This window comes from Stenotrophomonas maltophilia group sp. RY12688 (genome assembly GCF_052149045.1).
GTDB classification, from domain to species: domain Bacteria; phylum Pseudomonadota; class Gammaproteobacteria; order Xanthomonadales; family Xanthomonadaceae; genus Stenotrophomonas; species Stenotrophomonas sepilia.
Window position 1 is genome coordinate 3,726,311 of sequence record NZ_CP197389.1, and the last position, 111,914, is coordinate 3,838,224.

Consider the following 111,914-nt stretch of genomic DNA (forward strand, 5'->3'; position numbering starts at 1 on the left):
ATTTCCGCGATTGATCTGGCCGCCGGGCATGGCCCGGCGCCGGCACCTGCGGTACGACGGCGCGTTGCAAGCGACGAGCCTACAATGTCCGCCCCGCCAGCCGACGTGCCCGCCATGACCGACGCCCAACTGCCCACCGAGGACCCGATCGCCGCCACCCGCCTGTGGCTGGAACGCATCGTCATCGGCCTGAACCTGTGCCCGTTCGCCAAGGCGGTCTACGTGAAGGACCAGGTCCGCATCGTGCTCAGCGATGCGACCACGACGGAAGCCCTGGTTGAGCAGCTGGCCGAGGAACTGGTCCTGCTGCGTGATACGCCGGCCGAGCAGATCGATACCACGCTGATCGTGCATCCGCAGGTGCTGACCGATTTCCTCGACTACAACGACTTCCTCGACAACGCCGACGCGGCGATCGAGGCGCTGGACCTGCAGGGCATCCTGCAGGTGGCCAGCTTCCATCCGGATTACCAGTTCGAGGGCGTGGCTGCCGACGACGCCAGCAACTACACCAACCGCGCGCCCTTCCCCACCCTGCACCTGCTGCGCGAAGACAGCGTGGCGCGCGCGGTGGACGTCTATCCGGATCCGGATGTGATCGTCGAGCGCAACATCCAGACCCTGGACCGCATCGGCGTGGACGGCTGGCATCGCCGCCTGCGTGGCGAAGACCTGTCGTGAGCACGGTACCGCCGATTGCCGCTTGGCCGGCCGCGCCGCTGTCGGGCAAGGTGGTGCTGGTCACCGGCGGTGCCAACGGCATCGGCCGTGGCATCGCGCAGGCCGTGCTCGGCGCCGGTGGCCGCGTGCTGATCGGCGACCTCGACATGGAGGCCGGCGAGGCGTGCCTGGCGGAATGGCAGCGTGGTGAGGATGCCGTGTTCCAGCGCCTGGATATCACCGACGAAGCCAGCGTGCGCGCCTTCATCGCCGTGGCCCTGCAGCGTTTCGGCCGCATCGACGGGCTGGTCAACAACGCGGGAATTGCCAGCCCGCACGGCACGCTGCTGCAGGACATGGACTGGGACGAGTGGCAGCGCCGGCTGTCTTCGCTGCACGGCGCGTTCCTGTGCAGCAAGCATGCGTTGCCGGCGCTGACCGCCAGCGCCGCCGGTGCGATCATCAACATCGCCTCGACCCGCGCCTGGCAATCCGAAGCACACAGCGAAGCCTATGCCGCAGCCAAGGGCGGGCTGGTGGGCTTCACCCATGCGCTGGCGATCAGCAGCGGCCCGGCGGTGCGGGTGAACAGCATCAGTCCCGGCTGGATCGGCACCTGCGAGTGGCAGGCACCCTCACGGCGACACGCACCGGAGTATTCGGCCACCGACCATGCGCAACACCCGGTCGGCCGCGTCGGCCAGCCGGAGGACATCGGTGCGTTGGCCGTATACCTGCTGTCATCACTGTCCGGTTTCAGTACCGGCCAGGATTTCATCGTCGACGGCGGCATGACCCGGAAGATGATCTACGCCGAATGACCCGCCACCGGTAGTGCCGGCCGCTGGCCGGCATTCCGGTAGATCCACGCCATGCGTGGATGGCGGTGAAGTGCCAACCGGGGTTGGCACCTACCCGACGCCTTACGCCATGCCCGAGTGGCGCAGCAGCGCATCGATCTGCGGAGCACGGCCGCGGAAGGCCTTGAAGTTGTCCGCCGCCGGGCGGCTGCCACCGCGCGACAGGATCTCATCACGGAAGCGTGCACCGGTTTCAGCCAGTGCCTGCGGCGCTTCCTCGAAAGCGGCATAGGCGTCGGCGCTGAGTACCTCGGCCCACTTGTAGCTGTAGTAACCCGCGGCGTAACCGCCCGCAAAGATGTGGCTGAACTGGTGCGGGAAGCGGTTCCAGGCCGGCGGGTGGTTCACCGCCACTTCCGCGCGCACGCGGTCCAACAGTGCCAGCACGCTGTCCTGCGCTGGTTCGAACTGGCTGTGCAGCAGCATGTCGAACAGGCCGAACTCCAGCTGGCGGACGGTGGCCATGCCGCTGTGGAAGTTGCGCGCGGCCAGCATGCGCTCGTACAGCGCGCGCGGCAGCGGCTCGCCGCTGTCCACGTGCGCGGTCATCGCCTGCAAGTGATCCCATTCCCAGCAGAAGTTCTCCATGAACTGGCTGGGCAGCTCCACCGCATCCCATTCCACGCCGTTGATGCCGGCGACGCCCAGTTCGCCGATGCGGGTCAGGAGCTGGTGCAGGCCGTGGCCCATCTCATGGAACAGCGTGGTCACTTCGTTGTGGCTGAAGGTGGCCGGCTTGCCGTTGGCACCGCGGCCGAAGTTGCACACCAGGTAGACCAGCGGCGTCTGCACGCTGCCGTCGGTGCGCACGCGACGGTTGCGGCAATCATCCATCCACGCTCCGCCGCGCTTGCCCTCGCGGGCGTACAGGTCCAGGTAGAACTGGCCAACCAGCGCACCCTGCGCATCGACCAACCGGAAGAAGCGCACATCCTCGTGCCACACCGGCGCGCTGTCCTCCTGCACGCGCAGGCCGTACAGCTGCTCGATCACCGAGAACAGGCCGCCCAGTACCTTCGGCTCGGTGAAATACTGCTTCACCTCCTGCTCGGAATAGCTGTAACGCGCCTGCTTCAGGCGGTCGGCGGCGAAGGCCAGGTCCCAGGCCTGCAGGCTGTCGATGCCGAGCTGTTCGCGCGCGAACTGCTCCAGCTCGGCGCGGTCCCTGGCGGCGAACGGCTTGGCGCGCGCGGCCAGGTCACGCAGGAAACCGAGCACTTCGGCCGGGTCCTGCGCCATCTTGGTCGCCACCGAGTAATGGCCGTACGAATCGAAGCCGAGCAACGCAGCCAGTTCGGCGCGCAGGGCAAGGATGCGGTCGATGTTGCCGCTGTTGTCCAGTGCGTCATCGCCGAATTCGGACGCACGCTGGGCGCTGGCGCGGTACAGGATCTCGCGAAGGTCGCGGTCCTCGCCCCAGGTCTGCACCGGCAGGTAGCACGGCATCTGCAGGGTCAGTTTCCAGCCGGCCTTGCCGTCCTTCTGTGCTGCGGCATGCGCGGCGGCCTTCACGTCTTCCGGCAGGCCCTTCAGCCGCGCTTCGTCTTCGATGATCAGCGACCAGGCATCGGTAGCGTCGAGCACGTTCTGCGAGAACTTCGCCGACAGCGCCGACAGTTCTTCCTTGATCGCAGCAAAACGCTGCTGCGCCTCGGGCGCCAGCTCGGCGCCGCCCAGGCGGAAGTCGCGCAGGGTGTTGTCCAGCACCTTGCGCTGGGCTTCATCGAAATGCGCCGCCTCCGGGCTGGCGGCCAGCGCCTGGTACTGGCGGTAAAGCGCCAGGTTCTGCCCCAGCACACTGGCGAAGCGGGTCACCCGCGGCAGGTTGCTGTTGTAGGCCTCGCGCAGCTCCGGGGTGTTGACCACGCCCTGCAGGTGGCCGACCAGGCCCCAGGCGCGCCACAGGCGCTCGGTGGCATCGTCCAGCGGGGTCACGAAGGTCTGCCAGGTGACCGGCTGCACCTGCTCGGCTGCGCTGACGGCGGCTTCGGCCTCGGCCAGCAGCACATCCAGCGCCGGCGCCACGTGCTCGGGGCGGATCGCCTCGAAGCGCGGCAGGCCGGAAAAATCGAGCAGGGGGTTGGCAACGGTCACGGCAGGTCTCCAGAGTACGGGCCCGGCAGGCGGGCAGCCCGGTAGATATGGCGCTGCCAGGCATCGCTGACAAGGGGGCACGGTATTCACATCGGCCTTACGCGCGCCCCCCGAAGCTCTGGGTGCGGGGGAGTCCGCAGCGGCACGTACCGAACGAGGCCCCACATGGAAGGTCTGGCTGCAGTTGCATCCGCCTCACCGGCGCGGTCGCTGGCACTGTCTGCCAGCGCGGCCGAACTGGCCTGGATCGCCGCGCTGTGCGATGCCGGCGACGACGCCCCGCGCCACCTGCAGCAGTTGCAGGCGGTGCTGCAGCAGGGCGGCACGTTCAATGAAAGCCAGGAGTGGTACCCGTTCGAAGTAGTCGAGCGCGGCGCCAGCCAGCTGCAGCTGGGCCATGAGCGCGAGTTCGTGATCTGCGTGTTGCTGTGGTTGCAGGCATTGGCCCAGGGCCGCGCCAGCATCCTGGATCCCACCCTGCACCTGGATGACCGTGCGATGGACATCGAGGCGTTGCCCGATGCACTGCGCGACGCGGTGCTCGACGCCTTCACCGCGGCGGGATATTGAGACGCCCCGGCGACCGGGTAGAGTCGACTTTCGCGCGCAGCGCGGGATTTTCGCGACCTGAACGTAGAGCAGTCGACTAACAGTCGACTCTACCAATCGACGCACGCCTCTGCGGTGCCCCCCTGGCATCGCCGGCATGGCCCGGCGAGAGCGTCGTCCATGCTACAGCGCTTCCAGGCTGCACCACGGCAGCTCGGGCAACCCCTGCCCGGCCACCGCCGCGGCCAGCTGTGCATCGGCGCCGTCGACATCGATGCCCTGGCGCAGGTACCACGCCGGGTCGTAATAGCTCTGCGCGTAGCGTTCGCCGCTGTCGCACAGGATGCTGACGATGCTGCCCTGGTGGCCCGCCTCGCGCATCCATTGCGCGGCCTGCAGCACGCCGATGAAGTTGGTGCCGGTGGAGCCACCGACGCGGCGGCCGAGCTGGCGGCTGACATGGCGCATCGCGGCCAGGCTCAGCGCGTCGGGTACCTTGACCATCGCATCGACGCTGGTCGGGATGAAGCTCGGCTCCACCCGTGGCCGGCCGATGCCCTCCACGCGCGAGCCACCACTGCAGGTCAGGTCGCGCCAGTCCTGTTCACCGGCCACGGCGGCCCGGTAACCGTCGACGAACACCGACACTTCCGGGTCCGCGCACAGGATGCGGGTGTCGTGGCGGCGGTAGCTGACATAGCGGCCCAGGGTGGCGGCGGTACCGCCGGTGCCGGGGCTGCACACGATCCATTCCGGAACCGGGCTGGGCTCTTCGGCCATCTGCTTGAAGATGGACTCGGCGATGTTGTTGTTGGCACGCCAGTCGGTCGCGCGCTCAGCGTAGGTGAACTGGTCCATGAAGTGGCCACCGGTTTCACGGGCCAGCTTTTCCGAATCACAGTTGAGGTCGCAGGCGCGTTCGACAAGATGGCAGCGGCCGCCTTGGAACTCAATCGCGGCGATCTTTTCAGGCGAGGTGGTGGCCGGGATCACTGCAATGAACGGCAGGCCGAGCAGGCGCGCGAAATAGGCTTCGGACACCGCCGTCGAGCCGCTGGACGCCTCGATCACCGGTCGCCCTTCGCGCAGCCAGCCATTGGCCAGCGCATACAGGAACAGCGAGCGCGCCAGCCGGTGCTTGAGGCTGCCGGTGGGATGGCTCGACTCATCCTTCAGGTACACATCGATGCCCTCGAACCCGGGCAGCGCCAGCGGGATCAGGTGGGTATCGGCGGAGCGGTTGAAATCGGCTTCAATCTTGCGGATGGCGGCGGCCACCCATTCACGCTGCGACATGGCGGGCAATCGTTGTCAGGACGGAACGGTGCGATCCGGCCATTGTACGTCGCGGTACCGTCAGGTGCTGGCCGGTAGAATGCCCCCATCCGGCCGGCAACGGCCCTGTCTGAAGGACCTCCCCCATGACCATTCCCGCCCTGCGCGATGTCCCCGGCGTCGCCGCCCAGGCCCCGGCCGAAACCACCGGCTTCGTGTTCAACCACACCATGCTGCGGGTGAAGGACATCACCGCCTCGCTGGACTTCTACACCCGCGTGCTCGGCTACCAGCTGATCGACAAGCGCGACTTTCCCGAAGCCCAGTTCAGCCTGTACTTCCTGGCCTACGTCCCAGCTGGCGTGGCGGTTCCGGAAGATGACAGCCAGCGCCGCCTGTGGATGGCCGGCCTGCCGGGCGTGCTGGAACTGACCCACAACCACGGCACCGAGAGCCAGGACGGCGCGGTCTACCACGACGGCAACAGCGACCCGCGCGGCTTCGGCCACATCTGCGTGTCGGTGCCGGACATCGAGGCGGCCTGCCAGCGCTTCGAGGACCTCGGGGTAACCTTCCAGAAGCGCCTGACCGACGGCCGCATGAAGAACCTGGCCTTCATCAAGGACCCGGACGGCTACTGGGTCGAGATCATCGCCAACGTCTGACCCCGAAAAGGGGACGAAGGGGATTAAGCCGTTTCTGGCATTATTGTGCTGGAAGCGACTTAATCCCCTCCGTCCCCTTTTTCTGTGAGGTTCGTATGGAAACGATGGAACTGCACCGTGGCCGCCTGATCGACCACATCCAGCTGGTGGTGCGTGACCTGGCCGCCAGCCGCCGCTTCTACCAGGCAGTGTTCGATACGATCGGCATCCCACTGGGCGGCGAAGGGCCAGACTTCTTCTGGGCCGACGAGCTGTTCATTTCCAGCGCCAGCAGCCGTGCCGCCGCCGGCCAGTTGACCGGCCGCCACCATGTCGCCTTCCAGGCGCGCGACAGCGCAACTGTTGATGCCTTCCACACTGCCGCGATCGCCGCCGGCGGTACCGACAATGGCGCGCCAGGCGAACGCCCCTACCACCCGGGCTACTACGGCGCCTTCGTGCTCGACCCCGATGGCAACAACATCGAAGTGGTCTATCACGGGCCGGCGAACTACAGCGCCGATTCGGTGAAGGTCACTTTCTGATATCACCGGCGCCGTGAATGAAGAAGCCGGGCAATGCCCGGCTTCTCTGCTTCCAGCGCTGCGGCCCTCAGTGGGCGGCCATGTAGATGTCCTGCAGCACGGCCTTTTCCAGTTCCAGCTCGCCCAGCAGGTTCTTCACGATATCGCCCAGGCTGAGGATGCCGACCAGGCGGGTGCCTTCAGTGACCATCAGGTGACGGCGCCGCGAGTACGTCATCAATGACATGGCCTGTTTCAGCGTGGCGTCCGGCGCAATGCCCTCCAGACCGGTGGACGGCAGGCTGGAAATCACCCGGCGGCCGGCCTGCGGGCCGTCGTCGGCCAGGGTGCGCACGATGTCCTTCTCGGAAATGATGCCGACCGGGGCATCGTCCTTCATCACCACCAGCGCAGCGATCCTGTTCGCGCTCATCTTGTGGGCGGCGGCACCGATCGTGTCTTCGGCATCGATGGTGATGACAGCTTCTTTCTTGGATTGCAGGAGTTCGCGGACGTTCATTCTTGTTTCCTGGTGCAGGTCACTGAAGTCAAAAAAGTGTGCTCTTCCGATACGCCCCCTCCCAGGGAACAGACCTTTCAGCGCACGTCTGGCGCACCCGTCTGCCGCTTGGAATCACTCGGCAGACGATGTGCTGCAACGCGAACGAGGCGGGTTCAATCGCTCAACCCTAACCTCGGCCAGATCGATTCTACGACTGCGACCCTCGGTCACTACCGGCATCGATAGGACAGTTCGTCGTGGGAACCAACTGACGATCCAGAGAATGGCACCGTGGCTGAAACCGCCGCTGAATACAGGCGGCTTCGCGCATTAAAGAATGATTGCCTGCTGCCGACGACGGACAGAACGCCCGGAGGCTGTCCCACTTCGTACTGCGTCCGGCACAAACGAAAGGGGCCTCGCAGGCCCCTTTCGCATGCAGCATCCCACAGCTCCGGGAATGCCTTACTCCACCGTCACGCTCTTGGCCAGGTTGCGCGGCTTGTCCACGTCGGTGCCGCGTGCCAGCGCGGTGTGGTAGGCCAGCAGCTGCACCGGGATGGTGTGCACGATCGGGCTGAGCACGCCGGCATGGCGCGGCGTGCGGATCACATGTACGCCTTCGGACGCGTTGAAGTTGCTGTCCTGGTCGGCGAACACGAACAGCTCGCCACCACGCGCACGCACTTCCTGCATGTTCGACTTCACCTTCTCCAGCAGGCTGTCGTTCGGCGCGATCACCACCACCGGCATGTCCTCGTCCACCAGCGCCAGCGGACCATGCTTCAGCTCACCGGCCGGGTAGGCCTCGGCGTGGATGTAGGAGATTTCCTTGAGCTTGAGCGCGCCTTCCAGCGCGATCGGGTAATGCAGGCCGCGGCCCAGGAACAATGCGCTGCTCTTGCGCGCGAAACGCTCGGCCCAGGCGGCGATCTGTGGCTCCATGTTCAGGGCGTGCTGCACGCTGCCCGGCAGGAAGCGCAGCTGCTCCAGGTAGTCCGCTTCCTGCGCCGCGTCGATGCGGCCATGCAGCTTGCCCAGCACCACGGTCAGCTGGAACAGTGCGGCCAGCTGGGTGGTGAAGGCCTTGGTCGAGGCCACGCCGATCTCGGCGCCGGCGCGGGTGTAGCAGACCAGTTCGCTGGCGCGCGGGATCGCACTTTCCGGCACGTTGCAGATCGACAGCGTGTGCTGGTGGCCCAACGATTTGGCGTACTTCAGCGCTTCCATCGTATCCAGCGTTTCGCCGGACTGCGAGATGGTCACGATCAGATGCTTGGGGTTCGCGTAGGCCGCGCGATAGCGGTACTCGCTGGCGATTTCCACGCTGCACGGCAGGCCGGCGATGGCTTCGATCCAGTAGCGCGCGGTCAGGCCCGAGTAGTAGCTGGTGCCGCAGGCGATGATCTGCACGCCTTCGATGCCCGACAGCACCGCTTCGGCGTTCTTGCCGAACAGCCCGGCCGGGAAACCACCGGCATCGATCGCCGCCTCGATGGTGTCGCCCAGCGCGCGCGGCTGCTCGTGGATTTCCTTCTGCATGAAGTGGCGGTACGGGCCCAGCTCCAGCGATGCCAGCGACACGTCGGACAGGTGCACGTCGCGCTCGACCGGCTGGTCGTGCTCATCGAAAATGCGCACGCCGTCGCGACGGATCTCAGCGGTGTCGCCCTCTTCCAGGAAGATCACCTTGCGCGTGGCCGAGATCACGGCCGAGACGTCGGAGGCGACGAAGTTCTCTCCCTCGCCCAGGCCGACCAGCAGCGGGCAGCCCATGCGCGCGCAGACGAAGCGCTCCGGCTCGGCGCGGCTGACCACGGCCAGCGCGTAGGCACCGGTCAGCTCCTTCACCGTGTGCTGCAGCGCCACCAGCAGGTCGTCGCCGCCCTTCAGATGATGGTGGATCAGGTGCGCGATGACCTCGGTGTCGGTCTGCGATTCAAACGTGTAGCCCAGCGCGCGCAGCTTCTCGCGCTGCTCTTCGTGGTTCTCGATGATGCCGTTGTGCACCAGCGCCACACCGTGGCTGATGTGCGGATGTGCATTGGCCTCGGTGACACCGCCGTGGGTGGCCCAGCGGGTGTGGCCGATGCCCAGCACCGCATTGAAGCCCTCGGCCTCGGCCGCCGTGGCCATTTCCGACACTCGACCGGTACGACGGACGCGACGGACTTCGGGGCGCTCGGCGTGGTCGATCACTGCGATGCCCGAGGAGTCGTAACCACGGTACTCGAGCCGCTTCAGGCCTTCGATCAGTACCGGCACCACATCGCGATCAGCGATTGCGCCCACGATTCCACACATGTCACGCGATTCCTTGGAGACGATCGGCGCATTCTAGCCTGCGTGTCCGGCTTCCCCCTCCTGTCCGCTTAATGAAAGTGTCCGGAAAGGTGTCCGCGGACACCCGGACACTCCCCCGAAATCCCCAACCCCTTGACCTGAAAGGAAATAAGGTTGGCACGCTACGTGCTTGGTATTGGCTACCACCGTCAGGCACGCACCCGATGATCCGCGACACTTCCGCACAGGACCAGATCGTTTCCTCCGCCCCGGCCGGCACCACCCGCGCCAGCTGGCATCGCTACCGCTGGCTGGCGCTGGGCGCCATTGCGCTGCTCGCCGGCATCGGCTGGGCGGTCCATGCCTGGTCCAATGCCAGCCGCTCCTTCGACAGCAGCCGCGTGCGCATCGCCGAGGTGAAGCGGGGCGACCTGGTCCGTGACATCGCTGCCGACGGCCGCGTGATCGCCGCCAACAGCCCGATCCTGTACGCGATCTCGGCCGGTACCGTGGACCTGAAGGTCGTCGCCGGTGACGTGGTCAAGAAGGGCCAGGAGCTGGCGATCATCGACAGCCCGGAACTGCGCAGCAAGCTGGCCCAGGAACAGGCAACGCTGGCCGGCCTGGAAGCCGAGGCCAGCCGCGCCGCGCTGGACGCGACCCTGGCCCGTGCCAAGTCACGCAAGGAAACCGACCAGGCCACCATCGAACGCCAGGCCGCCGACCGCGACCTGCAGCGCTACCAGCGCGGCTACGACGGCGGTGCGGTGCCGCAGATCGACCTGGCCAAGGCGAAGGACTCGCTGAAGAAGGCCGACATCACCCTGGCCAACGCCACCACCGACGCGCGCCTGCAGAGCCAGGGCGCCGACCTGGATGCCCGCAACAAGCGCCTGCTGGCCGACCGCCAGAAGGCCGTGGTGGCCGAAGTGCAACGCCAGGTCGATGCACTGACCCTGCGCGCCCCGTTCGATGGCCAGGTCGGCCAGGTCCAGGCGGTGCAGTCCACCAACCTGGCCGCCAACGCGCCGGTGCTGGGCGTGGTCGACCTGTCCAAGTTCGAGGTCGAGATCAAGGTGCCGGAGAGCTTCGCCCGCGACCTGGCGATCGGCATGCCGGCCCAGCTGACCGGCGGCAACGGCCAGCCGTTCCCGGGCGAGATCAGCGCGGTATCACCGGAAGTCGTCAACGGCGAGGTCAACGCCCGCGTGCGCTTCGCCAGCGCGCAGCCGGAAGGCCTGCGCCAGAGCCAGCGGATGTCGGTGCGCGTGCTGCTCGATACCCGCAAGAACGTGCTGAAGGTCGAGCGCGGCCCGTTCGTCGAACAGGGCAACGGCATGGCCTACGTGATGGATGGCCGCACCGCCGTGCGCCGCCCGGTGGAACTGGGCGTCAGCAGCCTGGGCGAAGTGGAAATCAAGTCGGGTGTGCAGCCGGGCGACCGCATCGTGGTCTCCGGCAGCGACCTGTTCAAGGACGCCGAACGCGTCTCCGTCAACTGATACCTGAATCCTGGAGAGAGGACACCCCATGTACATGCTCGAAATGCGTTCGGTCGCCAAGGTCTTCCGCACCGAACAGGTGGAAACCCACGCGTTGCGCTCCCTGGAACTGCAGGTCAAGGAAGGCGAGTTCGTCGCCGTCACCGGTCCGTCCGGTTCCGGCAAGACCACCTTCCTCAACATCGCCGGCCTGCTGGAAACCTTCACCAGCGGTACCTACATGCTGGACGGGCAGGATGTGAGCACGCTGGGCGATGACGCCCGCAGCCGCCTGCGCAACCAGAAGATCGGCTTCATCTTCCAGGGCTTCAACCTGATCCCCGACCTCAACCTGTTCGACAACGTCGACGTGCCGCTGCGCTATCGGAAGATGAGCGCCAACGAACGCCGCGAACGCATCGAGAAGGCGCTGACCCAGGTCGGCCTGGGCTCGCGCATGAAGCACTACCCGAACGAGCTGTCCGGCGGTCAGCAGCAGCGTGCGGCGATCGCGCGTGCACTGGCCGGCAGCCCGCGCCTGCTGCTGGCCGACGAACCGACCGGCAACCTGGATACGCAGATGGCGCGTGGCGTGATGGAACTGCTGGAGGAGATCAATGCCGCCGGCACCACCATCGTAATGGTCACCCACGACCCGGAACTGGCCGCGCGTGCGCAGCGCAACGTGCACATCGTCGACGGCCAGGTCACCGACCTGGTGCGCGAGCCGGTGCTGGCCACGCCGCGCCACATCGTCGCCGTCAACGAGTGAGGGCATTCCCATGTTCGCCTACTACGCCCGATTGGCGGTACGCAGTTTCCGCCGCAACAAGGTCCTGACTGCGCTGATGGTGGTAGCCATCGCCCTCGGCATCGGTGCCTCGATGACCACCCTGACCGTGTTCCACGTGCTGTCCGGCGACCCGATCCCCGGCAAGAGTGACCGGCTGTTCTATGTGCAGCTCGATGCCGCGACCGGCGCCTATGTCGCGGGCGAGGAGCCGGAAACACAGTTGACCCGCTTCGACGGTGAAGCCCTGCTGCGCGAAGCCAAGGGCGAGCGCCAGGCGCTGATGAGCGGCGGCGGCGGCACCATCGAACCGGACAACAGCACCCTCAAGCCCTTCAGCATCGACACCCGCTGGACCTCGGCCGATTTCTTCCCGATGTTCGAGGTGCCCATGCAGTACGGCCGCCCGTGGACGCGCGAGGACGACGAAGGCCGCGCACGCGTGGTGGTCATCTCCAAGGCGCTCAACGACAAGCTTTACCAGGGCGCCAACAGCGTAGGCCGCGACCTGCGCATGGAAGGCCAGAGCTACCGCATCGTCGGCGTGATGAAGGAGTGGAGCCCGGAACCGCACTTCTACGACCTGACCACCGGCAGCTACGGCAAGAACGAGGACCTGCTGCTGCCGATTTCCACGTCCTTCGACCTGAAACTGGGCAGCAACGGCAACATGAACTGCTTCGGCGAAAATCCCGACGGCAACAGCTACTCGCTCAATGCGCCGTGCGCGTGGCTGCAGTACTGGGTGGAGATGGACCCGGTCAAGGCCGCCGACTACCGCCGCTACCTGGAGAACTATTCGAGCCAGCAGCGCCAGGCCGGCCGCTTCAAGCACCCGCCGAACGTGCGCCTGCGCACCGTGATGGAATGGCTGGACTTCAACGGCGCGGTGCCCAGCGATGTGCGCCTGCAGCTGTGGCTGGCACTGGGTTTCCTGGGGGTCTGCCTGGTCAACACGGTGGGCCTGCTGCTGGCCAAGTTCCTGCGCCGCAGTGGTGAGATCGGCGTGCGCCGCGCACTCGGTGCCAGCCGTGGCCAGATCTTCCTGCAGTGCCTGGTGGAAGCCGGCGCGGTCGGCGTGGTCGGGGGCGTGCTGGGCATCGGCCTGGCCCTGCTGGGCCTGTTCGCGGTGCGCCAGCAACCGGTGGAGTACGCAAAGCTGGCCCACCTGGACGGCAACATGCTGCTGCTTGCGCTGGGCTTGACCCTGTTCGCCAGCCTTGCCGCCGGTTTCCTGCCTGCCTGGCGCGCCATGCAGGTCACTCCGGCCATCCAGCTCAAGTCGCAGTAAGCACCCGAACGAGGACTCCCATGGACATCCGCCCCATCCTCAGCACGCTGCGCCGGCACAAGACTGCCGCTGCCCTGATCGTGCTGGAAGTCGCACTGACCTGCGCCATCGTCTGCAACGCGCTGTTCCTGGTCAGCCAGCGCGTGGAGAAGATCAGCATGCCCAGCGGCATCGCCGAGAACGAACTGGTGATGCTCCGCGTCAGCGGCATCGGCAAGCAGACCGATGCCATGGCCCGCACCCGTGAGGACCTGGCGTCATTGCGTGCGCTTCCCGGCGTCAGCAACGTCACCATCATCAACCAGGTGCCTTTCCGCAACGGCTCGTCCAGCAGCAGCATCTCGCGGGAGATCGACCAGGAACGGCCGACCACCAACGCCTCGATGTACACCCTGTCCGAGAACGGGCTGGCCACGATGGGCATCAACCTGATCGCCGGCCGCGATTTCCTGCCCGGCGAGTACCAGAACTTCGAAGACGCCAGCAAGGGGGGCGCCAAGGAAAACGCCATCCCGGTCATCCTCACCCAGGCCACCGCCGCCAAGATGGAACCCAACGGCAGCGCGCTGGGCAAGACCTACTACATGGGCAAGCAGCCGCTGCATGTGGTCGGCATCGTCGACACGCTGAGCACGCCCAACGGCTGGAATGACAACTGGACGAACTCCATGCTGCTGCCCATGCGGCGCACCTTCGACGAGGGTGGCACCTATGTGCTGCGCACTTCGCCGGAACGCCGCCAGGAGGTGCTTGATGCGGGGGCTGCTGTACTGGAGCGCAATGACCCCAACCGGCTGATGCGCGACAAGCTGACCTATGAAGACCAGCGCAAGGACTTCTTCAAGAACGACCGCGCGATGGTTGGCCTGCTGATCACCGTCAGCGTCTCGCTGCTGGTGGTGACCGCACTGGGCATCATCGGCCTGGCCAGCTTCTGGGTGCAGCAGCGCAGCAAGCAGATCGGCATCCGCCGCGCACTCGGTGCCACCCGCGGCCAGATCCTGCGCTACTTCCAGACCGAGAACTTCCTGCTGGCCTCGCTGGGCATCGTGCTGGGCATGCTGGCAGCCTACGCGATCAACCTGGCACTGATGAACCTCTACGAGCTGCCACGCATGCCCCTGTACTACCTGCCGCTGGGCGCGCTTCTGCTGTGGGTGCTGGGCCAGATCGCGGTGTTCGGGCCGGCCCGGCGCGCGGCAGCGGTCCCGCCCGCAGTCGCCACGCGGGGCGCGTGAGGTGCGTGCCTGCCGAATGCTGTTGATGGCACTGCTGCCACTGCCGGCGCTGGCCGGCGGTGGCAGCTCGCAGACGCTGGAATGGCGCCAGGATGATGCCCGCCTGGCGCTCCGCTCGACCGAGGGCCAGGTACGGGTGGACGCCGCGCGTCCGGAAGCCCGCTTCGGCGTGCGCAGCGGCGACCGCATCCTGCGCTTGGACGATACGGCCGTGCGGCGGATCGAGCATCTTGCCGATGCACTGCGGCATTCCAGTGCCCCGACTGTGTACCTGTTGCTGCGCCGCGACAAACGCGAGCTCACCGTCCCGGTGGACGCCACCTCGTGGCGGCTGGCGCTGGCCGCTCCGCCACCGCCGGCACCACCGCCTCCACCAGCGCGGCGCTGAAACCAGCCCGCCCTCGTCGCCACGGCTTTGGCTATGCTTGATGGGTGGCGCCGGGCTCTCCCGGCGTATGGATACGAACACGGCTCCATCGGCGCCGCCCATCCCTTTCTGCAGAACTGCTTGATGCCTTCGATCCTGATCATCGACGACAACGCCAGCGTGGGCACCGCGCTGGACGTGCTGTTCTCCCTGCATGACATCGACACCCTGCAGGCGCAGACCCCGGCCGAAGGGCTGGCCCTGCTCGAGTCGCAGCCGGTCGACCTGGTGATCCAGGACATGAATTTCAGCGAGGACACCACCTCCGGCGAAGAAGGCGAAGACCTGTTCGCACAGATCCGCGCACGCCACCCGGACCTGCCGGTGATCCTGCTCACCGCCTGGACCCACCTGAGCAGTGCGGTGGACCTGGTCAAGGCCGGTGCCGCCGACTACCTGGCCAAGCCCTGGGACGACCGCAAGCTGCTGACCACGGTCAACAACCTGCTCGAGCTGTCCGAGGCGCGGCGCGAGCTGGACCGCCGCCGCAGCCGTGAGCTGCGCCAGCGCAATGCGCTGGAAGAAAAGTACGAGCTGTGTGGTGCGGTCTTCGCCGATCCGGCCAGCGAGCGCGTCATTGCCCTGGCCTGCCAGGTCGCGCGCTCCGACCTGCCGGTGCTGATCACCGGTCCCAATGGTGCCGGCAAGGAGAAGATCGCGCAGATCATCCAGGCCAACTCGCTGGTGGCCAAGGGCCCGTTCATCACGGTCAACTGCGGCGCCCTGCCCTCGGAACTGATCGAGGCCGAACTGTTCGGTGCCGAAGCCGGCGCATATACCGGCGCCAACAAGGCACGCGAGGGCAAGTTCGAAGCCGCCGACGGCGGCACGCTGTTCCTGGATGAGATCGGCAACCTGTCGCTGGGCGGCCAGATGAAGCTCCTGCGTGTGCTGGAAACAGGGCGCTTCGAGCGTCTTGGCTCCAATCGCGAGCGCCAGGTCAAAGTCCGTGTGGTCAGCGCGACCAATGCCGACCTGCCGGCGATGATCCGCGACGGCACCTTCCGCGAAGACCTGTACTACCGCCTCAATACGGTGGAATTGGTACTGCCACCATTGGCCGAGCGCCCGGGCGACATCGTGCCCCTGGCCGAGCGCTTCCTGACCGCCGGCAAGCCACTTTCCAGCGCCGCCACCGCGGCCTTGCAACGGCACCCCTGGCCCGGCAACGTGCGCGAACTGCGCAACGTGATCCAGCGGGCCGAGTTGCTGGCGACCGGCAACCGCATCGAAGTGGCCGACCTGAACCTGCCGCGTGCCGCACCTGCACCGCGACCGGCAGCCAGTGCCGGCAATGATCCTGACCGTGCGCGCATCGAGGATGTGCTGGCGCGCAACCACGGCGTCATCGCCCAGGCCGCCGCCGAACTCGGCCTGAGCCGCCAGGCACTGTACCGGCGCATGGACCGGCACGGCATCCCACGCGAATGAAACGGCGCTCGTTCACCTTCCGCCTGTTCCTGCGCCTGCTGCCGGTGCTGGCGCTGGCCGCCGCGTTGCCGTGGCTGCTGGCCTACTGGATGGACCATGGCTGGGTGGTGACCACGGTGTCGGCGCTGATCCTGCTGTCGCTGATGTGGTGGACCCTGCGCCGTGCAACCGCGCCGGTACGTTCATTGATGCGCGCCTTGGCCGGCACCACCAGCAGCTACCGCGACGGTGAGTACAACTTCGGTGTGTACTGGCCAGGCAACGACGAACTGGGTGACCTGGTGCAGGCGCACCGCGAACTGGGCGACGTGCTGCGCGAGCAGCGGCAAGGCCTGGTGCAGCGCGAACTGCTGCTGGACACCATGGTACAGAACACCCCGGTGGCGATGCTGCTGATTGCTTCCGGCGGCGATGGCATCGCCCGCGTGGTGTTCTCCAACCTGGCCGCGCGCAAGCTGCTGCATGGCGGCTGGAAGCTGGAAGGCCAGCGCCTGGAAGAGGTGCTGGAACAGGTGCCGGTGGAGCTGCGCGATGCCATCGCCCGTGGCGGCGACAGCCTGTTCGCGGTGCATGCGGAAGGCGAAGACGGCGATGAGGACGACGAACAGGTCTATCACCTCTCACGCCGATCTTTCCAGCTCAACGGCCGCCCGCACGACCTGCTGCTGGTACGCCTGCTCACCGCCGAACTGCGCCGCCAGGAAGTGCAGACGTGGAAGAAGGTGATCCGGGTGATCAGCCACGAGCTCAACAACTCGCTGGCGCCGATCGCCTCGCTGGCCCATTCCGGCGGCGTGCTGGTACAGCGCGAGCGCTTCGATCGGCTGCCGGAGATCTTCACCACCATCGAAGACCGCGCGCGCCACCTGGAAGGCTTCATCCGTGGCTATGCGCGCTTCGCCAAGCTGCCGCAACCGCAACTGCAGACCGTGCACTGGGCGCCCTTCCTGTCCAGCCTGCGCCAGCAGATTCCGTTCGGCATGGAACGTGAACCGGACGAGGAACTGAGCAGCCGGATCGACATCGCGCAGTTCGGGCAGGCGCTGTTGAACCTGCTGAAGAACGCGCATGAAGCCTGTGCCGAAGCCGATCCGCCCAATGATGACGTGCAGGTGCAGCTGACGCGGTTGCCGCAATGGCTGCGCCTGGATGTGCTGGACCGTGGCAAGGGCATGAACGAGCAGGTGCTGCAGAACGCGCTGATGCCGTTCTATTCGACCAAGCGCAACGGTACCGGGTTGGGACTGGCACTGACCCGCGAGATCGTGGAGGCGCACGGTGGGCGGGTGTCGCTGCAGAACCGCGGTGATGGCGGGCTGTGCGTGTCGATCCTGTTGCCGATGGGGTGAGTTGCCGACTTGGCTCGGTCTGTCAGTAGAGCCACGCCATGCGTGGATGTGCCGACCAGGGTCGGCACCTACCAGACCTGCCGCATCGCCACCCGCAGATGCATTGGAAATCCCAGCGCGGCCTCTTCGGCCATCACCGCGCGCAGGCCCTCGCTCCACTGCGCCTCGGGCACTACCTCGAACCCTTCGCTGGCGTAGAAGGCTGCATTCCACGGCACATCGCTCAAGGTGGTCAGCACCGCTGCAGCAAAGCCAGTGGCCCTGGCCTGCGCCAAGGCATGCCGCAGCAATGCACGGCCATGGCCACGACGCGCGTGCGCTGGATCCACATCCATCTGCAGGACATGGAACTCGCCTGCCAGGTCGCCGGCCAGCAGGTAGCCGGCAACACCGCCGGCGGCGCCATCCACCACCCACAGCTGCCCACGCTCAAGGCCTTCCTGCAGCGTCGGCAGGTCCAGGCCGTGGCTGGCAAACACCGGATAGGCCTCGTGACCCCTCAGCAGTTCGCCGGCACGTTGTTCGATCGCCGGCAGCACACCCAGCTCATCGGTGCGCGGAACCCGTGGCTCAGGACTTCTTGACCGGGCGCTTCCAGCCATCGATGGTTTCCTGTCGTGCACGTGCCAGCGTCAGCTTGCCGTCCGGCGCGGTGCGGGTGATGACCGACCCGGCAGCGATGGTCGCGCCCTCGCCGATGGTGATCGGTGCCACCAGCGAGCTGTTGGAGCCGATGAAGGCGTTGTCGCCGATGGTGGTGGTCGACTTGTTCACGCCATCGTAGTTGCAGGTGATGGTGCCGGCACCGATGTTCACCCTGCTGCCGATCACCGCGTCACCCAGGTAGGTGAGATGGTTGGCCTTGCTGCCGACGCCGAGGGTGACCTTCTTGGTTTCGACGAAGTTGCCGACGTGTACGCCATCGGCCAGCACGGTACCCGGCCGCAAGCGTGCGAACGGGCCGATCTGCGCGGCACCTTCGGTCACCACGCCTTCCAGGTCGCAATGCGCGCGCACTTCGGTGCCGGGCCCCAGGTTGACGTCCTTCAGCCGGTTGAACGGGCCTACGGTAACGCCGTCACCGAGCACGACGTTGCCTTCAAGAACAACGTCGACATCGATCAGTACATCGCTGCCCACGGTGACGGTGCCACGGATATCCAGTCGTGCCGGGTCACGCACGCGCGCGCCCTGAGCGCACAGTGCACGCACCGCACGGCGCTGCCAGGCGCGCTCCAGCTGCGACAGCTGCCATGGATCATTCGCCCCCTCGGCCTCCTGTGCATCGGCGACCAGGGCCATCTCGGCCGGGGTGTACTCATGCGCGGCGAACGCGAACACATCGGTAAGGTAGTACTCGCCCTGCGCATTGCTGTTGGACAGCTGCGACAACCAGCGGCGCAGCGCGGTCGACTCTGCGGCGATGATGCCGGTGTTGATCGTGCGCACGCGCAGCTGGTCGTCGGTGGCGTCCTTCTGCTCGACGATGGAGCCCACCTTGCCCTCTGCATCGCGCAGCACCCGGCCGTACCCGGTCGGGTCATCGACATCGGCCACCAGCACTGCCAGCCGGCCCGGCTGCGCCAGCAGGTCGCGCAGGGTCTGCGCGCGGATCAGCGGCACATCGCCGTACAGCACCAGCACCTGCGCGGCATCGGGAACCTGCGGCATTGCCTGCGCCACTGCGTGGCCGGTACCGAGCTGCTGGACCTGTTCGGCCCACTGCAGGTCGGGCTGGCCGGCGAAGTACTGACGCACCGCCTCGCCACCATGGCCGTAAACCACGTGGATGGCCGCCGGCTGCAGCTCGCGGGCCGTATCGATCACGTGCGCCAGCATCGGCTGGCCGGCGATCGGCTGCAGCACCTTCGGCAGCACCGACTTCATGCGCTTGCCGGCGCCGGCGGCGAGGATGATGACGTGCAGGGCTTGGGTCATGGGAGCAGCAGTCCGTAGTTCGTTGCCGGTGATTCTAGAGCGTGGGCCGTTAACATGGGCATCCCTCCTCCTTCACCACGCCGATGAGCCTGCTCCGCCAGGGAAGCACCTACCTCGTGATCGGGCTCGTGCAGCTGCTGGTCGATTGGCTGGTGTTCGTGGTCGCCACCGCGCTGGGCATGCCGGTCGCGCCGGCCAACATCGCCGGTCGCCTGGCCGGCATGCTGCTGGGCTTCTGGCTCAACGGCCGCTACACCTTTGCCGAGGCCGGCACCCGCAAGCTGGGATGGAAGCGCTTTGCACGTTTCTTCGGGCTGTGGCTGCTGCTGACGGCGACGAGCACGCTGCTGGTCAGCCTGGTCGACCAGGCGCTGGGCCTGCAATTCACGTGGCTGGCCAAGCCGCTGGTGGAAGGCGGGCTGGCATGCGTGTCGTTCCTGTTGATGCGCTACGTGGTGTATCGCTGAGACGAGGCGGGAATCGGGATGCCGGATTGGGGGCGGGAACCGGAACGGTAGAGTCGACTGTCAGTCGACTGCTCTTCCGTGAGGTCGCGAAAATCCCGAGCTGCGCGCGGTAGTCGACTGACAGTCGACTCTACCCCGTCGGCTCTACCCAATCGGCCCTGCCCCGCCCCAAACAAAAACGCCGGCACAGGGCCGGCGTTCTCGTGGATGCAGCGCGAACCTCAGTGCTTGAGATTCTTGCGCAGGCGTTCCAGTGCCTGCAGCTGGACGACGGCTTCAGCCAGCTTCTGCTGGGCTTCGGCCACTTCCATCGCTTCGCCGCGGTTGGCCAGGATGCGTTCGGCTTCTTCCTTGGCCTTGCGGACCGAGGCTTCGTCGATGTCCTGCGCGCGGATCGCGGTGTCGGCCAGCACGGTCACCACCTGCGGCTGCACTTCCAGGATACCGCCGGAGATGGCGAAATCCAGCTGCTCGCCGTTCGGCGTGGTGACCACCACCTTGCCCGGCTTCAGGCGGGTGATCAGCGGCGCGTGCTTGGGCGCGATGCCCAGTTCACCCAGCTCACCGGTGGCCACGACCAGGGTCGCTTCGCCACGGAAGATTTCCTGCTCGGCGCTGACGATGTCGCAACGGATCGTGCTCATGCAAATCTCTTCGCTGTTCGCGGCGGCGCAATGCCACCGTGGGGGTCCACCGGCGCGGGCGGTTGCCCGGCGCCGGCGTCAGGTCGGGCAGGATCGCTCCCGCCCGTCCCGGATCAGGCCTTCTCGGCCATCTTCTTGGCCTTCTCGACCGCTTCTTCGATGCCGCCGACCATGTAGAACGCCTGCTCCGGCAGGTGGTCGTACTCGCCATCGACGATGGCCTTGAAGCCACGGATGGTGTCCTTCAGCGGCACGTACTTGCCCGGCGAACCGGTGAACACTTCGGCCACGTGGAACGGCTGGCTGAAGAAGCGCTCGATCTTACGGGCGCGCGACACGGCCTGCTTGTCCTCTTCGGACAGTTCGTCCATGCCCAGGATCGCGATGATGTCCTTCAGTTCCTTGTACTTCTGCAGGGTCTGCTGGACGCGCTGGGCGGTGTCATAGTGCTCGTGGCCGATCACCAGCGGATCCATCTGGCGGCTGGTGGAGTCCAGCGGATCGACGGCCGGGTAGATACCCAGCGAGGCGATCGAACGCGACAGGGTGACGGTCGAGTCCAGGTGGGCGAAGGTGGTCGCCGGCGACGGGTCGGTCAGGTCGTCCGCGGGAACGTAGACGGCCTGGATCGAGGTGATCGAGCCGTTCTTGGTCGAGGTGATGCGCTCCTGCAGGACGCCCATTTCCTCGGCCAGGGTCGGCTGGTAACCCACCGCGGACGGCATACGGCCCAGCAGTGCCGACACTTCGGTACCGGCCAGGGTGTAGCGGTAGATGTTGTCGACGAACAACAGGACGTCCTTGCCCTTGCCGTTTTCGTCCTTCTCGTCGCGGAAGTACTCGGCCATGGTCAGGCCGGTCAGCGCGACGCGCAGGCGGTTGCCCGGCGGCTCGTTCATCTGGCCGTACACCATCGCCACCTTGTCCAGGACGTTGGAGTCCTTCATTTCGTGGTAGAAGTCGTTGCCCTCACGGGTACGCTCACCCACGCCGGCGAACACGGACAGGCCGCTGTGCGCCTTGGCGATGTTGTTGATCAGCTCCATCATGTTGACGGTCTTGCCGACGCCGGCGCCGCCGAACAGGCCGACCTTGCCGCCCTTGGCGAACGGGCACATCAGGTCGATGACCTTGATGCCGGTTTCCAGCAGCTCGGTGGCCGGGGACTGGTCTTCATACGACGGCGCAGCGCGGTGGATTTCCCAGTTGTCGCTGGCAGCGACCGGGCCGGCTTCGTCGATCGGACGGCCCAGCACGTCCATGATGCGGCCCAGGGTGCCGGCGCCGACCGGCACCGAGATGCCGCGGCCGGTGTTGACGGCAACCAGGTTGCGCTTCAGGCCGTCGGTGGAACCGAGGGCGATGGTACGCACCACGCCGTCGCCCAGCTGCTGCTGGACTTCGAGGGTGATCTCGGTGTTTTCGACCTTCAGTGCGTCGTACACCTTCGGCACCGATTCACGCGGGAATTCGACGTCGACGACCGCGCCGATGATCTGAACGATCTTGCCCTGACTCATTGCTGCATCCTCTAATGTGTGCTTTGAACGAACGCGGTCAGACTGCTGCCGCGCCGCCGACGATTTCGGAGATTTCCTGGGTGATCGCTGCCTGGCGCGCCTTGTTGTAGACGAGCTGCAGGGTGCCGATCAGCTTGTTGGCGTTGTCGCTCGCCGCCTTCATCGCAACCATGCGTGCGGCATGCTCGGAGGCGACGTTTTCCAGCAGTGCCTGGTACACCAGCGACTCGATGTAACGCGTCATCACGTGCTCCAGCACGGTCGCGGCATCGGGTTCGTACAGGTAGTCCCAGTCGTGGTGAGCGATCTGCTTCTCGGCCGGCGGCAGCGGCAGCAGCTGATCGAAGCTGGCCTTCTGCACCATGGTGTTCACGAAGCGGTTGTAGACCAGGTACACGCGGTCGATCTTGCCTTCGGTGAAGGCGTCGAGCATGACCTTGATCACACCGATCAGCGATTCCAGCTTCGGCACGTCGCCGATGTGGGTCACGCTGCCGACCATGTTGACCTTCACGCGGCGGAAGAAGGTCGATGCCTTCTGGCCGATGGTCACCAGGTCCACTTCGGCACCCTTGTCCTGCCATGCCTTGGCTTCGCCCAGCATCTTGCGGAACAGGTTGTTGTTCAGGCCGCCGGCCAGACCGCGATCGGAGGAGATCACGATGAAACCGACCCGCTTTACCTGCTCACGCTCGACCAGGAACGGATGCTGGTAGTCGGTGCTGGCCTGGGCCAGGTGACCGATCACCTGCTTCATCGCCTGCGCGTACGGACGCGAGGTCTTCATCCGATCCTGCGCCTTGCGGATCTTGGAGGCCGAGACCATTTCCAGGGCGCGCGTCACCTTGCGGGTGTTCTGCACGCTCTTGATCTTGGTTTTGATTTCGCGTCCGCTTGCCATCTCTTGTTTCCCGTGGCGCGGGGCTGATGCCCCGCGTTGTTCAACCGTTTGTCATCTGGTCCAGCGGAGCCGGTGGCTCCGCTCTACAGGACCGCGATTACCAGCTGCCGGTGGTCTTGAACTCGGCGATGCCCTTCTTGAAGGCACCTTCGATGTCGTTGTCCCAACCGCCGGTAGCGTTGACCTTGCTGATCAGCTCGCCCTGGGTATTGGCGAAGTGGGCGTGCAGGCCTTCTTCGAACGCCAGCAGCTTGTTGACCGGCACGTCATCGAGGTAGCCCTCGTTGACGGCGTAGATCGACAGCGCCTGGTTGGCGATCGACATGGGCGCGTACTGCTTCTGCTTCATCAGCTCGGTGACGCGCTGGCCACGCTCCAGCTGCTTGCGGGTCGCTTCGTCCAGGTCCGAGGCGAACTGCGCGAACGCAGCCAGCTCACGGTACTGGGCCAGCGAGATACGGATACCGCCCGACAGCTTCTTGATGATCTTGGTCTGGGCCGAGCCACCGACGCGCGACACCGAGATACCGGCGTTCACGGCCGGGCGGATGCCGGCGTTGAACAGGTCGGTTTCCAGGAAGATCTGGCCGTCGGTGATCGAGATCACGTTGGTCGGAACGAAGGCGGACACGTCGCCGGCCTGGGTTTCGATGATCGGCAGCGCGGTCAGCGAGCCGGTCTTGCCGGTGACCTTGCCTTCGGTGAACTTCTCGACGTATTCCTCGGACACGCGGGCAGCGCGTTCCAGCAGGCGCGAGTGCAGGTAGAACACGTCACCCGGGTAGGCTTCGCGGCCCGGCGGACGCTTCAGCAGCAGGGAGATCTGGCGGTAGGCGACGGCCTGCTTGGACAGATCGTCGTACACGATCAGCGCGTCTTCGCCGCGGTCCATGAAGTACTCACCCATGGTGCAGCCCGAGTAGGCGCTGATGTACTGCATGGCAGCCGATTCGGAAGCGGTCGCGGCGACCACGATGGTGTGGGCCAGCGCGCCGTTCTCTTCCAGCTTGCGCACGATGTTGGCGATGGTCGACGCCTTCTGGCCGATCGCAACGTACACGCACTTGATGCCGGTGCCCTTCTGGTTGATCACCGCATCGATCGCCATGGCGGTCTTGCCGGTCTGGCGGTCACCGATGATCAGCTCGCGCTGGCCACGGCCGATCGGGATCATCGAGTCGACCGACTTGTAACCGGTCTGCACCGGCTGGTCGACCGACTTGCGCCAGATCACGCCCGGAGCAACGCGCTCCACCGGAGCGGTCAGGTCGGTGCCCAGCGGGCCCTTGCCGTCGATCGGCTCGCCCAGCGCGTTCACGACGCGGCCCAGCAGTTCCGGACCGACCGGCACTTCCAGGATGCGGCCGGTGGTCTTGGCGACATCGCCTTCGCGCAGGTGCTCGTAGTCACCCAGGACCACGGCGCCGACCGAGTCGCGCTCCAGGTTCAGGGCCAGGGCGAAGGTGTTGTTCGGCAGTTCGATCATTTCGCCCTGCATCACGTCGGCCAGACCGAAGATGCGCACGATGCCGTCGGACACGCTGGTCACGGTGCCTTCGTTGCGCGATTCCGCGGCCAGCTTGACCTTCTCGATGCGGTTCTTGATCAGTTCGCTGATTTCGGAGGGGTTGAGCGTGGTTGCCATCGTCAAGTCCTAGTGCCGGCAGCGGGGCCGGACGTTAAATGAATTCAGTTAGCGAGCGCGGTCTGCAGACGGGCCAGCTTGCCCTTCAGCGAACCATCGATGACCACGTCGCCGGCGTCGATCACGGCGCCGCCGATCAGCGAAGCATCGACCGCAGTGGTCACGTCGACCTCGCGGTTGAAGCGCTTGCGCAGCGCGACCTTGATCGCGTCCAGCTCGCCGGCCGACAGCTCGGCAGCCGAGGTGACGGTGGCCTTGACCACGTGCTCGGCTTCGGCGCGCAGGGCGTCGAACATGCCGGAGATTTCCGGCAGCAGCGGCAGACGATGCGATTCGGCCAGGATGGCCAGGAAGCGCGAGTAGGTCTCGCCGTGGGACACCGGCGCCAGCAGGGCGACGGCGTCGTCACGACCCAGCTCCGGGTTGGCGAGCAGGGCCGCCACGCGCGGGTCGGCGGCGACGTGGGCGGAGAACGCCAGGGCTTCCGACCACGGCGCGAACGCGCCTTCGTCGCGCGCGGTCGCGAACGCGGCGCGGGCGTACGGGCGGGCAAGCGTGAGGGCCTGGCTCATCCTTAGATCTCCGAGGCCAGCTCGTCGAGCAGCGCCTTGTGGGCGTTGGCGTCGATTTCGCGCTTGAGCAGCTTTTCGGCACCGGTCACGGCCAGCGCGGACACCTGCTTGCGCAGATCTTCACGGGCACGGTTGGCGGCGGCGTCGATTTCAGCCTGGGCCAGTTCCTTCTGACGGGTGGCTTCGGTGATCGCTTCGTTGCGGGCAGCATCAACGATCTGGTTGGCACGCGCATGGGCCTGATCGATGATCTCGTTGGCCTTGGTGCGGGCTTCCTTCAGCGCTTCGTTGACCTTCTCCTGCGCCTGGGCCAGATCTTTCTGGCTGCGGTCGGCAGCAGCGAGGCCTTCAGCAATCTTCTGCTGGCGCTCTTCGATCGCGTTCATCAGCGGCGGCCAGATCTTGGTCGCGATGATCCAGATCAGACCAGCGAAGGCCAGCGCCTGCGCAAGAAGGGTGAAATTGATATTCATGGTTAGCTCGATCGCTGGTTTCGGGGTGGACGCGCCGCCGAAGCGGCACATCCGGCCTTCATCCGAAACCGGGTGCATCAGCACCCGGTCGTCTCAAACCGCTGTATCAGCCGGCCAGAGCCTTGGTGACGGCGCCAGCGAAGGCAGCCGACAGCGGGTTGGCGAAGGCCAGCAGCAGGCCAACGGCGACCGAGATGATGAACGCGGCGTCGATCAGGCCGGCGGTGATGAACATGCGGACCTGCAGGACCGGGATCAGTTCCGGCTGGCGGGCGGCCGACTCCAGGAACTTACCAGCCATGATGGCCAGACCCAGACCGGCGCCCAGCGCGGCCAGGCCGATCATGATGCCGACGGCAAGGGCGGTGGAGCTCTGAATCTGCGCGAAGTTGGTCAGGACGGCGAAGTACATGGTTATCTCCAGGAACTTAAGTTGCTAAGGGTGATGAAACGGATGAAGGTTGAAACGCGTTGAAGCTTGAAACTCAGTGAGCGTCTTCCGACAGGCTCAGGTACACGATCGACAGCATCATGAAGATGAAGGCCTGCAGCGGGATCACCAGCAGGTGGAACAGCATCCAGCCGAGGCCGAACACACCACCGGCAATGGCACCGAAGAAACCGGCACCACCCAGCACCCAGATCAGCAGGAACACGATTTCGCCGCCGAACATGTTGCCGAACAGTCGCATCGCCAGCGAGATCGGCTTGCTCAGCCACTCGACGATGTTGAGGATCAGGTTGAACGGCATCATCCACTTGCCGAACGGCGCCGTCAGGAATTCCTTGATGAAGCCGCCCAGGCCCTTCGACTTCAGTGCGAAGAACAGCATCAGGAAGAACACGCTGATGGCCATGCCCAGGGTGGCATTGACGTCAGCGGTCGGGACCGGCTTCCAGTAGTGCACGCCCGCCCATTCCAGCGGCTTGGCAATGAAATCGGCCGGGATCATCTTCAGCAGATTCATCAGCAGAATCCAGAAGAAGATGGTGATGGCGATCGGCGTGACCAGCTTGCTCTTGCCGTGGTAGGTGTCCTTGGCCTGGCGGTCGACGAACTCCAGGCAGATCTCGACGAAGGCCTGCCACTTGCCCGGCACGCCGGCGGTGGCCTTGCGGGTGCCCAGCCAGAACGCGACAACGATCACCAGGCCCATCAGGACCGCGGTGAGGAAGGTATCGACGTGGATATGCCAGAACATACCCTCACCCTTGCCGACCGGCGCGGTCAGGTTGTGCAGGTGATGCTGGATGTAGCTGGTAGGGGTTAGAGCCTCGCCCGCCATGTGTCCGGAACCTTCAGTTAATTGAATTCTGTCAACGCCTGGCCATCGCCAGGACCTGGAACATCAAGCCGACGGCGATACCGGCCAACAGCGCCAATGCAGGCAGCTTGAAGACCAGGAACCCCACCAGCAGGACGCCGAAAACCACGACCCACTTGGCCACGATCGCAATGATCAGGCGAGCCATCGCCGATCCTGCGGCCACCGCACCACCCCCCAGCGCCATCCTTGCCGCCACCCAGCCACCGGCCGAAATGGCCACACCGGACGCCAGCGCGCCGAGGGCATATTTCGGACCGACCAGCAGGAAGGCCAGGGCCAGGACAGCGACCGCGGCCAGCGGGTAGACCGCGGCGCGCAGCATCAGTCGCCGACCCGCATCAACGGAGTTCAGCACAGGACGTCCCGCGTGGTTGCAAGTGGAAGGCTGAGGCGGCTACAGCAGGGGGGCCTCATCGAGCCGCCAAATTATAGCAATGGGACAATTTGCGAGACAACCGCTGCCTGTTCATCCCGGGAAGCCGCAAGTTGCGGTAACGGTTACATTTTTGCGTACCACCCGGGGGACAATGACGTCCGCATGATGCTGCACCGCAGTATTGAACTTTGGTCGCAGGCGAGGAACTTTCGCCGGATGCGCGGGTCCGATCTTTCGACCTGCCTGCAGCATCCTCGTCGGCTCCACCCCGCAGGTCCCACGATGGCCCCGAAGCCCGTCTCCGGGGCCATCTTTTTGCATCGTCGCGACAGCACTGAACCGTGCACATGCCGTGGACCATACGTTCACGGATGGTGGACGGGCCTGTCCGGCACAGTGGTCTTCATTCTGATGAACCACTGCAAGGACTCTTCGATGCGCCCCGTACCCACCCTGCTCGCTCTCTCCCTGATCGCCGCCGGCGCCTCGTTCGCCACCGCTGCCCACGCCGCCGAAGGCGACGACCGCTTTGCCCTGCGCCTGGGTGCGATGAACATCGACTCGGACAACACGCTCCGCGGCAAGACCAATGTCGCCGGGCAGGACATCGGTTTCTCCGAGGACTTCAAGCTGGGTGGCAAGGAGTGGGAGCCGCGCATTGACGGCATGTTCCGCATCAGCAACCGCCAGCGCCTGCTGTTCAACTATTTCAAGTACGACAAGGACCGCCGCGAGACCCTCGGCCAGGACATCTCCTTCGGTGACGTCAACGTGCCGTCCGGCAGCTTCGTCAAGGGCGAACTGAAGTACCAGGTGGCCAGCCTGGTCTATGACTACTCGGTGGTGGACACCGATACGTTCGACCTCGGCCTGCAGCTGGGTGCCGAGTACGCCAAGGTCAGCACCAAGGCCTACGCCGACCTCGGCACCGTGTACGAAGGCCAGTTCCTCAACGAGAAGACCGACGGCGTGGCGCCGGTGGTCGGTGCGCGATTGAGCTTCACCCCGTCCGAGAAGTGGATGATCACCCTGCAGGGCCAGTACCTCAACACGCGCTGGGGCAGCTTCGATGACTACAAGGGCGATCTGAGCCGCGCCAACGCCATCGTCGATTACCGCTTCACCAGGAACTTCGGTGTGTTCGCCGGCTACGACTGGTTCAAGCTCGATGCGGACAAGAAGGGCAGCGACGGCACCATCGGCCTGAAGCAGGAATTCAAGGGCCCGGTGGCCGGCGTCAGCTTCGTGTTCTGACACCCGCCCCTTCCACGGCTCTCTCTCTCCTGGCGCGGCCTCCGGAACATCGGGGCCGCGTTTTTTGTGGCATCGTCGAGCAGAGAAGCAGGTTGGCCGAGCGCGGGGGGAGAGGGGCTTGCGTGCGAATGTCCCCCGGCGCCGGCCTGCGGCCGTCACCTCCTCCTTTACTTCGCACACAAGCCCCTCTCCCCCCGCGCATCAGGCATCCGCGCGGCCCAGGCAGTGGCTCTGGACTGTCCGCAAGCCGAGCCGCTGCGTGGGTGGCCGGCGTCTGGACAAAGTAAAGGAGGAGGCGACCACCGCAGGCGGACGACGGGGGACATTTGTCCAGACGCCTGCCACCTGCGCAGCGGCCCAGACCTTCGCGGTGGCAGTTACCGTAGACGCAGGCGTGGTCGAGCGCTGGAGGGACCGGGGGCTGTCTGCGAATGTCCCCCGGCGCCGGCCTGCGGCCGTCACCTCCTCCTTTACTTCGCACCCAGCCCCCACTCCCTCCGCGTGTCAGGCATCCAGGCGGCCCAGGCAGTGGCTCTCGACTACCCGCAAGCCGAGCCGCTGCGTGGGTGGCCGGCGTCTGGACAAAGTAAAGGAGGAGGCGACCGCCGCAGGCGGACGACGGGGGACATTTGTCCAGACGCCGGCCACCCACGCAGCGGCCCGAACGCTCGCAATGAGAGTGATCGAAGCTCAACAAAAAAACCCCGGTAGATGCCGGGGCTTTTCGTTCGGAACGGCGCGGGCGCCTTACTTCTTCTTCGGCATGTACAGATCGGTGATCGTGCCGTCGTAGATTTCCGAGGCCATCGCCACCGATTCGCTCAACGTCGGGTGCGCATGGATGGTGTGGCCGATGTCTTCGGCTTCGGCACCCATCTCGATGGCCAGGCCGATCTCGGCCAGCAGGTCACCGGCATGCACGCCGACGATCGCGCCGCCGATGATGCGGTGGGTCTCCTCATCGAAGATCAGCTTGGTGAAGCCCTCGGTGCGACCGATGCCGATCGCGCGGCCGCTGGCGGCCCAGGGGAACTTGGCCACGCCGACCTTCAGGCCCTTGGCCTTGGCTTCGGTCTCGGTCACGCCCACCCAGGCGATTTCCGGGTTGGTGTAGGCCACCGACGGAATCACCCGGGCCACCCACTCCTTCTTGTGGCCAGCGGCCACTTCAGCAGCCAGCTTGCCTTCGTGCGTTGCCTTGTGCGCCAGCATCGGGTTGCCGACGATGTCGCCGATGGCAAAGATGTGCGGCACGTTGGTGCGCATCTGGCGATCAACCGGGATGAAGCCACGCTCGGTGACCTGCACACCGGCCTTCTCGGCATCGATCTTCTTGCCGTTCGGCGAACGCCCGACGGCCACCAGAACACGGTCGAAAGTGCCCTGCGCCAGCGCCGGTGCCTGGCCTTCCTCGGCCGCCTCGAAGGTCACGGTGATGCCCTTGGCATCGGCGGTGACGCCCGAGGCCTTGGTCTTCAGGTGCACTTCGATGCCCTGCTTCTTCAGGCGGTCGGCCAGCGGCTTGACCAGGTCCTTGTCGGCGCCCGGCATCAGCTGGTCCATGAACTCGACCACGGTGACCTTGCTGCCCAGTGCGCTGTACACAGTGGCCATTTCCAGGCCGATGATGCCGCCGCCGACGACCAGCAGCGAGCCCGGCACTTCGGCCAGCTCCAGCGCGTCGGTGGAATCCATCACGCGCTTGTCGTCCCACGGGAAGTTCGGCAGCTTCACCGCCTGCGAACCAGCGGCAATGATGCACTTCTGGAAGCGCAGCAGCTGGGTGCTGCCGTCTGCGGCGGTGATCTCCAGTTCGTTGGCCGAGAGGAACCTGCCGACGCCCTGCACGTTGCGGACCTTGCGCTGCTTGGCCATGCCGGCCAGGCCCTTGGTCAGCTGGTTGACGACCTTTTCCTTGTACTGGCGCAGCTTGTCCAGGGTGATGGTCGGCTTGCCGAACTCGACGCCGAAATCGCCGGCGTGGGCGACTTCGTCGATCACCGCGGCAGCGTGCAGCAGCGCCTTGGACGGAATGCAACCGACGTTGAGGCAGACGCCGCCGAGGCTGGCGTAGCGCTCGACCAGCACCGTATCCAGGCCGACGTCGGCGGCGCGGAAGGCGGCGGTGTAGCCGCCCGGGCCGGAGCCCAGCACGACCATTTCGCATTCGATGTCGGCCGGCTTGCCACTGGACAGCGCCGGCTTCGGTGCCACCGGCTCGGCCGGGGCGCGGTGCGAGGGGGTCACCGGCGGCTTGCTGGCCGGAGCGGCCGCAGCCGGAGCCGGCGCAGCGGGCTTGGCGGGGGCATCGGCGGCGCCTTCAGCGTCCAGCACCACGACCACGGCGCCTTCGGACAGGGTATCGCCCAGCTTGACCTTGATCTCCTTGACCACGCCGGCCGCCGAGGACGGCACTTCCAGGGTGGCCTTGTCCGACTCCAGGGTCACCAGGCCCTGGTCCTTCTTCACCGTGTCGCCGACGGCGACCAACACTTCGATCACCGGAACATCGCTGTAATCGCCGATGTCGGGAACCTTGACTTCAATCGTGGCCATGGTGGTTTTCCTTGTGCCCGGCCGGCATGGCCGGCGGGCTGTCACTGCATCTGTTCACGCGGCCGCGCCAGGGGCAGCGGCCGCACGGTGGGGGCGAAGCGATGCCTTACAGCAGCACGCGGCGCATGTCGGCCAGCACCTGCGACAGGTACGTGGTGAAGCGTGCGGCCAGGGCGCCGTCGATGACGCGGTGGTCGTAGCTCAGCGACAGCGGCAGCATCAACTTCGGCGCGAACTCCTTGCCATTCCAGACCGGCTGGATGGAGGACTTGGACACGCCCAGGATGGCCACTTCCGGTGCATTGACGATCGGAGTGAACGCGGTGCCGCCAATGCCGCCCAGCGAGCTGATCGAGAAGCAGCCGCCGCTCATGTCGGCCGGGCCCAGCTTGCCGTCGCGCGCCTTCTTGGCCAGCTCGCCGGTTTCCTGCGCGATCTGCACCACGCCCTTCTTGTCCACGTCGCGGATGACCGGCACGACCAGGCCGTTCGGCGTATCGGCGGCAAAACCGATGTGGAAGTACTTCTTCAGGGTCAGGTTTTCACCGCTGGCATCGAGCGAGGCGTTGAACTCCGGGAACTTCTTCAGCGCCGCGGCGCTGGCCTTGATCAGGAAGGCGAGCATGGTCAGCTTGATGCCGGCCTTCTCGTTCTCCTTGTTCAGTGCGACGCGCAGGCTTTCCAGGTCGGTGATGTCGGCCTGTTCGAACTGGGTGACGTGCGGGATCATCGCCCAGTTGCGGGCCAGGTTCGCGCCGGAGATCTTCTTGATGCGCGACAGCGGCTGGACTTCGGTCTCGCCAAACTTGCTGAAGTCGACCTTCGGCCACGGCAGCAGGTTCAGGCCTCCACCGGCAGCGACGGCAGCACCACCGGCAGCCGGCGCGCCACCGCTCAGCGCGGCCTTGACGAACTTCTGCACGTCAGTCTTGGTGATGCGGCCCCCCTTCTCGGTGCCGTTGATCTGCAGCAGGTCCACGCCCAGCTCGCGGGCGAACACGCGCACCGCCGGGGTGGCGTACGGCACCTTGGCCGGCAGCACGCCATCGGCGTTGAACTGCACCGGCGGGCTGGACGGGGTGCCGGCCGAAGCGATCTCGCGCGCCGCCAGCTTGTCCGGCTGTGCCGGCACAGCGACCGGCTCGACCTTGGTGGCGGTCTCGGCGGCAGCCGGAGCAGCGGCAGCCGCCGCCTTGGTCGGTGCCGGCGCGGCAGCGCCTTCGGCTTCAATGATGGCAACCACGTCGCCCTGCGACAGGTTGTCGCCCACCTTGACCTTGATCTCCTTGACCACACCGGCCACTGACGACGGCACCTCCATCGTGGCCTTGTCGCTTTCCAGCGTGACCAGGCCCTGGTCCTTCTTGACCGTGTCGCCGACGGCGACCAGCACTTCGATGACCGGGATGCCGGCGTAGTCGCCGATGTCCGGCACCAGCGCTTCCACTGCGCCACCGCTGGCGGCCGGAGTGGCCGGAGCGGCCGCCGCAGCGGCGGCCGGGGCCGGCGCGCTCTGGGTGGCAGCAGCCGGGGCAGCGGACTTGGCCGGTGCCGGTGCGGCGGCGGCCGGCGCGGCGGCTTCGCCTTCGGCCACTTCGATCAGCGCCACGACCTTGCCTTCGGACAGGCTGTCGCCCACCTTGACCTTCAGTTCCTTGACCACGCCTGCCACCGAGGACGGCACTTCCATCGTCGCCTTGTCGCTTTCCAGCGTCACCAGGCCCTGGTCCTTCTTGACCGTGTCGCCGACGGCGACAAGCACCTCGATTACCGGGATATCGCTGTAGTCACCGATATCGGGGACAAGTGCTTCCTTGATTTCGGCCATGGGGATAACTCCGGCAATCTGGTGTAGGGAAACGTCTATTGTGCGGCCAGCGGGGTCCAGCGCCAACCGTTACAGGTGTTTTCAGTACGCACGCAGCCGGGACAGGCCGTTGCCCACGGGTCCCGGCCGCGACCAGTCGGTAGCGTATTGTCCGGACGATGTCCGCTTCATGTCGCCAGTGCGTCTGCAACCGGCTGCCAGGCCTGGCGCAGGCGCGGCAACGACCACGCCGCATTGGCCGGGCTGGTCGAGGGCAATGCAACCACCTGTGGCGGGGCCTCCAGCTGCGGCAGCACCCAGCGGTGGAACGCCTGCCATGATGCAGCGCCATTGCAGCCGATCAGCGTCAGCTCAGGCAACGTGGCGATCAGTTCCGGCAGTGCATTGGCCACTTCCGTGCCACGCACGATGTCCGCGTCCAGGCTGCCTCGGCGCTCGCAGCGACCGATCACATCCCACAGACCGATGCCCGCGGCATTCAATGCCTGCAGCCGCGCGGCGTAGGCCAGATCCGCGTCGAAACCACAGATGTCGGCCATCAGCGGCCAGAAGCGGTTGCGCGGATGGGCGTAATAGCGCTGCTCCTGCAGGGACGCCACGCCCGGCATCGAGCCCAGCAGCAGCACCCTGCACTCCACGTTCACCTGCGCTTGCAAGCCAATGCACAACGTTGCTGTGCTCACATCTTCTCCAACTGCATGAATGTCCCCGAGCGCCAGAAACCCCATGAATACAGGCGTTCCGTACCGGTCGCTGAACAAGGAAAACTATTTTTTAACGTGCGTCGGATTCGATTCATGTTGGGGCGACTACGGTGTGCTCGCCCCGCAACCGGGGGCCCAAAACAAGAAACATTAGGAGATACCCCCATGCGCTCCATCCGTATCCTGAGTCTCGCCCTGCTGACCTCCGCCGCCTTCGCGCCGGCCGCTTTCGCCCAGGACAGCAGCAGCACCGACACCGCGTCGGGCAAGCATTTTGCCGTTGTTGGCGGCATCTCGCTGCTGGAACCGAAGAACGACCCGATCTCCGGCGTGAAGAAGACCGATGGTGGTCCGGCGCCGACCGTCAGCTTCAGCTACTACATCAACGACAACTGGGCCGTTGAACTGTGGGGCGCCGCTGACAAGTTCGACAACAAGTTCAAGGGCCCGAACAACGCCCGCCTGGGCTCGGTCGAGCAGCAGCCGGTCGCGCTGAGCGGCCAGTACCACTTCGGCCAGGCTGACAACGTGTTCCGTCCGTTCGTGGGCGTCGGCTACTACCAGTCGAGCTTCAGCAACGAGAAGCTGGGCAACGGCGCTGACACCGACATCCGCTTCAAGGATGCCAAGGGCGTGATCGGCACCGTCGGCGTCGACATGAACATCAACTCCACCTGGTTTGCCCGTGCTGACGCCCGCTACATGCGCGCCCGCCCGGACATCAAGGTTGGCGGCGAGAAGATCGGCGAAGCCAAGATGGATCCGTGGACCGTCGGCTTCGGCATCGGCGCCCGCTTCTGATCCAGGCTGCACCTGCTTCACTGATGCAACGCGACGGGCCCTTCGGGGCCCGTCGTCGTTTCCGTCACCGGCGTTCTGTAGAGTCGAGCCCATGCTCGACTGCCTTTTTGTAGAGTCGAGCCAAGCCCCCTATCCCGAGTCGAGCGGCGGGCTCCGCGCGCATTGCGATGCGTTACGTTCAATGGCGCCCACGGTCAATGGTGGCGCGGCTCGGCTCTACAGACACAGGACGCGGAGACACGATGGACGACGTCGACCTGCTGGTGATCGGTGGCGGCATCAACGGTGCCGGCATCGCCCGTGACGCCAGCGGCCGCGGCCTGCGCGTGCTGCTGTGCGAGCAGCACGACCTGGCCGCGCATACCTCCAGCGCCAGCAGCAAGCTGATCCACGGCGGCCTGCGCTACCTGGAACAGGGCGAGCTCGGGCTGGTGCGCAAGGCGCTGGGCGAACGCGAGGTGGTACGCCGGCAGGCGCCCCATCTGGTCCATCCATTGCGCTTCGTGCTGCCGTGGGAACCCCATCTGCGCCCACGCTGGATGCTACGCGCGGGACTGTGGCTGTATGACCACCTGGGCCGTCGCAGCCCGGCATTTCCCGCCTCGCGCGCCCTGGACCTTCAGCGCGATCCGCTCGGCCCCTGGCTTTCCCCGGATCTGCGGCAGGCCTTCAGCTACGCCGACGCGCAGGTCGATGACGCGCGACTGGTGCTGCTCAACGCCCTGGATGCCGCGCAGCGGGGCGCACAGGTGCGTGTGCGCAGCCGCTGCATCGACCTGCAGCCCTTGCAGGGCCGGTGGCAGGCGGTGCTGGAATCCGCTGATGGCCAGCAGCAGGTGACCGCGCGCGCCGTCGCCAATGCGGCAGGGCCGTGGGCCGGCGGCCTGCTGGAACGGATGGAGGCACGCAGTGGCGGCCCCGCGCTGCGGCTGGTACAAGGCAGCCACATCGTCCTGCGCCGGCCCTGGCCCGATGACAGCGCGTGCCTGCTGCAGCAACCCGATCGACGCGTGGTGTTCCTGTTGCCCTTCGCCCACGACCACCTGCTGGTTGGCACCACCGACACCGACTATCGCGGCGACCCGGCGCGCTGCGGCGTGCTGCCTTCAGAGGTGGCGTACCTGTGCGAAGCGGCCAACCGCTACCTGCATGAACCCATCGCGCCGGAAGATGTGGTCTGGCAGTTCGCCGGTGTCCGCCCGCTGCTGGCTGATCCCGATCCGCGCGCGGCAAGACTCAGCCGCGATTACCGCCTGCAGCTGCAGGTGGACCCGGCACCGGCGCTGCATGTGCTGGGCGGCAAGCTGACCACCTACCGGGTGCTGGCCGAGGAAGCGCTGGAGCTGCTGCGGCCCGCCCTGCCGCAGATGGGAGCGGCGTGGACAGCAGACGGGGACCCGCTGCCAGGCAGCGACTGGGGCGACGCCGCGCAGGCGGGCGCGCATCTGCAGGTATCGGCACCCTGGTTGCCCGCAGGTATCGCGCGACGCTGGGCCGGGGCCTATGGCAGTCGAAGCGCGGAACTGCTGCAGGGTGTACGGGGCCTGCACGATCTTGGCGAGGCGTTTGGCGGCGGCCTGCATGCCCGGGAAGTGGCCTTTCTACGCGAGCATGAGTGGGCGCGCACTGCCGAGGACGTGCTGTGGCGAAGGAGCAAGCTGGGGTTGCGGCTGGACGCTGCGCAGGTGACACGGCTGCAGGCGTGGATCGAACACTCCACTCTGTAGAGCCGAGCCATGCTCGGCTGCGTTGTGCAAATGCAGCCGAGCATGGCTCGGCTCTACAGAGAGAAAGGTAAGTTACCCTGACTGCTCTACCGGAGACGCTGCATGACGCCCCGCTACGTGCTGGCCATCGACCAGGGCACCACCAGTTCGCGCGCGATCCTGTTCGACCGTGCCGGCGACATCATCGGCAGCGCGCAGCGCGAGTTTGCACAGATCTTCCCGCAACCCGGCTGGGTCGAGCATGACCCGCGCGAGATCCTCACCAGCGTCTATGCCACGCTGACCGAACTGCTCAGTCGCGGGCAGATCGACCCGCGCCATATCGCCGCACTGGGCATCACCAACCAGCGCGAAACCACCGTGGTCTGGGACCGTGCCACCGGCCAGCCGATCCACAACGCCATCGTCTGGCAATCGCGGCAGAGCCACGCCATCTGTGAACGACTGAAGTCCGAAGGCCATGAAGCGCTGATCCGCGAGCGGACCGGCCTGCTGATCGATGCCTATTTTTCTGCGACCAAGGTGCGCTGGATCCTCGACCACGTGGAAGGTGCGCAGCAGCGCGCCGAACGTGGCGAGCTGCTGTTTGGCACCATCGACAGCTGGCTGGTGTGGAACCTCAGCGGCGGCCAGGCGCATGTGACCGACTACAGCAACGCGGCGCGCACGCTGTTGTTCAACATCCACACGCTGGACTGGGATGACGATCTGCTGGCCCTGCTCGACATCCCGCGCGCGATGCTGCCGCAGGTGCGCGACTCCAGTGCGGTATACGCACACACCCGGCCGCAGTTCTTCTTCGACCACCCGATCCCGATCGCCGGCATCGCCGGTGACCAGCAGGCGGCACTGTTCGGCCAGGCCTGTTTCCAGCCGGGCATGGTCAAGAACACCTATGGCACCGGTTGCTTCATGTTGATGCATACCGGTGCGCAGGCGGTGCGGTCGCGCAACGGCCTGCTGACCACCATTGCCTGGGGCCTGGACGGGCGCGTGGAGTATGCGCTGGAAGGGTCGATCTTCATCGCCGGCTCGGTGGTGCAGTGGCTGCGCGACGGACTGCGCATGATCGAACGCGCCAGCGACAGCCAGGCACTGGCCGCGCAGGTGCCCGACAGCGGCGGCGCCTATCTGGTGCCGGCGTTTGTCGGCCTGGGTGCGCCCTATTGGCGCAGTGATGTGCGCGGTGCGATGTTTGGCTTGACCCGTGGCACGGGCAAGGCGCATTTCGTGCGCGCCGCGCTGGAAGCGATGGCCTACCAGACCCGCGACGTGCTCGATGCCATGCAGTCCGATGCGGGCATCGCACTGACCGAGCTGCGCGCTGATGGCGGTGCGATCGGCAACGACTTCCTGGCCGGCTTCCAGGCAGACATCCTCGGTGTGCCGCTGCTGCGGCCGCGGTTGACCGAAACCACCGCGCTCGGTGCGGCCTATCTGGCCGGCCTGGCCGTCGGGTTCTGGTCAAGCCGCGAACAGATCGCTGCACAGTGGGGCCTGGACCGGCGCTTCGAGCCACAGATGGAGGTGTCGCGGCGCGAGAAGCTGTATGCGGGATGGCAGCAGGCAGTTGCCGCCACCCTCGCCTTCCACGTCGATTGAAACTGCAATGCCCTGCCCTGCTGCGGCACGTGGAGTGACACGGAAGAGCCGAGCGATGCTCGGCTGCCGTTGGTGAAATGCCGGAAACAGCAGAGCCGAGCGTGGGCTCGGCTCTACAGGGCAGGCAGTGTCGACCAAGGTCGACACCCACCATTCAAATCAACAGATCAGCCGCAATCAGAACGCCGGCAGCACCGCGCCCTTGTACTTGCTCTCGATGAAGGCCTTCACCTGCGGGCTGGTCAGGGCCTTGGCCAGCTTCTGCACACGGGCGTCGTCCTTGTTGTCCGGGCGCGCGACCAGGAAGTTCACGTACGGCGAATCCTTGCTCTCGATCGCCAGCGCATCCTTGGTCGGGTTGAGGCCGGCGTCCAGCGCATAGTTGGTGTTGATCAGGGCCAGATCGACCTGGTCCAGCACGCGCGGCAGCATCGCCGAGTCCAGCTCGCGGAACTTCAGGTTCTTCGGGTTGGCGGTGATGTCACGCTGGGTCGACAGCGCGTTGGCCGGGTCCTTCAGCTCGATCACGCCGGCCTTGTGCAGCAGGATCAGCGCGCGGCTGTTGTTGCTCGGATCGTTCGGGATCACCACGTCGGCACCGTCGCGCAGCTCGGCCAGCGACTTGACCTTGCGCGAGTACGCACCGAACGGCTCGATGTGCACGCCGATCACCTTCACCAGGTCGGTCTTGCGGTCGCGGTTGTAGGCATCCAGGTACGGCTCGGTCTGGAAGTAGTTGGCGTCCACCTGCTTCTGCACCAGCTGGTCGTTGGGCTGCACGTAGTCGTTGAATACGCGCACGTCCAGGTCCACGCCTTCCTGCTTGAGGATCGGCTTGACCACCTCGAGGATCTCGGCATGCGGCACGGCCGTGGCGGCCACCACCAGCTTCTGCGAGGGCTCGCCGGACTTGCCGCAGGCGGTCAGGGCCAGCGCAGCGGCGAGCAGGGACAGCAACAGGGTCTTCTTCATGGGGGACGGGGTTCTCGGGGGGAGTGTCAGGATTTTTCGTAGTTGCTCAGGGCCAGCTCAAGCAGCGCCTTGGCCTGCTCGCGCAGCATGATCGGCTCGATGATCTCGGCATCCGAACCATAGTGCAGCACGTCCATCAGCAACTCTCGCGAGACGCTGTACGGCACCTTCAGTTCGTAGCGGCCATCGGCCAGGAAACGACCCTGCTGCTTGGAATGCCAGTGCTCGTCGGCCACCCAGCGCGCAGCCTTGGCGCTGAACAGGATGGTCGCCCAGCCCTTCGGCGCACCCGAAAAAATGCCATAGCTGGCGCCGAGCTGCTCGTCCAGCTCGCTGTCGGCGACATCGCGGGCGGCACTGTCGATTACCCGTGCCTTGTGGATGCGGTCCACCGCGAAACTGCGCAGCGCCTCGCGGTCATGGTCCCAGGCATCCAGGTACCAGTTGTCGCGATAATGGGTCAGGCGCTGCGGCGAGACGGTGCGCTTGGTCGGCTCGTCGGTGGAGCGGGCGCGGTACTCGAACGCCAGCTGACGGCGCTCCAGCACCGCCGAGGCCACGCTGCGGAAGCTGCCTTCATCGAACTTGCGGCCACGGTGCGGAATCACCCGCACGCGATCGACCGGCCAGCTGGAGACACCGGCCTGGGCTGCCAACAGGCTCTCGATGCGCTGCTGCAGCGGGGCCAGCACCGACGACAGCACGCCACCGCCGGTGCGCGCCAGCAGGTGCTGCGAGGCCAGCAGGGCATGCAGCTCCTCCGAGCTGAGCCACAGGCCGGGCAGCTCGAAGCGGTCGCTCTCGTCGGCCTGGTAGCGGAAGCCGGCCTCGCCGTCGCCCTCGATCGGTGCCATCAGCGCATCGCGCAGGAAGGCCAGGTCGCGGTAGACGGTGGCACGGGAACAACCGAGCTTGTCCTGCAGCGTCGCCACCGTCACCGGATAGCGCGCGGACTTGAGCAGACGATGCAGGGCGGTGATGCGTTCGTATCGGTCCATACCCCCGATTATGTCCGAGTCGCGGGTCTTGTGTGGGACGTTTGGGCTATCGTGGTCGCCCCCACCCCATGGAATGCCCGATGCGCCGGTTGCCTGCCCTGTCCCTGCTGGCCTGCCTGCTGCTGGCCGCCTGCGATCGCGCGCCGGCGCCGGCGGGCACCGAGGCCCCGGTACCCGCCGCCGATCCGGCACAGGCGGTGCTGGGTGCCAGCCAGCGTTTCGCCGCCCTGCGCAGCTTCCACGCCGAACTGGAAGTGCTGGGCGCGCCGCAGCGGGTACGCAGCGCCATGGACTTCGTTGCACCCGACCGTTTCCGGGTGGAGACCCCGGCCGGGCCGCAGACCATCATCGGCGACACCCTGTTCCTGCAGGCCGACGGTGCGATCCGCCAGGTGCCGGCCCCGCCCGGCCTGCTCGAGCAGTGGCGCAACCCGCTGCCGGCCGACGCCCTGCCCGCCGACCTGAAGGCCGAAGATCTCGGCAGCCAGGCGCTGGACGGGGTCGAGACCCGTCACTACCGGCTGCGCGGCAACCAGCCCGGCGAACGCCTGGAGTACTGGGTGGATGCCCAGGGCCTGCCACGCCAGATCGTGCGCAGCGGCAGCAGCAATGGCCGCAGCTTCCAGCTGCGCCTGCGCTATTCGCGCTTCAACGACCCCGCATTGCGTGTCGATCTGCCCTGAATAGGCGATCGCGGCAACGTTCGCTGAAGCACGCTTTGGATCGATTCGGACCGCCATCACGCTTCCAGTATCATCACCGGCTGTTAACCGTTCCGGAGAAGCCTCGATGTCCCTGCGCGTGTCCCTGCTGATCCCCCTGCTGCTGTGTGCGCCGCTCGCATACGCGCAGGATGCCTCCGAACTGGCGGCGATGTCCTCGCCGTGGAGCGGCAGCGGCGGCGAGCTCGGCTTTGCCTCGGCACGCGGCAACAGCAGCACCGAGAGCTTCAACGGCCGCCTGCGCCTGCGCTACACCGACGGCGACTGGGTGCACAGCATGGACCTGTTCGGCCTGCGCTCCAGCTCCAAGGTGACCGAGACCAACGACGACGGCACCACCACCCGCCGCAGCAACACCACTGCCAACCGCTACACCGGCAGTGCGGGCAGCGCGCTGCAGCTGGGCGAGCACCGCCAGCTGACGGCCACGGTGCGTACCGAGCGCGACGACTTCGCCACCTACGACCGCCAGAGCTCGTTCGGTCTGGGTTACGGCACCCGCCTGTGGAACACCGAGCGCTTCTATTTCGACGCGCAGATCGGCCCCGGCGTGCGCCGTACCCACAGCACCGAGGATGACCGCACCCGTACCGGCATGATCGGCCGCGGCCAGTTCGACCTGAAATACTCGCTGACCGACAACACCGACCTGGTGAACACGCTGCTGGTCGAATCCGGTTCGTACAACACCTTCGGCCAGAACGACTTCGGCGTCTCGGTGAGCATGAACGAGCACCTGGCGCTGAAGGCCGGCTGGCAGGCGCGTTACAACAGCGACGTCGCTGTCGACAAGCGCAAGACCGATACGCTGACCACGATGAACGTGGTCTACAAGTTCAAATAAGAAACGGGCGCCAAGGCGCCCGTTCTTCATTTCGGTAGTGCCGACCGCTGGCCGGCAACAGCGTTCAATCGGCGGCATGAGGTTGCCGGCCAGCGGCCGGCACTACCTGCGGTGCCTCAGACGTTCAGCAGTTCGCCAGCACCACCGTCCAGCAGCAGCTTCGCCACCCGCTGGCCCAGCGCTTCCGGATCACGGGCCGGGCCCACCGCTTCGGCACGCACGGCGCGGCCATCACTGGCGCTGCCGACCAGGCCCTGCAGGTGCAGGTCGTCGCCCTGCCACTGCGCGATCGCCGCCACCGGCACGTGGCAGCTGCCATGCAGCGCGCGGTTCATGGCCCGCTCGGCTTCCACGCAGGCGCGCGTGGCGGCGTCATCAAGCGTGGCGAACAGCGCCATCAGGCGCGTGTTGCCTCCGTCGCACTCTACCGCCACCGCGCCCTGCGCCGGCGCCGGCAACCACTGCGGCGGTTGCAGGCGCGCGACGATGCGCTCGCCCAGGCCCAGGCGCTCGAGGCCGGCCACCGCCAGCACGATGGCGTCGTAGCCACCGTTGTCGAGCTTGGCCAGGCGGGTGTTGACGTTGCCACGCAGGTCCAGCAGCTCCAGGTCCGGGCGCAGCGCGCGCAGCTGGGCCTGGCGGCGCAGCGACGAGGTGCCGACCCGCGCGCCGATCGGCAGCGCGTCCAGCGAGGCGTACAGGTTGGAGACGAAACCATCGGCCGGGTCGTGCCGGGTCAGCATCGCCGGCAGCGCGAAGGGCGCGTCCAGTTCCATCGGCACATCCTTCAGCGAGTGCACGGCGCAGTCGGCCTCACCCCGCAGCATGGCCAGCTCCAGTTCCTTCAGGAACAGGCCCTTGCCACCGATGGCGGCCAGCGAGCGGTCCAGCACCTCGTCACCGCGGGTGCTCATCGGCACCAGTTCCACGTGCAGGCCGGGGTGGGCCTGGCGCAGGCGGTCGGCGACGTGTTCGCTCTGCCAGAGGGCGAGCGGGCTCTTGCGGGTAGCGATGCGGACAGTTTCCATACGGTCATTATCGCGCCTTCGGCGCGGATACGGCCAACGGCGGAGCCCCTCGTGGCTGGCTGGGGGGCGTGAAAGCAACAGCCGTGCTTGGCCGGGCGGGATGGACTGCGCAGGGGCCGCTGCAAGTACGTCCATGTAAGCTCGGTCGCCGCATCCATGCGGCTCACGCCCCTGCGCAACCCATCCCGCCCGGCCTCTGACAGTTTCCGTGTGCGCCAGCCACGGAAGATCAAAAGAAAAGAGCAGAAGCAAAAGCAACAGCCGGCGGCTTCCGGGGTCAGATCCCTTTTCCGCAGGAAAAGGGATCTGACCCCTCTTCCCCACCCGATAACAACAATGCCTTTGCCGTCCGACGCTGGACGAATGTAAGGGTTGGGCCGGGGTGGGGCGGCGGGACCGTTGGCGCCATGGATGGGTTTACGGCGTGTCCCACAACCCCACCCCGGCCCGGCCCAGCACGTAGAAGCACCGAGCCATGACCCGCTGTTGCTGTTGCTGTTGATTTCACAGCAGTCGCGGCCGCAGGCCGCGCGGAACTCTCACAAGTGCCGCAGTTCCTGCTTCAGCGTCGCCACGCACCGGCGGCTGACTTCCAGCGGCTGCTTGCCATGCCGCAACACCGCCTGCACCTGCCCGCTCGAGCCCCGACGCAGCTCCACCAGCTCGTGGCGCGCCACCAGGCAGTTGCGATGGATGCGGATGAAACGGCTGGCGAACTCTTCTTCCAGCGACTTCAGCGATTCCTCGATCAGGTCCTCGCCGCGTGCGTGGTGCACCACCACGTACTTCTCCTCGGCCTGCAGGTAGTGGATATCGTCCAGCGGAATCAGGCGCAGGCTGCCGCGCAGGCGTGCGCACAGCACGCTGCGTGCCTGCTGCCCGCTGTGCTCCTGCGGCCGGCCATCGCGGCCGGCCAGGAACGTGCGCGCACGTGCGATCGCCGCCGCCAACCGTTCGGCACGCACTGGCTTCATCAGGTAGTCGATCGCTGCGGCCTCGAACGCCGACAGCGCATGCGCATCGTAGGCGGTGCAGAACACCACCGCTGGCCGAGGTTCGAAGCTGGCCAGGTGGCGGGCCGCTTCCAGGCCATCCAGCCCGGGCATCGCGATATCCAGCAGGACCAGGTCCGGCTGCAGCTCCGCGCACGCGTGCAGGGCCTGCTCACCGTTGCCGGCCTCGGCCACCACGTCCACGCCGTCCTGTGCCGCCAACAGGCTGCGCAGGCGCTCGCGCGCCAGCGGTTCGTCGTCGGCGATGACTACCCTCACGATCGTTCCCTCACTGGATCGGCACTGTCACCTGGCAGGCATAGTAGCCCTCGCTCCAGCCAGCCGTCATCCGCGCGGTGCTGCCGAAGCGCCAGGCCAGCCGATGGCCGATGCTGTGCTGGGCATGGCCGGCGCCGCGTGCCAGCGCCAGCCCCGGCGCCTGCGGATCGGGTGCCGGGTTGCGTACGCGGATCTGCAGTTCATTGCCCTCGCGCGCCAGCTGCAGTTCGATGGTGCCGCCGTCGGGCAGGCGCGAGATGCCATGCAGCACGGCATTTTCCACCAGCGGCTGCAGTACCAGCCTTGGCAAGGGCAGGTCCCATGGCAGCGGCTCGTCGCGCTGCCAACGCACCTGCAGGCGTTCACCCAGGCGCAGCGATTCGATCGACAGGTAGCGCTCGGCCAGCTCGCATTCGTCGCGAAGGGTGGAATCACCCTCGCCCGCCCCCAGCGCGGCACGGAACAGATCGGACAGGTCCAGCACCGCGCGCTCGGCGACTGTCGGGTCACGATGCAGCAGGCTGGCGATCAGGTTCATGCTGTTGAACAGGAAATGCGGGCGGATACGCGCCTGCAGCGCGTCGGCCTGCGCGCGCGCGTTGGCCTGCACCTGCGCGGCCCAGCGATCGCTTACGTAGAAGTAGCGCAGCGCCAGCGCGGCGATCAGCGCCGTGGTTGCCGCGCTGCCGAGGGTGAAACGCCAGAAGCTGATGCCGCTGGCGAAGCTGTCGCCCAGCACCGCGTACAGCGCGTGCACGATGCCGGCGCAGACCACCGCGATCAGGGTTGCCAGCACGGTCGCCGCAATGGCGCCCAGCACCGGCGGCAGCCGCGACAGGGTCTGCCGCAGCAGGCACAGGCTGGCGGTCACCGCCAGCGCCAGCCACAGCGCGAATCCGCTGGCCGACAGCAGTTCGCCGAAGGTCCAGTGACGGCTGCCGTCCGGCGCCAGCGCCAGTACCACCACCACCAGCTCGGCCAGGCCGAGCATCGCCGCCAGCCGTGGCAGGCGGCACAGTTCCGGCATCCATGGCGGTGTGCTGGCCGGCGACATGGCTCAGGCGGCGCCCAGGCGTTCCTGCAGCCAGTCACCCAGTGCCTGGATCTCCTCGGCACAGACCTGGTGGGCCATCGGGTAACTGTGCCACGCCACATCCAGGCCCAGCGTACGCAGCGCCTGCGCGCTGTGCGCTGCGACGGCCTGCGGGATCACCGGGTCGCCACTGCCATGGGCCATGAACACCGGCACCTGCACCGCGCCGTCAACACGCGTGGCGCTGTCGGCTTCAGGCAGATAGGTGGACAGCGCGATCAGGCCGGCCAGCGGCGCGGTACGCGAGAGCGCGGCCGTCAGGATGATCGCCCCACCCTGCGAGAAGCCTGCCAGGAAGATCTTCTCCGGCGCGATGCCGCGCTCGATCTCGCGCGCGATCAGTGCGTCCAGCTGCACCACCGATTCCTGCACGCCGGCCATGTCGGCGCGCGAACGGAAGTCCATGCCCACGATGTCGTACCAGCCGCGCATCGGCACGCCGTTGTTGATCGTGATCGGCCGCACGGGTGCGTGCGGGAACACGAAGCGCAGCGCCGGCCAGTGCGGCCGCACCAGTTCCGGCACGATCGGCGCGAAATCATGGCCGTCGGCGCCGAGGCCGTGCAACCAGATCACCGACCACTGCGGCGAGGCGCCGGTTTCCTGTTCCACCGTTTGCAGCATGATGCGGCTCCTTCAAGTTCGAGCCGCATTATGCCGCTGGCGCGGGGCAATCAGTACAGCGGCGGTTGCTCGGCCGCTTCCCGCCGCAGCTGCGCGGCGCGTACCAGCACCGGTGGCGGGATGTTCTCTTCGGGGATATCGAGCAGGCCGAGGCGATGCAGGAAAGCACCGGGGCCGCGCGAGGAGGTCAGCGCCACCACCGGAACGGCCAGAACCATGCCGATCACCACCGGCGCCATCCAGGCCGCCAGCGACGGCGATACCGCCCAGGCCAGCACGCCCATGAAGGCGCCGAACACACCCAGGCCACCGTAGCCACGGATCAACGCCATCCACGAGATGCCGCCGTCGTCACGCTGCTGCGCGTCCCAGCCGGAATCGCGCCCGGACAACACTTCGGCCACGCCGCGTGACTGCACGTACATCACCACCGGCGCCATCAGCGCGGCGAGCACGGTTTCCACCAGCATCGATACGAAGGCACGGATCGGACCGCCACAACCGCGGCGGTCGACCGGGTCCAGCAGCATTGCCAGGTAGCCGAGCACCTTGGGCAGCAGCAGCACCGCCATGGTGGCGGCGAACAGGCGCACCACCTGCTCTTCATCCTGTGCGCGCCAGTACACGCTGGGCGACAGGTGCAGCAGGGCGTTGAAATCGATGCCTTCCTGGAACAGCGGGATGGCGATGCCGATCAGCATCAGCATCGCCCACATCGGTGCGGTGAAATAGTGGCCGATGCCGATCAGCATGTGCGTGCGGCTGATCCAGTGCAGCCCGCGGCTGCCGACCACCTTGCCGTGCTGCAGGTTGCCCTGGCACCAGCGGCGGTCGCGCACCAGCAGGTCGGTCAGCGTCGGCGGGCCTTCCTCGTAACTGCCACCGAGGTAGGGCACCATGTGCGCGGCCCAGCCGCCACGACGCATCAGCGCCGCTTCGACGAAATCGTGGCTGAGCACGTGGCCGCCGAACGGCTTGCGCCCCGGCAGCGCCGGCAGGCCGGCGTGGTCGGCGAAGGCACGGGTACGGATGATGGCGTTGTGGCCCCAGTAGTTGCTCTCGGCGCCGTGCCACCAGGCCACGCCGCGGGCGATCACCGGCCCGTACACGCGGCCACCGAACTGCTGCATGCGCGCGAACAGCGTGCGGCCGCCGATCACCGACGGCAGGGTCTGGATCAGTCCGACGTCGGCGTTGTGTTCCATGCCGGCCACCAGGCGCACGATGCTGTCGCCGGTCATCAGGCTGTCGGCATCAAGGATCAGCATCTGCGGATAGGCACCGCCGAAGCGGCGGACCCAGTCAGCGATGTTGCCCGCCTTGCGCCCGCTGTTGTCACCACGGCGACGATAGAACAGGCGCGTCTGCCCCTCCGGCACACGCTCGCGCAGCTCGGCGAACACCTGTTCCTCGGCAGCGGCGATGTCCTCGCGGCGGGTGTCGCTGAGCACGAAGAAGTCGAAGCGGTCGAGCTGGCCGGTGGCCGCCACCGACTCGTAGATCGCCTGCAGGCCCGCCAGCAGGCGGCGCGGGTCTTCGTTGTAGGTCGGCATCAACAGCGCAGTACGGCTGTGCACGGCCGGCAACGGCTTGTCCGGGTCGATGCCGAGCCGATAGCCCCGGTCGAACACAGCAGTCAGGAAGCCGGCCAGGGCGCTGGCAAAGGAGAGCGCGATCCAGGCAAACAGGCCGACGAACAGCACCAGCAGGCAGGCTTCGAGCACGCTGATGCCATTGGCCGACAGCACCCGCCACATCATCCGCGTAGCCACGGCGGTCATGCCGAGCGTGCCACCAAACAGGTACAGCCGGCGCAGGCCGATCAGGCGCGGCGAGGTGCGATGCCGCCGGACCTTCAGTGCGCCTTCGCGCAGGGTCTGTTCGGGCATCGGCAACGGCGATTCAGCGGGCAGCAGCGCCCAGCCGGCATCGAGCCGGGGCGTTCCTGCTTCCGCATGGATGGTCTGCACCCCCATCGTCGCTTACTCCGCGCCGTCGGCACGGCCGGCCATCCCGGCCGGGCTGCATGCACCAAGGTTCCCGGCGCGCTTTCCCGGCGCCCGCACTTGTCCTGGCTGTGTCGGCCTCACGCCGCACAGTCGATGTCTGTCACTACCGGAACCCACACGATCTCCAACGGGGCGGAATCGAAAATGCGGCCCAGTCTAGGGCCCAGAATGTAAGCCGGGTGCGAAGGTCTACACCGGGATTTGTCCCCATTCAGCAAATAGCAGGCGATCACGCCAGGGCATGGCCAGATGTCACTGCATCGCCCCCGGTACTGGATCGCAACAAACGCGAACGGTTATCATTTAATCAACCAGGCAGGTCACCGTCTTCCGCGCGGCCGCGACCCACCCAGCTGCGCCGGTCCTGACCGCGCACCCGACGACCCACGGAAGGGGGGGGCTGCCTGCTGTCTGCCTGCGCCTGCTGCTTCCACCGGGTCACCCCACCTCTCATGGAAGCCGTCATGTCCCTGTCGTCCCGTTCCCGTTCCGCGCGCCTGCCGCGCACCCGCCTGGCCACCGCCTGCCTGCTGGCGCTGCCCGGCCTGGCCGCCGCCTGCCTGCTGGCCCTGCCCGGCCTGGCCGCCGCAGAGGCCGCCGCCGATGCCTGCACCAAGGACTTGGATACCGTGGTGGTCACGGCTTCAGGCAGCCAGCAGTGGATCAAGGATGCCCCGGCCAGCATCAGCGTGATCAGTCGTGAGGACATCGAGCGCCAGCCGGTACCGGACCTGGCCGCCCTGCTCAGCCGCGTACCGGGCGTGACCGGCGGCCTCAGCGCCGTCGGCGAGCAGTCCAAGATCAAGCTGCGTGGCATGCCGTCCAACTACACGCTGGTGCTGGTGGACGGCAAGCGCATGGGCAGCTCGGCCTCGACCAACTATCGCCCCGACCTCGGCCGCCAGGACCTGAACTGGATCTCGCCGGACCAGATCGAGCGCATCGAAGTGGTGCGCGGGCCGATGTCGTCGCTGTATGGCTCCGATGCGATGGGCGGGGTGATCAACATCATCACCCGGCGCATCGGCGACGAATGGAACGGCAGCGCCACCCACAGCTACACCCGCCCGGCTGACGGCAAGCGCGGCGATACCCAGCAGATCGGCGCCACGTTCTCCGGGCCGCTGGGCGAACGCTTCGGCCTGCGCATCGGTGCCAACAGCATGCGCCGCGATTCGGACCGCTCCAACGGCGGTGTCTCCGGCAATGCCTACGCGGGCGAAAAGGACCGCAATGTCGATGCGTTGCTGCAGTGGAAGCTGAGCGACGCACAGGAACTGTCGCTGGAAGCCGGGCACGGCGTGCAGCAGGCCTTCATCGATGCGTCGCTGGAAAAGCAGGACGAAGGTGCCTGGGGTGCCAGTGAGCTCAAGCGCAGCTCGCTGGCGCTCAACCACGATGGCAAGTGGCGCTTCGGCAATTCGAAGATCAGTGCGTACTGGACCGAGTACAGGAACGGCATCGGTGCTGCCGGCCGTTCCGAAGCCACCGATACGATCATCGAGGGCAGCCTGACCACGCCGTTCACCCTCGGCGTTGAACACCAGTTCGCCGTAGGCGGCCAATGGAAGCGGCAGGAGCTGACCAACACCGACACCATCGGCCGCGCGCCGATCGACTATGCCGGCAACGCGGTCAGCGGCTCCACTCTGGACGTGGACACCTGGGCGCTGTTTGCCGAGGACGAGCTGAAACTGCACCGCACCCTGGCCCTGACCGTGGGCGCGCGCCTGGACCATCACGAGCAGTTCGGCGGCCACGTCAGCCCGCGTGCGTACCTGGTCTGGCACCCTGCCGAACAGTGGACGATCCGCGGTGGCGTCTCCAAGGGCTTCCGTGCGCCCAGCCTGACCGAGAACTCGGCCAGTGCCGCTACCCAGTCCGGGGGCCGCGGCTGCACCTCGCTGATTCCGCTGGGCTACACCCGTGGCGGGTGCTACATGGCCGGCAACCCGGACCTGGATCCGGAGACCAGCACCAACCGCGAGATCGGCATCAGCTTCGACAATGACCTGATCGATGTCGGCGTGACCTATTTCCACACCGACTTCCGGAACAAGATCGAGTACGCACCGCTGGGCCGGTTCAACGGCATCTGGTGGACGCGCATGAACAACGTACAGCGCGCGCGCACCCGCGGCATGGAAGGCAACCTCAACGTCCGCTTCGGCGAGCAGTGGCGCTGGCGCACCTCGGCGACCTGGATGAAGGAAGCCAGGAACCTGACCACCGGCCGCAACCTGATCGATACGCCGGAGTTCTCCGGCTATTCGTCGCTGGACTGGGCGCCCAGCACGGTGTTTTCCGGCAGCCTGTCGGCGCAGTACACCGGCAGGCAGACCGGCACCGCCACGACCTTCCTCAAGGCCTATACGCTGTATGACCTGACCGCGGCATGGAACGTCAACGAAGTGCTGACCCTGCGCGGTGGCGTCAGCAACCTGGCCGACAAGAAGCTGTATGCGGAAGGCTCCACCGACTACTTCGTCGCCGGGCGCAGCTACTTCCTGAGCATGACCGCGCGGTTCTGACCGGCGGCACGCGCCGTGATCGCGCTGGCGACATGCCAGCGCGATCGACGGTGTTGCGGGTTACTCGCTTTCCAGCGCGGCCGGTGCCGCATCCCGCGTGGCGGCCGTGCGCGCACGGTCCATCGCCACCGCCAGTTGCTGGCGTGCGAGCAGTTGTTGTGCCTGCACCACTTCAGGTGTCGGCAGGAGCACCGGTCCCGGTGCGTTTTCCGGTGTAGCAGGTGTGGTCATGCAACCTCCATGGACATCCCGCCGCCGCACGGGTTCAGCCGGTGCGGCAGCGGAACTGCGCACCCTATCCTAAAAACAAGGCGGGCGGGTGACGGCGCGGCGCTTGGCCGCAGGCGCGCGAACAAGGCAGGCGTCACATTCTTGACGCTAGCGCTTGGATCCTGAATAGGACTTGCCCTATCATGAAAACGTTTTCTCACAGGGATGTTTCCCAATGAATACCACTGACCTGTCCCAGTTCAGCCCGAAGTGGCAGTTCCGCTTCAACTTCTTCCGCCAGCACGGCGCCCCCAAGAACCCCGGCTTCAAGCAGGCCTGGAAGGCACTGTCCTTTGGTGACCGCCTGAAGATCAACCTGAACTTCTTCGCGTTGTTCTTCGGTGCCATCTACCTGCTGATTCTCGGCATGTGGCGCAAGGCACTGGTGGTGATCGGCATCAACATCGCGCTGGCCATCGTCACCATGTTCCTGCCGGATGTCGTCGGGCGCATGCTGTTCATCGCCATGAACCTGCTGGTCGCCTCCAGCACCAACTACAGCTACTACCTGGAGAAGGTGGAAGGACGCGCCAGCTGGAACCCGTTTGAAGGAATGTTCTGAGCCATCAGACCTGCGCAGGATGCGCGGCAAGGATGCAACCGACGCCCGGCACCCGCCGGGCGTCTTCGTTTCCGGCATCAGGCCGCGCGGCGGGCCATGCCCTCCGGCTCGGCCTGCAGGCGGAAGCGCGACACCGCCACCGCCAGCTGCTCGGCCTGCTCCTCCATCGCACGGGCGGCGGCACTGGCTTCCTCCACCAGCGCGGCGTTCTGCTGAGTGGTTTCGTCCATCTGCACCACGGTCTGGTTGACCTGCTCGATGCCGGCCGACTGTTCGCGCGACGCGGCCGAGATCTCGGCCATGATTTCGTTGACCCGGCCGACCTGACCGACGATGTCCTGCATGGTGCGCCCCGCACCGTGCACCAGCTGCGCACCGGCACCGACCTGGGCCACCGAGGCGTCGATCAGCTCCTTGATCTCCTTTGCAGCACCCGCCGAGCGCTGCGCCAGCGCCCGCACTTCACTGGCCACCACTGCGAAGCCACGGCCCTGTTCACCGGCGCGCGCCGCTTCCACTGCCGCGTTCAGCGCCAGGATGTTGGTCTGGAACGCGATGCCATCGATCACCGAGATGATCTCGGCGATACGCTGCGAAGACGCCTCGATCTGCTCCATGGTGTGCACCACCTGGCTGACCACCTGGCCGCCTTCGCTGGCCACACCCGCTGCGGAACCGGCCAGCGTGTTGGCCTGCAGCGCATGGTCGGCATTCTGGCGCACGGTGGAGGTCAGTTCTTCCATCGACGCGGCGGTTTCTTCCAGGTTGGCGGCCTGCTGTTCGGTGCGGCGCGACAGGTCGCTGTTGCCGGCGGCGATCTCACCGGCGGCCAGGCGGATGCTGGCCGCCGACTGCTGGATCTGGCCGACGATCTGGGTCAGCTGCTGCACGGTGCTGTTGGCATCGTCGCGCATCACCGCAAACACGCCGTGGAAGTCGCCCTGCATGCGGGCACTGAGGTCACCGGCGGCGATCGCGCGCAGCAGCGTCGACAGTGCCGCCAGGTTGTGGTCGCTGACCTGCATCATTGTGTTCAGCGTCTCCACCATGCGGCGGAAATCATGGTCGAAGCGCAGTGCATCACCGCGCACGGCGAAGTCACCGGCGGCGGCGGCGGCGGCCAGCTGCTGGATCTGCTCGTTGATCGCAGCCAGGTTGCGCTTGGTGGTCGCCATTGCGGCAGTGAACACCGCCTTCTCGCCCGGCAGCGCTTCCATGTCCACGCTGAGGTCGCCCACGGCATAGCGCTGCATCACTTCAACCAGGCGCTGGGTGACCGCATTGCTGGAGGCCACCAGCTGGTTGCTGTCGGCCACCATGCGGCCGTACTCGCCCGGGAAGGCCGCAGCATCCATGCGATAGCTGAGTTCACCGGCATCGTGGCGGCGCGCCATTTCGGCCTGCGCAGCCATCACCGACTGCAACTGCCCACGCATGCCCTGCATTGCGTCCAGCAGGCGCCCCACTTCGTCGTTGCTGCGCGCCGGCAGCGTGCTGTCCAGCTTGCCGGCGGCGACATCACCGGCCACGCGCACCGCTTCGGCCAACGGGCGGATCGCCAAGCGGCGCAGCAGCACGTAGACACCGGCGCTGAGGGTCAGCGCGGCGATCACGCCGACCAGCAGGGTCAGCCACAGCAGCTGGCGTGCCTCAGACACGATCACCGCATGCGGCATCACCACGCCCAGCGCGAAGCGTTGCGGGGCGTCGCCCACGCGCAGCGGCACATACACGCGTACATTGCCGGCCGCATCGGGGCTGAAGGCCTCGAACGGACGGTCGGCGGCGATGTCGGCCAGCATGGTGCGGGTCAGGGCATCGTTGCGCGGCTTGCCGATCTCGGCGGCATTGGCCGAGGCCAGCACCACGCCCTTCGGCGACAGCAGTTCGACGCGGCCAGCCCCCATCGGCTTCAGCGTTGCCAGGTGCTTCTGCAGCGCTGCCAGCGAGAAGTCGACGGTGAATACACCGAGGAACCTGTCGTGCTCGATGATCGGCGTGCTCAGGGTGCTCATGAGCACCTTCTGGCCGGCGATGTCATAGGCGTAAGGTTCGCTGACCTTGGGCAGCTTGTCGCGGCTGGGCACCATGTACCAGTCACCGGAACCGCTGGCAGTCTCGGTGTAGTCGGTCATCACCGACTGCTGCGGTTTGCCGTCTTGCCAGGCCCAGTAGCTCATGTAGCGGCCGGTGGCATCGTGTGCTTCGGTATTGACGAACTCCGCATCCTTGCCGTCGAAGGCATCGGCCTCCCACATGGTGCTCTTGCCCAGCCATTGAGGATGAGCACGCAGCTGTTCGCCGAGCACCGCCGCCAGGCTGGCGCGGTCGGGTATGTCACCACGGGCACGCTGGGCCAGCACGGCCTCGACCATGGCGTCATTGCTGGCGAAAGCCGTGCCCAGATCAGCCGCCACCTGGCGCGCCTCAGCGTTGGCCTCGCTGGTCATGGTCTGGCGCGAGGCGCTGATCAGACTGGCGCTGGCCTGTCGGTAGATCAGGAAGGCGGTCAGGCCGAAGCACAGCAGCGCGATCACGGCGGTGCCCAGCATCAACTTGTGGGCGATGCTGCCCGGGCGTTGGGCAGTGGCAGAGCGGGAAGAAGACATGGGAGGGTCCGCAAGCAGTTCAGGACGACCGGCACCACGAGGGCACCGCGCAGGCGCGCGATCCGTCGCGCAGGCCACCGGCAGCCGGGGCGCGCCCGGCGCTGGAAGCGCACTGGGTTAGCGGCCGCCCGCCAACGAGGTTGAGGCGGCCGGCCTGCACATTCCTGAATCCGCTCAGGGTCGGCTCAGCGTTCCCCCCTCGCTATGCCCTCACTCGGCCACGCGGTCCTTGATCCACTGTGCCCGCGGCAGTACCTCGATGCTGCCGACGGCATACTGCTGCAGTACGTCGTCCGGCCCGAAGCACGGTTGCCAGCCCAGCTCGCTGCGCAGGCGGGCACTGTCATAGACACGGTCGATGCTCAATGGCAGCGGCCAACCACGGCGTTCGAACTCGGCCAGCAGCTGCGGCGCGCGACGGGCCAGCACGCTGCGCGGGTGGGTGGCCAGTTCCAGGCAGTCCTCGCGCCGGAACGGCGTCGGTGCGCAGGCGAGATAGCGCGCGAACCGGGCGCCTTCGTCGAGCAGCAGTGCAGCATGTGCGCTGGCCACATCGCGGGCGTCGATGCCGCGATGCAGGCGGAACATCGCCATCCGTTCGGGCGGTTCCGGGAAACACCGGCCCATGCGCAGCACGCGAACGCTGAAGCCCGGCGTGGCGGCGGCTTCGGCCAGGGTCTCTGCCTGCAGCTTGGTACGGTGGTAGATCGTGCGCGGCAGCGGCTCGGTGTCTTCGTCGATCCAACGGCAGCCACCGGCCACCACGGCATGGCCATACAACGCAGTGGTGCTGGTCAGCACGAAGCGCCGCGCACCGGCTTCGCGTGCCGCCTGCAGCAGGTGTGCGGTGGCCTCCACGTTGATCTGCTGGAACACCGCATCCGGCACCAGGCCGACATGCGGGGCATGCAGGGCCGCGGTATGGATGACCGCATCCACGCCCTGCACCGCGCGCGCGACGGCCTGCCGATCGCTGACATCGGCAATGATGCGCGTGGTGGCAAACGGACTGCGGTCCAGCCCCACCACTTCGTGGGCGGCCGCCAACGCACCGAAGATCGCGCGCCCGATGCGGCCGGAACTGCCGGTCAACAGAATCTTCATTGAGTCCATTCACTCGAAGCGCCCGGGAACTACCGGGATGCTTCGATTCTAGGCATGCAATCGCGCATCCGCGATAGGACAGCCATGCAATCGTGCGTTCATCTTGACGACTTCGCAGACGCCAGCAGTTGCCGCGCGATGAACAGCGGATCGTCGCCGCCGGCCACATCAGGCCTCACGCCAGTACGTTCCCAGTTTCCACCGGTGCGCAGATTGATGGGTTGCCGGTCGGGAATACTGATCTGATAGCCATCGGGCAGCAGCACAGGATCACCAAACATATGCGCGGAACCGCCACTGCGCGTGCCGACAATCCGCGCGCGGCCCAGTGCCTGAAGCGAATAGGCGACGAACTCGGCCGCCGAACCGGTGCGGCGGTCGATCAGCACCACCAGCGGTTTCAGGTACGCAGGCAGGCTGGCACGCGGCAGCAGTACCGGCGTGCGCCGGCCGCGCTGGTCCAGCTGCTGCACCGCGTCGATCTTCGCGTCCAGCAGCGTGCGTACCAGCAGGTCGGCACTTGCATCGTCGCCGCCCCCGTTCTGGCGCAGATCCAGCACCAGGCCATCGGTGTCGGCCAGCAGGGAAAGGGCCGCAGCGAACTTCGGGCGCGCCAGATCCAGCGGATAGAAGGTACTCAGGCGCAGGTAACCAATGTTGCCCTCCATCACCCGCACCTCGCGCACGCCGGCACCATTGCTGCGGGCATCGGCGCGCCAGGCCATCAACCAGTCGTCCTGGCCGGCCGCTGCGTCCACGCGTTCAACGTGGAAGTGGCCATCGAACATGTCCAGGTCCTGGTTCAGGCGTGCGCTGAACGCAACCGGATCCGAACAGCTGTCCGCATAGCGCTGCTGCACCGACCAGGTGCGTAGGGCATCGGCGATACGGGCGCCCTCCGCCTCGTCAAGGTACTGCGCCTGCACGGCGGTGGCCGCCGCGCGCAGCACTCCGTCCTGCGCCGGGCAGGCCCCTGCCAGCAACGCAACGAGCATCCAGGACACGGCCATCAACCACCTCCGCGTTGAAGATATATAAGCGCTTATATATCATCCTGGTCATGGATCTCCAACACGCCACGCTCGGCACATTGCTGCGCGCCCTGCTCGACCAGCTGGACCCGGCGGTCGAGCACGCCTACCGGGACCTGCAACTGGACTACCGGCCCCGCTACACACCGGTGCTGCGCACGCTGATGGCGCAGGGCCCCTGCCGGATCAAGGACCTGGCATCGGCCTGCGGGCTCAGCCATTCGGCGCTCAGCCAGACCGTGGCGGCGATGGTGCGCGATGGTTGGCTGCACGCGTCCAGCGGCGACGATGGGCGTGAACGCATCCTGCAGTTGAGCCCCCGCGCACAGCGCGCGATGCCTGCGCTGCAGGCGCAATGGCAGGCCACCGCGCGTGCGGCGCGCAGCCTCGATGCCGATCTGGGGCAGCCGCTGGAGCAGGTACTACGCGACGCCCTTGCAGCGCTCGCACAGCGGCCCTTCGCGCAGCGCCTGCAGGACGCCCGCCAGCCCTGAAGCCTTACTGCTCTGCGGCCATTTCGATTTCGCTGAGGAAGGTCCAGCCGCCGTTGCCCAGGCGCAGCTCCAACGTGCGCCCTGCGCGGCCGGCTGTCCGGCCTAGGTGAAGGGTGCAGTTCGTCCTGGCCACGCAGGGCGGCGCGCGCAGCAGCGTACCTGCGCCGTGAAAAGCAGTACGGTGCGGCGTGAAGGCAGCCGCACCGGTGCGGACACTCCGTTAGCCGGGCACCGGCAAGGATGAGCTTCCCTTCCATGCAACGGGAGCCTTCCCATGGCCGGCCAGCACCACGGCACTTCCCATCGTGGCTTCGCCTCGATGGACCAGGACAAGCAGCGCGCGATCGCCGCAAAGGGAGGACGCGCCGCGCATGCGTCCGGCAATGCACACGAGTTCAGCCCGGCCGAGGCACGCGTGGCCGGCCGCAAGGGCGGCGAGGCGATCAGCCGCAACCGCCAGCACATGGCAGCGATCGGCCGCGAAGGCGGGCACGCTCGCCACGCCAATGCACGGCAGCAGCGGCAAGCGGCCGAAGCGACGCCAACGAGGGACGGTCCACAACGCCAGCAGAGCTGACCGCGGCGCGTCCAGGCGCGCCTGGGCTGCCGGAGCAGCCCGGATGCCGCGAGCAGGGCCAGCACGCCGGTAGACGGTCATCGTCCCGCGCGCACCGTCAGGCGTGGCGAGGCACCATCCACCGCTCAGGCGTGGGCAAGGATGTTCAACAGCCGACCGAACGGATCGCGGACGAAGAAGCGCCGCACGCCCCAGGGTTCGTCGGCCGGGCCATATTCCAGCGCGATGCCGGCCGCGCGCATGCGCTGCAGCACGTCCTGCAGATTGTCCACTTCGATCGACAGGTCCGGCACCGGCGTGCCCGAGCCTCCTTCACTGGCGAAGCTGACCTGCGCCAGCGCACTGCTCTGCCCGCCATGGGTGACGATCCAGCCATGGTCCATCACCACCGGCATGCCGAGCAGCTCGCCATAGAACGCAGCGGCACGTGAGGGATCGGACGTGGCGATGTTGGCGACGACACGCTTGACGGCCATGTTCCACTCCACCAGGAAGAACGTGTCGAGACTGCCCGACCTTGCGCACGAACAGAAGAGCCCCGCCACGGACGAGGCCCGTCTTCAGCCGAGCATGGCTGGGCTTACACCGCGCCGCAGCGCTCCATGACACATCGATCGTATTCGTACTGGCATTCCATGGCATCACCACCACCGGACACACATGCCTGGTAAGCCTTCCAGCAGGGCAGATCGCAGGGCTGGACTGGTCCGGCCACGGCCACCGAGCCGCTGCAGGCCAACGCGAACACAACACCGGCGATCACTTTCCTGAAAGTGCGCATCGACATCGCTCCTTGATTAGCCTGGTGAGCCCAGGCCGGGCCACCTTAGCGCTGCACACGGGACGCTGGGTGAAGGCCGATGCCGCTCGACTCAGCGGTGCAGTAACCCCAGCACACGCAGCTGTCCGGCCAGCTCATCAATGTTGCGCCACGGCAGGATCGGCGAATTGCCGCGCTCGTCCGGCGGGTTGTCCGGCAGCGCATCGGACCAGCCACCGGCCCCCACCAGCGGCAGCAGCGGCCGCTTGTGCAGCCAGGCCAGGCAAACCTCCGAGATCGTACCGGCGCGCCCGCCGATCACGATGCAGGCATCACCGGCCAGGGCCATGATCAGGTTGCGCGCATCGCCCATGCCACAGGGCACCACCACCGTGGCGGGCCAATCGGCTGCCGGCATGCCGCTTTCCGGGATCACGCTGAGCACCTGGCCACCGGCGGCTACTGCCTGCTCGGCAGCTACCCGCGTAGCGGCACTGCCACAGCCGCTGACCAGCGTGATGCCCTGCACGGCCAGGAAACGCCCTGCTTCAGCTGCGCGCTCGAACGCGTCGCTGCCAGGATCGGCACTACCCAATATCGCCAACTGTGGTTTACGCAATGCGTTACGCATGGACGGCTCCAAGGCCTCGGCAAGAAAGGTCGCGGTGCCCGGCCCGGCGGAGCCACGTCGTGCACCGATCACAAAACATTAACACGTTCATAAAAATCCCTTCACATTACTGGGGGATATCGCCATGCCGTTGCGTTAACGGCCTTGATGTCCGTCAACCAAGGAAGTTGTCCGATGAATCACCCGCTGTACGGCCGTTCGTCCCGCTCCCTGTCGCACCGCCCGCTGGCGCTTGCCGTCGCCAGCTCGCTGCTGCTGGCCGCTGCACTGCCGGCCATGGCCAGCGAATCACTCGAGGCCTGGCAGCAGCAGCGCCAGATGCAGGCTGCATGGGCGCAGCCTGCTGCCAACGCTGCACCCGCAGCGACGGCCGCTGCACCTGCCGCCAGCAGCACCGCCGTTCTTGGCAACCCGGGCGATCCGGCCAGCTGGCGCAGCGATGAGTTCAACGCCGATTGGGGCCTGGGTGCGATGGGCGCGGACTACGCCTATGCACGCGGCCTGACCGGCAAGGGTGTGCGCCTGGCGCTGTTCGACTCGGGGTCCGCACTGGCGCATCCGGAGTTTGCAGGACGCAATACCTCCAGCATCACCATCGGTGCCGACTGCCCGACGCCGGGTGTGGTCGCGGGGACCGGTGCCTGCGGGCAGACCCGCGGCGAACAGCCCGGCTACAACTACTATGGCCTCGGTGCCGGCGTTCCGGCCGCACTCGCGGCACGCCTGATCGCGGCCGGCCAGCCCTATGGCTTCAGCTACGCCGACCACGGAACGCATGTGCTTGGCACCATCGGCGCAAATCGCAATGGCACCGGCATGCATGGCGTGGCCTTTGGTGCGGATCTCACCGCCGCCCGCGTGTTCGGCGACACCTACTATGAGTGGCGCCTGGATCCGGACAACTACTATCGCCCGCGCGCGGTCTACCGCACCGATCCGGATGACGCCGCCACGCTGGACATGTATGCACAGATCCAGGCGCAGGGCGTGCGTGCCATCAACCACAGCTGGGGCATCTCCACGCGCAACATGACCGCCGCCGCGCTGGACCAGCAGTACGCCAACATCGGTGCCGACTACGGCGTGTACGGCAGCATCTACGCCAGCAATGGCGATACCCCGGGCTCCACCCTCATCCAGGTCTGGTCGGCTGGCAACGGCAGCGGCGCCGTCGCCGGCATCACGGCCGCCATGCCGCGCTGGAAGCCCGAACTGGAACCGTACTGGCTGGCCGTGGCCAACGTCCGCCGGCCCAACGCCGCTGCGGGCGAAACGGACTACGTGATCGATGGAAGTTCCAGCATCTGTGGCGTTGCCGCCAACTGGTGCATCTCGGCACCCGGCACCGACATCGTCAGCACCATCGTTTCCGGGGATATCCAGGGCCGCATCGAAAACACCTCCGCCTACGTGCGGCTGATCATCGACAGCGAGAACACCCAGTATGTCTATGGCACCAAGACGGGCACATCGATGGCGGCGCCGCACATCACCGGCGCGCTCGGCCTGCTGATGGAGCGCTTCCCCTATCTGGACAACGCCCAGGTCCGCGACGTGCTGCTGACCACCGCACGCGACCTGGGTGCAGCGGGCATCGATCCGATCTACGGCTGGGGCATGGTGGATCTGAAGAAGGCCATCGAAGGCTATGGCTCGCTGCGCGTGGACACCAACGTGGTGATGAACCAGAAGGCCGGCGGCCTGAAAGTCTGGGAAGGCGATGCCTGGGACAACTGGACCAACGACATCGGTGGCCCTGGCAAGCTGACCAAATCCGGTATCGGCTGGCTGCGCCTGAGCGGCAACAACAGCTTCAACGGCGCGGTACTGCAGGACGGTACGCTGGAATTGAACGGCACCAACACCCTCACCTCGGCAGTCGAAGTACAGGGTGGCCAGTTGCTGCTCAACGGCAGCCTGGTCTCCACCGCACTGACCACTACCGGTGGCGTGAGCACGGTCAGCGCCAGCGGCGTGCTGAACAACAGCAACCTGGTGATCAACGGCGGCGTGGTGTCCTTCAACGGCACGCAGACCGGCGGCACCACCACGGTCGGCGCCAATGGCCTGCTGAAGGGCGTCGGCACGCTCGGCAATACCCGCGTGGACGGCATCATCGCGCCGGGCAACTCGATCGGCACGCTGACCATCAACGGCAACTACGTGCAGGGCGCCACTGGCGTCTATGCCGCCGAGCTGGCCCCGGGTGGCCGCAGTGACCAGTTGCACGTGACCGGCACCGCCACCCTTGGCGGCACGCTGGTCGCGCTGCCGGAGCCGGGTGTGTACTACCTCGGCGAGCAGTTCAACTTCCTGCGTGCCGACGGAGGCATCAACGGCCAGTTCGCCAAGACCGACTTCAGCGCGTTCTCCCCGTTCCTGCAGTTCAGCCTGGCCTACGGCACCAACGGCACGCGCATCGATGTGGCCCGTGGTGCATCGCTGACCACCGCCGCGCACACGCCCAACCAGCGTGCCGTGGCGGCCGCCGCCGACCTGCTGCCGATCGCCCAGGGTCTGCCCAAACCGCTGACGCAGCTGTTCCCGCAGCAGGTCGGAGGCGTGCTCGACGGCCTCAGCGGCGAGCTGCATCCGGCCACGGCCATCGCCCTGGTCGAGGGCAGCCGCTACGTGCGCGATGCCGCGTTGTCACGCCGTGCCGGCGCCGCCGCGCCCGGTAGCGACGTGGGTGACGCGACGGGTGCATGGGTGCAGGCCATCGGTGGCAACAGCAAGCTGGACGGTGACGTCAACACTGCCCGCACCGAAGCCAACAGCAACGGCCTGCTGGTCGGCATCGACCGCGAGTTCTCCGGCTGGCAGGTCGGCGTGTTGGCCGGCACGGGCCGCACCGACGTGAAGCAGCAGGAGCGTCGCGCCAAGTCGAAGATCGACAACACCCACTTCGGTGCCTACGCCAGCCACAACTGGGGCGGTTTCGGCCTGCGCGGTGGTGTGGCGTGGAGCAAGCACGAGGTGAAGAGTACGCGTGATGTCGCCTTCGCAGGCTTCAGCGACAGCCTGAGCGCGCGCTACGACGCCCGCACCCGCCAGGCCTTCATCGAAGCCGGCTACCGCTTCGGTGGCCCGGAAGCCGGGCTGGAGCCCTACCTGCAGGTCGCACGTGTCGAAGTGGACCTCAAGCGCGTCAACGAACGCGGTGGAGCAGCGGCACTGCAGGGCAAGGTGGACGATACCGGAACCACGATTGCCACTGCCGGCCTGCGCTTCGACAAGGGACTGAAGGCTTCGTTCCAGCAGGAGAGCTGGCTGCACCTGCGCGGTGGCGTCGGCTATCGCCGCGCTTCCGGTGATCGCAGCCAGGTCGCCAACCTGGCCTTCGCCAACGGAAGCACAACGTTTGCGGTCAACGGCGCGCCGATCGCCGACAACGCGGTGGTGGCCGAACTGGGCCTGTCGGCCTGGCTGACCGAGCGCCAGCAGCTGGAACTGGGCTACAGCGGCCAGTACGGCAGTGAAAGCCGCGACCACAGTGCGAATGTGCGCTGGTCGGTGCGCTTCTAGTTCCCGTCACGTGTTCTCATGAAGGATTGGGGCGGCCTGATGGCCGCCCTTTTTTAATCACCGGCCGAGGCTAGCGGCAGCCGCGCAACATCGCCGCGGCGACCAGGCTGGCCACTGGCAGCAACAGCCCATAGGCCACCAGCGGCCATACCGTATCGCCCGGCAGCAGCACCGTAGCCAGTGTTCCGAAGCAGGCCACGATCAGGCTCTGCATCGCGTAGTAGAGCGCCACCGCCGTACCCGACGCATCGGCAAACTCACTCAACGCGCCGTTGGCAGCCACCGAAACCACCATCACCAGCCCCACCGCGATGCTCCACATGGGCAGCACGACGCTGGCGAATGACAGTGGCAACTCCGCAGCGAGCGCCATCAACAACACACCCGCCACCATCACGCACAGGCCACGCACGAATGTGCCAGGCACCGCCCAGCGCGCGATGAACGTCTTCGCCATGCGCGACATGAGGATCATCACCAGTGCCACCGTCGCGAACGCCAGGCTGAAGGTGATCTGGGAGTACTGCATGCGCTCGACCAGCACGCGCGGTGCGATCGAGAAGAACACGAAGAACGTGCCCATCGCGGCACTGAATCCCAGCGTGTAGACCCAGAAGGCACCACTGCGAAGAATTTTCTGCAGTGCCGGTCCAGCGTCCCTGCGCCCTGCGGGTCGGGTTTCCTGCCACAGGCGTTGCGCACGCAGGACGGCGACCAGGCCAAGCACACCCAGCAGCACGAAGATCGCACGCCAGCCTGCTGCCGCAGCCACCAGTGCACCCAGCATCGGCCCCAGTGCCGGCACGAAGGCCAGCATCGAAGCGAACAGTCCATACAAGGACGCCCCCTGCGGTGTATCCGCGTATACGTCGCGGACGGTGGCAAACGTCGCTACCAGCGCTGCCGACGCGCCAATCGCCTGCACTGTGCGCCAGGCCAGGAAGAACCCGCTATTGCTGGACAGCGCCAGCGCAAACGAGGCAACGGTGAACAGCAGCGCCCCCAGCAACAGCACGGGGCGGCGCCCGATCCGGTCGGACAACGGGCCGAACAGCAGTTGGCCGACGCCGAGCACCAGCAGGTAGATGCTCAGCGTCAATTGCACCCGCGCAGGCGATGTTCCCAACGCGCCGGGCATCAAGGGCACTACAGGTAGATAGATATCCATGGCCAGCGAGGCCAGGAGGTCGAACGGCGCCATCAGCGCAATGGCCGATGGCAGGGTATGGGCCCAACGCGGGGCCTGTCGATTGAACATGGGGAGTCTCCGCCCAGAGTGAGTCCGGCGGTGATCCATCCACTTCGCATGCATCGCAGGGATGTTCACCGCAACAACGTCTGCGTCGTTGTTGCGGCTCAGCGAACTGTCTGCGGACCGTTCCCGTTGTTCATGGTGCTCATTGTTGGCAGTGCGGAACCGGCAAGAGTGTAGCAGCGACCGATTCAGGGTGGCCGGGGCAGCGGTGCCGCCCCGGCCGCGGCGTCCCTGGGGAGTGGGACGCCGCTGATCGTCAGGCCGCCTTCATCGCATGCTTGCGCGCGCGCATCACGTTGTGGCATTCCTGCACTTCCGGCAACAGCTGGGTGACTTCCTGGCGGACCGCCGGCGGAAGCTCGTTGTCCTTCAGCACGTCCTTGAACGCGCCCAGCAGGCGGTCCTCCGATTCTTCCAGCTCGGCCACATAGCCATAGTTGGTGTCACCGAAGGCTGCACGCACCTTGCCGTAGAACTGCTGCATCGAACCCACCACGGTGCCATGCTCGGCCGGCTTGCCGCCGCTGGCAGCCACCGAGCCACTCAATGCGGCCACGATGCGACCCTTGACACCGGCAATGCGGGTGAACAGGGCCGACAGCTCGGCATCCTTCACCTTGGTTGCGGCTTCTTCATAGAACGACTTGCCGTCACGGGCGATCTCGATCAGGTCGTTGAGACGGTGTTCGATGGTGGACTGGGTGCTCATGGCGTTGCTCCTGTATCGTCGTTTCGGGGGAGAAAAGCAGCTTCGACTGCGCTGCCTGCGTATCCACTGTGGACATGCTTGTGTGGTTCCCGGGTGAGCAGCGATTGATACGCACATCACGTCACTCAACCCGCACTGACTGCTTCACGCCACAGTGGCGCGTGGATCACATCGAGCGAGCCCGGGCAGGCTCACCAAGGTACGAAAAGGATGATCAGTACGATCACCAGGACCGCGGCCAGCGCTCCCATCAGCACGTTTCTCTGGCGCCAACTGGGTTTCGGTTTTCCGGGAGTATTCATGCCTGCTACCTGTCTCTGCGGATGACCCCGGCAGACTGATGGATCGGCGACGGTGCGTGCGTGCAGGACATGTGCAGGCGACGTGCAGAGCACCGACACCCATGTCGATTTCCGGCACACTCGCTCGTCAGATCATCAAAGCCCTCCTTGATTGCGGACCCCATGCCTCCCATCCTCACCGCCTTCGCCACCTCCCCCGACCGTGGCCAGGGCCTGGCCCGTGACATGCGCGTGCGCTGGGCACTGGAGGAACTGTCGGTAGCCTATGACGTACAACTGCTCACCTTCACCGAGATGAAGCAGCCCGTACACCTGGCACGCAATCCGTTCGGGCAGATTCCCACCTGGCAGGAGGGCGACCGGACCCTGTTCGAATCCGGCGCCATCGTCCTGCATCTGGCCGAACAGCACCCCGGCCTGCTGCCGCGCGATCCGGACGCCCGCATGCGCGCGATCATGTGGATGTTCGCTGCGCTGAACACGGTGGAGCCCCCCATCGTTGAGCGCTCCATGGCCTGGGTGCTGGAGCGCGAGCAGCCGTGGTACGCACAGCGGCTGCCGCTGCTGGATGAGCGGGTTCGGGCGCGACTGGCGCAACTGTCGACATGGCTGGCCAAGGCGCCGTGGCTGGACGGCGATTTCAGCGTGGGCGACCTGATGATGGTCTCGGTGCTGCTGCGCCTGAAGAGCAGCGGGCTGCTCGACGAATATCCGACTGTGGCCGCCTATGTGGCCCGCGCGACGCAGCGGCCCGCCTACCAGCGCGCCTTCGCCGCGCAGCTGGCGGTATTCCAGAACGGGTAGTTCCACGCCATGCGTGGAAACACTCAGCGCAAGCTGCGCCGGCAGGCGGCCTGCACCAGCATCAGCTGCGCCACCAGGATCAGCATCGCGCAGCCCGACAACAGCCAAGGGTCGATGTACCACTGCTCATTGAAACTGAAGTCGCCTGCGGAAATGCGTTTCCAACCGTTGAAGTGCTGCATCGCTGCGACCACGAAGGCGAAGCCACCCGCTGTGTACGACAACCAGGGCACGATGAGGCTCCCAGGGCGCGCGAACAGCGTCAGCAGGCCGAGCACGCCGATGACCGTGCGCTGCACGCGGCAGTACGGGCAGACATAGGCCATCCCGCTCCATTCCACCGCCCAGGCCAGCAGGCTGACCAACATGCCCGCCACTGCGGCGGCGTGCAGGACTTTCGGCGTGATCGTCATGCCACTCTCGTGTGCCATCCCGTGCTCCTTGGTTGAAAGACCCGGGCAGGGTAGCAGTGCTGCAGCCTCATCCCTTCTTGATGACGGTCCGCTTGCCGATGGTGCTGGTCTTGCCAGCGGTCGGCCTGGCCAAGCCAGGAATCAGGAAATCGGTGACCTTGTGGCCCATCGACACCTTGGACGCCAACCAGCGCGGCATGCGCCCGCGACCGGTCCAGGTCAGGCGCTTGTATTCCGGGTCGCGATACTTGGGCGCGACTTTGCCGGATTTACGGCGGGCGGGTTTGCGGGCGGGCGCAGGTGTTTCCGAGGCTTGGCCGCCAAAGAGTTCTTCAAGGGTGTAGCCAGCTTCGGCGGCGGCGGCCTTCAGCATCCGCCGCACCGCACTGGCCGGACGGCGGCTGGAAATCAGCTGTTTCCGCTGTTCAGCGGCAACCACCAGGGCACCCAGCTCGCGAAGGCTGAGCGATTCAATATCGATCATCATGCGGGAAAGGTCTACTGCAGCGCGGCAGCTGTCAAGGCGCCTGGCCCGGCGCGTAGACACGGGCTTCACCGCCGGTGGGCTCCGATCGCCTGCATCGGCCATATCCGAGGACATCGACGTGAGCACTTCATCGCATTCGCTCGCCTACCTGCTTGCACGCATCCTGCTGATGGCCCTGTTCCTGGTCTCCGGGCTGGGCAAGCTCGGCGATCTCAGCGGTACCCAGGGCTACATGGAGGCGATGGGAGTACCCGGCATCCTGCTCTGGCCGACCATCGCGTTCGAAATCGGCAGCGGCCTGTGCATCCTGCTCGGCTTCCAGACCCGGCTGGTGGCGGTCGTGCTCGCAGGCTTCAGCCTGGTCACCGCTTTCATCTTCCACCACAACTTCGCCGACCAGACCCAGCAGATCATGTTCCTGAAGAACCTGGGCCTCGCCGGCGGCTTCCTGCTGCTGGCCTGCACCGGGGCGGGACGCTACAGCATCGATGGGCGTGAGCGGCGCGGATGAGCACGCGGCATGCCGCCATCACCCCTGGTCCACGGGCGCGACGCGCTGCAGGCGCAGGTTGCGCCATGTCGGCTGGGAGCCGCGAAAATCCACCGCTTCGCCATCGCTGGTGAACAACAATCCTGGCTCCACCTCAGCAACCAGGCGGATGCCATCGATGTACAGCCAGCCGTGTCGTTGCTCCAGCACAACGAACATCGATGGTTTGCCCCATTGGTCAACGCGATAGCGTCCCAGCCAGGGTTGCCAATGGGGCGCCTGCGGCCCGGTGGGCCCATCGATGGGATCGTTCTGGTCCAGGCCATCCTCGCCGTTGCTGCATTCCAGGTACGCCGGCAGCATGTCCGTCGCCGCATGGTAACGGTACGTCGCAACCTCTCCATCGGTGTCCACAGTGAAAAGTTGATCGCCGTCGATGGCCGCAAAGCGGGTACCCTCGGCGTGCGCCCCTCGATGCAGTTGCAGCTCCCCGTTTCCGGCAACCCCGATCTTCGCCTTGCCGCTGCGCCCGATCCAGCTTCCCGCCATCTGCTGCATCTGGTCCTGGGTCAACCTGATCGGCGCCAGGCTTGATAGGGGCACACGCGGCTGACGGGGCCCGAAACGCGCCGACAACAGCTGATCGAGCAGACGCTCGCCGATGCCGTACCCCGCAGACGTCGCGCGATTGAACATCGCGGCAAATCCAGCGTTTGCCTGCCTGCAGTAGGTGAACACGCACCCGAATCCGAAGCCCCCGCCGCGGTGGTGCAGCAGCCGCACCGGTGTACTGCCGTAGAGGCGTTCGCTGCGCATGACACCGAGCCCGTAGTCGCCGCCCAGGCCGAAACCATGCATCTCGTCCCAGAGACGGGGCTCAAGCAGTTGCTGCGCACCGGATCGGCCGCCACCGAGCAGGAAGCCAAGATACTTCGCCATGTCGGCGGCACTGGTCCACACGCCTCCCGACACCACCAGCGGCGTCACCGGCGGTACCTGCGTATGGCCTTCCTGGGTTCCCAGTGCCCGCACCTTGCTTGCCAGGTAGACCGACGCATCGGCCGTACTGTCGTGCATTCCCAGCGGCTCGAAGATCCGGCGCTGCAGCCAGGCCGGATAGCTGATGCCCGCAACCTGCTCAAGGACATGACCGGCAAGGTCGAAGCCCAGGTTGGAGTAGCGATAGCGCGTACCCACCGGAAAGCGCAGCCATGTCTGCGAGATGCTGCGGACGTGCGCATCAAAGCCCGGCGACGCCGGTTCGTAGTTGTTGCCCAGTGGCGCCTCGTGCGTGAATCCCGCGCGATTGGCAAGCAGCAGGCGCAGGCTGATGCGCTCCTGTGGAGCATGCTCGAAGCGGCTGCGCACCGTGAACGACGGCAGATAGCGGGTAATGGGCGCGTCCAGATCAAGGATGCCGTCCTGCACGGCCAACAGCACCGCCACCGCCGCGAAGTTCTTCGAGGTGGACTGGATGCTGAACATCGTGCTGGCGTCTACGGGCACGCTGCCCTGGCCTGATACGTGACCGAAGCCTTCAGTCCAGCGCACCTGCCCGCCTTCGACCAGGCAGACGGCAGCGGCACCGATGCCGCTGCCGTCCATGGCCGAGCGGATCACGCCGCGTTCCGCGTCGATCAGGCTCGCGGTGGTGACGCTTGGCCGCGCCGGGGTGGCAACACCGGTGGGCATGAGCGTGGCCGCCGGAACAGCCGCGGCATTGGCCAGGAAGGTGCGACGACTGAGCGTACCAGGCATCAGATCACTCCACTTCAGGATGCCGCCATCTTCCCGCCAGCAGAAATGGCAGGGCATGTGTCATTCGGCACAGAGTGCGGTGATCGATGGCGCTGCGCCTTCGCTGGCTGAGCAGACCTCAGCCCGGAGGGTCCGGCAAGCGGATTCCCTGCGCCGAAACAAAGGCGCGGGACTCGCTCCAATAGGCCTGTGGCGGTTCCCGCAGCTCGGGTCGCGCCCAGTAGTCGTTGCCATGCAATGCGCTCATCACATGGCACCAGCCGTCACGCGGATCGTGAACCTGAAATCGCCCGCGATGATGGCGCGGATGATACGCGTAGTGACCAAGCGCCTCCTGGCGCGCTTCATCCGGCCAACGACCCGCCTGATGGACCAGCGTCCATGCACGCATGTGGCGTGCATGCGCGAGCGCGCCCAGGTACTCGTCCTCATCCAGCAGTGGCACCTGCTCACCGCGGGCCAGGCACAGTGCGTCCGATTCGGCTTCGTAGTCCAGCGACGGCCGCGCCAGTTCCGGGTGCTGCTGCCAATACCTTTCGCCCTTCATGTGCAGCATCGCCCAGTGCCAGGGCTCGTCGTGGAAGATCAGCGCGTATTCGTATTCGCGGCCGGGGCTCTGGTCGGGATAGCGCTTCCGTGCCTGTTCGAGCGCCTGCGCCTCGGGCACCTGGCCATGGTGGACCAGACACCAGGCGAACAGGTGCCGGCTGTCTTCGATTTCGGTGGTGAAGTCTTCCACCGGTGTATCGGTGTTGGGCATGGTCGATCCCTGTGTGCGGATCAGATGGTACCGACGCTGCAGGGCGCGCGGGGCGCGGGAGCAATGAGATCTGCAACAGGTCGTGCGAGGTCGCGTGGGGGCCCATCACGATTCGAATCTGGAATCGACGGATTACGGGGCCTCCACAGCGCTTCCACGCGCCTCCACAGACCTTCCAGCCGTAAACCACGCGGCTGATTCCCAGGCCCCGCGACCATCTTCGCTCATCTTTGTGCACCTCCTTCCGCTGACAAAAGGTCGCCGAGCGGTCGCCAATGGGCGCAATGAAGGGAATGCTCGGAGAGAACGGACTGGCCACCTTGCCGATCGGCCAACGGGCCTCGGATCCAGCGTCGCATGGTGTGGGCTGCCCGGATGTGCGGAAGCTCGCCGGCGGTGGGCTCAGGTTCCGCTACAGATACACCAAGGCCAACGGTCAACGCGATCGCGTCGCGGCCGCACCAGGAGGGAGGGCGCAACCTTCGCGATGAGATCGCAACTGCGGCGGCCGCCGTCGGGCTAGCGAGAGAACAAGCCAATTGCTACCGCGGCACGGAATGGCCATTTTGCCATTCATGCGCTCGCGTTCCGAGGAAGGGTATTTGTCGCTTTACGTCCACCGATGCGTGACTGAGAACACGCAAGAGCAAAGCGTAGCCCGCTGCAACGAATTTCTGGTTGACAGTGAATATCACCCCGCAATATGAAATCCCGGGAATCGAGAGGCAGGGGATCAGCGCCGAAATCAGCTATCACCACGGCCCGAGGTCAGTCCATCGCAAAGCTCCGCGACGACAAGGGAAAAGGAATCAATTGAAGATCAGTAGAATTCTCATATATGGAATGTTCGTCATCGGCGTAGTCGCAACCATTTCCTGGTTGGCCTGCAGACCATCCGATGTCAGAAAGCAAAGGAGATGAGGTTCCTCTCAGTGAGAAAAGCACTTCGTCAACGGATATCGCATCTGAATCAAGCATTCATCAATCCTTGCGTTCGCCACACCAATCCATCGAATCAACAGTGGCTTTGGGTGGCAAGGCATTTCTGCTCAAGATCGAAACACCTCACTACGAAGGCGACGCCTCGGAATACATTGACAGGCGCATCGCGGCTGCACGGGCCGGCGATGCCCAGTCGAGCTATGAGATCCATAACCGCATTGCCAGTTGCAAGCGGGCGCTTAACTCAGGTGATGCCGATGAGTACAAGGCCTACGCATCAGTGGAAATCGGCCAGGAGATTGGCCACTGCCAAGGGCTGATAGGGCGAACGGAACTCGGAGATGAGAATTGGCTCTCTCTTGCTGCCGCCCAAGGGTCGGTCGAAGCGAGACTGATTTTCGCCAAAGACCCGAAAGCCATCATTGGAAACTTGACTGAAGCGCTCAAGGATCCGGAACGGATAGCCAATTATCGAAGGGATGCGATTGATTATCTAAATGAGTCGGTATCACAGGGAAGCGTCGACTCGATTGAAGCCCTTGCTGACATCCATGACCGAGGGATCATTGCCGACAAATCCCCTGAAAAGAGCCTTGCATACTGGCTCGCATATCAGCGCGCGCACCCCAATAGCCAATCAGCGGCATCCATTGCGAGACTCTCCAAACTGTTGCAGCCCAACCAGATAGAGCGATCCAACGAGATGTCTGAGGCCATATACAGATCCTGCTGCTTGTAACCCAACAGAAGTTTCCTACTCACCCAACATGGCGCACGATGAAAGCAGTGATTTCGAAGAAATGGTTGATTGCAACCTCCCTAGTTGTCGCGATTGCTTCCTCTTGCCCACCCATAGCTCGCCCCTTCCAACTAAACGAATAATCTAACACTGCGCGAAATCTCCCAAAATCGCTATCCGGTGGGGGTTCCGACCCGTGCATCACAAGACGTTGTGCTAGATTCGGGACAGTGTTCCTGGCGCGAGAGGTACCTTCATGGATGCATGGCTCGACAAATGCGCTACTTCATCAAGGCGCGGAGATCGGAGTCACCTCCGGCTTGCAGCGTATCGCTGCCTCTCAATAGCCGTTTCAGCGTTGATACTGTCAGCGTGTTCGAGCGGTGCCTCACCAACCCCATCGCATAAATCTAATCAAAGACAGTCCGTCAAATCAGGGAGTGAAATTGGTATGGAGCGATTCAAGAACGACATCGAGCGCCTGTCTAGTGTACGTTTTGATGATGTCGACGCGTTAAATGAACAGCTCCACACGCATCTGGGAGAGCCGACACGCCAGGACGTGATTGACGAACGGATCGCAGAACACGGAATGTTGGGCGACCTTGAGGTCCGGAACATCAGGCTGAGAAGTGCTGCTGACGATCCTGCGCTCGCGAACCTGATCTTTGAGATCGCACCACCAAGCATTGCGCTCGAGGAAATCATCTGGGAAAACTCGACCAAACATCCATCTCGGCCTGACGCGCCTGGCTCTCGCCCTTACTGGTCTGCGCAGGTGAACGATGCAAAGGTCGTGCTCGGACTCGATTCCGATAACGTGACGCTGACCTACATATCGATCAGTCAGCGCTGATCCCTGTTATTGCGAAGGAGCCGGAGCATGGAGCGTACTGAAGAATCTGGACTGCCGCAGCCGCAGGAGGGAGGCCGCCCAGGAGCCACACGGCGTCCTGCATCGCCATTGGACGACCCCTCCTTGGCGCCGCTTCTAGCAAAATCCCCAACACTTCAGGCGGGCCTCACCCAGGCGAGGCGTGAAGGTATCGTTATCCAATGGGGGGCAGCCGGTGAAGGCACTTATCTTATACCCGGCGTCAAGATCGTTATTGACGAGAATGCGATTGGGCAAGGCTCAAGGATCGCAAGTTCTCTTGCTCACGAAGTTGGGCACCATCTCTTCACCGAACCCGAAAATCGAACTTCTAAGCAAGCCTATGTGAACAGCGAGCTGCGAGGAGAAGCCGCCGCGACTCTCAGCAATGTCCAGGTCCAGCGTGAGATCGTTGCAGCTGGCGGTCCAGATATTGGCGTTTCCGGCACAGGTAATCGTCCACAACAATACGGAACCATTGCAGCGGAACTCCAGGCCGGACGGATCAACCGTAACCAAGCACTTGGGCAGATCGCTGAGGTGTTCAAGACAGAGGCTCCGTCTGTTGGTCCTCATGCGACATACGAACTCTACTATGGCGACTACTACGACCGGGAAATAGCACCCACGCAACGGCGGCGTAGGCCAGATCCAGAATTTGACGCCGAGCGCATTGCGGTTGCGGAAATAGTCGGTTCGGACAGCGACGACTCGCCCTCACGGCAGCGAGCATCCTCCTCAGCCCCTGAACTCGGCGATGCTGACCGCTCTCTCTACATGCAGATTAGGGCAGGTGTGGAACGCCTGGACGCAGAGCATGGGAAACCTTGGGACGAGTCGAGTCAGCGCATGTCTGCAAGCTTGCTGGTACTGGCGAAGGAGCAGAGCCTTTCACGGGTTGACCATGTTGTCTTGAACAATCCGACAGAGAACCTAGCTCGAGGTGAGAGGGTCTTCATAGTCGAGGGAGCAATGGACGATCCCGCCCATCGTCGAGGCCATATGAGTACGATGGATGCGCTTCGCGCACCGGAGGCGGAATCGCTTCATCGCGCTGATGCGTTGAGCCAATCACAAGCAGCGAGCCTTGAACAACAACCGGCACAGCAGGCGCATACGCAAGACGGGCCATCGTTCTCGAGATAAAGCCGTCACTGTGCTATCGGCGCCATTCATTCCACCGCCTTGGCCCACAAGTGAGCGCCCACGCTGCAGCTCGGGCGCTCTCGAATCATCATGCGGTCGCCTCCAGTTCGAAGGGTTCGAAGCGGATCACGTCCTGGCCCAGCCACTCGTTAATAGCTGCCATGTGCGTCTGCAGCGGCGCCAGTTCCATCGCCGCCCACACGCCCGCCGCGTCGCGGATCGACCCAAACCCGCCACTGTTCTGCGGCACGATACCCAGAAGCTGCGGTGGCACCCGGAGCACCGCCAACATGTCATCGCGGGTCACACTCTTGATCCCGGTGAACTCATCTCGGACCGCCACCTCACTGACCGGGGTCACCTGCAAGCCGTCCTTCTTCCCATTGGGCGAGTGCACGAACAGGTTCTTGAAATTGCCCGGCCCGCGCGACTGCCGCAGCGCGTCGCGCAACGCGTCCACGTCCAAGCCCTCGGGTTGGGGGTCGGTCATGTAGAGAATGTAGCCGGCGTGCGAACCGTTGTTGTAATACTTCCGGCGGAACAGCGTGGCCGACTCGTTCAGCAGCGCGGCCTCTACGGCTGGCATCCACTCCGGCAGGCCGTAGATCTCCTGATCAGCATCTGCCTCTCGCAGCTGGAACACCTCACCGGCGGGAAACTCATGCTCTACCCGTGCGGCACGCACCGGGAAGAACTCACCGGGCTGCACGCCACGGCGCACGTACTGCGCCAGCGGCACCGCCAGACTGTGCGCGGCTCCTGACATGGGGCGGCGACGCTCGACATACCCCATGCCGAAGGTGGTGTAGTCCAGCGCCAGCTGCGAGAACGCCTCACGGCTCAGCAGCCGGTGCGGTCGGAACGTGCGCACCAGCATGTTGCGTTTGAATGTCAGGCCGCTGTGCAGGTACGGGTTGGAGCGCGTTGTGCGCGACAGCCCTTGCAGATCCACCGGTGGCTCGAAGTAGCGGCCATTGCGCCAGCATTCGAGGTAGTCGAGGAAGCCGCGTGATTCCAGCACAGGGCTGGCCTCGCCAAAGGTGAAGGCTTCGATACTCACCGGCGGCGCGGCGATGGCGCTCTGGTCGGTGTCGGTCATCAGAAAATCTCCATGGTGCCGCGCGCAGCCCGTCCGCCTTCCAGCGGCTCGCTCTGCAGCGCGTGCGTGAGTGCCCAAGCCAAGTCAGCATGGCCGGTGGTACGCGAGCGCCCGGCGGTGTAGGTCACCTGGCGCCCGCTCGGGGTGATGGTTTTCTGGATCGCCAGCAGTGACTGCGTGAGGTCGATCCAGCCGGCGTCGTATTCCTGCCGTTCGTCATTGATTACGTCATAGGCTTTCAGCACCAGCCGCGTTTTCACCTCGGGCGAATAGTTGAAGACAGTCACGCCGGGTAAGAACTGGCGCACCAGCTGAGCAACGCAGGTGCCCATGCCGGTCGCATCCACGCCGATGTAGGTCACCCAATAGCGCTTGGTGATCTGCTCGATGAACGCCGCCTGGTCTTTGAACTCCATGCCCTTGAACTGGTGGCGTTCCAGCACGCGGAACTTGCCCCCAGGCACCAGCGGCGGGGCCACAACCACGATGCCCGCGCTGTCGCCGGTCTCAGCCGGGTCGTAGCCGATCCACACGGCGCGGTCGCCGTAGGGCCGGACGGCAAACGGCTTGTAATCGACCTGGCAGGGCTGCAGCATCGTGAGCGGGAACACACTGGCGCTGTCGTCCACGAACTCGCACATCAGCAGGTTGGCGAACTCCTCGGCGCTGTAGTCACGGCGCAGTTCCTCGATATCGAACAGGTCACAGCCACGGTCCGCCGCGTCCAGCACGGTCACGATCTGGCGCCAGATGGCGTCCTCGCAGGGCCTGCCACCCATCAGGCGCGCATGGCTCACGTCCAACACCGAGGGCAACCGTGGCGACAAGCAGGATGCGGCCGGGCACAATCGCCCACCACTACGGGCCGCTACGATCACGACTTGCCAGTCGTGAAACCACCTCGCAAGCGTTGAGTTTTCCCGCGAATTTTCCCGCCGGCACAAAAAAGGCACTTGGGCGTAAGCCTAAGTGCCTGTTTTTTTATGGTGGGCCCACCAGGATTCGAACCTGGAACCAAGGGATTATGAGTCCCCTGCTCTAACCGTTGAGCTATAGGCCCTGCGCAGCGCCACAGTGTAGTGGAGGCCACGCTCGATCGGCTACCCGGCAGCAGCAAGAGCCTCAGCAACACGCCCCAACCGTTTCTCCGCCGCTTCCACGAACCACGCCTGCCGCCGCAGGTGTGCCTGGAACAGCGCCACCGTCCTTCTGGCCTCTTCCAGTGCCTTATGGTTGCCGCCGTCAAAGCCCTCGACCAGTTCCGCACCAGACAGCGTCAGCAACGCATACGTCGTGCGGCGGGCAAACCCCAGCCGATCCTCACGCTCATCCTGCATCACCTCATCCCAATCAAGCAGCGACGGAAAATCAGTCTGCCGGGAATCAGACAGATCGTGCTCCACATCATTCATGGCCTCACTCCAAATGCATGACGAATCAGTGCAGCGGGCCGTATGTGATGTACGTGACCTGCTGCGCGCTTGCATCAGCGCCGATTGAGACCGGCCTGCCTACGCGATGTGTTGAGCATCTGCACGGTCAGCGTGCGGCTACCGCAGGAAGTAATCAAATGGCAGACGTGACATCGTCAGGATCCGACCGGCATGGCCGGGACGACCAAAGAAAAACCCCGCACCAGGCGGGGTTTCTCTCAACGCTTCAACAGCCGCTGGCTATCAATCGATATCCAGGAAGCTGCGCAGCTGCTCCGAACGGCTCGGGTGACGCAGCTTGCGCAGGGCCTTCGCTTCGATCTGGCGGATGCGCTCGCGGGTCACGTCGAACTGCTTGCCGACCTCTTCCAGCGTGTGGTCGGTGTTCATGTCGATGCCGAAGCGCATGCGCAGCACCTTGGCTTCCCTCGGGGTGAGGCCGGCCAGCACGTCGCGAACGGTTTCGGACAAGTTGATGTTGGTGGTGTTCTCGATCGGGGACTCCACGTTGGTGTCCTCGATGAAGTCGCCCAGATGGGAATCCTCGTCGTCGCCGATCGGGGTTTCCATCGAGATCGGCTCCTTGGCGATCTTCATCACCTTGCGGATCTTGTCTTCCGGCATGTCCATTTCCTTGGCCAGCTCCTCCGGCGTAGCCTCGCGGCCGTACTGCTGGAGCATCTGGCGGGAAATGCGGTTCAACTTGTTGATCGTCTCGATCATGTGCACCGGAATACGGATGGTGCGCGCCTGGTCGGCGATCGAGCGGGTGATCGCCTGGCGGATCCACCAGGTGGCGTAGGTCGAGAACTTGTAGCCGCGGCGGTACTCGAACTTGTCCACGGCCTTCATCAGGCCGATGTTGCCTTCCTGGATCAGGTCGAGGAACTGCAGGCCACGGTTGGTGTACTTCTTGGCAATCGAGATCACCAGGCGCAGGTTGGCCTCGACCATTTCCTTCTTGGCCTTGCGCGCCTTGGCTTCGCCGTAGGCCATGGCACGGCTGATTTCCTTCAGCTCTTCCAGGTCCAGCTGGGTCAGCTTCTCGATGTCGATCGTCGCCTGCTGTTCGGCGATGATCTGGTCCTTCACTTCGCGCAGGGCCGACGACCACTTCTGCTTGCGCTTCAGTGCGTCTTCCACCCACTCCAGGTTGGTCTGGTTGCCTTCCCAGGAACGGATGAAGTCCTTGCGCGGCATGCGCGCGGTGACGGTGGCCAGGTTCAGCACACGGCGCTCATGCGACTTGATGTCGGCCATGGTGTCGCGCAGCTGCTTGGTCAGCACGTCGGTCAGCGGCAGCGGCAGCTTCAGGGTGACGAACACCGCCGACATCTCTTCGCGCAGGCGCGGCAGGTTCTTCTTGTCGCCCTTGGTCGCGGCCTTCTTGAAAGCGTTGAAGGCATCGCTCAGTGCCTGCATGCGCGCGGCGACTTCCTCCGGATCCGGACCGGTCGGTGCGGCTTCTTCATCGCCACCGTCGACATCGTCGTCCTCGTCCTCGTCGCCTTCGGCGTCCGCATCGGCGCTGTCATCGGCAACGACCGCCGGCGGTGCCGGCTCTTCGTCGACCAGGTCGTTGAAGCCGACGATCACTTCGGCCAGGCGCTTCTTGCCTTCCTTGTGGGCTTCGTAGTCGTTCAGCAGCGACTCGACCGAAACCGGGAACTGGCCCAGGGCCGCCTGGACCTGCGAAAGGCCTTCCTCGATGCGCTTGGCGATGGCGATTTCGCCTTCGCGGGTCAGCAGCTCGACGGTGCCCATTTCGCGCATGTACATGCGCACCGGGTCGGTGGTACGGCCACCTTCGGTGTCGAGCGCGCTCAGCGCGGCGGCAGCTTCTTCAGCCGCGGTGTCATCGACTTCGCGGTTGCCGGTGTTGCCATCGTTGAGAAGCAGGGTTTCCACATCCGGCGCAACTTCATGGACATCGATGCCCATGCCGTTGATCATGCCGATGATGTCTTCGATCTGTTCCGGGTCGACCATGTCGTCCGGCAGATGGTCATTGACTTCGGCGTAGGTCAGGTAGCCCTGTTCCAGGCCCTTGCTGATCAGTTGCTTGATTTCGGATTGGGCAGGACGTTCGTTGGCCATGTAGTGCTCGCGCCACCGGCTAGGGAGAAATAGGGAACGTAGCATTATACCAGCCCGGGGCCCCGCCTGCCGGGCGGTGGTCCCGCAGGCTCAGGGCCTGAGAAGGAAGGTCACGGGACCGTCATTGACCAGGCTGACGACCATATGGGCACCAAATCGGCCCGTTTCCACCCCGGGCGCGTGATTTTCACGACAGATCTCGACAAATCGATTGAACCCGCGTTCAGCCTCGTCCGGCGGTGCGGCGGTCGTGAAACTGGGGCGCATGCCCGAACGGGTATCGGCGGCCAGGGTGAACTGGCTGACCAGCAGCAGGCCGCCGCCGGTGTCGCGCAGCGACCGGTTCATCTTCCCGGCCTCGTCGGCGAACACCCGGTAGCCCAGCAGGCGCTCGGCCATCCGTCGCAGCTGGGCCTCGGTATCGCCCGGTTCCATGCCGACCAGGGCCAGCAGGCCGGGGCCGATCCGCCCCACCACTTCCTGGTCGACATGGACGGCGGCCTGGCTGACGCGCTGGATCAGGACGAGCATCGTGGGCTTCCAATGAACAGGGCCGGCCACGATAGCAGCGCCCTTGGCTAAACTGGCGCCGATGAATCCGCAACGCAAAGCCCGGCTGGTCTACCGCGCCACCACCCTGTTCGCCCGCCTGCCCTGGCCACTGTTGCGGGCGTTCGCGCATGCCCTGGCGTGGACGTGGGTCCGTCTCAACGCTCGCGAGAGCCGCGTCACCCGGCGCAACCTGGAACTGGCCTACCCGGAACTGGACGGTCCGGCGCGCGACCGCCTGCACCGCGAGCTGCTGCGCTCCACCGCCCTGCAGGCCATCGAGACGCTGCGGCTCTGGAGCCAGAGGCCGGCCGACAACCTGCGCCTGCACCTGAAGCAGCGCCACGGCGAATCCCTGTACGACGCGGCCCTGGCCAGCGGCAAGGGCGTGATCGTGGCCGCACCCCACTTCGGCAACTGGGAGCTGCTGAACCAGTGGCTGGCCTCGCGCGGGCACATCGCCATCGTCTACAAGCCACCGGAGGACGAGGCCAGCGACGCCTTCCTGCAGCTGGTGCGGGGCGGCCAGAACGTGCAGCAGGTGCGCGCCGAGGGTCCCGCCGTGCGCCAGCTGTTCAAGGTGCTCAAGGACGGTGGTGCCACCGGCATCCTGCCCGACCAGCAACCCAAGGCCGGCGACGGCGTGTTCGTGCCGTTCTTCGGCGTGCAGGCACTGACCATGACCCTGGTCAACCGGCTGGCCGAGCGTACCGGCGCCACCGTGCTGTATGGCTGGTGCGAGCGCGTTGGGCCGGACATGGAATTCGCCCTGCACATCGAGCCGACCGACCCGGCCGTGGCCGACCCGGACCCGCAGGTGGCGGCCACCGCGCTCAACGCCGGCATCGAGCGCATCGCCCGCCGCGACCCGACGCAGTACCAATGGACCTACAAGCGCTATACGCTGCGGCCACCGGGCAGCGGCGAGGAAGACCCGTACGCGACCGAAGAGCATCCGCACTGACGGTCGCAGGGCCCGTCCGGCCCCTGCGACCGGCGGCCGCACCACGTTGAATACGACGCCGGCGCCCCCATAGAGACTGCGATGTCCGCCTCCCCCGGTCCTGCCATGCCTGCTGCCTCTTCCCTGTTCGGCGATCCCGCCGCGATCCGATGCGAACGCGCGGTGGCCGAACTGCGTGCCGGTCGCCCGGTACTGCTCCACGATGGCCAGGGCCAGCGCCTGGCGGTGATTGCACTGGACAGCGCCACTGCCAGCAGCTTTGCCACGTTCGCCGGTGCCGCGCGCGAGCGCCACTACCTGTTCCTGACCGCGACCCGCGCCCGCGTGCTCGGCGTGGAAGCACCGGAAGGCGCGCGCCTGCCGCTGGCTGGCATTGCCTTCGATACCCTGCCCTCGCTGGGTTACCTGCGCGAGCCCGGCCCGATGCCCGACGGCTGGGCAGCCGGCGACGCCTTCGATGCCGGCGCGGTCGAGCTGGCCCGCCTGGGCCTGCTGCTGCCGGCGATGGTCGCGGTGCGCCTGGACGTGGATGACCACACTTTCGACGGTGCCGCCGAGGTGGCCCTGTGCGACCTGGCCGAAGGCGCAGCACATGCGGCCCACGACTACGAACTGGTGGCGCGTTCGCCGGTACCGCTGCGCGACGTCGGCATGACCACCTTCGCGGTGTTCCGCGGCGGCGTGGCCCAGCGCGACCAGGTCGCGATCATCGTCGGCGAACCGGACCTGTCGTCGGTGGTACCGGTACGCGTGCACTCCTCGTGCCTGACCGGCGACCTGTTCGGCTCGCTCAAGTGCGACTGCGGCGACCAGCTGCGGCGCGGGCTGCGCAAGCTGAAGGAACTGGGCGGCGGCGTGCTGCTGTACCTGGACCAGGAAGGCCGCGGCACCGGCATCGCCGCCAAGATGCGCGCCTACGGCTACCAGCACGACGGCCTGGACACCATCGACGCCGATGCACAGCTGGGCTTCGGTGCCGACGAACGCCGCTACGGCAGTGCGGTGGCGATGCTGCATGGCCTGGGCATTTCGCGCGTGGCTCTGCTCAGCAACAACCCGACCAAGGCACAGCGCCTGCGCAATGCCGGCATCGAGGTGCTGGACTGCATTCCGGTCACCGGCGAGATCACCGCCGAAAACGAACACTACCTGCGCACCAAGGCCGATCGTGCTGGCCACCTGCTGGATGTCGATGCGCTGATCCAGGCTGCCCAGTAACACAGCCGACCTGCTACCGTCTGCGCGGTGCGGCCACCGCCGCCGCTCGCCCTGCCACCTGACGGAGCCCGCGTGACCGACGTCGCCCCCATCGCCCCGACCACCGAAGCCTGGCAATCGCTACCGCAACGTGCCGCCCGCCTGGCCGCACTGGAAGGCGCCTTCGGCGGACTGTTCGTGCCGGGTCTGCCACTGGCCGCAGCTGCCTGGTTCTTCGATCTGCCCGGCGGCCTGTGGACTGCCGCCCTGGGGCTGCTGATCGGCATCCTCTTCGGCGCCTGGCTCGGCCGCCGGCGACTGACCCGCACCCGCTGGCGCCTGGATGACCAGGGCCTGGGCCTGCGCCGCGACCTGATGTGGCAGCTGGAAACCCGCATTCCCATATCGCGCGTACAACACCTGGACCTGCGCCGGGGCCCGTTGGAGCGCCGCGCCGGCCTGGCCACGCTGATCGTGCACACTGCCGGTACCCGCATGAGCGCGGTCACCGTCAACGGCCTGGATGAAGCCGACGCCGAGCGCCTGCGCGACACCCTCTCGCACCAGCTCGACCAGGACGCCGACGCCCTGTGAGCCTGCCGCCGCCCCTGCCCGCATCGCTGCCTGCCGGTGGCGAGGACCATCGCCTGCACCCGTGGTCGTGGCTGTTCGTACTGCTGATGCAGCTGCGCCACTACTTCCTGCCGCTGGTCGCGCTGCTGGTGTTCGGCCAGCGTGGCGAGCGCGACCCGATGTGGGCGCAGTTGATTCCACTGTCGGCGATCGCGGCACTGGTGCTGGTCTCGGTGCTGCAGTACCTCAGCTACCGCTACCGCATCGGCAGCGATGCCATCACCGTGCGCAGCGGGCTGCTGGCGCGCAACCGCCGCGAGATCCCGTTCGCCCGCATCCACAACGTGGAAGTGCGGCAGAACCCGCTGCACCGGCTGTTCGGTGTGGCCGAGCTGCGCCTGGAATCAGCCGGCGGCGTGCGGCCGGAAGCCGAGATGCGGGTACTGAGGCTGGACCAGGCGCTGGCGCTGGAACGGCTGGTGCGCCAGCGTGGGCAGGCACCGCAGGCCGCCGACGTCGTCGCCACGCCCTCGATCACCGGGACCGACACCGAACAGGTGCTGCTGCGCCTGTCGAGCTGGGACGTGGTGCGCATGGGCCTGCTCTCCAACCGCGGATGGGCACTGGCGATCGCCGCCTTCGGCGTGCTGTTCCAGACCGTGCCGCGGCCGGTGATGGACGCGGCCATCCAGCGTGGTGGCAGGGAGGCCTTCGGCTACGCAAGCCACCTGCATCCCGGCGTGGCCGGCGCCTTCCTGCTGCTGGCCGCAGCCCTGCTGCTGGGCTGGCTGGCGCTGCGGGCGTTGTCGGTGGTGCTGACCCTGCTGCGCTATCACGGCTTCACTCTCAGCGAGCAGGATCGCCGGCTGACCGTCTCGGCTGGCCTGGTCAGCCGAACCCGCAGCAGTGTCGCGCGTCGCCGCATCCAGGCCTGGACGCTGCACGAAACCACCCTGCATCGCTGGTTCGGCCTGCGCCAGCTGCGCATCGACAGCGCCGCCGGCGGCCCTTCGCGGGACCAGGACCGCGCCCTGCGCGAGCTGGCACCGCTGGCCCCGGCAATGCGCTGCGAGCAGTTGGTGCAGCACCTGCTGCCACAACTGCAGTGGCCACCGGCGCAGTGGCAGTCCATTCCCCAGCGTGGCTGGTGGCGGCTGTGCCTGGGTGCGCTGCTGCTGGTCCCCGTGCTGGCCGCAGCCGCGTACTGGCGCTGGGGATCATGGGGCCTGATCGTGCTGGCCTGGTTGCCGCTGGCGCTGCTGGTGGCACATCGGCAGATGGCGCGCATGGGCTGGTATCTGGATGACCACTACGTCGCCGTGCGCGGCGGCTGGTGGAAGCGCTGGTGGCGCTGGGCCGAGCTGGACAAGGTGCAGGGCCTGCGCCTGCTGCGCTCGCCACTGGACAAGCTGCTGGGCACCAGCAGCCTGCAGCTGGATACCGCCGGCGCGCATGGCGATGTGGCATTGATCCTGCACTACCTGCCGCAGGCGCAGGCGCAACAGGTGATGGATCAACTGGCGGCCGCGCTGGCGCGGCGCAAGCTGCGCTGGTAGGCAGTGCCGGCCGCTGGCCGGCACTACCGCGGCCTGGGGTCGCGCATCCACGCATGGCGTGGATCTACTGTAGAGCCGAGCCCACGCTCGGCTTACCGCTGCGACGGCCCCCAATACCCCAGGTCCTTGCGGATCTGCAGGTCGCGCACCCAGCTCCCGAACGGCTTGCGCCGCAGCACGCCCATCTCGCCGGACAGGAAATCCTCGGTAGCCGCAATCACGCGCTCGCTGGACAGGCCATCGCGGTACGGATGGATGGCATCGGCGTAGCGCACGATCTCCGCCTGCAGCGCGGCGTCGGGATGCAGCGCGCGCTGCAGCATCGCCGGCAGCTGCACCGGGTCGTCGAAGTCGATCATGTGCGGCTTGGGCACCCGGTTGCGGAAGGTCACCACCGGCTTGTGCTGGACGATGAACTCCGAAACGATCGAGGACGTATCGGACACCAGCACATCGGCGGCGCGCTGTGCAGCCATCACCTGCTCCGGCTCGACGAAGCGCGCATTGGCACCGGCCAGCGCGCGGTAGCGTTCGAACAATTCCGGTGGGCACTTCGGGTGCAGGGTCAGCAGCCAGTAGCGCTTGCCCTCGGCGATGTCGGCAGCAATCTGCGCATGCAGGTGCGGGGCTGCGCTCAGGCGTTCGGTGAAGGTCGAACCGAACAGGATCACCGGGCGTCCTCCAGCGGCGGCGCGCAGCGCGGCGCTCTCGCCACCATCGTCGCGGAACAGCGGATCCAGCTTCGGCCAGCCGGTCTCGGCCACCGCGAAGTGGCCCTGCAGGGCCGCGATCTCGCGGAACGGCCCGGTGGTGGCCGGCCCCTGCGTGCAGTACAGGTCGAACATGCCGCGCACCCGGAAGTGGCCGCGCGCACTGTCCCGCTTCTCCACGTTGAAGCCATGGAACAGCTGCACCTTGGCTCCCGAAAGGAAGGTCGGCACCCAGTTGGCGGCGCTGAACACCGCCCGCGGCCGCATTGCCAGCGCCTGCTTGAGGCCGATGTTGGGCACTCCCGGCAGCTGGCTGCCGGCCGCGCCGCCCTCGAACCAGGCTGCCACCTCCTGCCCGGAGGCGTGCAAGGCCTGCGCCAACGGGGCGAGAATAGGCAGCGCATAGCGCTCCGTCGCAAACAACAGGTACCCGGCCATCATGTCCTCCACGACCGCTCCCATCGAACGGCCTCGCATCTCGGCCTGCATTATCGCGTTCAACGAGGCCGGCCGCATCGGCGACTGCCTGGCCTCACTGGCCTTCTGCGATGAGATCGTCGTCGTGGACTCCTACTCCACCGATGCCACCGTGGCCATCGCCGAGGCCGCAGGCGCCCGCGTGCTGCAGCGCCCGTTCGACGGCTTCCGCAGCCAGAAGGCGTACTGCGTCGAGCAGGCCCGCCACGACTGGGTGCTGTGCCTGGACGCCGATGAGCGGATCAGCCCGGAACTGCGTGCGGCCATCGAACAGGCCCGCGACGGTGGCTTCGCTGGCCATGCCGGCTATCGCTTCGCACGCCTGTCGGAGTACTTCGGCAAGTTCCTGCGCCATGGCAATGCCTACCCGGACCGGGTGATGCGCCTGTTCGACCGCCGCCGTGGCGGCTGGCGCGGCAAGCGCGAGATTCACGAGGCCGCCAGCGTCGATGGCAGTGTGGGTACCATGCGCGGCGACCTGGTCCACTATCCCTACCGATCCTTGCAGCAGCAGCTGGCCAAGACCGAGAAGTACGCGCGGATGATGGCCGAGCACGAGTTCGCGCGCGGTAAACGGGCCACGCTGGGCAAGCTGGTGCTGGCACCGGCCTGGCGGTTCTGGCGCGGCTTCGTGTTCCGTGGCGGCTTCCGCGACGGCTGGCATGGCCTGGTCTACGCCTATGTGCGCGCCAACTACGTGCGCCAGAAGACCATCATGCTGTGGATGCTGGGCAACGGCCAGGCCGTGGCCGACCCGCCGAACCCCTGATCGCCGGGCCCTGCCCGGCGCGCCGATGCATCACGCCCCGGTGACTGCCCGGTGGCGCGCGCCTTCGACGATCGACAGGCCGGTCAGCAGGCCGACCAGGGTCACGTAGAAACTGGCCGTCATCTGGTGCGCGAACATCGACTGGGTCAGGCCGCACAGCGCATAGGTGATCACCAGCATGATGCCGGCTGCGGCCGGCCCCCGGAAGGTCGTCCGTCCGCTGCGGCGATGAAGCCGCACGAACAACCCTAGCGGGATGCCATACACCGCCAGCAACAGCAGCAGGCCCGGTACGCCCTGGGTCGCTGCCCATTCGGCAACATCGTTGTGTGCATGCCCCAGGTGGCAACGCAACTCTTCCGGATTCTCACGGCAGACCGGCACGCGCAGCATCGCGCTGTCGAAATGACCGATGCCCACCCCCACCAGCGGATGGTCGAGGAAGGTCTCCCAGGCCACCTGCAGGCGTTCCACGCGGGCACCGGCGGAAGAATCACTGTCGCCCTGCTCCATCCGCTGCACGTCGCTGTGCAGCTCGCTCAGGCGCACCTGGTGACGCAGCTCCGGCACCGACAGCAACAGGGTCGCGCCGATCGCCAGCATGCCGGCCAGCACCGACAGGCGCGCCGCACCGGTGCGCCAGCGCAGGCTCAGTGCCAGCACCACCAGAAGCGCCAGCAGGGCGGCGAACACGCCGCGGCTGCCGGTCAGCACGATGGTGCCGCAGCCGGCGGCCGTGCCGAGGATCACCAGCGACCAGCGCCGCGACGGGCGACAGAACACCAGCAGCACCATCAACACCATCACGATGTCGGCCAGCACGATGGCGTTGGTGAACAACTCTGCGCGCGGGGCGCCACCCAGCACCTGCCACAGCGACATCGCGAAGGTGGCGAGCAGGCCGGTCAATGATCCGTACCAGAGCCACCGCAGGTTGGGACGCAGCGCGCAGACCCAGAGCGCGATCCACGGGATCACCACGAATCGCGAGCGGTTGTCGACGTCACGCAGGCCCTGCTCGAACAACACCACCGACAGTACGCCGAGCGCCAGCACCGCCAGCATCAGCCAGGCCAGCACTTTCACCGGCTGACCGGCCATGCCGCGCGCGCGCCACAGCAGCTCCGGCGCCAGCAGCGTGCTGAGCAGCAGCAGCAGGCCATACGGCAGCAGGTTGATCGGCACGGTCAGCACCAGTGCCGGCAGGCAGAACAGGCCCAGCTGGGCCAGCGCATGCGCGGCCCCATGGCGCCCACCGGCGGGAACGCCCAGCGGGTCGTCGGCCATGGGGTTCAGGTTGTCCGGTGAAGCTGGCACGTCGGGAAGTATCGCTGCAATCTGCGGGAAGAACGGGAAGGACCAACGGAGGCCGTCCCAGCCTGCTGTTTTACTGCCTTTGGGCCCGCTTGGGCAGACTGGACAAGCCGGAATCGTGGTGGCTAGTCATGTTCCTGCAAACGCCGTTCACGTTCGCGCTCCTCTGCAGTGACCACGCAGGGCACCTTCACCGCTGCTGCCGGCACCAGCCACCAGCGCCGCCGGTTGGCCACGCCGGCCAGTTCAGAACGGTTGCGGTCGACGCACGACAGCATCGCGTATTCGTGCACCAGCAACCAGCGGCGTCCGGGCGCCAGCCGCTGCCAGCGCGTGGCCGCAATCAGCTGCTCGTCCCAGTCCGTCTCGAAACCGAAGGTCGCTGCGGGGCGGTCGGCCAACAGCAGATGCTGCTCCTTCCAGGCCACCAGCCCCAATTCGGCATCCGGTCCCAGACGGTCACCAACCGTGCGCATCAGGCCGCGGGCGGAACTGGAATCGTTCAGCAGCGGATAGCCGACCAGGCTGTACAGCACCCAGACCATCGCCAGGGTCGATACCAGCGCCAGATGCCGGCGACGGCCGCAGGCCAGCAGGCTCACTCCGCCCCACACGCCCATCGCCAGGATCGTCCAGGCCAGTGCGTCGACGGCGCCGGGCGCCAGCCCGCGGCTGTGGGTCAGGCGCAGCTCGAAGGCCGGCTCGCCCAGCACCGCCATCGCACCGGCCAGGGCCAGGCCCAGTGACAGCAGGCCGGTGAACACCCCCACCACGGCCTGCACATCGCGCCGCCTCAGCAATCCAGGCAACAGCGGCGCCAGCACCAGGCAGAACATCGGCAGTGCCGGCAGGATGTACACATCGCGCTTGCCGGCGGGAATCGAGAAGAACAGCACCACCATCAGCCACCAGGCCAGCGGCAGCAGGTAGCGCGGGTCGCGGCGGCGCAACCGGCGGCGCCACGCCGGAATCGCCCAGGGCAGGGCCAGGAACGCCGGGATCCACATCAGCGGCATCGTCGCCAGGAAGTACCAGGCGGGCTGGTGATGGTCCCAGGAATGGGCGTAGCGCCGCGCCGTCTGCTGGAACAGGATGTCGTCCATGTAGGCCAGGTACTCGTCCGAGCCAGTGGCAAAGCCGGCCAGCAGCATCGGCGCCAGCCACAACGACACCGCCAGCAGGAAGGCCAGCGGCGCCAGCCAGAAACGCGCGTCGCGCGCATGCAGTCCCACCCGTGGCCACTGCAACGCCGCGGCGATGGCCGCAGGCACGAGCATCAGCAGCGCCAGCATCCCCACGCCCTTGGTGATCACGCCGATGCCAGCAAAGAACCAGCCCAGCCACCACCAGCGCCAGCTTGGTCCCAGCAAAAGGTGGCGCAGCAGGCCGTAGTTGGCCAGGGTGATGAACAGCAGCAGCAGTGGGTCGATCTGCGCCTTCTTCGCCTGGAAGGTGAACTGCAGCGCGAACAGCAGCGCCCAGCCGGCGTACAGCCCCACCCGCCGCGTCCACAGGCGTCGCCCCAGGTCGACCACGCACCACAGCGTGCCCAGGGCCGCCAGCAGCGACGGCAGCAGGAAGGCCACGCGCCACTGCCCGACCAGGCCGTACAGCGTGGCCTGCCACCACATCAGCATCGGCGGCTTGTCCGAGTACAGCTCGGTGCCGCGATGCGGGAACAGCCACTGCCCGCTGTCGAACATCTGCTTGGCCACCAGCGCGAAGCGCGGTTCGTCCGACGGCCACGGATCACGAAGGCCCAGCCCGGCCCCCAGCACCAGCAGGGCCATCACCACGAACAACCACGTCTCGCGCGACGCGCGGGATTTCAGCATGGGACTCGGAACGTCAGCGGGGTCAGGCTGTTTTTAGCAGACGCGCGTAAAAGAAACCGTCAGCATCGTTGTCACCCGGCAGGCGCTGGCGCGCAATCCCCTCGCAATCGAGGCCGAATGTGTCATCCAGAGGCTGTGCCGCTGCGTCCGGATGCCACTTCAGGAAGGCTCGCACCTGATCGACGTTCTCGGCGCGCAGGATCGAACAGGTGGCGTACAGCAGCACGCCTCCCGGGCGCAGCATCGACCAGCAGGCCTCCAGCAGGCGGGCCTGCACGCCGACCAGCGCATCGATGTCCTCGGCGCGGCGGTGGAACATCACGTCCGGCTGGCGGCGGATCACGCCGGTGGCCGAGCACGGGGCATCCAGCAGGATGGCGTCGAACGGCGTGCCATCCCACCAGGCCCCGGGATCGCTGGCATCGGCCACCCGGGTCTGCGCGCCCTCACCCACACCGGTGCGGGTGTAGGTATCGCGGGCGCGCGCGAGTCGACGCGCATCGATATCGAGCGCCAGCAGGCGCAGACTGGGGTCACGTTCCAGCAGGTGCGCCGACTTGCCACCGGGTGCCGCACAGGCGTCCAGCACGCGGGCGCCGGTCGCGGGCGCCAGCGCGTCGGCTGCGCATTGCGCCGACAGGTCCTGTACCGACAGTGCACCGTCGGCAAAACCCGGCAGCTGGTTCACCGCAACGGGGGCCGCCAGGCGCAGTGCATCGGCGCAGAGCGCGCTGGGTTCGGCGGCAATGCCCGCCTCGGCCAGTGCCGCCAGTGCCTTGTCACGGCCGCCGTGCTGGCGGTTGGCACGCAGCCACAACGGTGCCGGTTGCAGGCTGGCGCTGAAGATCGCGTCGGCCTGTGCCGGCCAATCGCGTTCCACCGCATCGGCCAGCCATTCCGGGAAGGCATCGCGCGCCGGCTGCTCCGGGAAACCTTCGCGCTGCGCGCGGCGCAGGATCGCATTGACCAGGCCGGCCTGGCGCTCACGGCCCAGCGCACGCGCGGCATCGACCGTGGCCGACAGCGCCGCATGCGCCGGCAGTTCCAGAACGTCCAGCTGGGCGAAGCCCACCATCAACAGGGTGCGCAGATCGGCGTCGCGCGCCGACAGCGGCTTCTGCATCCACGACTGCAAGGCAGCGTCATAGGTACTGCGGCGACGCAGCACCGCAAAGCACAGCGCTTCCAGCAAGGCACGATCGCGGCTGTCGGCCAGCTTCGGCAGCGCCCAGGCCAGTTCGGCCTTCAATGAACGGCCACGGGTGAACACCTGTGCCAGCACACGTGCGGCCAGCATGCGGGTGGCCGCGCCCGGCGCCGCCTTGGCAACGGAGAAATCGTTCTGCTTCGACACCGCTTATGCTCCCACGCGCAGATCACGGCGGGCGTTGAGGTAGTCGGCGGCGGTGATCGCCTTGCCGCCTTCGCGCTGCAGCGTACGCAAGCGCAGTGCGCCCTGGCCGCAGGCGATGTCGATGCCATCGCGGCTGGCCGCCAGCACCGTGCCCGGCGCTTGGCCGTGGGCCTCCTCCAGCGCCACCGCGCCATGGATGCGCACGCGTTCGCCAGCCAGCGTCGCTTCGGCGATCGGCCACGGATTGAAGGCACGCACGGTACGCGCCAGCACATCGGCGCCCTGCGCCCAGTCCAGACGGGCTTCGGCCTTGTCCAGCTTGTGCGCATAGGTCACGCCCTGCTCCGGCTGCGGCCGCGCGATCGGCTTGATGCCGGCCCGCAGCAGGCCCAGGCCGTCGGACAGGACCTGTGCACCCAGCTCGGCCAGCTTGTCATGCAGCTGGCCACCGGTATCGGTGGCAGCGATCGGCAGTTCCTGGTGCAGCAGCACCGGGCCGGTATCCAGGCCCGCTTCCATCTGCATCAGGCACACACCGGTCTTTGCGTCACCGGCCTGGATCGCGCGCTGGATCGGCGCCGCCCCGCGCCAGCGTGGCAGCAGCGAGGCATGCACGTTCCAGCAGCCGTGGGTCGGGATCGCCAGTACCGCCTTGGGCAGGATCAGGCCGTAGGCCACCACCACCATCAGGTCCGGCTGCAGGTCGCGCAGCTGCTGCTGTGCAGCCTCGTCCTTCAGTGATTCAGGCTGGTAGACCGGAATGCCACGGGCCACGGCCTCGAGCTTGACCGGCGACGGTGCCAGGCCACGGCCACGGCCGGCCGGCCGGTCAGGCTGGGTATAGACGGCCACGACCTCGTGGTGGCGCGCCGCGGCGCGCAGCGACGACACCGCGAATTCCGGCGTACCGGCAAAGACAATCCTCATGGCTACCCCACTTGCAGGATGGAATCGTGCAGGAAACAAAACGGCGCCGTCGGCCGGCGCCGTGCAGCCCGCGCGCGTCGCGCAGGCACGGGCCACCCGAAGGGCGGCCCGGATGGGCGATCACGCCACGTGCTTGCGCTGCTTGGCCAGCTTCTTGCGGACCATCTCGCGCTTGAGCGGCGACAGGTAGTCGATGAACAGCTTGCCGTCCAGGTGGTCCATCTCGTGCTGGATGCAGGTGGCCAGTACTTCACCCGCCTCCAGCTGCTGTTCCTGGCCGTTGCGGTCCAGGTACTTCACGGTGATGGTGTCGGCGCGGGTGACGTCGGCGAAGATGCCCGGGACCGACAGGCAGCCCTCCTGGTACACCCGGCCCCCGTCCCTGGCGACGATTTCCGGGTTGATGAACACATGCGGTTCATTCTTTTCTTCACTGACATCGATGACCATGAAGCGCTTGTGCACGTCCACCTGGGTGGCCGCCAGGCCGATGCCCGGGGCGTCGTACATGGTCTGGAACATGTTGTCGATCAGTTCCTGGAAGGCCGGCGTGGTGACTTCGGCGGCGTCGATCAACGCAGCCTTGGTACGCAGGCGCGGATCGGGGAACTCGAGAATGGGGAGAAGGGCCATGGCTGTTTCCGGATAGGGGGCCGGCACGCCGGCATACGTCGCAGATTCTAGCTCCAACGCTTGCCTTGCGCCCCGGTTTCTGGACTATAGTGCGTGGACCTGTTGGGGAATCAGGGCTTCACACCTATGTTGCTTCGTTTTCGTACGGTCGTCGCCGCGGCGATGCTGACCGTGGCTGCCTATGCTACCGCCGTGGAAGTGAATGGCGGGCACCCGGACACCTATGTGGTCCGAAAAGGGGATACGTTGTGGGATATCGCCGCACGTTTCCTGCAGAAGCCTTGGCTGTGGCCGGAGATCTGGCAAGCCAATCCGCAGATCGCCAACCCGCACCTGATCTATCCAGGTGACGTGCTGAGCCTTGCCTACCTGGACCGGGTGACCGTGTCCCAGGCCGGCCCGCGCCAGGAGGCCCCGATCGACGCCATTCCGCTGGCCCAGGTCGAGCCGTTCCTGAAGCAGCTGAGCGTTGTCGACAGCATCAAGCAGCTGCCCTACGTGGTCGGCCTGGAGGACAGCCGCCTGCGCGTGTCCGGCGGTGACACCGTCTACGTGCGCCTGGCCGATGCCCAGGTGGGCCAGCGCTGGGCCGTGGTACGCCCGACCGTACGGTACGCCCAGCCCAAGCCGACCGAAGACCTGACCGCCAATGGCGACGTGACCCCGGGCAGCGGCAACCTGTGGAAGGCCTACAACGCGCCCAACGCCCGCCGTGGCGTGCTCGGCTACGAGCTGGCCCAGGTCGCTACCGGCACCATCACCCAGATTGCCGGCGGCAAGGTCGAGGCCTCCACGCTGGTGCTGGACAAGAACGACGGCGGCCGCGAAGTGCGCGCCGGTGACCGCCTGGTGCCGGTCGAAGCCAAGCCGTACGACCTGCAGTTCATCCCTCATGTACCCGCTGCCGGTGTCGAGGGTGTGGACGTGCGCGTGCTGGCCGTCACCGACATGTTCAATGCCGGTGGCCCGCGCGACGTGATCGCGATCTCGGCCGGCCGTGCCCAGGGCGTGGACAACGGTACCGTGTTCTCGCTGTGGCGCCCGGGCCGCCATGTGGCGCACCGCATGAAGTACCCGGGCTCCTCGCGCATGGACGACTCGCTCAGCACCGGCGCGGGCCGGGTCTCGCTGCCGGACGAGTATGCCGCGCACGCGATGGTGTTCCGTACCTTCGACAACGTCAGCTACGCGCTGGTGATGCAGGGCGTGAAGCCGGTGCAGGTGGGTTACAACGCGCTGCACCCGGACGCAAAGTAACCGTTGCCGGGCGTGCCGGCCGCTGCCCGGCAGGCGTCTGCGGGAAAACCTGACGATCACATGCGAAGGCGCCCTAGGGCGCCTTTGTTGCGTGCGGCCGATAGTGGGGGATGACCACGCATGCATATGAGGCGCTGCTGCGCCTGTTGATGGCGGGAGGCGCACTGGCGCCACGACGGGCCCTGCTGCAGGCCGCAGGCGGTGCGCAAGCCGCCATCGCGCAAGGCCCGGCGAACTGGCGCGCGCACGGCTGCACGCCGGAGCAATGCGCCGCGCTGGAACGTCCCGACGCCCGGGCGTGTGCATCCGCCCTGCGCTGGCTGGAACAGGACAACCATCACCTGCTGCCCTGCACCGATCCGGCCTTTCCACCCTCGTTGCTGGAGGTGCCCAACCCGCCGCTGGCGCTGTTCGTCGCCGGAGACCCCAGCCTGGCCTGGCGCCCGTCGGTGGCGCTGGTCGGCAGCCGTTCCCCCACCCCGGGCGGGCGCGCACTGGCCGCGCGTTTTGCCGGCTGTTTCGTCGAGGCGGGCCTGGCGGTGACCAGCGGCCTGGCCGCAGGCATCGATGCCGCTGCGCACCAGGCCACGCTGGAGGCCGGTGGCTGCACCGTGGCGGTGATCGGCACGGGCCCTGACCGCGCCTATCCGGACAGCCACGCCCGGCTGCAGGCGCGCATCGCCGCCGAGGGCGTGGTGCTCAGTGAGTACCTGCCGGGTACGGCGGCCCGCCCAGGCCACTTCCCCGCGCGCAACCGGCTGGTAGCCGGGCTGGCGCTGGCCACCGTGGTGGTCGAGGCCGCGCAGCGTTCGGGCGCGCTGATCACCGCGCGCCTGGCCGCCGAGGCAGGCCGCGAGGTCTGTGCCCTGCCCGGATCGGTGCTCAACCCGCGCGCGGCGGGCTGCCACCGCCTGATCCGCGAGGGCGCGGCGCTGGTCGAGCGCCCCGAGGAGGTTCTGGAACTGCTCGCCCCTGCCCTTCGCCTGCAGCTGCCGGGCTTGCAATCGCGGCTGTCCACCCCCACTGAACAGGCACTGCCGGCCCTCCTGCCGGCGCGCTGGGCCGACGACCCTGACTACCAGTGCTTGTGGCGAGCCCTGGACCACAACCCAAGCGGTATGGATTCACTGATCACGCGCTGTGGATTGACGGCGCCCCAGGTGTCCTCCATGCTGCTGGCCATGGAACTGGCGGGAATCGTGGTGTGCGTACACGGCCGCTACTGTCGAACTCCCTAGTTTCTTCACCTCCACAGCGTCGCGCGACGCAGGCCGAGGGGCAATGAAAGAGAGCATCCTGGATGTACTGCTGTACCTGTTTGAACACTATTTCAGCGAAGATGCGGACCTGATCCGTGACCGCGATTCGCTGCAGAACGGCCTGATCCAGGCCGGTTTCAGCCCCACCGAGATCAACAAGGCGTTCGACTGGCTCGATGCCCTGGCCGCGCAGCGGCCGAGCGTGGCCCAGGCGCGGGTCGATGGCCCCGTGCGCATCTACCATGGTCCCGAGCTGGACAAGCTGGATGTGGAATGCCGCGGCTTCCTGCTGTACCTGGAACAGCACGGCATCCTCGACGCCGACCAGCGCGAGCTGGTGCTGGACCGGGCGATGGCCCTGGACCAGGACGAACTGGACCTGGACGACCTGAAATGGGTCGTGCTGATGGTGCTGTTCAACCAGCCCGGCTCCGAAGCGGCCTATGCCTGGATGGAGACGCAGATGTTCATGGACGAGCCAGAACCCCTTCACTGACCGTACACTTGGGGGCATAGCGCATTCAGGAGCGTCCCCGTGAGCGAGTGGTTCCATGCAGAAGGCAACCGGCAGCAAGGCCCGCTGCCGGCGGAACAGTTGGTCGAGTTGTTCCGAAACAACCAGATCTCCCTGGACACCCTGGTCTGGCGCGACGGCCTGCCGCAATGGCAGCCCTTGCGCACCGTTGTCGACGAGCTGGGCCTGATCGTGCCGGCGCTGGACGTTGCTGCGCCGGCCCAGCAACCCGAGCCGGAACCGGAACCGGTGGCCCCGCCTCCGCCGCAGCCGCCTGTACTGCCGCCGTCCACGCCCTATGCCACCCAGGCGGCGGCTGGGGTCCTGCCGCCGCCGAAGAAGAAGCTCTCCGGTTGCGCCCTGACCGCGATCATCGGCGGCGGCCTGCTGCTGGTACTGGTACCGATCATGGCCATCCTCGCGGCGATCGCCCTGCCCGCATACAAGGACTACACCGTGCGTGCCAGGATCGCGACCGCGGTCAATGCCCTGCAGCCGCTGAAACAGCAGGTGCAGCACTTCGCCGACGATGAAGGCCGCTGCCCCGGCGCCAACGATGCCGGTTTCCCGGCCCCGGGGGACTTCAGCCAGGCCGGCCTGTCGGCGGTGAACATCGGCCGCTTCAACAACGGCCACTGTGGCATCGAAGCAACGCTGGCCGTGCCCGGCAAGAGCCTCGATGGCGACCTGCTGTGGCTGGAATATGATCGCGACAGCGGCCGCTGGGAATGCAGCGGTGAAAGCGACGACAAGTACCTGCCGCCGTCGTGCCGCGGCTGAGCCACGCGCACGGCAGCACCTCCAAGGACGATCCAACAGGGAACATGCAATGACTGAGTGGTACTACGCCGTAGGACAGCAACGCCAGGGCCCGCTGTCGGTCCAGGAGATCCGCCAGCGCTTCCAGCGCGGCGAACTGAACCTGGACACCCTGGTCTGGCGCGAAGGCATGGCCCAGTGGGCTGCACTGCGCCAGGTGGTCGATGAACTGGGCCTGCAGACGCTGGCCGACGCCAGCACCGCCACTGCCAGTGGCGGCTTCGACCTGCGCAGCGACTACGCCGCCATCGACAACGGCACTGCGCCGCTGCCTGGCACGGGCGCGCTCAGCAGCTCACCCTACAACGCACCGGCCGCCGCCGCTGCCGGTGGCGCGCGGCCGGTGATCGGCGGCGAGGTGGTCTACGCCGGCTTCTGGAAGCGCGTCGCGGCCTACATGATCGACTACTTCGTGCTGGCCGTGCCGGGCGGCATCATCGGCGCCATCATCGGCGTGGTGCTTGGCGCCAGCATGGGCGCGGTGGGCAGTGGCGAGACCTCCATCGAAATCGTCGCGCAGCTGGCCAGCGCGCTGATCAACATGGTCATCGGCGTGGCCTACTACACTTGGTTCCATTCCTCCCAGGGCGGCGCCACGCTGGGCAAGATGGCGGTCGGCATCAAGGTCGTGCGCAGCAATGGTGACCGCCTGACCCGTGGCCGCGCCTTCGGTCGCTACTGGGCCATGCTGCTGAGCAGCTTCACCCTGGGGATCGGCTTCCTGATGGCCGCCTTCACCGAGCGCAAGCAGGGCCTGCACGACATGATCTGCGACACCCTGGTGGTCGACCGCTGGGCCTACACCGACCAGCCGCAGCTGCAGCGCCATGAGCTGGGTACGGTCACCATCGTGATCCTGGTACTGACCGGCCTGCTGACGGTGGCGGGCCTGGTGCTGCTGGTGGCTGCGGTCGGCTTCATCGCCAAGATGGCCTCATGAACGGCCATCCTCACGTCTGGCTGCTTGACAGGGGCTGGCCGGGCGTGATTCCTCTAATAAGGTGAAACCTGAACGCCCGGCACACTACCGGGCGTTCAGCGTATTGATTTGTCCGTGGCCGCTTCACTAATGCGGCCGTTTGCTCCACCCTAGCGGCCCCTTCCCTGCGGCTCGCCCCACAGACACTGCTGCCATGCCCAAGCACCTGCTCATCGTCGAATCGCCGGCCAAGGCCAAGACGATCAACAAATACCTCGGCAAGGACTACACCGTCCTGGCCTCGTATGGGCATGTGCGTGACCTGATTCCGAAGGAAGGCGCGGTCGACCCGGACAACGGGTTCGCCATGCACTACGACGTGATCGACAAGAACGAAAAGCATGTCGATGCGATCGCCAAGGCCGCCAAGGGCGCCGACGACATCCTGCTGGCAACCGACCCGGATCGCGAGGGTGAAGCGATCAGCTGGCATATCGCCGAGATCCTGAAGGAACGCGGGCTGGTCAAGGACAAGCCGATGCAGCGCGTGGTGTTCACCGAGATCACCCCGCGCGCCATCAAGGAAGCGATCAGCCAGCCGCGTGCGATCGCCAGCGACCTCGTCGACGCCCAGCAGGCCCGCCGCGCACTTGACTACCTGGTCGGCTTCAACCTGTCGCCGGTGCTGTGGCGCAAGGTGCAGCGCGGCCTGTCTGCCGGCCGCGTGCAGAGCCCGGCGCTGCGCATGATCGTCGAGCGCGAGGAAGAGATCGAAGCCTTCATCGCCCGCGAGTACTGGTCGATCGCTGCCGAGTGCGCGCACCCGTCCCAGCACTTCAATGCCAAGCTGGTCAAGCTGGACGGGCAGAAGTTCGAGCAGTTCACCGTCACCGATGGCGACACCGCTGAAGCGGCGCGCATGCGCATCCAGCAGGCCGCGCAGGGTTCGCTGCACGTCACCGACGTGGCCAGCAAGGAGCGCAAGCGCCGCCCGGCGCCGCCGTTCACCACCTCCACCCTGCAGCAGGAAGCCTCGCGCAAGCTCGGCTTCACCACCCGCAAGACCATGCAGGTGGCGCAGAAGCTGTATGAAGGCGTGGCCATCGGCGACGAAGGCACCGTCGGCCTGATTTCGTACATGCGTACGGACTCGGTGAACCTGTCGCAGGACGCGCTGGCGGAAATCCGCGACGTGATCGCCCGCGACTACGGCATCGCCTCGCTGCCGGACCAGCCCAACACCTACCAGACCAAGTCGAAGAACGCCCAGGAAGCGCACGAAGCCGTACGCCCGACCTCGGCCCTGCGCACCCCGTCGCAGGTCGCCCGGTTCCTTACCGACGACGAGCGGCGCCTGTACGAGCTGATCTGGAAGCGTGCGGTGGCCTGCCAGATGATCCCGGCCACGCTCAACACCGTCAGCGTCGACCTGTCGGCCGGCAGCGAACACGTGTTCCGCGCCAGCGGCACCACCGTGGTCGTGCCCGGCTTCCTGGCCGTGTACGAGGAAGGCAAGGACAACAAGAGCGCCGAGGACGAAGATGAGGGCCGCAAGCTGCCCGCGATGAAGCCGGGCGACCGCATCCCGCTGGAACGCATCCTGGCCGAACAGCATTTCACCCAGCCACCGCCGCGCTACACCGAAGCGGCGCTGGTGAAGGCGCTGGAAGAGTACGGCATCGGCCGTCCCTCGACCTACGCTTCGATCATCCAGACCCTGCTGTTCCGCAAGTATGTGGAAATGGAAGGCCGTAGCTTCCGCCCGTCCGACGTGGGCCGCGCGGTGTCCAAGTTCCTGTCCAGCCACTTCACCCAGTACGTGGATTACGACTTCACCGCCAGGCTTGAGGACGAGCTCGATGCCGTCTCGCGCGGTGAGGAAGAATGGATCCCGCTGATGGCCCGTTTCTGGGAGCCGTTCAAGGAACTGGTCGAAGACAAGAAGGAATCGGTCGACCGCGCCGAGGCCAGTGGCGCGCGCGAGCTCGGCACCGACCCCAAGACCGGCAAGCCGGTCAGCGTGCGGCTGGGTCGTTTCGGGCCGTATGCCGCCATCGGCAGCACCGCCGAGGACGCCGAGGAAAAGCCGAAGTTCGCCTCGTTGCGCCCCGGCCAGTCGATGCACACCATCTCGTTGGAAGACGCGCTGGAACTGTTCCTGATGCCGCGCGCGCTGGGCGAGGACAATGGTGAGCCGGTCAGCGTCGGCATCGGCCGCTTCGGCCCGTTCGCCAAGCGCGGCAGCACCTACGCCTCACTGAAGAAGGAAGACGACCCGTACACCATCGACCTGGCCCGCGCCGTATTCCTGATCGAAGAGAAGGAAGAGATCGCGCGCAACCGGATCATCAAGGAGTTCGAGGGCAGCGACATCCAGGTGCTGAACGGCCGCTTCGGCCCGTACATCAGCGATGGCAGGATGAACGGCAAGATCCCCAAGGATCGCGAGCCGTCATCGCTGACCCTGGCTGAAGTGCAGCAGCTGATGGAAGAAACCGGCAAGCCGGTGCGCAAGGGCTTCGGCGCCAAGAAGGCCGCTGCGAAGAAGGCACCGGCCAAGAAGGCTGCGGTGAAGAAGGAAGCAGCGCCGAAGAAGGCCGCGGCCAAGAAAGCGCCGGCCAAGAAGGCTGTGAAGAAAGCTGCCGCAAAGAAGGCACCGGCGAAGAAGGCCGTCAAGAAGACCGCTGCAAAGAAGTAGATCCACGCCATGCGCGGATGAGGGGTAGTGCCGGTCGCTGGCCGGCAACACCTGGAAGCCTCGGATGCCGGCCAGCGGCCGGCACTACCGAGCGGGCGCGTTCCACCCCTTCTGCACGCAGCGGGGGGATAATGGAGGCCCACGCCGGGCCGGTCGCCGTCATGAAAGAACTCACCCTGAACTCTGCTGTCGCCACGCTCCGCGCCGGTGGCGTGATCGCCTATCCGACCGAAGCGGTCTGGGGCCTGGGCTGCGATCCGTCACATGAAGCCGCGGTGCACGCGGTGCTGCGGCTGAAACAGCGCCCGATCGAGAAGGGCATGATCCTGGTCGCCGCCGAACTGTCGCAGCTGGAGGGCTGGGTCCGCCTGCAGGCGCTGCCCGACGCCCGCCAGCGTGCGGTTCTGGCCAGCTGGCCGGGCGCCAACACCTGGATCCTGCCGGCCGGTCCGCGCGCCCAACCGTGGGTCACCGGTGAACACAGCGGCATCGCCGTACGCATCAGCGCCCACCCACTGGTCGCCGCCCTGTGCCGCGCCTGGGGCGGGCCGCTGGTCTCCACCAGCGCCAACCTGGCAGGTGAACCGCCGGCACGCAGTCGCGCCGAGCTGGATCCGCGCCTGCTGCGCCTGCTCGATGGCCTGCTCGATGGCGAGACCGGTGGCCTGGCCCAACCGACCCCGATCCGCGACGCGCTCAGCGGCAACGTGCTGCGCTCCTGAGCGGACGATTGCACTGCCACGCACAATCACGCACCCTGCCGCCATGAACCTGCTGCGCACCGCCTTGGGCCTGTGCCTGCTGCTGCCATGGACCGCACCGGCCGCAGAGGACGTGCGCGTCTATCGCTGCGTCGCCAGCAATGGCGCCGTGGCCCTGCAGGACAGGCCCTGCAGCAGCGGCCGGCAGGAAGTGCGCGACCTGCAGCGCCCGCGCGACCCGACGCCACGGGTGGTGCGCAGCGATGCGACGCCCGCGCCTCCCGACGAGGTTCCGGTGATGCGCGATCGCGAAGTCCGCCACGTCTACATCCAGCCGCCACAGCCGTTGTACGAATGCGTGAGCGACGACGGTCGCCGCTATACCAGCGACAACAACGAGGGCAATCCGCGCTGGGTACCGTTGTGGACCAGCGTCTGGCTTCCGCACGGGCACCACGGCCCGGTCCATCCCGGCCCACGCCCGGCCTTCGGCACGCCGGTCGGCCCCCCCATCGGTGAAGGAACCGGCTACCGGCCGCCCGCGGTGGGTGTCGGTGTGCAGGTTCCGGCCGGCAGCGTGCTGGTCCGCGACAGCTGCCATGCGCTGCCGCCGCAGGAAGTCTGCGCGCGCCTGCGCGACCGCCGCTGGGAACTGGACCGCCGCTACAACAGTGCGCTGCAGAGCGAGCGTACTGCCATCAGCAACGAACAGCGTGGCATCGACGCACGCCTGTCGCGGGACTGCGACCGCTGAGCGCAGCACCTGCCGTGGCATGTACGCTGTGCGCATGAAGAACCTGATCTGGCTGGCCCTGGGCCTGTTCGCCGGCAACGCAGTGGCCGACGACGGGGTGATCTACCGCTGCACCTCCAGCAACAGCGATGTGCCCACCCTGCAACGTACGCCCTGCCCTGCCGGCAGCAAGCAGCAGGTGGTGCGGATTCCGGCCGCTGCCAGTGCGTCGCCCACGCCGACCCCTGTGCCGTCGCCACCCGAACCGGCGGCGGCGGGTATGCCGCCGGCTTCCGCGCCCAGCCCCCGCCGCCCCGGCGAAGGACGCACGATCATGGAAGCCGGCATGGTCGAACGCGAAGGCGGCGATCTGATACTCGACAGTGCATCGCTGCCACGCCAGGCTGATGCCGCGCCGGACAGCAATGCGCCGCCGAAGCCGCCGCTGCCGCCCATCTTCCAGTGCACCGACAGCCAGGGCGGTGGCTACCTGCACGAATACGAAGCTGCCCCCGGCCGCTGCGAACTGATGACCGTGCAGGGCCTGGGCGGCGCCACACCGGTCAATGCTGCAGGCTGCGAAGTGGTGCGCGACCGCTGCGAGGAACTGCCGGAAGCGCAGCGCTGCAGCAGCTGGCAGCAACGCTTCCGCGACGCACGTGGCCGCGAGCGGTTCGCCTCGCCGGAGAACCGCGACAAGGCCCGCGGGGAACGCGAACGGTTGCAGGGCGTGCTGGAGGCCAGCAACTGCCCGGTACCGGGGTGACTGCCATGCGGTAGTGCCGGCCGCCGGCCGGCAACTGCAATCACCTGAAGATCCCGTGGTTGCCGGCCAGCGGCCGGCACTACCACCGCATGATCAGAACCCGTAGCGCAGGAAACCGCCATCCACTGCGATGCATTCGCCGGTGACATAGCTGGCCGCCGGCAGGCACAGGAAGCCCACGGCTGCGGCCACTTCCTCCGGTTCACCGATGCGGCGCATCGGCGTGCGGTTGACCACTTCCTCGTAGTAGTCCGGGTCCGACAATGGACCGGACGTGCGCCGCGTGCGGATGTACCAGGGCGCCACCGCGTTGACCCGGATGCCATCCTCCGCCCACTCGACGGCCAGGTTGCGCGTCATCTGGTGCATCGCGGCCTTGGTCATGCCATAGACCACGCCACTGCGCACGTGGGTCAGGCCGGACACGCTGCCGACGTTGACGATGGACGACGACGCATGCCGCGCCAACAGCGGATGCGCGTAGCGCGACAGCTCGAAGGCCGAGAACAGGTTGGTCTCGAAGATCTTGCGCCATTCGTCCTCGGAATACTCCGTGGCCGCCTTGGTGACGTTGCCACCGGCGTTGTTGACCAGGATGTGCAGGCCATCGCTGTGGTCTTCCACCCAGTCCAGGATCTGCCGGCGGTCCTCGTCATCGGAGACATCGGCAGCCAGCGCGTGCACCTGGTGCTGCGGATACACGTCCAGCAGTTCGTCGCGCGCCGTCTCCAGCATATCGATGTCACGGCCCACGATCATCAGGTCGGCACCGAGGCCGGCCAGTTCGTGCGCGATGGCCAGGCCGATGCCGGCGCTGGCGCCCGTAATCAGGGCAGTCTGGCCGTCCAGGCGCCACCGTTGCTGGGTCATGTGTCCTCCGGGGCCGCGCCCGCTGTGTTTCGATGCCGCAAGGATACGCGCTCACGGCGGCGCTCGGCCGGGGATGCGACACTTGCCCATACGCCCACCGCGGAGAGCCGCCATGCGCATCCTGATCCTGTCCACGTCGCTGCTGGCCAGCCTGCTGCTGGCGGCCTGCCAGCGTCCGCCCACGCCGAACCCGGAGAAGCCACCGGTGCCACGAGCGATGTCGCGTGCGATCAACGAGCCGCTGGACCGCGCCAAGGACGTGCAGAAAACCGTCGATGAGGCTGCCGCGCGTGAGCGCAAGGCCGAGGCCGACGCGGCGCAATGACCGGTGGGGTCAGAGCCCTTTGCGAAGCCAAGGGATCCGACCCCATGAACGAAAACGCCCGGCCTGAGCCGGGCGTTTTCATTCGATAGCGTTGCCGGTCAGAACCCGCAGAAGCAGTACGCCAGCGCCTTCACCGGTGCGCCGTTGCCCTTTTCGCGGGCCGCGTTCTCGACGAAGCGCAGCTGCGTGTCCACTTCCGGCATCGTGCGTGCCAGCATCATCCGCGCCATGCCCGAATCGGACAGCATCCAGGCACCGGCACGACTGCCGGCGAAACCGCTGACGAACTGCGCGAACGGCGTGGCTGCCTTCTCGATGTAGCGCACGCGATAGGCATCGGACTTGCCCAGCTTGGCGCGGCTGGCCGCATCGGCCACCGCATCCCTCAGGCCACCGAAGGCATCGACCAGGCCGCGTTCCTTGGCCTGTGCACCGCTCCACACGCGGCCGCGGGCCACCTCGTCCACGGCCTCGACCGGCTTCTTGCGCGCGTCGGCGACGCGACCTGTGAAGTCGGCGTAGCCTTTGTTGATCACCGACTGGATGACCTGTCCCACGGCCGGATCCATCGGGCGGGTGACATCGAATGCACCCGCAAAACGGGTGGTGCCGACACCGTCAGTGTGCACGCCGATCTTGTCCAGCGCGCGGCTGAAGTTCGGTACCATGCCGAAGATGCCGATCGAACCAGTGATGGTCGACGGATCGGCGTAGATGCGATCGGCATTCATGCTGATCCAGTAGCCACCGGAGGCAGCCAGGTCGCCCATCGACACCACCACCGGCTTGCCAGCGGCCTGCAGCGCCACCACTTCACGGCGGATCTGCTCGGAGGCGAACACCTCACCGCCCGGCGAATCGACGCGCAGCACCACGGCCTTCACGTTGTCGTCGTCGCGCGCGGCGCGCAACAGCGCTGAGGTCGACTCGCCGCCGATGCGGCCGGCCGGCAGGTCGCCACCGCTGATCTCGCCGGCAGCCACCACCACGGCCACCTGCGGACGCGAGTCCACCGGGTTGCGGCGGGCGTCGAGCAGGGCCAGGTAACGGCCGAAGTCGACGTTGCGGAAACCACCGTCGGCGTCTTCGTCGGCCACGCCGCGCTCGATCATCAGATCCTCGAATTCCTCGCGGGTCTTCAGCGCGGTCACCAGCTTCTGCTGCAGCGCGAACTTGGCCAGGTCGCCACCGGCGGCGGCAATGCCTTCCGGCAGCGTGTCGATGCCGGCAGCCAGCTGTGCCGGATCCAGGCGGCGCGCCTTGGCGATGTCGCCCAGGTAGCGCTGCCACACATCGTTCATCCAGAACAGGTCGGCTTCCTTGGAGGCCGGCGACGCGGCGTCAAGCACGTACGGTTCGGCCGCGGACTTGTACTCGCCCACCTTGAACAGGTGCACGTCCACGCCCAGCTTGTCCTGCAGGCCGGTGCGGAAGTACTGGCGGTAGCGGCCGAGGCCTTCGAGCACGACCGAACCCATCGGGTCCAGGTAGACCTCGTCGGCCTGTGCAGCCAGCAGGTACTGCGACTGGCCCATGCTCTCGCTGTAGGCCACCAGCTGCTTGCCGGAAGCGCGCAGGTCCTGCAGCGCGGCGGCGACTTCACGCAGCGAGGCGAAGCCCGACGGCTGCAGCTTGTCCAGCTCCAGCACCACGCGCTCGATCTTCTTGTCTTCCTTGGCCGACTCGATCACCCGCAGCAGGTCGCGCAGCTGGATCTCTTCGGCACCGTTGTCACCCACGGCCTTGGCCAGTGCGCGGCTGACCGGATCGGCACTGAACTGCTCGACCAGGCGGCCTTCCGGCGCGATCACGAGCGTCGTGCGGTCCTGCAGCGACTTGCTGGCACCGGCACCCATGCCGGCGGCGATGACGAACATCACCAGCAGCAGGAACAGCAGGCCGAAGAACACCAGGTTGAGGATCAACCGGCGGGTGAAGTTCATGACGTCCCACAGCCCGATGAAGAAACTGGCGACGGGGTTGCGACGTGCCGGGGGCAGCGGGGGCACGGGTTGATTCATGGAACGCTCCGGATGGCTTCTTGCCGTGGTACCAGCATAGCCGGTGCCGCGCGATGCGGCATCGGACACAAGTCAGGGGATCGCCCGCCATGGGTCGGCATGGCGGGCAGGACGATCAGGACAGCGCGGACTGCCCGATGCGCTGGCTGCTGCGGCGCAGGCGCCAGCCCATCAGGATGGCAGCGGCGGTCAGGCCGACGATCAGGCCGATCCACATGCCCTGCGGGCCCATGCCCAGCCCCAGGCCGAGCCCGGCGCCGAGCGGCATGCCCAGGCCCCAGTACGCGAACATGGCGATGAACATCGGCACGCGGGTGTCCTTGAGGCCGCGCAGCGCACCCGCCGACAGCACCTGGATGCCGTCCGGGAACTGGAAGGTGGCCGCGTACAGCAGCAGGGTCGAGGCCAGGCCGGCCACTGCCAGGTCGTTGGTGTACACACCGACGATGGCATCGTGGCCGAACAGCAGCACCGCCGCTGACAACGTCTGCGTGCCCATGATGATCGCGTAACCGGCCCACGCCGCACGCCGTACGCCGAAGCCGTCACCACGGCCGACCGCATGGCCGACGCGCACGGTGGTGGCCTCGGCCACGCCCATCGGGATCATGAAGCACAGCTGCGCGACGTTGATCGCGATCTGGTGTGCCGCCGCTTCATTGGCACCCAGGCGGCCGATCAGCAAGGCGGTGACGATGAACAGGCCGCCTTCCATCAGCACGGTGATGCCGATCGGCAGGCCGGTGCGCAGCAGCTCCCAGATCGCCTTCCAGCGCGGTCCCTCGAAGTGGGAGAACAGCTGCAGATGGGCAAAGCGCTTGGTCCGCCACAGATACAGGGCGAATGCGGTCGCCTGCAGCCACATCATCACCGCCGAAGCGATGCCCAGGCCCTCGGCCCCCAACTCCGGGAAGCCGAGCTTGCCATTGGCCAGCACGTAGCCCATCGGCGCCAGCACCAGCAGGCCACCGAAGCCGAGCAGCATGGTCGGCAGCGTCCAGTGCATGCCCTCGCTGAGATAACGCATGCAGAAGTACAGGGTCAGCGCCGGGCCACCCCAGCGCACCGCATGCAGGAACGCAGTCGCCCCCGGCACGATGTCCGGCGCGATGCCGAAGGCCGGCAGCAGCGGCGGCACCACGGTGAGGAAGGTGAACATGATCAGCCCCAGCCCCAGCGCCAGCCACAGTGCCTGGCGGAACAGCGGGCCGATCTCGCGCTCGCGGCCGGCGCCGTGCAGCTGCGACACCGAAGCGGTGAGGGAGATCAGGGTGCCGATCGGAATCAGCATTGGCAGCCACAACAACGCCGTACCGATGGTGACTGCGGCAAGGGTCGCCGTAGCGTGGTGGCCGGCAATCACGTTGTCGACGAAGGAGATCAGACCGGTGGACACATGGCCCAGCACGAGCGGCAGGGCGAGCAGACCGGTGGCGCCGACTTCCTTGCTGAAGCGCGGCGTGGAGGTTGCAGTAGACATAAGGTGCTTGACGCGAACTGCGGTTGCGCGCGAAGGGCACAGGCACCGGGTTGCGGGCGCCCATCTTACGCGGGCGGCGCCTGCATTCCCATGACATGGCGTGAATGCTGGGTTTCAGCCGCCCCAAGCAAAAAGGGGACGGAGGGGATTAAGTCGCATTCGGCACTGACTGGCCTGATACGACTTAATCCCCTCCGTCCCCTTTTCTACTGGCCGGCCTGGCGCTTTAGCCAGCTGTCGCGCTCGGCGGCGGGCACGGCGAGGAAGGCGCTGCGTACCGTGTCGCGTTCCTGCGGCGGCGTGCGCTGCGCGACCAGGGCCAGCTGGGCCAGCTGCGCCGGGTTGAGCTGGCGCAGCACGGCCAGCGCGGTCTCGCGTTGCTCCGGTGGCACGAATCCGAACAGTCCGTGCAGCTTGGGGAATTCAAGGCCCAGCTGCGGGCCCAGCCGCCATCCGGCGCGGAACGCCTGATCCTGCGCCTGGAATTGCTGCCGCATGCGCTGCTGTTGATCGGCCGGCAGCGAATTGAAGCGCGCAGCCGCCTGACGGATGCGCTCGCGCTCTGCTTCCGGCAATGCGCGCCAGGCGGCGTAGTCGGCACGGCGCTGTCGCTGCTGCTGCGTATCCAGCTGAGCGAATTCGGCAGGTGCTGTTGCAGCGGCCGACGCCGGCGTGGCCGGCGAACTGCCCGGAACCGGTGGCGGCAACGGCACGCTCAACGGCTGCGGTGCGGCGGACAGCGACAGCGGCAGGGCCAGCAGCAGGCTGGCGAGCACGGACTTATTCATCGGCGGCAGCCGTTTCCAGCGTGGCACTGGCAGGCTCCGGCCGGCTCGGCTTGGCTTGCGATTCATCCACCGGCAGCGGGCCGCCCGCGGCAGTCCACGCGTACAGGTCGGCATCGGCGACCAGCGGGTAGTCGCGATCTGCCAGCATCGCTGCGTCATCATTGGCTTGCGCCTGGCCCGCGTCCGGTATGGCGTCCACCTTGCTCGGTGGCAGGGCTTCCACGGTCACCGGACCGGCTTCGCCCACCACGCCCTCCGGCAAGGGTGCATCGCTGCCGAACGAATGTCCCTGCAGGTGGCGCCACCCCAGCGCGGCGGCCAGCAGTACCGCCACGGTCACCAGCAGGATCAGCGGACCGCGCCAGCGCGGCCTGGCATTCGCGCGGCGGCGCTTGCCGTTGGCGGCCGCACGCTCGTCCCGCTGCGGTGCGCGCCAGCTGGAGGCCGGTGCTTCATTGTGGGCGGCGGGTGCGGCCGGCTGCTGGAGCTGCTGCAGGCGCGTGGCCGGCAGTTCACGGATACGCGCCTGCACCTGCTCGGCCAGCTGGCGCCAGGCTGCGGCGTCTGGCTGGCCATGGGCATCCCGCGGGCACGCGTCAGCCAGCAGGTGCTGGTATCCGGCCTCGTCCTGGTCGAGCACGCGCATGGCGATGCCCTCGTCCAGGCTGCCGCCCACCCGCAGCAGCAGCGCCAGTCGTGGAAGTGGCGGCATCGCGCCCAACGCGGCCAACGACGGCGCCCACTGCCCGCCCGCCGGCTCGCGCAGCGCCTGGCGCTGGCCCAGCAGGGTCCAGAAGCGGGTCGGCCATTGCGCCATCGGCAGGTCGCTGGCGACCGCCGCAAACGCGCGCATCACTGCCACCAGGGTCTGCTCGGCACGGGCGGCATCGCCGCACTGCAGTTCAGCCACCACCAGGGCGCGGCGTTCGACGCCACGCAGGAACGCCGACAGCGCGCCGGCCGCGGTCGAGGAAACAGGGGCGGGCACAGCCGTCATCGGTCACTCCAAAGGTCTGCCGGCATGATAGCGGCAGCCCATCGGCACCCGTAGGACTTGCGCCCACAGGCACTTCGTGCTGCAGGTTGTGCACAGCACCACGCTCCCCGCGCGGGAAATTGCGGCATGCCGCTGAATTCACTCTGTTTCAGCAATGTTTCACACTCAAGTTGTTGATTTTGAACGCCTTTCAAGTGTGGCGATTTTTTGACCAACCCAAGGGTGAGCTCGTCGCCATCGGCCTCCTGCGTTCCCGTCGACCGGTAACGCACAACGTTATCCACAGAACATGTGGATAAGCCTGAATCTCCAATGGACACCGATATTTAGGTGACATTTATGATTCAACGGTCGTGCCCGGGCACGTCTGCCCCCTGCCATTCGCGCGCGCATGGCCCGTTACACTGGCCCGATGCTTTCGCCCATTCCGACCCTGCAGGTCGCCCTGCCCGTCCCCCTGCCCCGCCTGTTCGACTACCTGTCGCCGGAGGGCGATGGCCCCACGGCCGCGGTCGGCTGCCGCCTGAAGGTGCCGTTCGGCAATCGCGAGCTGGTCGGCGTGGTGGCCGGCCACGGCCAGACCGACGACGGCCAGGGACTGCGCCAGGCGCTGGCCTGGTGCGACCGGCAGCCGCTGCTGCAGGGCGAACTCTGGCAGAGCCTGCAGTGGCTGGCGCGCTACACCCATGCGCCACTGGGCGAGGTGCTGAGCACCGCCCTGCCCGGCCCGCTGCGCCATGGCGAGGCCCTGCCCGACACCCACCACTGGGGTTGGCAGCTGACCACCGAAGGCCACGCCCAGCGCGAAAAGCTGCGCGCCGGAAGCCGTCCGCGGCAGCTGGCCGAGCTGCTGGCAGGAGCGATCGTGGATGAGGACGTGCTCGGCGAACGCATGGCCGACTGGCGCACCGCTGCACGCAGCCTGGCCAAGCGCGAGCTGGCCGAGCGCGTGGCGATGACGGTGGCACCGCAGCATGCGCAGCCGCTGCCCGGCCCCACGCTCAACCCGGACCAGGCCGGGGCGGTGGCTGCGATCAACGCTGCCGACGGCTTCCAGCCGTTCCTGCTGGACGGCGTGACCGGCAGCGGCAAGACCGAGGTCTACCTGCAGGCGATCATCCATTGCCTGGCGCAGGGCAGGCAGGCGCTGGTGCTGGTACCGGAAATCGGCCTGACCCCGCAGACCCTGGCACGTTTCCGCGGCCGCCTGGGCATCGCCGTGCACGCCTTGCATTCGGGGTTGAACGACAACGAACGCGCGCGCGTCTGGGCGGCCGCCTCCCGAGGCGAAGCGCGGGTCATCGTCGGCACCCGCTCGGCGGTTTTCACGCCATTGCCGCAGGCCGGCCTGCTGATCGTCGACGAGGAACACGACGGCAGCTACAAGCAGCAGGACGGCATCCGTTACCACGCGCGCGATTTCGCTCTGGTGCGCGCCAAGGCGCTGGGCATTCCGGTGCTGCTCGGCAGTGCCACCCCTTCGCTGGAAACGCTGCACAACGCCTACGCCGGGCGCTACACGCACCTGCGCCTGAAGCAGCGCGCCGGCGATGCGCGGCCACCGCGCGTGCGCATCCTCGATGTACGCAAGCGGCCGCTGCACGATGGCCTCTCGGCCGATGTGCTGGCCGGCATCGGCGAACACCTGCAGCGTGGCCAGCAGGTGCTGGTGTTCAAGAACCGCCGTGGCTACGCACCGGTGCTGCTGTGTCACGACTGCGGGTGGACCGCGCCTTGCCAGCGCTGCGATGCGCCGATGACCGTGCATGGCGGCGGCCGACGCCTGCAGTGCCACCACTGTGGCGCGCGCCAACCGGCGCCGTTGGCATGCCCGGCCTGCGGCAGCCTGGCGCTGCAGCCGCAGGGCATCGGCACCGAACGCCTGGAAGAACACCTCACCGCCGCCTTCGCCGATTTCCCGGTGGTGCGCATCGACCGTGGCACCACCTCACGCCGCGATGCGCTGGAGCAGCAGCTGGCGAAACTGGGCGACCAGCCCGGCATCCTGGTCGGCACGCAGATCCTGGCCAAGGGCCACGACCTGCCGAAGCTGACCCTGGTGGTGGTGGTCGGCATCGACGAAGGCCTGTTCTCCGCCGACTTCCGCGCCAGCGAGAAGCTGGCGCAGCAGCTGATCCAGGTGGCCGGTCGTGCAGGACGTGCGCGTGACCCCGGCGAGGTCTGGCTGCAGACCCATCACCCTGGTCACCCGCTGCTGGAAACCCTGGTGAGCGGTGGCTACCACCCGTTCGCGCAGGCCGAGTTGAACCAGCGGCAAGCCGCAGGGTTCCCCCCGTTCGCGCACCTGGCGCTGATGCGCGCCGAAGCGCAGCAGGTCGAGCACGCCAATGCGTTCCTGCTGGCTGCGCGGCAGTTGCTGGGCGAGCAGAACGTGGTGGAGGCGTACGGCCCGATGCCGGCGCCGATGCCGCGGCGCGCGGGCTACCAGCGCACACAGCTGCTGCTGTCGGCGCCGCAGCGGCCACCCTTGCATGGCGTGCTCGCGCAGCTGGTTCCGCAGCTGTATGCGCTGCCGGAAGCACGCAAGGTGCGCTGGTCGCTGGATGTGGATCCAACGGACCTGTATTGAGGGGTCAGAGCCCACCCGTCGGGTGGGATCCGACCCCGATGCCCTGGGGTCGGATCCCTTTTCGCAGAAAAGGGCTCTGACCCCGGACGCCTTCGCTTACGTCAGCGGCGACATCACGCCGCGCTGGTAGGCCGGGCGCTCACGCAGCCGCGCATACCAGTCAGCCAGATGCGGCAGCTCCGGTCGCTGGATCGGCAGCTCGTACCAGGCGTAGACCAGCGAGCCCAGCGGGATGTCGCCCATCGCGAACTTCTCGCCCGACAGCCACGGCTGCCTGGCCAGGGTAGCGTCGGCCATCGCCAGGTAGTCACCGGCGCGCACGATGGCGGCATTGATCCGCGCTTCATCGCGGTCGGCCGGCGCGGTGCGCATGATGCCCCAGACCAGGTCGCTGTACAGCGGCGCCATCCGCGACGTGCTCCAGTCCATCCACTTCTCGGCCTGGGCGCGTTCCATCGGGTCCTCAGCGTACAGGGTGCCCAGTGCATAGCGGGCGCTCAGGTAGCGCACGATGGTGTTCGATTCCCACAGCGGCAAGCCGTGGTCTTCGATCACCGGCACCAGGCCGTTGGGATTCATCGCCTGGTACTCCGGGGTCTGCGTACCACCATGGCTGCCACCGACTTCGATGGATTCGTACGGCAGGCCGATTTCCTCGGCGCACCACAGTACCTTGCGGACGTTGCTGGAATTGCGGCGGCCCCAGATCTTCAACATGCGGGTTTTCCTTGCTGGCAATGCGAGCGGCAACGATACGCCTGATCGGGTGGAGATGTGCGTGCCGGATGCGGGATCTGGCATCCGGGCATTGCCGGCCAGCAGCAGGCACTACCTGTTCTTTTTTGGCAGCGCGCGCACGTAGGACGACTTGCCGTCCTTCTTCAGCTCGAACAGGCCGATCGCCGCCAGCAGGTCGCTGAGCTTGCCGTAGCCATAGTTGCGCGGATCGAACGAGGCCTGGTTGCCGATCTGGCTGCCGACCGGGCCGAGGTGCGACCAGCCATCCTCACCCTCGGCCGCGGACACCGCACGGCGCAGCATCTTCACCAGCCGGGTGTCACTGCGCATTTCCGCACCGCTCTTGCGTGGACGCGCATCGTCGTTGGCCACCGGCTCGTTCGAGGCCTGCTCGCTGGACGCCTGTTCGGCATCGGGCACGCTGGCATGGGTCTGCCCCAGTGCCTCCAGGTAGGTGAACTTCGAGCACGCATTGACGAATGGCTCGGGCGTCTTCTTCTCGCCGAAGCCATATACCTTCACGCCATCGGTCAGCAGGCGCATCACCATCGGGGTGAAGTCCGCATCGCTGGAGACGATGGCGAAGCCATCAAGGTTGCGCGCGTACAGCAGGTCCATGGCATCGATCACCATCGCCATGTCCGAAGCGTTCTTGCCCTTGCTGTAGGCGAACTGCTGGATCGGTCGGATCGCATACTCATGCAGCACCGCTTCCCACCCTTTCAGTCGCGGGCTCTTCCAGTTGCCGTAGGCACGGCGCACGTTGGCCACGCCGTAGCGGGCGACTTCCGCCAGGACCTCGTCGATCTTCGAGGCCGGCGCATTGTCGGCGTCGATCAACAGGGCGATGCGCTTTTCCGGTTCGCTCATGGGCTCCTCACGGGCCGTTGCCTGAACCCGAGTATCGCCGATCCGGGCAGGCGCTGACGTGACAGGTGGCCGCCGTGCGAAGATGCCAGGCGCTTCCCCCGATGCCCCCACTGGAGTGAGTCGATGAGTCGCGAGCGCGTTCCCCACCTGGTCGTTGTCGGCGGCGGTTTTGCCGGTCTCTGGGCCACCCGTGCCCTGGCCCGCGAGCGCATACGCATCACCCTGGTCGATCGCCGCAACCATCACCTGTTCCAGCCGCTGCTGTACCAGGTGGCCACCGCCGGCCTGTCCGCGCCGGATATCGCCGCACCGCTGCGCCACATCCTCGGCCACCAGCGCAATGTGGAAGTCCGCCTCGGCGAAGTGGTGGCCATCGACAAGCGGGCGCGGCAGATCCGCATGGCCGATGGCAGCACGCTGGACTACGACAGCCTCCTGCTGGCCACCGGCGCCACCCACGCCTACTTCGGCAACGATCAGTGGGCCGATGATGCGCCCGGCCTGAAGACGCTGGACGATGCCATCGCGCTGCGCCGCAAGCTGCTGCTGGCGTTCGAACGCGCCGAGGCCGAACCGGACGCGGCGAAGAAGGCGGCGTGGCTGAGTTTCGCCATCGTCGGCGGTGGTCCCACCGGCGTCGAACTGGCCGGCACCCTGGCCGAGATCGCGCGCCACACGCTGCGCAACGAATTCCGCCACATCGACCCGGCCAGCGCCAGGGTGCGGCTGGTCGAGGCTGGGCCCCGCGTGCTGTCCTCGTTCCCGGATGTGCTTTCGCTGAAGGCGCGCCGCCAACTGGAAAAGCTGGGCGTGGAAGTGCTGACCGGTACCCCGGTGAGCGACATCGACAGCCAGGGCTTCAAGCTCGGCGAACAGTTCGTACCGGCGCGCACCGTGGTCTGGGCCGCCGGCGTGGCCGCTTCACCGCTGGCGCGCACGCTGGACGTGCCACTGGACCGCGCCGGACGCGTGCCGGTGCAACCGGACCTGACCCTGCCCGGTCACCCGGAGCTGTTCGTGGCCGGCGACCTGGCCGCACTGAGCCAGGCCGACGGCAAGCCGGTACCCGGGGTGGCACCGGCCGCCAAGCAGATGGGCAAGTACGTGGCCGAGGTGATCCGCGCGCGCCTGCACGGCAAGCCCGAGCCCGGCCCGTTCAATTACGCCGACTACGGCAACCTGGCCACCATCGGCCGCATGGCCGCGATCGTGCACCTGGGCCGGCTGCAGCTTTCCGGCGTGCTGGCCTGGTGGTTCTGGCTGGCCGCGCACGTGTTCTTCCTGATCGGCTTCCGCAACCGCATCGTGGTGCTGCTGAACTGGGCAGTCGCGTACTGGAGCTACCAGCGCAGTGCGCGGATCATCTTCGGTGATGACCAGGATGACCGGCGGCCGAGGCGGTAGGGCTGCACGCAACGGGGTCGGATCCCTTTCCACAGGAAAGGGCTCTGACCCGGTCAACACCCTCCACGCATGGCGTGGATCTACTGGTTCATCGGGCCACCGGGCACCCGCCGTTTCGACCAGGTCCGGCAGAAGTCCTCCTTCCTCGCGGTGTCGGCAATCTGCGCGGCACTCCAATGCCGGGTGATCCAGATCGTCAGTGCGGTACTGCTGAGATGCCAGCGCAGCATGCCGCGCTGCGGTTGCCGCCACAGGTAGCGCCGGGCAATCCAGAAGGCCTCCCGCTCCACTTCAGGCACCTTCTTCATCGCGTCCTTGTCGAAGAACTGGGCGGTAAAGCGCCAGGGGTTCATCGGCTGGTATCCCGCCCGTGGCTCGCTGCTACACGCAGCCACACCACTGGGCGCACGGTCGGCCGGCGTCGGCCGACCGCCTGCCAATGCCAGCCCGAGCAGGTACAGCAGGCCAGGCAGCAGCGCGATGCCGGCGACCAGCACGACGACGGAGATCCATGCTTTGCCGGCGGCACGCATCGCTCACTGTGCCTTCGGCTTTGGATACCACAACGCGTTGACGATGACCCAGCGCTGGTCGAAGCGCCCCATGTGGA

General features: G+C 66.7%; 105 protein-coding genes and 1 tRNA gene (2 of these 106 running past the window's edge). 47 read left to right on the forward strand and 59 right to left on the reverse strand.

Features of this window, described 5'->3' with window-relative positions:
* From ACS0OT_RS17255 to ACS0OT_RS17265, 3 genes are all read left to right on the forward strand, one after another.
* On the forward strand, positions 1-14 hold the final stretch of the coding sequence (locus ACS0OT_RS17255; protein WP_005419468.1) for a YajQ family cyclic di-GMP-binding protein. 469 nt of this gene lie to the left of the window's left edge; only the last 14 of its 483 coding nucleotides appear in the window; its start codon lies off the left edge, out of view; the stop codon is at positions 12-14.
* A 100-nt stretch (positions 15-114) separates the two neighbouring features.
* On the forward strand, positions 115-681 hold the full coding sequence (locus ACS0OT_RS17260) for a DUF1415 domain-containing protein (protein WP_033834530.1): 567 nt from the start codon (positions 115-117) through the stop codon (positions 679-681).
* The gene (locus ACS0OT_RS17265; RefSeq protein WP_005419471.1) at positions 678-1,481 is read left to right on the forward strand and encodes an SDR family oxidoreductase; all 804 of its coding nucleotides are present in this window, start codon (positions 678-680) and stop codon (positions 1,479-1,481) included. The genes ACS0OT_RS17260 and ACS0OT_RS17265 overlap by 4 nt, the downstream gene beginning before the upstream one ends.
* Before the next feature lie 102 nt (positions 1,482-1,583).
* Here the strand turns inward: ACS0OT_RS17265 and ACS0OT_RS17270 are convergent, their stop codons facing one another.
* The gene (locus ACS0OT_RS17270) at positions 1,584-3,614 is read right to left on the reverse strand and encodes a M3 family metallopeptidase (RefSeq protein WP_033835682.1); all 2,031 of its coding nucleotides are present in this window, start codon (positions 3,612-3,614) and stop codon (positions 1,584-1,586) included.
* A 165-nt stretch (positions 3,615-3,779) separates the two neighbouring features.
* On the opposite strand from ACS0OT_RS17270, the gene ACS0OT_RS17275 reads away from it, so the two are divergent.
* Complete coding sequence (locus tag ACS0OT_RS17275) at positions 3,780-4,184, forward strand: hypothetical protein (RefSeq protein ID WP_005419475.1); 405 nt, start codon at positions 3,780-3,782, stop codon at positions 4,182-4,184.
* Between the two features lie 162 nt (positions 4,185-4,346).
* Here the strand turns inward: ACS0OT_RS17275 and ACS0OT_RS17280 are convergent, their stop codons facing one another.
* Positions 4,347-5,459 carry a PLP-dependent cysteine synthase family protein gene (locus ACS0OT_RS17280; RefSeq protein ID WP_442255913.1) on the reverse strand — a complete coding sequence of 371 codons (1,113 nt, stop codon included), beginning with the start codon at positions 5,457-5,459 and terminating at the stop codon, positions 4,347-4,349.
* Positions 5,460-5,584: 125 nt separating this feature from the next.
* Between ACS0OT_RS17280 and gloA the strand changes: the two genes are divergently transcribed.
* Positions 5,585-6,103, forward strand: a complete 519-nt coding sequence (gloA, locus tag ACS0OT_RS17285; protein ID WP_033834977.1) for a lactoylglutathione lyase — start codon at positions 5,585-5,587, stop codon at positions 6,101-6,103.
* Between the two features lie 95 nt (positions 6,104-6,198).
* A complete protein-coding gene (locus ACS0OT_RS17290) occupies positions 6,199-6,627 on the forward strand; it encodes a VOC family protein (protein WP_065186215.1) in 429 nt (142 codons plus the stop codon).
* Between the two features lie 67 nt (positions 6,628-6,694).
* On the opposite strand, the gene ACS0OT_RS17295 is transcribed toward ACS0OT_RS17290, so the two are convergent.
* Both ACS0OT_RS17295 and glmS read right to left on the reverse strand, forming a co-directional pair.
* The gene (locus ACS0OT_RS17295) at positions 6,695-7,126 is read right to left on the reverse strand and encodes a CBS domain-containing protein (protein WP_033834978.1); all 432 of its coding nucleotides are present in this window, start codon (positions 7,124-7,126) and stop codon (positions 6,695-6,697) included.
* Positions 7,127-7,573: 447 nt separating this feature from the next.
* A complete protein-coding gene (glmS, locus tag ACS0OT_RS17300) occupies positions 7,574-9,412 on the reverse strand; it encodes a glutamine--fructose-6-phosphate transaminase (isomerizing) (protein WP_065186214.1) in 1,839 nt (612 codons plus the stop codon).
* A 203-nt stretch (positions 9,413-9,615) separates the two neighbouring features.
* Between glmS and ACS0OT_RS17305 the strand changes: the two genes are divergently transcribed.
* The 7 genes from ACS0OT_RS17305 (at position 9,616) to ACS0OT_RS17335 (ending at position 17,398) form a co-directional block, all read left to right on the forward strand.
* Complete coding sequence (locus ACS0OT_RS17305) at positions 9,616-10,893, forward strand: efflux RND transporter periplasmic adaptor subunit (protein WP_235646109.1); 1,278 nt, start codon at positions 9,616-9,618, stop codon at positions 10,891-10,893.
* Positions 10,894-10,921: 28 nt separating this feature from the next.
* Positions 10,922-11,644, forward strand: coding sequence for an ABC transporter ATP-binding protein (locus ACS0OT_RS17310; protein ID WP_005419487.1), 723 nt, complete (start codon positions 10,922-10,924; stop codon positions 11,642-11,644).
* 10 nt (positions 11,645-11,654) lie between these two features.
* Positions 11,655-12,953 carry an ABC transporter permease gene (locus ACS0OT_RS17315; RefSeq protein WP_442255914.1) on the forward strand — a complete coding sequence of 433 codons (1,299 nt, stop codon included), beginning with the start codon at positions 11,655-11,657 and terminating at the stop codon, positions 12,951-12,953.
* Between the two features lie 20 nt (positions 12,954-12,973).
* Complete coding sequence (locus ACS0OT_RS17320; RefSeq protein ID WP_005419491.1) at positions 12,974-14,191, forward strand: ABC transporter permease; 1,218 nt, start codon at positions 12,974-12,976, stop codon at positions 14,189-14,191.
* A 16-nt stretch (positions 14,192-14,207) separates the two neighbouring features.
* Positions 14,208-14,579 carry a PDZ domain-containing protein gene (locus tag ACS0OT_RS17325; protein WP_065178013.1) on the forward strand — a complete coding sequence of 124 codons (372 nt, stop codon included), beginning with the start codon at positions 14,208-14,210 and terminating at the stop codon, positions 14,577-14,579.
* A gap of 123 nt (positions 14,580-14,702) precedes the next feature.
* Positions 14,703-16,049, forward strand: a complete 1,347-nt coding sequence (locus tag ACS0OT_RS17330) for a sigma-54-dependent transcriptional regulator (protein WP_065178012.1) — start codon at positions 14,703-14,705, stop codon at positions 16,047-16,049.
* The gene (locus ACS0OT_RS17335) at positions 16,046-17,398 is read left to right on the forward strand and encodes a sensor histidine kinase (protein ID WP_065186213.1); all 1,353 of its coding nucleotides are present in this window, start codon (positions 16,046-16,048) and stop codon (positions 17,396-17,398) included. Before ACS0OT_RS17330 ends, ACS0OT_RS17335 begins: the two co-directional genes overlap by 4 nt.
* Before the next feature lie 68 nt (positions 17,399-17,466).
* Here ACS0OT_RS17335 and ACS0OT_RS17340 read toward each other — a convergent pair whose 3' ends face one another.
* On the reverse strand, positions 17,467-18,000 hold the full coding sequence (locus ACS0OT_RS17340) for a GNAT family N-acetyltransferase (RefSeq protein ID WP_053497585.1): 534 nt from the start codon (positions 17,998-18,000) through the stop codon (positions 17,467-17,469).
* Positions 17,969-19,336 (reverse strand): bifunctional UDP-N-acetylglucosamine diphosphorylase/glucosamine-1-phosphate N-acetyltransferase GlmU, encoded by a 1,368-nt coding sequence (glmU, locus tag ACS0OT_RS17345; protein WP_065186211.1) that lies wholly within the window; start codon positions 19,334-19,336, stop codon positions 17,969-17,971. The genes ACS0OT_RS17340 and glmU overlap by 32 nt, the downstream gene beginning before the upstream one ends.
* Positions 19,337-19,419: 83 nt before the next feature.
* On the opposite strand from glmU, the gene ACS0OT_RS17350 reads away from it, so the two are divergent.
* Positions 19,420-19,803 carry a GtrA family protein gene (locus ACS0OT_RS17350; RefSeq protein WP_005419508.1) on the forward strand — a complete coding sequence of 128 codons (384 nt, stop codon included), beginning with the start codon at positions 19,420-19,422 and terminating at the stop codon, positions 19,801-19,803.
* 221 nt (positions 19,804-20,024) lie between these two features.
* Here ACS0OT_RS17350 and ACS0OT_RS17355 read toward each other — a convergent pair whose 3' ends face one another.
* The 9 genes from ACS0OT_RS17355 to ACS0OT_RS17395 all read right to left on the reverse strand — a co-directional run bounded on the left by ACS0OT_RS17355 (position 20,025) and on the right by ACS0OT_RS17395 (position 27,241).
* Positions 20,025-20,447 carry a F0F1 ATP synthase subunit epsilon gene (locus ACS0OT_RS17355; RefSeq protein ID WP_005419509.1) on the reverse strand — a complete coding sequence of 141 codons (423 nt, stop codon included), beginning with the start codon at positions 20,445-20,447 and terminating at the stop codon, positions 20,025-20,027.
* Positions 20,448-20,560: 113 nt separating this feature from the next.
* Positions 20,561-21,967, reverse strand: a complete 1,407-nt coding sequence (gene atpD / locus ACS0OT_RS17360) for a F0F1 ATP synthase subunit beta (RefSeq protein ID WP_005419510.1) — start codon at positions 21,965-21,967, stop codon at positions 20,561-20,563.
* A 37-nt stretch (positions 21,968-22,004) separates the two neighbouring features.
* Entirely contained in the window at positions 22,005-22,868 is an 864-nt protein-coding gene (gene atpG, locus ACS0OT_RS17365) for a F0F1 ATP synthase subunit gamma (RefSeq protein ID WP_227836847.1), read from the reverse strand.
* A 97-nt stretch (positions 22,869-22,965) separates the two neighbouring features.
* Positions 22,966-24,513: a F0F1 ATP synthase subunit alpha gene (gene atpA / locus ACS0OT_RS17370; protein WP_005419511.1), complete on the reverse strand. Its 1,548-nt coding sequence runs from the start codon at positions 24,511-24,513 to the stop codon at positions 22,966-22,968.
* 44 nt (positions 24,514-24,557) lie between these two features.
* A complete protein-coding gene (locus ACS0OT_RS17375) occupies positions 24,558-25,085 on the reverse strand; it encodes a F0F1 ATP synthase subunit delta (protein WP_442255915.1) in 528 nt (175 codons plus the stop codon).
* Between the two features lie 2 nt (positions 25,086-25,087).
* The gene (locus tag ACS0OT_RS17380) at positions 25,088-25,558 is read right to left on the reverse strand and encodes a F0F1 ATP synthase subunit B (protein ID WP_005419512.1); all 471 of its coding nucleotides are present in this window, start codon (positions 25,556-25,558) and stop codon (positions 25,088-25,090) included.
* A gap of 106 nt (positions 25,559-25,664) precedes the next feature.
* Positions 25,665-25,970: a F0F1 ATP synthase subunit C gene (atpE, locus tag ACS0OT_RS17385; RefSeq protein ID WP_005411133.1), complete on the reverse strand. Its 306-nt coding sequence runs from the start codon at positions 25,968-25,970 to the stop codon at positions 25,665-25,667.
* Positions 25,971-26,043: 73 nt separating this feature from the next.
* Positions 26,044-26,844 carry a F0F1 ATP synthase subunit A gene (gene atpB, locus ACS0OT_RS17390; protein ID WP_005411134.1) on the reverse strand — a complete coding sequence of 267 codons (801 nt, stop codon included), beginning with the start codon at positions 26,842-26,844 and terminating at the stop codon, positions 26,044-26,046.
* 31 nt (positions 26,845-26,875) lie between these two features.
* Positions 26,876-27,241 carry a hypothetical protein gene (locus tag ACS0OT_RS17395; protein WP_014648497.1) on the reverse strand — a complete coding sequence of 122 codons (366 nt, stop codon included), beginning with the start codon at positions 27,239-27,241 and terminating at the stop codon, positions 26,876-26,878.
* Positions 27,242-27,697: 456 nt separating this feature from the next.
* Between ACS0OT_RS17395 and ACS0OT_RS17400 the strand changes: the two genes are divergently transcribed.
* The gene (locus ACS0OT_RS17400; RefSeq protein WP_005419516.1) at positions 27,698-28,516 is read left to right on the forward strand and encodes a hypothetical protein; all 819 of its coding nucleotides are present in this window, start codon (positions 27,698-27,700) and stop codon (positions 28,514-28,516) included.
* A 747-nt stretch (positions 28,517-29,263) separates the two neighbouring features.
* Here the strand turns inward: ACS0OT_RS17400 and lpdA are convergent.
* From lpdA to ACS0OT_RS17415, 3 genes are all read right to left on the reverse strand, one after another.
* On the reverse strand, positions 29,264-31,072 hold the full coding sequence (lpdA, locus tag ACS0OT_RS17405) for a dihydrolipoyl dehydrogenase (protein WP_164093229.1): 1,809 nt from the start codon (positions 31,070-31,072) through the stop codon (positions 29,264-29,266).
* 106 nt (positions 31,073-31,178) lie between these two features.
* Complete coding sequence (aceF, locus tag ACS0OT_RS17410) at positions 31,179-32,900, reverse strand: dihydrolipoyllysine-residue acetyltransferase (protein WP_329889641.1); 1,722 nt, start codon at positions 32,898-32,900, stop codon at positions 31,179-31,181.
* A 167-nt stretch (positions 32,901-33,067) separates the two neighbouring features.
* Entirely contained in the window at positions 33,068-33,583 is a 516-nt protein-coding gene (locus ACS0OT_RS17415; RefSeq protein ID WP_164093231.1) for a DNA-deoxyinosine glycosylase, read from the reverse strand.
* 186 nt (positions 33,584-33,769) lie between these two features.
* Between ACS0OT_RS17415 and ACS0OT_RS17420 the strand changes: the two genes are divergently transcribed.
* From ACS0OT_RS17420 to glpK, 3 genes are all read left to right on the forward strand, one after another.
* Positions 33,770-34,405, forward strand: a complete 636-nt coding sequence (locus ACS0OT_RS17420) for an OmpW/AlkL family protein (protein WP_005419535.1) — start codon at positions 33,770-33,772, stop codon at positions 34,403-34,405.
* A gap of 242 nt (positions 34,406-34,647) precedes the next feature.
* Complete coding sequence (glpD, locus tag ACS0OT_RS17425) at positions 34,648-36,132, forward strand: glycerol-3-phosphate dehydrogenase (RefSeq protein WP_262089895.1); 1,485 nt, start codon at positions 34,648-34,650, stop codon at positions 36,130-36,132.
* Between the two features lie 102 nt (positions 36,133-36,234).
* Positions 36,235-37,734 carry a glycerol kinase GlpK gene (gene glpK, locus ACS0OT_RS17430; RefSeq protein WP_065178005.1) on the forward strand — a complete coding sequence of 500 codons (1,500 nt, stop codon included), beginning with the start codon at positions 36,235-36,237 and terminating at the stop codon, positions 37,732-37,734.
* A 177-nt stretch (positions 37,735-37,911) separates the two neighbouring features.
* On the opposite strand, the gene ACS0OT_RS17435 is transcribed toward glpK, so the two are convergent.
* Together ACS0OT_RS17435 and ACS0OT_RS17440 are read right to left on the reverse strand one after the other, a co-directional pair.
* The gene (locus tag ACS0OT_RS17435) at positions 37,912-38,706 is read right to left on the reverse strand and encodes a MetQ/NlpA family ABC transporter substrate-binding protein (RefSeq protein ID WP_053500668.1); all 795 of its coding nucleotides are present in this window, start codon (positions 38,704-38,706) and stop codon (positions 37,912-37,914) included.
* A 26-nt stretch (positions 38,707-38,732) separates the two neighbouring features.
* Entirely contained in the window at positions 38,733-39,704 is a 972-nt protein-coding gene (locus tag ACS0OT_RS17440) for a helix-turn-helix transcriptional regulator (protein ID WP_005419539.1), read from the reverse strand.
* Between the two features lie 80 nt (positions 39,705-39,784).
* On the opposite strand from ACS0OT_RS17440, the gene ACS0OT_RS17445 reads away from it, so the two are divergent.
* Together ACS0OT_RS17445 and ACS0OT_RS17450 are read left to right on the forward strand one after the other, a co-directional pair.
* Positions 39,785-40,387, forward strand: a complete 603-nt coding sequence (locus ACS0OT_RS17445; RefSeq protein WP_069139700.1) for a hypothetical protein — start codon at positions 39,785-39,787, stop codon at positions 40,385-40,387.
* A 106-nt stretch (positions 40,388-40,493) separates the two neighbouring features.
* Positions 40,494-41,270 carry a DUF481 domain-containing protein gene (locus ACS0OT_RS17450; RefSeq protein ID WP_005419541.1) on the forward strand — a complete coding sequence of 259 codons (777 nt, stop codon included), beginning with the start codon at positions 40,494-40,496 and terminating at the stop codon, positions 41,268-41,270.
* Positions 41,271-41,386: 116 nt separating this feature from the next.
* Here the strand turns inward: ACS0OT_RS17450 and hemC are convergent, their stop codons facing one another.
* The 5 genes from hemC to mdoH form a co-directional block, all read right to left on the reverse strand.
* Positions 41,387-42,298 (reverse strand): hydroxymethylbilane synthase, encoded by a 912-nt coding sequence (hemC, locus tag ACS0OT_RS17455; protein ID WP_065178003.1) that lies wholly within the window; start codon positions 42,296-42,298, stop codon positions 41,387-41,389.
* Between the two features lie 539 nt (positions 42,299-42,837).
* Positions 42,838-43,569, reverse strand: a complete 732-nt coding sequence (locus ACS0OT_RS17460) for a LytR/AlgR family response regulator transcription factor (RefSeq protein WP_065178002.1) — start codon at positions 43,567-43,569, stop codon at positions 42,838-42,840.
* 10 nt (positions 43,570-43,579) lie between these two features.
* A complete protein-coding gene (locus ACS0OT_RS17465) occupies positions 43,580-44,623 on the reverse strand; it encodes a sensor histidine kinase (protein WP_171955784.1) in 1,044 nt (347 codons plus the stop codon).
* 3 nt (positions 44,624-44,626) lie between these two features.
* Positions 44,627-45,286 carry an alpha/beta hydrolase gene (locus tag ACS0OT_RS17470; protein WP_005419549.1) on the reverse strand — a complete coding sequence of 220 codons (660 nt, stop codon included), beginning with the start codon at positions 45,284-45,286 and terminating at the stop codon, positions 44,627-44,629.
* 50 nt (positions 45,287-45,336) lie between these two features.
* Entirely contained in the window at positions 45,337-47,262 is a 1,926-nt protein-coding gene (mdoH, locus tag ACS0OT_RS17475; protein ID WP_005419550.1) for a glucans biosynthesis glucosyltransferase MdoH, read from the reverse strand.
* A gap of 497 nt (positions 47,263-47,759) precedes the next feature.
* On the opposite strand from mdoH, the gene ACS0OT_RS17480 reads away from it, so the two are divergent.
* Entirely contained in the window at positions 47,760-49,826 is a 2,067-nt protein-coding gene (locus ACS0OT_RS17480; RefSeq protein WP_442255916.1) for a TonB-dependent receptor domain-containing protein, read from the forward strand.
* Positions 49,827-49,886: 60 nt separating this feature from the next.
* Here the strand turns inward: ACS0OT_RS17480 and ACS0OT_RS17485 are convergent, their stop codons facing one another.
* Positions 49,887-50,057 (reverse strand): hypothetical protein, encoded by a 171-nt coding sequence (locus tag ACS0OT_RS17485; RefSeq protein ID WP_005419553.1) that lies wholly within the window; start codon positions 50,055-50,057, stop codon positions 49,887-49,889.
* Positions 50,058-50,271: 214 nt separating this feature from the next.
* On the opposite strand from ACS0OT_RS17485, the gene ACS0OT_RS17490 reads away from it, so the two are divergent.
* On the forward strand, positions 50,272-50,658 hold the full coding sequence (locus ACS0OT_RS17490; protein ID WP_005419554.1) for a DUF2628 domain-containing protein: 387 nt from the start codon (positions 50,272-50,274) through the stop codon (positions 50,656-50,658).
* 77 nt (positions 50,659-50,735) lie between these two features.
* Here ACS0OT_RS17490 and ACS0OT_RS17495 read toward each other — a convergent pair whose 3' ends face one another.
* From ACS0OT_RS17495 to ACS0OT_RS17505, 3 genes are all read right to left on the reverse strand, one after another.
* Entirely contained in the window at positions 50,736-53,267 is a 2,532-nt protein-coding gene (locus ACS0OT_RS17495) for a methyl-accepting chemotaxis protein (RefSeq protein ID WP_065196875.1), read from the reverse strand.
* Positions 53,268-53,477: 210 nt separating this feature from the next.
* The gene (locus ACS0OT_RS17500; protein WP_065177998.1) at positions 53,478-54,371 is read right to left on the reverse strand and encodes an NAD-dependent epimerase/dehydratase family protein; all 894 of its coding nucleotides are present in this window, start codon (positions 54,369-54,371) and stop codon (positions 53,478-53,480) included.
* A 98-nt stretch (positions 54,372-54,469) separates the two neighbouring features.
* Positions 54,470-55,381 (reverse strand): S41 family peptidase, encoded by a 912-nt coding sequence (locus ACS0OT_RS17505; RefSeq protein ID WP_442255917.1) that lies wholly within the window; start codon positions 55,379-55,381, stop codon positions 54,470-54,472.
* A gap of 50 nt (positions 55,382-55,431) precedes the next feature.
* Here ACS0OT_RS17505 and ACS0OT_RS17510 point away from each other — a divergent pair, with 50 nt between their 5' ends.
* The gene (locus ACS0OT_RS17510; RefSeq protein ID WP_065177996.1) at positions 55,432-55,896 is read left to right on the forward strand and encodes a MarR family winged helix-turn-helix transcriptional regulator; all 465 of its coding nucleotides are present in this window, start codon (positions 55,432-55,434) and stop codon (positions 55,894-55,896) included.
* A gap of 274 nt (positions 55,897-56,170) precedes the next feature.
* A complete protein-coding gene (locus tag ACS0OT_RS17515; protein WP_065177995.1) occupies positions 56,171-56,473 on the forward strand; it encodes a KGG domain-containing protein in 303 nt (100 codons plus the stop codon).
* 125 nt (positions 56,474-56,598) lie between these two features.
* Here the strand turns inward: ACS0OT_RS17515 and ACS0OT_RS17520 are convergent, their stop codons facing one another.
* The 3 genes from ACS0OT_RS17520 to ACS0OT_RS17530 form a co-directional block, all read right to left on the reverse strand.
* The gene (locus ACS0OT_RS17520) at positions 56,599-56,949 is read right to left on the reverse strand and encodes a VOC family protein (protein ID WP_005419560.1); all 351 of its coding nucleotides are present in this window, start codon (positions 56,947-56,949) and stop codon (positions 56,599-56,601) included.
* Between the two features lie 104 nt (positions 56,950-57,053).
* The gene (locus ACS0OT_RS17525) at positions 57,054-57,254 is read right to left on the reverse strand and encodes a hypothetical protein (protein ID WP_005419561.1); all 201 of its coding nucleotides are present in this window, start codon (positions 57,252-57,254) and stop codon (positions 57,054-57,056) included.
* A 91-nt stretch (positions 57,255-57,345) separates the two neighbouring features.
* The gene (locus ACS0OT_RS17530) at positions 57,346-57,864 is read right to left on the reverse strand and encodes a Rossmann fold nucleotide-binding protein (protein WP_032954557.1); all 519 of its coding nucleotides are present in this window, start codon (positions 57,862-57,864) and stop codon (positions 57,346-57,348) included.
* A 174-nt stretch (positions 57,865-58,038) separates the two neighbouring features.
* On the opposite strand from ACS0OT_RS17530, the gene ACS0OT_RS17535 reads away from it, so the two are divergent.
* A complete protein-coding gene (locus ACS0OT_RS17535) occupies positions 58,039-61,389 on the forward strand; it encodes an autotransporter domain-containing protein (protein WP_139727711.1) in 3,351 nt (1,116 codons plus the stop codon).
* 70 nt (positions 61,390-61,459) lie between these two features.
* Here the strand turns inward: ACS0OT_RS17535 and cml are convergent, their stop codons facing one another.
* Both cml and ACS0OT_RS17545 read right to left on the reverse strand, forming a co-directional pair.
* A complete protein-coding gene (gene cml, locus ACS0OT_RS17540; RefSeq protein WP_329844125.1) occupies positions 61,460-62,647 on the reverse strand; it encodes a CmlA/FloR family chloramphenicol efflux MFS transporter in 1,188 nt (395 codons plus the stop codon).
* A 253-nt stretch (positions 62,648-62,900) separates the two neighbouring features.
* Positions 62,901-63,353, reverse strand: coding sequence for a PA2169 family four-helix-bundle protein (locus ACS0OT_RS17545; protein ID WP_005419568.1), 453 nt, complete (start codon positions 63,351-63,353; stop codon positions 62,901-62,903).
* A 464-nt stretch (positions 63,354-63,817) separates the two neighbouring features.
* On the opposite strand from ACS0OT_RS17545, the gene ACS0OT_RS17550 reads away from it, so the two are divergent.
* Positions 63,818-64,459 (forward strand): glutathione S-transferase family protein, encoded by a 642-nt coding sequence (locus ACS0OT_RS17550; RefSeq protein WP_329889144.1) that lies wholly within the window; start codon positions 63,818-63,820, stop codon positions 64,457-64,459.
* A gap of 23 nt (positions 64,460-64,482) precedes the next feature.
* Here the strand turns inward: ACS0OT_RS17550 and ACS0OT_RS17555 are convergent, their stop codons facing one another.
* Both ACS0OT_RS17555 and ACS0OT_RS17560 read right to left on the reverse strand, forming a co-directional pair.
* Positions 64,483-64,890: a hypothetical protein gene (locus ACS0OT_RS17555; protein WP_188217765.1), complete on the reverse strand. Its 408-nt coding sequence runs from the start codon at positions 64,888-64,890 to the stop codon at positions 64,483-64,485.
* A 49-nt stretch (positions 64,891-64,939) separates the two neighbouring features.
* Positions 64,940-65,359, reverse strand: coding sequence for an H-NS histone family protein (locus ACS0OT_RS17560; protein ID WP_139728151.1), 420 nt, complete (start codon positions 65,357-65,359; stop codon positions 64,940-64,942).
* A gap of 118 nt (positions 65,360-65,477) precedes the next feature.
* Here ACS0OT_RS17560 and ACS0OT_RS17565 point away from each other — a divergent pair, with 118 nt between their 5' ends.
* Positions 65,478-65,870, forward strand: coding sequence for a DoxX family protein (locus ACS0OT_RS17565; protein WP_069139686.1), 393 nt, complete (start codon positions 65,478-65,480; stop codon positions 65,868-65,870).
* 18 nt (positions 65,871-65,888) lie between these two features.
* Here the strand turns inward: ACS0OT_RS17565 and ACS0OT_RS17570 are convergent, their stop codons facing one another.
* Together ACS0OT_RS17570 and ACS0OT_RS17575 are read right to left on the reverse strand one after the other, a co-directional pair.
* Positions 65,889-67,664, reverse strand: a complete 1,776-nt coding sequence (locus ACS0OT_RS17570) for a serine hydrolase domain-containing protein (protein ID WP_255312994.1) — start codon at positions 67,662-67,664, stop codon at positions 65,889-65,891.
* Between the two features lie 61 nt (positions 67,665-67,725).
* On the reverse strand, positions 67,726-68,367 hold the full coding sequence (locus tag ACS0OT_RS17575) for a hypothetical protein (protein WP_139727720.1): 642 nt from the start codon (positions 68,365-68,367) through the stop codon (positions 67,726-67,728).
* A gap of 898 nt (positions 68,368-69,265) precedes the next feature.
* On the opposite strand from ACS0OT_RS17575, the gene ACS0OT_RS17580 reads away from it, so the two are divergent.
* The 3 genes from ACS0OT_RS17580 to ACS0OT_RS17590 all read left to right on the forward strand — a co-directional run bounded on the left by ACS0OT_RS17580 (position 69,266) and on the right by ACS0OT_RS17590 (position 72,068).
* The gene (locus ACS0OT_RS17580) at positions 69,266-70,048 is read left to right on the forward strand and encodes a hypothetical protein (RefSeq protein WP_139727723.1); all 783 of its coding nucleotides are present in this window, start codon (positions 69,266-69,268) and stop codon (positions 70,046-70,048) included.
* Between the two features lie 451 nt (positions 70,049-70,499).
* The gene (locus tag ACS0OT_RS17585; RefSeq protein WP_005419578.1) at positions 70,500-70,904 is read left to right on the forward strand and encodes a hypothetical protein; all 405 of its coding nucleotides are present in this window, start codon (positions 70,500-70,502) and stop codon (positions 70,902-70,904) included.
* A gap of 27 nt (positions 70,905-70,931) precedes the next feature.
* The gene (locus ACS0OT_RS17590) at positions 70,932-72,068 is read left to right on the forward strand and encodes an XVIPCD domain-containing protein (RefSeq protein WP_139727725.1); all 1,137 of its coding nucleotides are present in this window, start codon (positions 70,932-70,934) and stop codon (positions 72,066-72,068) included.
* A gap of 88 nt (positions 72,069-72,156) precedes the next feature.
* Here the strand turns inward: ACS0OT_RS17590 and ACS0OT_RS17595 are convergent, their stop codons facing one another.
* From ACS0OT_RS17595 to dtd, 6 genes are all read right to left on the reverse strand, one after another.
* Positions 72,157-73,167, reverse strand: coding sequence for a phage portal protein (locus ACS0OT_RS17595; RefSeq protein WP_139727727.1), 1,011 nt, complete (start codon positions 73,165-73,167; stop codon positions 72,157-72,159).
* Positions 73,167-73,964, reverse strand: coding sequence for a phage terminase large subunit family protein (locus tag ACS0OT_RS17600; RefSeq protein WP_255312995.1), 798 nt, complete (start codon positions 73,962-73,964; stop codon positions 73,167-73,169). The genes ACS0OT_RS17595 and ACS0OT_RS17600 overlap by 1 nt, the downstream gene beginning before the upstream one ends.
* 187 nt (positions 73,965-74,151) lie before the next feature.
* A tRNA-Ile gene (locus ACS0OT_RS17605) sits at positions 74,152-74,227 on the reverse strand.
* A gap of 40 nt (positions 74,228-74,267) precedes the next feature.
* Positions 74,268-74,579 carry a hypothetical protein gene (locus ACS0OT_RS17610; protein WP_139727781.1) on the reverse strand — a complete coding sequence of 104 codons (312 nt, stop codon included), beginning with the start codon at positions 74,577-74,579 and terminating at the stop codon, positions 74,268-74,270.
* 264 nt (positions 74,580-74,843) lie between these two features.
* Positions 74,844-76,697: an RNA polymerase sigma factor RpoD gene (rpoD, locus tag ACS0OT_RS17615; RefSeq protein ID WP_005419586.1), complete on the reverse strand. Its 1,854-nt coding sequence runs from the start codon at positions 76,695-76,697 to the stop codon at positions 74,844-74,846.
* 90 nt (positions 76,698-76,787) lie between these two features.
* Complete coding sequence (gene dtd / locus ACS0OT_RS17620; protein ID WP_065178791.1) at positions 76,788-77,228, reverse strand: D-aminoacyl-tRNA deacylase; 441 nt, start codon at positions 77,226-77,228, stop codon at positions 76,788-76,790.
* Between the two features lie 61 nt (positions 77,229-77,289).
* Between dtd and ACS0OT_RS17625 the strand changes: the two genes are divergently transcribed.
* The 4 genes from ACS0OT_RS17625 (at position 77,290) to ACS0OT_RS17640 (ending at position 81,536) form a co-directional block, all read left to right on the forward strand.
* Positions 77,290-78,210 (forward strand): lauroyl acyltransferase, encoded by a 921-nt coding sequence (locus ACS0OT_RS17625; protein WP_053496997.1) that lies wholly within the window; start codon positions 77,290-77,292, stop codon positions 78,208-78,210.
* 81 nt (positions 78,211-78,291) lie between these two features.
* Positions 78,292-79,428, forward strand: a complete 1,137-nt coding sequence (gene ribA / locus ACS0OT_RS17630) for a GTP cyclohydrolase II RibA (RefSeq protein WP_053496995.1) — start codon at positions 78,292-78,294, stop codon at positions 79,426-79,428.
* 72 nt (positions 79,429-79,500) lie between these two features.
* Entirely contained in the window at positions 79,501-80,001 is a 501-nt protein-coding gene (locus tag ACS0OT_RS17635; RefSeq protein WP_005419594.1) for a PH domain-containing protein, read from the forward strand.
* Complete coding sequence (locus ACS0OT_RS17640) at positions 79,998-81,536, forward strand: PH domain-containing protein (RefSeq protein ID WP_442255918.1); 1,539 nt, start codon at positions 79,998-80,000, stop codon at positions 81,534-81,536. The genes ACS0OT_RS17635 and ACS0OT_RS17640 overlap by 4 nt, the downstream gene beginning before the upstream one ends.
* 92 nt (positions 81,537-81,628) lie before the next feature.
* Here the strand turns inward: ACS0OT_RS17640 and ACS0OT_RS17645 are convergent, their stop codons facing one another.
* The gene (locus ACS0OT_RS17645) at positions 81,629-82,687 is read right to left on the reverse strand and encodes a CDP-glycerol glycerophosphotransferase family protein (RefSeq protein ID WP_065178793.1); all 1,059 of its coding nucleotides are present in this window, start codon (positions 82,685-82,687) and stop codon (positions 81,629-81,631) included.
* Here ACS0OT_RS17645 and ACS0OT_RS17650 point away from each other — a divergent pair.
* Complete coding sequence (locus tag ACS0OT_RS17650) at positions 82,686-83,492, forward strand: glycosyltransferase family 2 protein (protein ID WP_442255919.1); 807 nt, start codon at positions 82,686-82,688, stop codon at positions 83,490-83,492. The two genes, ACS0OT_RS17645 and ACS0OT_RS17650, sit on opposite strands and share 2 nt — an antisense overlap.
* 30 nt (positions 83,493-83,522) lie before the next feature.
* On the opposite strand, the gene ACS0OT_RS17655 is transcribed toward ACS0OT_RS17650, so the two are convergent.
* The 5 genes from ACS0OT_RS17655 to def form a co-directional block, all read right to left on the reverse strand.
* Positions 83,523-84,779 (reverse strand): O-antigen ligase family protein, encoded by a 1,257-nt coding sequence (locus tag ACS0OT_RS17655; protein WP_164092883.1) that lies wholly within the window; start codon positions 84,777-84,779, stop codon positions 83,523-83,525.
* A gap of 152 nt (positions 84,780-84,931) precedes the next feature.
* Positions 84,932-86,641, reverse strand: a complete 1,710-nt coding sequence (locus ACS0OT_RS17660; protein ID WP_065186324.1) for an ArnT family glycosyltransferase — start codon at positions 86,639-86,641, stop codon at positions 84,932-84,934.
* Positions 86,642-86,663: 22 nt separating this feature from the next.
* Positions 86,664-87,995 (reverse strand): 16S rRNA (cytosine(967)-C(5))-methyltransferase RsmB, encoded by a 1,332-nt coding sequence (gene rsmB / locus ACS0OT_RS17665; protein ID WP_065196856.1) that lies wholly within the window; start codon positions 87,993-87,995, stop codon positions 86,664-86,666.
* Between the two features lie 3 nt (positions 87,996-87,998).
* Positions 87,999-88,922: a methionyl-tRNA formyltransferase gene (gene fmt, locus ACS0OT_RS17670; protein WP_053496981.1), complete on the reverse strand. Its 924-nt coding sequence runs from the start codon at positions 88,920-88,922 to the stop codon at positions 87,999-88,001.
* Between the two features lie 120 nt (positions 88,923-89,042).
* Positions 89,043-89,555 (reverse strand): peptide deformylase, encoded by a 513-nt coding sequence (gene def / locus ACS0OT_RS17675; RefSeq protein WP_005419619.1) that lies wholly within the window; start codon positions 89,553-89,555, stop codon positions 89,043-89,045.
* A 126-nt stretch (positions 89,556-89,681) separates the two neighbouring features.
* Between def and ACS0OT_RS17680 the strand changes: the two genes are divergently transcribed.
* The 9 genes from ACS0OT_RS17680 to ACS0OT_RS17720 all read left to right on the forward strand — a co-directional run bounded on the left by ACS0OT_RS17680 (position 89,682) and on the right by ACS0OT_RS17720 (position 99,221).
* A complete protein-coding gene (locus ACS0OT_RS17680; protein ID WP_072167258.1) occupies positions 89,682-90,812 on the forward strand; it encodes a LysM peptidoglycan-binding domain-containing protein in 1,131 nt (376 codons plus the stop codon).
* 110 nt (positions 90,813-90,922) lie between these two features.
* Positions 90,923-92,050 carry a DNA-processing protein DprA gene (dprA, locus tag ACS0OT_RS17685; protein ID WP_065186323.1) on the forward strand — a complete coding sequence of 376 codons (1,128 nt, stop codon included), beginning with the start codon at positions 90,923-90,925 and terminating at the stop codon, positions 92,048-92,050.
* A 43-nt stretch (positions 92,051-92,093) separates the two neighbouring features.
* Positions 92,094-92,567: a DUF494 family protein gene (locus ACS0OT_RS17690; protein WP_005419622.1), complete on the forward strand. Its 474-nt coding sequence runs from the start codon at positions 92,094-92,096 to the stop codon at positions 92,565-92,567.
* Positions 92,568-92,606: 39 nt separating this feature from the next.
* Positions 92,607-93,365, forward strand: a complete 759-nt coding sequence (locus ACS0OT_RS17695) for a pilin (protein WP_005419623.1) — start codon at positions 92,607-92,609, stop codon at positions 93,363-93,365.
* Between the two features lie 49 nt (positions 93,366-93,414).
* Positions 93,415-94,344, forward strand: a complete 930-nt coding sequence (locus ACS0OT_RS17700; RefSeq protein WP_065178799.1) for an RDD family protein — start codon at positions 93,415-93,417, stop codon at positions 94,342-94,344.
* A 193-nt stretch (positions 94,345-94,537) separates the two neighbouring features.
* Positions 94,538-97,021 (forward strand): DNA topoisomerase I, encoded by a 2,484-nt coding sequence (locus ACS0OT_RS17705; protein ID WP_005419627.1) that lies wholly within the window; start codon positions 94,538-94,540, stop codon positions 97,019-97,021.
* 131 nt (positions 97,022-97,152) lie between these two features.
* The gene (locus ACS0OT_RS17710) at positions 97,153-97,743 is read left to right on the forward strand and encodes a Sua5/YciO/YrdC/YwlC family protein (protein ID WP_081275815.1); all 591 of its coding nucleotides are present in this window, start codon (positions 97,153-97,155) and stop codon (positions 97,741-97,743) included.
* A gap of 43 nt (positions 97,744-97,786) precedes the next feature.
* Positions 97,787-98,476, forward strand: coding sequence for a hypothetical protein (locus ACS0OT_RS17715; RefSeq protein ID WP_065186322.1), 690 nt, complete (start codon positions 97,787-97,789; stop codon positions 98,474-98,476).
* A 34-nt stretch (positions 98,477-98,510) separates the two neighbouring features.
* Positions 98,511-99,221: a hypothetical protein gene (locus tag ACS0OT_RS17720; RefSeq protein ID WP_065196880.1), complete on the forward strand. Its 711-nt coding sequence runs from the start codon at positions 98,511-98,513 to the stop codon at positions 99,219-99,221.
* 93 nt (positions 99,222-99,314) lie between these two features.
* On the opposite strand, the gene ACS0OT_RS17725 is transcribed toward ACS0OT_RS17720, so the two are convergent.
* Positions 99,315-100,091: an SDR family oxidoreductase gene (locus ACS0OT_RS17725; protein ID WP_005419635.1), complete on the reverse strand. Its 777-nt coding sequence runs from the start codon at positions 100,089-100,091 to the stop codon at positions 99,315-99,317.
* 112 nt (positions 100,092-100,203) lie between these two features.
* On the opposite strand from ACS0OT_RS17725, the gene ACS0OT_RS17730 reads away from it, so the two are divergent.
* Positions 100,204-100,416: a hypothetical protein gene (locus ACS0OT_RS17730; RefSeq protein ID WP_065178801.1), complete on the forward strand. Its 213-nt coding sequence runs from the start codon at positions 100,204-100,206 to the stop codon at positions 100,414-100,416.
* Between the two features lie 98 nt (positions 100,417-100,514).
* Here the strand turns inward: ACS0OT_RS17730 and sppA are convergent, their stop codons facing one another.
* The 4 genes from sppA to ACS0OT_RS17750 all read right to left on the reverse strand — a co-directional run bounded on the left by sppA (position 100,515) and on the right by ACS0OT_RS17750 (position 105,702).
* Entirely contained in the window at positions 100,515-102,437 is a 1,923-nt protein-coding gene (gene sppA, locus ACS0OT_RS17735) for a signal peptide peptidase SppA (protein WP_171956146.1), read from the reverse strand.
* A gap of 115 nt (positions 102,438-102,552) precedes the next feature.
* A complete protein-coding gene (locus ACS0OT_RS17740; RefSeq protein ID WP_005419642.1) occupies positions 102,553-103,917 on the reverse strand; it encodes an MATE family efflux transporter in 1,365 nt (454 codons plus the stop codon).
* Between the two features lie 206 nt (positions 103,918-104,123).
* Positions 104,124-104,705 (reverse strand): DUF3106 domain-containing protein, encoded by a 582-nt coding sequence (locus ACS0OT_RS17745; RefSeq protein ID WP_032954564.1) that lies wholly within the window; start codon positions 104,703-104,705, stop codon positions 104,124-104,126.
* Positions 104,698-105,702, reverse strand: coding sequence for a hypothetical protein (locus ACS0OT_RS17750; protein ID WP_065178803.1), 1,005 nt, complete (start codon positions 105,700-105,702; stop codon positions 104,698-104,700). Before ACS0OT_RS17750 ends, ACS0OT_RS17745 begins: the two co-directional genes overlap by 8 nt.
* Before the next feature lie 412 nt (positions 105,703-106,114).
* Here ACS0OT_RS17750 and ACS0OT_RS17755 point away from each other — a divergent pair, with 412 nt between their 5' ends.
* Complete coding sequence (locus tag ACS0OT_RS17755) at positions 106,115-108,292, forward strand: primosomal protein N' (protein WP_005419648.1); 2,178 nt, start codon at positions 106,115-106,117, stop codon at positions 108,290-108,292.
* 96 nt (positions 108,293-108,388) lie between these two features.
* Here ACS0OT_RS17755 and ACS0OT_RS17760 read toward each other — a convergent pair whose 3' ends face one another.
* Together ACS0OT_RS17760 and ACS0OT_RS17765 are read right to left on the reverse strand one after the other, a co-directional pair.
* Positions 108,389-109,009 carry a glutathione S-transferase family protein gene (locus tag ACS0OT_RS17760; RefSeq protein WP_005419650.1) on the reverse strand — a complete coding sequence of 207 codons (621 nt, stop codon included), beginning with the start codon at positions 109,007-109,009 and terminating at the stop codon, positions 108,389-108,391.
* Between the two features lie 111 nt (positions 109,010-109,120).
* A complete protein-coding gene (locus ACS0OT_RS17765; RefSeq protein ID WP_049470953.1) occupies positions 109,121-109,900 on the reverse strand; it encodes an NYN domain-containing protein in 780 nt (259 codons plus the stop codon).
* A gap of 123 nt (positions 109,901-110,023) precedes the next feature.
* Between ACS0OT_RS17765 and ACS0OT_RS17770 the strand changes: the two genes are divergently transcribed.
* Positions 110,024-111,304 carry an NAD(P)/FAD-dependent oxidoreductase gene (locus tag ACS0OT_RS17770; protein ID WP_164229839.1) on the forward strand — a complete coding sequence of 427 codons (1,281 nt, stop codon included), beginning with the start codon at positions 110,024-110,026 and terminating at the stop codon, positions 111,302-111,304.
* 80 nt (positions 111,305-111,384) lie between these two features.
* On the opposite strand, the gene ACS0OT_RS17775 is transcribed toward ACS0OT_RS17770, so the two are convergent.
* Positions 111,385-111,837, reverse strand: a complete 453-nt coding sequence (locus tag ACS0OT_RS17775) for a hypothetical protein (protein ID WP_065178806.1) — start codon at positions 111,835-111,837, stop codon at positions 111,385-111,387.
* Between the two features lie 3 nt (positions 111,838-111,840).
* Positions 111,841-111,914, reverse strand: the final stretch of a protein-coding gene (locus tag ACS0OT_RS17780) for a nuclear transport factor 2 family protein (protein WP_442255920.1). The gene runs 358 nt beyond the window's last position; the window shows 74 of its 432 coding nt (coding positions 359-432); its start codon lies beyond the right edge, outside the window; it ends in the stop codon at positions 111,841-111,843.

Excerpts from the sequence above, each read along its gene's own strand:
- ACS0OT_RS17260 (WP_033834530.1), top strand. The coding sequence starts at position 115 with ATGACCGACGCCCAACTGCCCACCGAGGACCCGATCGCCGCCACCCGC.
- ACS0OT_RS17275 (WP_005419475.1), top strand. The coding sequence starts at position 3,780 with ATGGAAGGTCTGGCTGCAGTTGCATCCGCCTCACCGGCGCGGTCGCTG.
- ACS0OT_RS17280 (WP_442255913.1), bottom strand. The coding sequence starts at position 5,459 with ATGTCGCAGCGTGAATGGGTGGCCGCCGCCATCCGCAAGATTGAAGCC.
- gloA (WP_033834977.1), top strand. The coding sequence starts at position 5,585 with ATGACCATTCCCGCCCTGCGCGATGTCCCCGGCGTCGCCGCCCAGGCC.
- ACS0OT_RS17290 (WP_065186215.1), top strand. The coding sequence starts at position 6,199 with ATGGAAACGATGGAACTGCACCGTGGCCGCCTGATCGACCACATCCAG.
- ACS0OT_RS17295 (WP_033834978.1), bottom strand. The coding sequence starts at position 7,126 with ATGAACGTCCGCGAACTCCTGCAATCCAAGAAAGAAGCTGTCATCACC.
- glmS (WP_065186214.1), bottom strand. The coding sequence starts at position 9,412 with ATGTGTGGAATCGTGGGCGCAATCGCTGATCGCGATGTGGTGCCGGTA.
- ACS0OT_RS17305 (WP_235646109.1), top strand. The coding sequence starts at position 9,616 with ATGATCCGCGACACTTCCGCACAGGACCAGATCGTTTCCTCCGCCCCG.
- ACS0OT_RS17310 (WP_005419487.1), top strand. The coding sequence starts at position 10,922 with ATGTACATGCTCGAAATGCGTTCGGTCGCCAAGGTCTTCCGCACCGAA.
- ACS0OT_RS17315 (WP_442255914.1), top strand. The coding sequence starts at position 11,655 with ATGTTCGCCTACTACGCCCGATTGGCGGTACGCAGTTTCCGCCGCAAC.
- ACS0OT_RS17320 (WP_005419491.1), top strand. The coding sequence starts at position 12,974 with ATGGACATCCGCCCCATCCTCAGCACGCTGCGCCGGCACAAGACTGCC.
- ACS0OT_RS17325 (WP_065178013.1), top strand. The coding sequence starts at position 14,208 with ATGCTGTTGATGGCACTGCTGCCACTGCCGGCGCTGGCCGGCGGTGGC.
- ACS0OT_RS17330 (WP_065178012.1), top strand. The coding sequence starts at position 14,703 with ATGCCTTCGATCCTGATCATCGACGACAACGCCAGCGTGGGCACCGCG.
- ACS0OT_RS17335 (WP_065186213.1), top strand. The coding sequence starts at position 16,046 with ATGAAACGGCGCTCGTTCACCTTCCGCCTGTTCCTGCGCCTGCTGCCG.
- ACS0OT_RS17340 (WP_053497585.1), bottom strand. The coding sequence starts at position 18,000 with ATGGCTGGAAGCGCCCGGTCAAGAAGTCCTGAGCCACGGGTTCCGCGC.
- glmU (WP_065186211.1), bottom strand. The coding sequence starts at position 19,336 with ATGACCCAAGCCCTGCACGTCATCATCCTCGCCGCCGGCGCCGGCAAG.
- ACS0OT_RS17350 (WP_005419508.1), top strand. The coding sequence starts at position 19,420 with ATGAGCCTGCTCCGCCAGGGAAGCACCTACCTCGTGATCGGGCTCGTG.
- ACS0OT_RS17355 (WP_005419509.1), bottom strand. The coding sequence starts at position 20,447 with ATGAGCACGATCCGTTGCGACATCGTCAGCGCCGAGCAGGAAATCTTC.
- atpD (WP_005419510.1), bottom strand. The coding sequence starts at position 21,967 with ATGAGTCAGGGCAAGATCGTTCAGATCATCGGCGCGGTCGTCGACGTC.
- atpG (WP_227836847.1), bottom strand. The coding sequence starts at position 22,868 with ATGGCAAGCGGACGCGAAATCAAAACCAAGATCAAGAGCGTGCAGAAC.
- atpA (WP_005419511.1), bottom strand. The coding sequence starts at position 24,513 with ATGGCAACCACGCTCAACCCCTCCGAAATCAGCGAACTGATCAAGAAC.
- ACS0OT_RS17375 (WP_442255915.1), bottom strand. The coding sequence starts at position 25,085 with ATGAGCCAGGCCCTCACGCTTGCCCGCCCGTACGCCCGCGCCGCGTTC.
- ACS0OT_RS17380 (WP_005419512.1), bottom strand. The coding sequence starts at position 25,558 with ATGAATATCAATTTCACCCTTCTTGCGCAGGCGCTGGCCTTCGCTGGT.
- atpE (WP_005411133.1), bottom strand. The coding sequence starts at position 25,970 with ATGTACTTCGCCGTCCTGACCAACTTCGCGCAGATTCAGAGCTCCACC.
- atpB (WP_005411134.1), bottom strand. The coding sequence starts at position 26,844 with ATGGCGGGCGAGGCTCTAACCCCTACCAGCTACATCCAGCATCACCTG.
- ACS0OT_RS17400 (WP_005419516.1), top strand. The coding sequence starts at position 27,698 with ATGCGCCCCGTACCCACCCTGCTCGCTCTCTCCCTGATCGCCGCCGGC.
- lpdA (WP_164093229.1), bottom strand. The coding sequence starts at position 31,072 with ATGGCCACGATTGAAGTCAAGGTTCCCGACATCGGCGATTACAGCGAT.
- aceF (WP_329889641.1), bottom strand. The coding sequence starts at position 32,900 with ATGGCCGAAATCAAGGAAGCACTTGTCCCCGATATCGGTGACTACAGC.
- ACS0OT_RS17420 (WP_005419535.1), top strand. The coding sequence starts at position 33,770 with ATGCGCTCCATCCGTATCCTGAGTCTCGCCCTGCTGACCTCCGCCGCC.
- glpD (WP_262089895.1), top strand. The coding sequence starts at position 34,648 with ATGGACGACGTCGACCTGCTGGTGATCGGTGGCGGCATCAACGGTGCC.
- glpK (WP_065178005.1), top strand. The coding sequence starts at position 36,235 with ATGACGCCCCGCTACGTGCTGGCCATCGACCAGGGCACCACCAGTTCG.
- ACS0OT_RS17435 (WP_053500668.1), bottom strand. The coding sequence starts at position 38,706 with ATGAAGAAGACCCTGTTGCTGTCCCTGCTCGCCGCTGCGCTGGCCCTG.
- ACS0OT_RS17440 (WP_005419539.1), bottom strand. The coding sequence starts at position 39,704 with ATGGACCGATACGAACGCATCACCGCCCTGCATCGTCTGCTCAAGTCC.
- ACS0OT_RS17445 (WP_069139700.1), top strand. The coding sequence starts at position 39,785 with ATGCGCCGGTTGCCTGCCCTGTCCCTGCTGGCCTGCCTGCTGCTGGCC.
- ACS0OT_RS17450 (WP_005419541.1), top strand. The coding sequence starts at position 40,494 with ATGTCCCTGCGCGTGTCCCTGCTGATCCCCCTGCTGCTGTGTGCGCCG.
- hemC (WP_065178003.1), bottom strand. The coding sequence starts at position 42,298 with ATGGAAACTGTCCGCATCGCTACCCGCAAGAGCCCGCTCGCCCTCTGG.
- ACS0OT_RS17465 (WP_171955784.1), bottom strand. The coding sequence starts at position 44,623 with ATGTCGCCGGCCAGCACACCGCCATGGATGCCGGAACTGTGCCGCCTG.
- ACS0OT_RS17470 (WP_005419549.1), bottom strand. The coding sequence starts at position 45,286 with ATGCTGCAAACGGTGGAACAGGAAACCGGCGCCTCGCCGCAGTGGTCG.
- mdoH (WP_005419550.1), bottom strand. The coding sequence starts at position 47,262 with ATGGGGGTGCAGACCATCCATGCGGAAGCAGGAACGCCCCGGCTCGAT.
- ACS0OT_RS17480 (WP_442255916.1), top strand. The coding sequence starts at position 47,760 with ATGTCCCTGTCGTCCCGTTCCCGTTCCGCGCGCCTGCCGCGCACCCGC.
- ACS0OT_RS17485 (WP_005419553.1), bottom strand. The coding sequence starts at position 50,057 with ATGACCACACCTGCTACACCGGAAAACGCACCGGGACCGGTGCTCCTG.
- ACS0OT_RS17490 (WP_005419554.1), top strand. The coding sequence starts at position 50,272 with ATGAATACCACTGACCTGTCCCAGTTCAGCCCGAAGTGGCAGTTCCGC.
- ACS0OT_RS17495 (WP_065196875.1), bottom strand. The coding sequence starts at position 53,267 with ATGTCTTCTTCCCGCTCTGCCACTGCCCAACGCCCGGGCAGCATCGCC.
- ACS0OT_RS17500 (WP_065177998.1), bottom strand. The coding sequence starts at position 54,371 with ATGAAGATTCTGTTGACCGGCAGTTCCGGCCGCATCGGGCGCGCGATC.
- ACS0OT_RS17505 (WP_442255917.1), bottom strand. The coding sequence starts at position 55,381 with ATGGCCGTGTCCTGGATGCTCGTTGCGTTGCTGGCAGGGGCCTGCCCG.
- ACS0OT_RS17510 (WP_065177996.1), top strand. The coding sequence starts at position 55,432 with ATGGATCTCCAACACGCCACGCTCGGCACATTGCTGCGCGCCCTGCTC.
- ACS0OT_RS17515 (WP_065177995.1), top strand. The coding sequence starts at position 56,171 with ATGGCCGGCCAGCACCACGGCACTTCCCATCGTGGCTTCGCCTCGATG.
- ACS0OT_RS17520 (WP_005419560.1), bottom strand. The coding sequence starts at position 56,949 with ATGGCCGTCAAGCGTGTCGTCGCCAACATCGCCACGTCCGATCCCTCA.
- ACS0OT_RS17525 (WP_005419561.1), bottom strand. The coding sequence starts at position 57,254 with ATGCGCACTTTCAGGAAAGTGATCGCCGGTGTTGTGTTCGCGTTGGCC.
- ACS0OT_RS17530 (WP_032954557.1), bottom strand. The coding sequence starts at position 57,864 with ATGCGTAACGCATTGCGTAAACCACAGTTGGCGATATTGGGTAGTGCC.
- ACS0OT_RS17535 (WP_139727711.1), top strand. The coding sequence starts at position 58,039 with ATGAATCACCCGCTGTACGGCCGTTCGTCCCGCTCCCTGTCGCACCGC.
- cml (WP_329844125.1), bottom strand. The coding sequence starts at position 62,647 with ATGTTCAATCGACAGGCCCCGCGTTGGGCCCATACCCTGCCATCGGCC.
- ACS0OT_RS17545 (WP_005419568.1), bottom strand. The coding sequence starts at position 63,353 with ATGAGCACCCAGTCCACCATCGAACACCGTCTCAACGACCTGATCGAG.
- ACS0OT_RS17550 (WP_329889144.1), top strand. The coding sequence starts at position 63,818 with ATGCCTCCCATCCTCACCGCCTTCGCCACCTCCCCCGACCGTGGCCAG.
- ACS0OT_RS17555 (WP_188217765.1), bottom strand. The coding sequence starts at position 64,890 with ATGGCACACGAGAGTGGCATGACGATCACGCCGAAAGTCCTGCACGCC.
- ACS0OT_RS17560 (WP_139728151.1), bottom strand. The coding sequence starts at position 65,359 with ATGATGATCGATATTGAATCGCTCAGCCTTCGCGAGCTGGGTGCCCTG.
- ACS0OT_RS17570 (WP_255312994.1), bottom strand. The coding sequence starts at position 67,664 with ATGCCCTGCCATTTCTGCTGGCGGGAAGATGGCGGCATCCTGAAGTGG.
- ACS0OT_RS17575 (WP_139727720.1), bottom strand. The coding sequence starts at position 68,367 with ATGCCCAACACCGATACACCGGTGGAAGACTTCACCACCGAAATCGAA.
- ACS0OT_RS17580 (WP_139727723.1), top strand. The coding sequence starts at position 69,266 with ATGTCAGAAAGCAAAGGAGATGAGGTTCCTCTCAGTGAGAAAAGCACT.
- ACS0OT_RS17585 (WP_005419578.1), top strand. The coding sequence starts at position 70,500 with ATGGAGCGATTCAAGAACGACATCGAGCGCCTGTCTAGTGTACGTTTT.
- ACS0OT_RS17590 (WP_139727725.1), top strand. The coding sequence starts at position 70,932 with ATGGAGCGTACTGAAGAATCTGGACTGCCGCAGCCGCAGGAGGGAGGC.
- ACS0OT_RS17595 (WP_139727727.1), bottom strand. The coding sequence starts at position 73,167 with ATGACCGACACCGACCAGAGCGCCATCGCCGCGCCGCCGGTGAGTATC.
- ACS0OT_RS17610 (WP_139727781.1), bottom strand. The coding sequence starts at position 74,579 with ATGAATGATGTGGAGCACGATCTGTCTGATTCCCGGCAGACTGATTTT.
- rpoD (WP_005419586.1), bottom strand. The coding sequence starts at position 76,697 with ATGGCCAACGAACGTCCTGCCCAATCCGAAATCAAGCAACTGATCAGC.
- dtd (WP_065178791.1), bottom strand. The coding sequence starts at position 77,228 with ATGCTCGTCCTGATCCAGCGCGTCAGCCAGGCCGCCGTCCATGTCGAC.
- ACS0OT_RS17625 (WP_053496997.1), top strand. The coding sequence starts at position 77,290 with ATGAATCCGCAACGCAAAGCCCGGCTGGTCTACCGCGCCACCACCCTG.
- ribA (WP_053496995.1), top strand. The coding sequence starts at position 78,292 with ATGTCCGCCTCCCCCGGTCCTGCCATGCCTGCTGCCTCTTCCCTGTTC.
- ACS0OT_RS17650 (WP_442255919.1), top strand. The coding sequence starts at position 82,686 with ATGTCCTCCACGACCGCTCCCATCGAACGGCCTCGCATCTCGGCCTGC.
- ACS0OT_RS17645 (WP_065178793.1), bottom strand. The coding sequence starts at position 82,687 with ATGATGGCCGGGTACCTGTTGTTTGCGACGGAGCGCTATGCGCTGCCT.
- ACS0OT_RS17655 (WP_164092883.1), bottom strand. The coding sequence starts at position 84,779 with ATGGCCGACGACCCGCTGGGCGTTCCCGCCGGTGGGCGCCATGGGGCC.
- ACS0OT_RS17660 (WP_065186324.1), bottom strand. The coding sequence starts at position 86,641 with ATGCTGAAATCCCGCGCGTCGCGCGAGACGTGGTTGTTCGTGGTGATG.
- fmt (WP_053496981.1), bottom strand. The coding sequence starts at position 88,922 with ATGAGGATTGTCTTTGCCGGTACGCCGGAATTCGCGGTGTCGTCGCTG.
- def (WP_005419619.1), bottom strand. The coding sequence starts at position 89,555 with ATGGCCCTTCTCCCCATTCTCGAGTTCCCCGATCCGCGCCTGCGTACC.
- ACS0OT_RS17680 (WP_072167258.1), top strand. The coding sequence starts at position 89,682 with ATGTTGCTTCGTTTTCGTACGGTCGTCGCCGCGGCGATGCTGACCGTG.
- dprA (WP_065186323.1), top strand. The coding sequence starts at position 90,923 with ATGACCACGCATGCATATGAGGCGCTGCTGCGCCTGTTGATGGCGGGA.
- ACS0OT_RS17690 (WP_005419622.1), top strand. The coding sequence starts at position 92,094 with ATGAAAGAGAGCATCCTGGATGTACTGCTGTACCTGTTTGAACACTAT.
- ACS0OT_RS17700 (WP_065178799.1), top strand. The coding sequence starts at position 93,415 with ATGACTGAGTGGTACTACGCCGTAGGACAGCAACGCCAGGGCCCGCTG.
- ACS0OT_RS17705 (WP_005419627.1), top strand. The coding sequence starts at position 94,538 with ATGCCCAAGCACCTGCTCATCGTCGAATCGCCGGCCAAGGCCAAGACG.
- ACS0OT_RS17710 (WP_081275815.1), top strand. The coding sequence starts at position 97,153 with ATGGAGGCCCACGCCGGGCCGGTCGCCGTCATGAAAGAACTCACCCTG.
- ACS0OT_RS17715 (WP_065186322.1), top strand. The coding sequence starts at position 97,787 with ATGAACCTGCTGCGCACCGCCTTGGGCCTGTGCCTGCTGCTGCCATGG.
- ACS0OT_RS17720 (WP_065196880.1), top strand. The coding sequence starts at position 98,511 with ATGAAGAACCTGATCTGGCTGGCCCTGGGCCTGTTCGCCGGCAACGCA.
- ACS0OT_RS17725 (WP_005419635.1), bottom strand. The coding sequence starts at position 100,091 with ATGACCCAGCAACGGTGGCGCCTGGACGGCCAGACTGCCCTGATTACG.
- ACS0OT_RS17730 (WP_065178801.1), top strand. The coding sequence starts at position 100,204 with ATGCGCATCCTGATCCTGTCCACGTCGCTGCTGGCCAGCCTGCTGCTG.
- sppA (WP_171956146.1), bottom strand. The coding sequence starts at position 102,437 with ATGAATCAACCCGTGCCCCCGCTGCCCCCGGCACGTCGCAACCCCGTC.
- ACS0OT_RS17740 (WP_005419642.1), bottom strand. The coding sequence starts at position 103,917 with ATGTCTACTGCAACCTCCACGCCGCGCTTCAGCAAGGAAGTCGGCGCC.
- ACS0OT_RS17745 (WP_032954564.1), bottom strand. The coding sequence starts at position 104,705 with ATGAATAAGTCCGTGCTCGCCAGCCTGCTGCTGGCCCTGCCGCTGTCG.
- ACS0OT_RS17750 (WP_065178803.1), bottom strand. The coding sequence starts at position 105,702 with ATGACGGCTGTGCCCGCCCCTGTTTCCTCGACCGCGGCCGGCGCGCTG.
- ACS0OT_RS17755 (WP_005419648.1), top strand. The coding sequence starts at position 106,115 with ATGCTTTCGCCCATTCCGACCCTGCAGGTCGCCCTGCCCGTCCCCCTG.
- ACS0OT_RS17760 (WP_005419650.1), bottom strand. The coding sequence starts at position 109,009 with ATGTTGAAGATCTGGGGCCGCCGCAATTCCAGCAACGTCCGCAAGGTA.
- ACS0OT_RS17765 (WP_049470953.1), bottom strand. The coding sequence starts at position 109,900 with ATGAGCGAACCGGAAAAGCGCATCGCCCTGTTGATCGACGCCGACAAT.
- ACS0OT_RS17770 (WP_164229839.1), top strand. The coding sequence starts at position 110,024 with ATGAGTCGCGAGCGCGTTCCCCACCTGGTCGTTGTCGGCGGCGGTTTT.
- ACS0OT_RS17775 (WP_065178806.1), bottom strand. The coding sequence starts at position 111,837 with ATGCGTGCCGCCGGCAAAGCATGGATCTCCGTCGTCGTGCTGGTCGCC.